The 90376-nt window shown below is 46.4% G+C and carries 50 protein-coding genes and 1 pseudogene; 3 read left to right on the top strand and 48 right to left on the bottom strand.

Translation table 11 applies throughout. The features are described from left to right. Positions 1-205 precede the first annotated feature (205 nt). The gene (locus ACM6JA_RS16280; protein ID WP_414853122.1) at positions 206-868 is read left to right on the top strand and encodes an S-layer homology domain-containing protein; all 663 of its coding nucleotides are present in this window, start codon (positions 206-208) and stop codon (positions 866-868) included. Between the two features lie 52 nt (positions 869-920). Here ACM6JA_RS16280 and ACM6JA_RS16275 read toward each other — a convergent pair whose 3' ends face one another. From ACM6JA_RS16275 to ACM6JA_RS16195, 17 genes and pseudogenes are all read right to left on the bottom strand, one after another. After that, positions 921-1757 carry a M55 family metallopeptidase gene (locus ACM6JA_RS16275; protein WP_414853121.1) on the bottom strand — a complete coding sequence of 279 codons (837 nt, stop codon included), beginning with the start codon at positions 1755-1757 and terminating at the stop codon, positions 921-923. A 24-nt stretch (positions 1758-1781) separates the two neighbouring features. Beyond that, positions 1782-3203 carry a serine hydrolase domain-containing protein gene (locus tag ACM6JA_RS16270; RefSeq protein ID WP_414853120.1) on the bottom strand — a complete coding sequence of 474 codons (1422 nt, stop codon included), beginning with the start codon at positions 3201-3203 and terminating at the stop codon, positions 1782-1784. 267 nt (positions 3204-3470) lie between these two features. Continuing rightward, positions 3471-4085 (bottom strand): annotated as a pseudogene (locus ACM6JA_RS16265) (acyl-CoA dehydrogenase family protein); the annotation flags it as partial. A gap of 36 nt (positions 4086-4121) precedes the next feature. After that, a complete protein-coding gene (locus ACM6JA_RS16260) occupies positions 4122-4667 on the bottom strand; it encodes a citrate/2-methylcitrate synthase (protein WP_414853119.1) in 546 nt (181 codons plus the stop codon). Between the two features lie 273 nt (positions 4668-4940). Further along, positions 4941-6815: an ABC transporter ATP-binding protein gene (locus ACM6JA_RS16255; protein ID WP_414853118.1), complete on the bottom strand. Its 1875-nt coding sequence runs from the start codon at positions 6813-6815 to the stop codon at positions 4941-4943. Further along, positions 6812-8551, bottom strand: a complete 1740-nt coding sequence (locus ACM6JA_RS16250; protein WP_414853117.1) for an ABC transporter ATP-binding protein — start codon at positions 8549-8551, stop codon at positions 6812-6814. The genes ACM6JA_RS16255 and ACM6JA_RS16250 overlap by 4 nt, the downstream gene beginning before the upstream one ends. A gap of 109 nt (positions 8552-8660) precedes the next feature. Beyond that, positions 8661-10247, bottom strand: coding sequence for an esterase/lipase family protein (locus ACM6JA_RS16245; protein WP_414853116.1), 1587 nt, complete (start codon positions 10245-10247; stop codon positions 8661-8663). 51 nt (positions 10248-10298) lie between these two features. Further along, positions 10299-11027, bottom strand: coding sequence for a thioesterase II family protein (locus ACM6JA_RS16240; RefSeq protein ID WP_414853115.1), 729 nt, complete (start codon positions 11025-11027; stop codon positions 10299-10301). A gap of 30 nt (positions 11028-11057) precedes the next feature. After that, positions 11058-11765 carry a 4'-phosphopantetheinyl transferase family protein gene (locus tag ACM6JA_RS16235; protein WP_414853114.1) on the bottom strand — a complete coding sequence of 236 codons (708 nt, stop codon included), beginning with the start codon at positions 11763-11765 and terminating at the stop codon, positions 11058-11060. Beyond that, a complete protein-coding gene (locus ACM6JA_RS16230) occupies positions 11762-13561 on the bottom strand; it encodes an ABC transporter ATP-binding protein (protein WP_414853113.1) in 1800 nt (599 codons plus the stop codon). The genes ACM6JA_RS16235 and ACM6JA_RS16230 overlap by 4 nt, the downstream gene beginning before the upstream one ends. Positions 13562-13563: 2 nt before the next feature. Then, complete coding sequence (locus tag ACM6JA_RS16225; RefSeq protein WP_414853112.1) at positions 13564-15345, bottom strand: ABC transporter ATP-binding protein; 1782 nt, start codon at positions 15343-15345, stop codon at positions 13564-13566. Positions 15346-15428: 83 nt separating this feature from the next. After that, entirely contained in the window at positions 15429-34892 is a 19464-nt protein-coding gene (gene tycC / locus ACM6JA_RS16220; RefSeq protein WP_414853111.1) for a tyrocidine non-ribosomal peptide synthetase TycC, read from the bottom strand. A 104-nt stretch (positions 34893-34996) separates the two neighbouring features. Next, positions 34997-45766 carry a tyrocidine non-ribosomal peptide synthetase TycB gene (gene tycB / locus ACM6JA_RS16215; RefSeq protein WP_414853110.1) on the bottom strand — a complete coding sequence of 3590 codons (10770 nt, stop codon included), beginning with the start codon at positions 45764-45766 and terminating at the stop codon, positions 34997-34999. A gap of 94 nt (positions 45767-45860) precedes the next feature. Continuing rightward, positions 45861-49139, bottom strand: a complete 3279-nt coding sequence (tycA, locus tag ACM6JA_RS16210; protein WP_414853109.1) for a tyrocidine non-ribosomal peptide synthetase TycA — start codon at positions 49137-49139, stop codon at positions 45861-45863. A 708-nt stretch (positions 49140-49847) separates the two neighbouring features. Next, positions 49848-50996, bottom strand: coding sequence for an AI-2E family transporter (locus ACM6JA_RS16205; RefSeq protein ID WP_414853108.1), 1149 nt, complete (start codon positions 50994-50996; stop codon positions 49848-49850). Positions 50997-51256: 260 nt separating this feature from the next. Further along, on the bottom strand, positions 51257-52447 hold the full coding sequence (locus tag ACM6JA_RS16200) for an MFS transporter (protein WP_414853107.1): 1191 nt from the start codon (positions 52445-52447) through the stop codon (positions 51257-51259). Positions 52448-52450: 3 nt separating this feature from the next. Then, on the bottom strand, positions 52451-52828 hold the full coding sequence (locus ACM6JA_RS16195; protein ID WP_414853106.1) for a MarR family winged helix-turn-helix transcriptional regulator: 378 nt from the start codon (positions 52826-52828) through the stop codon (positions 52451-52453). Between the two features lie 113 nt (positions 52829-52941). Here ACM6JA_RS16195 and ACM6JA_RS16190 point away from each other — a divergent pair, with 113 nt between their 5' ends. Continuing rightward, entirely contained in the window at positions 52942-55128 is a 2187-nt protein-coding gene (locus ACM6JA_RS16190) for a hypothetical protein (protein WP_414853105.1), read from the top strand. A 73-nt stretch (positions 55129-55201) separates the two neighbouring features. On the opposite strand, the gene tyrS is transcribed toward ACM6JA_RS16190, so the two are convergent. From tyrS to ACM6JA_RS16095, 19 genes are all read right to left on the bottom strand, one after another. After that, positions 55202-56464 (bottom strand): tyrosine--tRNA ligase, encoded by a 1263-nt coding sequence (gene tyrS, locus ACM6JA_RS16185; RefSeq protein WP_414853145.1) that lies wholly within the window; start codon positions 56462-56464, stop codon positions 55202-55204. Positions 56465-56832: 368 nt separating this feature from the next. Continuing rightward, a complete protein-coding gene (locus ACM6JA_RS16180; RefSeq protein ID WP_414853104.1) occupies positions 56833-57684 on the bottom strand; it encodes an ATP-binding cassette domain-containing protein in 852 nt (283 codons plus the stop codon). Continuing rightward, positions 57681-58223 carry an ATP-binding cassette domain-containing protein gene (locus ACM6JA_RS16175; RefSeq protein WP_414853103.1) on the bottom strand — a complete coding sequence of 181 codons (543 nt, stop codon included), beginning with the start codon at positions 58221-58223 and terminating at the stop codon, positions 57681-57683. The genes ACM6JA_RS16180 and ACM6JA_RS16175 overlap by 4 nt, the downstream gene beginning before the upstream one ends. A gap of 261 nt (positions 58224-58484) precedes the next feature. Next, entirely contained in the window at positions 58485-60149 is a 1665-nt protein-coding gene (locus tag ACM6JA_RS16170; protein WP_414853102.1) for a DUF6138 family protein, read from the bottom strand. 39 nt (positions 60150-60188) lie between these two features. Continuing rightward, positions 60189-61250, bottom strand: coding sequence for a suppressor of fused domain protein (locus ACM6JA_RS16165; protein WP_414853144.1), 1062 nt, complete (start codon positions 61248-61250; stop codon positions 60189-60191). Between the two features lie 135 nt (positions 61251-61385). Beyond that, positions 61386-62024: an RNA ligase family protein gene (locus ACM6JA_RS16160; RefSeq protein WP_414853101.1), complete on the bottom strand. Its 639-nt coding sequence runs from the start codon at positions 62022-62024 to the stop codon at positions 61386-61388. Positions 62025-62038: 14 nt separating this feature from the next. Beyond that, positions 62039-63001: an AAA family ATPase gene (locus ACM6JA_RS16155; protein WP_414853100.1), complete on the bottom strand. Its 963-nt coding sequence runs from the start codon at positions 62999-63001 to the stop codon at positions 62039-62041. 109 nt (positions 63002-63110) lie between these two features. After that, positions 63111-63929, bottom strand: coding sequence for a hypothetical protein (locus tag ACM6JA_RS16150; RefSeq protein WP_414853099.1), 819 nt, complete (start codon positions 63927-63929; stop codon positions 63111-63113). 107 nt (positions 63930-64036) lie between these two features. Next, positions 64037-65512: a protein adenylyltransferase SelO gene (locus tag ACM6JA_RS16145; protein ID WP_414853098.1), complete on the bottom strand. Its 1476-nt coding sequence runs from the start codon at positions 65510-65512 to the stop codon at positions 64037-64039. 147 nt (positions 65513-65659) lie between these two features. Beyond that, complete coding sequence (locus tag ACM6JA_RS16140) at positions 65660-66064, bottom strand: YidH family protein (protein ID WP_414853097.1); 405 nt, start codon at positions 66062-66064, stop codon at positions 65660-65662. Positions 66065-66152: 88 nt separating this feature from the next. Next, a complete protein-coding gene (locus ACM6JA_RS16135; protein ID WP_414853096.1) occupies positions 66153-68189 on the bottom strand; it encodes a (Fe-S)-binding protein in 2037 nt (678 codons plus the stop codon). 97 nt (positions 68190-68286) lie between these two features. Then, complete coding sequence (locus ACM6JA_RS16130) at positions 68287-69315, bottom strand: alcohol dehydrogenase catalytic domain-containing protein (RefSeq protein ID WP_414853095.1); 1029 nt, start codon at positions 69313-69315, stop codon at positions 68287-68289. A 33-nt stretch (positions 69316-69348) separates the two neighbouring features. After that, complete coding sequence (locus ACM6JA_RS16125; protein WP_414853094.1) at positions 69349-70848, bottom strand: aldehyde dehydrogenase family protein; 1500 nt, start codon at positions 70846-70848, stop codon at positions 69349-69351. Between the two features lie 42 nt (positions 70849-70890). Then, positions 70891-72549 carry a flavin-containing monooxygenase gene (locus tag ACM6JA_RS16120; protein ID WP_414853093.1) on the bottom strand — a complete coding sequence of 553 codons (1659 nt, stop codon included), beginning with the start codon at positions 72547-72549 and terminating at the stop codon, positions 70891-70893. A gap of 170 nt (positions 72550-72719) precedes the next feature. Then, positions 72720-74165 (bottom strand): DUF1254 domain-containing protein, encoded by a 1446-nt coding sequence (locus tag ACM6JA_RS16115; RefSeq protein WP_414853092.1) that lies wholly within the window; start codon positions 74163-74165, stop codon positions 72720-72722. Between the two features lie 69 nt (positions 74166-74234). Further along, positions 74235-75611, bottom strand: a complete 1377-nt coding sequence (locus tag ACM6JA_RS16110) for an aspartate aminotransferase family protein (protein ID WP_414853091.1) — start codon at positions 75609-75611, stop codon at positions 74235-74237. 103 nt (positions 75612-75714) lie between these two features. Continuing rightward, positions 75715-76509: a helix-turn-helix domain-containing protein gene (locus ACM6JA_RS16105; protein WP_414853090.1), complete on the bottom strand. Its 795-nt coding sequence runs from the start codon at positions 76507-76509 to the stop codon at positions 75715-75717. A gap of 76 nt (positions 76510-76585) precedes the next feature. Then, positions 76586-77998, bottom strand: coding sequence for a DUF1254 domain-containing protein (locus ACM6JA_RS16100; protein WP_414853089.1), 1413 nt, complete (start codon positions 77996-77998; stop codon positions 76586-76588). Positions 77999-78039: 41 nt separating this feature from the next. Continuing rightward, positions 78040-78984, bottom strand: coding sequence for an alpha/beta hydrolase (locus ACM6JA_RS16095; protein ID WP_414853088.1), 945 nt, complete (start codon positions 78982-78984; stop codon positions 78040-78042). Between the two features lie 108 nt (positions 78985-79092). Between ACM6JA_RS16095 and ACM6JA_RS16090 the strand changes: the two genes are divergently transcribed. Beyond that, the gene (locus tag ACM6JA_RS16090; protein ID WP_414853087.1) at positions 79093-79788 is read left to right on the top strand and encodes a response regulator transcription factor; all 696 of its coding nucleotides are present in this window, start codon (positions 79093-79095) and stop codon (positions 79786-79788) included. 47 nt (positions 79789-79835) lie between these two features. Here ACM6JA_RS16090 and ACM6JA_RS16085 read toward each other — a convergent pair whose 3' ends face one another. The 12 genes from ACM6JA_RS16085 to ACM6JA_RS16030 form a co-directional block, all read right to left on the bottom strand. Next, a complete protein-coding gene (locus tag ACM6JA_RS16085) occupies positions 79836-80987 on the bottom strand; it encodes an acyl-CoA dehydrogenase family protein (protein WP_414853086.1) in 1152 nt (383 codons plus the stop codon). Positions 80988-81000: 13 nt separating this feature from the next. Then, positions 81001-81474 carry a MaoC/PaaZ C-terminal domain-containing protein gene (locus ACM6JA_RS16080; RefSeq protein ID WP_414853085.1) on the bottom strand — a complete coding sequence of 158 codons (474 nt, stop codon included), beginning with the start codon at positions 81472-81474 and terminating at the stop codon, positions 81001-81003. 29 nt (positions 81475-81503) lie between these two features. After that, positions 81504-82253 carry a 3-oxoacyl-ACP reductase FabG gene (gene fabG, locus ACM6JA_RS16075; protein ID WP_414853084.1) on the bottom strand — a complete coding sequence of 250 codons (750 nt, stop codon included), beginning with the start codon at positions 82251-82253 and terminating at the stop codon, positions 81504-81506. A 12-nt stretch (positions 82254-82265) separates the two neighbouring features. Continuing rightward, positions 82266-83408, bottom strand: a complete 1143-nt coding sequence (locus tag ACM6JA_RS16070; RefSeq protein WP_414853083.1) for an acyl-CoA dehydrogenase — start codon at positions 83406-83408, stop codon at positions 82266-82268. 19 nt (positions 83409-83427) lie between these two features. Further along, entirely contained in the window at positions 83428-84396 is a 969-nt protein-coding gene (locus tag ACM6JA_RS16065) for an electron transfer flavoprotein subunit alpha/FixB family protein (protein ID WP_414853082.1), read from the bottom strand. A gap of 22 nt (positions 84397-84418) precedes the next feature. Continuing rightward, positions 84419-85183 carry an electron transfer flavoprotein subunit beta/FixA family protein gene (locus tag ACM6JA_RS16060; protein ID WP_414853081.1) on the bottom strand — a complete coding sequence of 255 codons (765 nt, stop codon included), beginning with the start codon at positions 85181-85183 and terminating at the stop codon, positions 84419-84421. Positions 85184-85185: 2 nt separating this feature from the next. Further along, positions 85186-85962, bottom strand: a complete 777-nt coding sequence (locus ACM6JA_RS16055) for a citryl-CoA lyase (RefSeq protein ID WP_414853080.1) — start codon at positions 85960-85962, stop codon at positions 85186-85188. A gap of 124 nt (positions 85963-86086) precedes the next feature. Then, positions 86087-87280: an acyl-CoA dehydrogenase family protein gene (locus tag ACM6JA_RS16050; RefSeq protein WP_414853079.1), complete on the bottom strand. Its 1194-nt coding sequence runs from the start codon at positions 87278-87280 to the stop codon at positions 86087-86089. Positions 87281-87313: 33 nt separating this feature from the next. Then, positions 87314-87727 carry a MaoC/PaaZ C-terminal domain-containing protein gene (locus ACM6JA_RS16045; RefSeq protein ID WP_414853078.1) on the bottom strand — a complete coding sequence of 138 codons (414 nt, stop codon included), beginning with the start codon at positions 87725-87727 and terminating at the stop codon, positions 87314-87316. A 27-nt stretch (positions 87728-87754) separates the two neighbouring features. Next, positions 87755-88198 carry a MaoC family dehydratase N-terminal domain-containing protein gene (locus ACM6JA_RS16040; RefSeq protein WP_414853143.1) on the bottom strand — a complete coding sequence of 148 codons (444 nt, stop codon included), beginning with the start codon at positions 88196-88198 and terminating at the stop codon, positions 87755-87757. A gap of 46 nt (positions 88199-88244) precedes the next feature. Further along, positions 88245-89060 carry an SDR family NAD(P)-dependent oxidoreductase gene (locus ACM6JA_RS16035; RefSeq protein WP_414853077.1) on the bottom strand — a complete coding sequence of 272 codons (816 nt, stop codon included), beginning with the start codon at positions 89058-89060 and terminating at the stop codon, positions 88245-88247. Positions 89061-89085: 25 nt separating this feature from the next. Beyond that, complete coding sequence (locus ACM6JA_RS16030) at positions 89086-90264, bottom strand: lipid-transfer protein (protein ID WP_414853076.1); 1179 nt, start codon at positions 90262-90264, stop codon at positions 89086-89088. Positions 90265-90376 lie beyond the last annotated feature (112 nt).

Here is a 90376-nt window from a genome sequence, read left to right as displayed (position 1 = left end):
AGTTTCAGCAGTCTTTTTTCATCATCTCCATAAAACTGTCGCTTGATTCGCTCGCCGTGACGAAGGAAGTGGGAGAACCATGTTCCTCTGCGCCCCACTGTGTAAAAGAATAATGGCACTTGAATTATGATGAAGAAAGTTGAAACGTTGTCAGTTGTTCCTCGTCAAATGGAGTGAAACTTCAAAAATAGACGAGGTGGCTACCATGAATGTCAGACAAAATATGATGTCTCTTTCCATCCTTGCTTTTTTAACTGTATCATTCGCCCAACCAAGCTTTGCTGCAACGACTCCATTTACGGATCTTGCCCAATCGGGAGCGAAAGATAAAATTCTTGCCTTACAGCAACAAGGCGTAATAAAAGGCGTAGAGGATAGCAAATTTGCACCTAATGAAACGATAACGGCTGCTCAAGGTATTCAACTGATTGTAAATGCCTTTGATTTGAGTCTGGCAGCGATCCGTTTTGTAAAGGCTCCACAAGCTACTGACTTTTTTTCCAAAGCAGATAACGATGCTTGGTATGCAGAGAGTCTGATCATAGCCGCTGCGAACGGATTGGAGTTACCAGCTGATCTCGATCCGAATGCTAAATGGACCAAAGAGCAGTTCATTCACCAGCTGATGAGAGTCATGGAGACCAAGGGCAATCTTCCGATGATCAAACTAGTACCAGTAGAAATCCGAGATGACCATGAACTCACCGTGGATTACCAAGGCTCCATTCAACGAGCTTTGGCAAGAGATATTATCGAATTGGATAAGGAAAACAAGCTTCATCCGCAAAAGCCCATCACGCGTGAAGAAGCAGCCGAAATGATATATAATGCCCTTGCGTATTTGAAGAGCCATAAGCAACTGAACTAAAACGAAAAAAATGCAGCGATCCTCGTGATGAGGGGCTGCATTTTTGGTTTACTTAACCAGTAATCATCCGATTCACTTGCCCGGTTATCAACAGCATGGCTTGCAAGACGGGCATCATGCTAACAAGATCAGGCGAATGGAAGCGTACCGTTCGTCCTTCAATGAGTTCAATTCCTGGCATCCAGCTGACTGCTGTGGCAAATTGTGATTTCGTAAACTCGACTTCTATCGTATTCTCTGCTCTTTGCTCGAGCGGTTTAACTGTACTGCGATGGAGCAATGCTTCTTTTGCTTGCTGACGGATTAGCTCTCTCGCACGAACGGGATGCATCGCTTGCGACGAGAGTCCGGTTATCCCAGTTTTCACGGCGACTGTAAAGACTCCAGGGATATCTTCTTCGACCTCTTTGGCCGTCTGGGAATCTCCGGTAACGAGTACGACAGGGACACCAAAGGCTCCAGCGATTGCTGCATTTAAACCTGCTTCGCCCACCTCTTTGCCATTTAAGATAAGCCGATGGATAGCGAGGCCAGACAATGTATGATTGAGTACCGCATCTCCTGTTCCCGCTTTTCCATGATAACCGATGAAAAATGCGGCATCGCAGCTACTGTCGATCCCCTGCATCATACAGAGAGGCTTGAAAAAACCACGGATGACATCTGCCTGTGGATGCAATTCTTCCAGAATGATATTGTTCATCGGTCCATGAGACTCATTGACGATAATTTCGGTAGCTCCTGCTTCCAGTGCACCCTCAATCGCCGCATTTACATCTTGTGTCAGTAGTCTTCTCCCCGCTTCATAATGTCTGCGACCGGGGATAACATCCTCCCATTCGCTTAGTCCAGAGATCCCTTCCATGTCCAGCGAAATAAACACCTTCATGCGAAACTGCCTCCCTATTTTAAATTAGACTGCTTTCGACATTTGGCGCGAACCAAACGCCAAGCGCCTGATCTCACCGTCTGGATGGCGAACAAAGCGGATGAGTGAATCGATGTTGTGGCGCGTGAACAAAAACGTATCTTCGCCAACGGAACGCAGTGGGAACACATCACTGCCTAAAACGAGTACGAGCTGTCTCTGTGTTTCATCGAATTTAATCTCTACTACGTCACCTTCTCCGGATTTATATGTACCGGGGCATTGCTGCAAGTAAGCAAGCGGCACTTCCCATTCGGAAAACGAGGCGAACTGCGTCTCGAGCGGGCGACCGAACATGCTGTTCAACAGCCCTAATGTCAGATTGGAAATGGGGGCATCATCCATGTTGGTCAAAAGAATACCAGTTACTCCCGCCTCTGGGACGATGAACATTTGCGCGGTCATCCCTTTTAAGCCGCCGGTATGGGTAAGTAAAGTGTACTCTTCGGAAAATGGAAACACGCCGAGTCCGTAACCATAGCTGCGGCTCAAATCAATACGGACATGAGGGGCAGTCATTTGTGAGGCGCTATCTTCCGAGACGATTCTCGCTCCATTTGAAAGCCCGCCTGTCCGATAAACATCCGCATACCGAAGCATGTCACGTGCGGACGATTTGAGGAAGCCTGCTGCACGCATGGAAGGAGCATCCCACCAACCGGGGGCACGTACTACTTCACGAACACCATCATTCATGCGACGTGTGTACAGCATGGTAGTATTGTCGTCCTCGCCTAATTCCTCCACATGAAAAACCGTGCGTTCCATGCCAAGTGGCTGTAAAATTTGCTCTTGGACATAGGCTTCGTATGTTTTGCCGCTGACCCGCTCAATAATTGCCCCTAGCAAGCCAAAAGCTTCGTTCGAATAGCTGAATTCTGTCCCAGCAGGTCCCAACAATTCAAAGGGTAGCTTCTCTATATATGCCATGAGGTCTTCGAAGGTATCGATTGGGTGTTTACAGTGCGCTTCAAAATGTTGGAGTAATTCTTCTGCTGTCGGATCGGCTTGTAAGCTGGGTAGCATTGCGGGAATGAGAGCTGGAAGTGGTGGAAATCCGAGGGTATGTGTCATGAAATGATGAATGGTGATGCTCTTCGTTTGGGCTTCGTTCGGTGTGCGAAATTCAGGCAAATAGGTGATAACCGGATCATGCACGGAAAGCTTTCCTTCTTCCTGAAGCTGCATGATCGCCATGCATGTAAACGACTTCGTAATCGATCCGATCCCAAATACCGTATCCAGATCGATGGGAGCTTGCTTTTCGCGGTCCCGATAACCAAACGCTTTTTCATAAGTGAGTTCTCCATCTTTGGCTACAGCAATGATCGCACCGGGAACTTGAAAATCATCCATCAGCCTTTGGACGTATGCTTCAAACGACGCTTCCCACTCATTCATCTTCATGTCATGCCTCCTTAGGTTCATTACTTACAAACAGGAAAGCAATTTCAGGTTTCACTCCGAAGTATACACTTCAAAAAAATTAGGATATGAAGTTCATGCACTAGTAGAATTATAAGCGGCAGATGAAAAAACGACAATATATAATTCTGAAAATAAAAAATATTAATAACAAAGCACTGTCAAATAAAAAATGACCCTTCGTCTTGTATGACGCGGGCCAAGAAATGTCGCTGGTCAAATCCAGCATTCCCTCTTGAGTGTGAGCCACTTTAAGCCCATCTTTTCCTCAATTTTTCCGATCTCGAAGCCTGGGAAATCTTTCTCGACTAAAAAGGAGGTAATTCCTTTTGCTCCCATGGAAGGATCAGTGACAGCCATCACCGTAAAAATGCCAGCGATGGGCGCATTCGTGATGTAATGTTTGGAGCCATTCAGGATGAACTTGTCTGCTTTTCGTACAGCCCTTGTCTTTAAATTAGTCGCATTTGATCCTGCACTTGGTTCTGTTAAAGCGAAAGCACCAATCATTTCACCGGTAGCCATGCGCGGCAAATATTTTCGTTTTTGCTCTTCAGTGCCCATTTCGGCAATCCCTACAGAACCGATGCCATTATGGCAACCAATGACGGTCGTAAATCCATTGCTTGTTTTCCCAATCTCTTCAAAAATAGCGCATTTTGCAAGCATATCAATCCCCAGTCCGCCGTATTGTTCGGGGATGCTCAGTCCAAACAATCCCACTTCTTTACACATCTCCATGATTTGATCTGGTATATGATCTTCGCGTTCAATGTGATCAGCGACTGGGTCGACCTTCTCACTGATAAAACTCCGAACAGCTTTGCGCAGCTCTTCTATTTCACTGCTGAATGTAACGTTCATGTCATCCGATCCCCCTCTTACAGTGATGTCGGTTTACTACTTCACTTCGTCTGGTATGCGATTGGTGTAGAGAGTATTTTCCTCCACAAAGTCGTATAGCTTCTGTGCCATGCAATCTTTCCTGCCCGATTCGATTTCTTCCACAATGTGGGCAATCAGTCCGACGGCCCTCGCCGCGACTGCAAATGATTTCACGACACTGTAGTGCAACCCCATATCCGAGAGCACAGCGCCAATGGCACCTGCAACATTTAGCGTGATCTGTTTGCCTTTTTTCGTGCTGAATTGCTCATGAATTTCTTTCATAATAGCCATATGATCTCCAGCAAAGCCTAGCTCCTCTGCCAACGCAAACAATTTTGGTGTGCGTGGATCAACAGGTCTATGAATCGGATGCCCGAACCCTGGCATTTGCAGTCCTCTTTCTTCACGCTCTCCCAAGATTCGTTTGGCGACCTCTTTCCTGTCGCAATCGGCACCGTACTTCTGCAACCCTTCTTGGAGCATTTGAGCAACGTATTCCATCGCACCAAGATAGACAGAGCCCGCCCCCAACAATCCGGCTGCGACTGCAGCTTGCACAGCTTCCGGTGGGCTGCTCCTAGGAATGCCATATCCGCCAAGGTGATCTGTCCAATTAATTCTTCTGTCAAATCATAGCCATGAACATAAATCTTGTCTGATTTTGATACACCGATGTTTGTCTGGAATTCCATTCTCTTCCCTCGCTTTCGTATTCATAGAACTGGTTTACTTGCTTGATTTATTTACAAGCAATTACCGTGCCATCTTGCACATTTCCTCTCCCAACAATAAAACCGCCCTTGCTTGGCGGTTTCGTGTAAAGCAACGTTTTTAGCCTGCTGATGTGGACTCTGCAAACTGACTGTTGTATAAATCCGCATAAAAACCATCTTGCTCCATCAACTCGTCATGTGTTCCTTGTTCAATGATCGTTCCCTTGTTCATGACGAGGATCAAGTCTGCATTTCTGATCGTAGACAGTCGATGTGCGATCACGAAGCTGGTACGCCCCTTCATCAGCTCATTCATCGCTTCCTGGATATGCACCTCGGTACGTGTATCCACGCTGCTTGTTGCTTCATCCAAAATCAGAATTGTTGGGTCTGCCAAAATAGCACGAGCGATGGTCAACAGCTGTTTTTGTCCTTGGGAAATATTGGAGGCTTCTTCATTTAACACCGTCTTGTACCCATCTGGTAGCGTACGAATAAAGTGATCGGCGCGAGCTGCCTTCGCTGCGCGAATGATACCCGTATCAGAAAAGTCTGGTTGTGCATAGGCCAAATTGTCATGGATGGTACCGTTAAACAGCCACGTATCTTGCAGGACCATGCCGAACAGGGAGCGAAGATCGCTTCGTTTCATGCGTGTAATATCGACGTCATCGATCAGAATCGCTCCGCCATTGAGCTCATAAAAGCGCATAAGCAAATTAATCATGGTCGTCTTACCCGCACCTGTTGGGCCCACGATCGCAATCTTTTGGCCAGGTTCTACTACGAGATTGATGTCTTGCATCAGCAAATGCCCTTCTTTATAACCAAACTTGACATGCTGAAATTCCACTTTGCCTTTAGGCGCTGCGATCGTGACTGGCTCTTTGCTTTCAGGCACTTCCTCTTCTTCATCCAAAACCTCAAAGACCCGCTCCGCTGAAGCGATCGTCGACTGGATCAGGTTGGCGATATTCGCTGTTTGCGCAATTGGCATCGTGAATTGACGAGTATATTGGATAAATGCTTGGATATCCCCGATTTCAATTGAACCGTTCGTAGCGAGAATCCCGCCGACAATGCAGACAAGCACGTATCCGATATTTCCGATGAAACTCATTACCGGCATGATAATGCCTGAAATAAATTGCGCCCGCCATCCGGCTTCGTACAGCTTTTCATTGATTTGATCAAATGTCTGCTGTGACTTCTTCTCATATCCAAACGCCTTTACAACCTGATGCCCCGTAAACATTTCTTCTACATGCCCATTCAATTCACCAAGCGAGCTCTGCTGTCCGATGAAATGCTTTTGTGACTTCGAGGCGATCTGTTTCGTAGCAATGGCACTGAGCGGCAACGTCAAAATCAGAATGAGCGTCAATAATGGGCTAATTGTCAGCATCATAATGATGACACCAATGATCGTCACGATGGCAGTGATGAGCTGTGTCAGGCTTTGCTGGAGCGTGTTGCTGATATTATCAATATCGTTTGTGACACGGCTCAAAATATCCCCATGCATTTTCGAATCAAAGTATTTCAGCGGCAGACGGGACAATTTCTCATTTACCTGCTCACGCATGTCATAGACGATCTTCTGCGAAACGCCTGCCATCACATATTGCTGCAAATAGCTAAACAGCGCACTGATGACATACAATCCGATCAAAAGGAGCAGGATATTTGCGATATACGCAAAGTCAAATACGATTTCCTTTGGCTGTCCCTGCATAAGACCAATCATGCCTGCGAAAAGACTCGTCGTCGCCTTCCCCATCAGTTTGGGACTAACAATAGCAAAGATCGTACTCAAAACGGCAGCCAGAAACACAATGATCAGCTGTACACGGTGTGGCCGAAAGTAGCCGATCAAGCGCTTGAGTGTACCTTTAAAGTCCTTTGCTTTCGCTCCTGGCATCGCCATTCCCATCGGACCACCCATGTGGCCGCCACCCTTTGTCGCTTGCTTACCTCCTCGCGGCTCACTCATGCGATCTCCTCCTCTGTCAGTTGGGATCGTACGATTTCCTGATAGACTGCGCAGTTTTTCATGAGTTCTTCATGTGTCCCCATACCCGCAATCGAGCCTTCATCCAGCACGATAATCTGGTCTGCGTCCATCACGCTGCTAACCCGCTGAGCCACAATGATTAATGTGGATTGGTTCTTCTCGATCTCTTCTTTTAATGCGGCTCGCAATAACGCATCTGTTTTGAAATCCAACGCAGAAAAGCTGTCATCAAACATGTAGATGGCCGGCTGACGGACTATTGCTCGTGCAATCGATAGCCGTTGTTTTTGTCCACCGGACACGTTCGTACCGCCTTGGGAAATGTTTGCCTCGTATCCGCCCTTCATACTCGCAATAAAATCGCCGGCCTGCGCAATTTTTGCAGCATGCTCGATTTCGGCATCCGTAGCGTCTTCTTTACCGAAGCGTATATTGTCGGCGATCGAGCCTGAAAAGAGCAGCACTTTTTGTGGGACATAGCCAATTTTTGCTCGCAATTGCTCTAGAGGCAGGTCACGTATGTCAAGGCCGTCTACCCGAATAGCTCCGGAAGTCACATCGTAGAATCGCTCAACCAGATTGAGTATCGTCGATTTACCAGAGCCTGTCCCTCCGATAATCGCGGTGGTCTGCCCCGGAAGAGCTGTAAAGGTGATCGAGGTCAATGCGGGATGCTCTGCACCCGGGTAAGAAAATGTGACACCTTGAAACTCCACCGTGCCTGAAGTTGTCGCTTTCGTTCGCGTCACAGGCTCTGGGCGATCAATTATGGTCGAATGTAAATCCAACACTTCGTTAATTCGGATAGCGGACGCAGAAGCGCGGGGAACCATGACGAAGATCATGGACAGCATGACCAACGAGAACATGATCTGTGTCGCATATTGGATGAACGCCATGAGATCACCGACTTGCAGGTCCATATTACTGACGCGAATGCCACCAAACCAAAGAATGGCAACAGCAGACAAGTTAAAGGTCAGCATCATAATCGGCATCAAGGCTGCCATGATTCGATTCACGTTAATCGCTGTCTGCGTCAAATCGGTATTCGCTTCGTTAAAACGCCTTTTCTCCACATCCATGCGGTTAAACGAGCGGATCACACGAATTCCCGTCAGGCCTTCCCTCACGACCAAATTCAGTTTGTCCAGCTTCTTTTGCATGACTTTGAAAAGAGGCATCCCCTTTCGTGCGATCAGGAAAATGGCTAAAGCTAGAATGGGAACAGCTACTGCAAGAACAAGCGTCAGCTTTGCATCCTTAGATGAAGCCATGATAATTCCACCAATACACATCATGGGAGCAGCCACCATTATACGCAAAATCATGATCAAAACCTGTTGTACTTGGTTAATATCGTTCGTTGTTCTCGTAATGAGCGAGGCTGTACCGATTTGGTCGATCTCCTGTATGGAATAGTGTTCTACTTGGTTAAACACCTTGGCACGCAGCTCACGACCAAAGCTCATGGCAACCTTGGATGAGAAGTAACTGGCTCCAATGGCACAAAAGCCCCCACCAGCAGCAACGAGCAGCATAAAACCGCCAACCTTCCAAATAAAGAAGGTGTCCCCCTGCACAATCCCGACATCAACGATATCCGCCATTAATGTTGGCAAGTACAGATCGGATAACGATTGGACGAATACAAGCACCAATATCACTGCGATCGGCCATTTGTAGGACGTTAAGTATCGAAACAGCCTCATCATACAGATGCACGCTCCCTTTCCTGCCTCTTCCATACTAAATTTCCATTTGGGATACGGTTGTATGCAGAAAAAAAACGACCCTTTTTCAGGGCCGTGAAATGGTTTGCTCTTATTTTTCTAATTCTCCATCACTATTTGTTACCGCAAAGTTGTAATTAATAGAGCGTGTAAATGGTTCGCCATCCTCATTGATGCCGGTTACGTCAAAGGAAAGATTATAAACGCCTGGCTTAGTCGGCACGGTAAAATTGCCAGTAAGCTCATCTTCTTTTACGGCAAACTTCACTTCATCAATGACGCTTGCTTTTTCGCCGTTCAGCGAACGAGTCAGGTTAGCTTTTTCCAGTAACGATTGATCAATTTCGTTTTTGCCCAGGTCGACGGAAATCTTCGCTTTGTCGCCTTTCTTGAATACCTTCTTGCTCGCCTTTACTTTCGCTTCTTCTCCGCCTTCCACCGAAGCAACCATGAAAAAGGCGTCGTCAGAGCCCTCCACTTCAAGTGTCCATTCGCCTGCTTCAGGCTCCTCTATTTCAATGAAGTGATGAACAGCACCTTGGAATATCTCGGGTTCATCCTCCGATTTGCTTTTTTCACTGAGGTCCGCTTCATACTCTTTGCCAGACGGACTGATCAGGGTCACAACGGTGTCTTCCGACGAAGTCATCGTATCCAGATTCAACTGATTGATTCCGCTCTCCAGGAAAAATGTTTCCGAGACGTTGTCTTCTACTTCGCCGCCACGGAGAATGACGGAGCTCTCTTCTACATTCGTTGATTTTGATTTGTCGTCTTTGCTTACTTTATTTGCACGTTCACGAATGGACGCCTTTTGCAATTTCGGCTGAACCAGATCCCATGTTTGTGAGGCTTTCGCTATTTGACCGTGGGAAATGTCTTTTGTAAAGCTCTTGATCCCATAAGTTAAACCAAAGGCAGAATCAACGGAAACAGCACCATCATCTTCACCGGGAAGAACTGCATGAGCAAACCAGGTAGCACTAAACATGCCATCATCCCCTGTTCCAGCTGCCATGTATGTCTTTGTTGAACTAATTTCGCTACGGCTGTCAGTCTGCGCACGGAAGTTGGCCATATATGACGTTTGCAGGGAATACACCGCATCGTCTTTTTTGCCAAGAATGTCGGCGAGCCATCCCGCCCAATTGCTGTACGCCATGTCAGCCAATTCTGAACCTTTGTTTGGCGTGGAAAGCTGGTGAACAACGTTAACATACGGATGCGCTCCATAGTGGACGAGTGCTGTCTGTGTATCGATGCCACCTTTGGAATGTGCAATGATATTGATTTTGGAAACACCATAATAATCTGCAACCTTTTTAATGACTTCGGCGAGCTTGGCTCCGTTTGTCCACATGTTGCCACCAGTACCATCCGCGTCCTTCAGCTGCACAAATGCGGTACGATACCCAGCGTTATAGGCTGCATCATAAAATCCGTCTGTTGTATACCAGGTTTTGTAGGTGGAGTGCAGACCTTGGACAAACAGGATCACGGGCTTGTCTTTGGATGCATTGGGAGGAACCGCACCTGTGTACCAGTCACCAAAATGACCACTTGGATTGTCGTCATGCAAAGCCGGAGGTGGAGCCGCTGCGTTTGCAGCTTGCGGGTAGACCAGCGCCGTTGATAATGTAACGGCTGCCAGCAAACGAGATAGTGCTTTCTGATTCATGAAAAGAACACCAACCTTCACCTTAGGATTTATTGTTGCCGTACACAATCGTTAGAATTGGGCACGGATTACAACTGCCTGTTCTACCTTCAATGTGTCTTGAATGATCACAAGGATCGTATTCATTTGCTGATGAATAAAGAAATGCCCACCAGGCATGGGGTAAAATTTACATTCTCGCCCGCAATAGTCTCGCCATGCCACAATATCTTGGATTTCAATCGAATCTTCTTTCCCAAACAAAACCGTCATATTGACGGGGATTTGCTGAGGAAGCTCGTGATTCATTTCATAAGTTTGCACGGCCTGGAAATCAGCGCGAATATTAGGCAAAAATAACTCCAAGAGCTCGTGATTGTCCAAAACTTCATTGGGAGTGCCCCCAAGTGTACGTAGCGATTCGATGAACTCGTTATGCGGCAGGTTGTATGTTTTCACCAGTTTGTGATACGCATGTGGCACGCGGGATGCAGACAGGAACAAGTGCTGGGGCAGTGGCTTTCCATTCTGCAACAGCTTTCGCGTCAGTTCAAACGCGATTAAGCCGCCCATGCTGTGGCCAAAAAAGGCAAAAGGTTCTTCCCCCAGCTCTGGTGTGATCCGTTTGTATACATCCTCCAAGACCTCATAAAACGAGGTGGAAAGAACCACGCTTTCGCTCTGAAGTGAAGGCCTTACCTCGAATGGATCAATTTCCAATAAAGCTGGCGACAATACCCGCTTCCAACCGTAATAGATGCTGGGAAGTCCACCTGCGTACGGAAAGCAAAACAATTTCATCTCTTTCCCCGCCCTTTCCTCATTACGTAATTACCTCGACATCTTTCTATGAAAAATGGCCTGATGCAAATCTTGTACATCTTTCATGACTACTTGAGCAGAAAACTGATTGGTAGTCGCGCATACTGACAATTTATAGCCTGGATCGATCTCATACTGATGAAATGCCCAAGCATCGCGCGAATCATTTTGCGATATCGTAATCGATTGGTCTTGGCTTTTTCTAATGGCGAATGATTGTAATGGGATAGACAGCCCCATGCCTCTCGCTTTTATATAACTCTCCTTCAAGGTCCAAAGGTCGTAGAAATACGAAAGCTGTTCATCCGGATGCTTTGCCAAGAGATCTTCTACTTCGGCTGGTGCAAAATAATGAGTGGCAATATCCAACTCAATCGGACATATTTGCTCCACATCAATCCCCACTTGCGAGTCATGTGTGGCACAGACCACCCAATCTCCGGAATGCGAGACGTTAAAGCAGTAGTTGGGAAATGATTTCAAAAAAGGTTTTCCGTATGCATTGTAGTCATACTCGATTTCGTCATTGGAAATCTCGTAGGCTTCACAAATGAGAGAGCGTACAAGCACGTCCGCGAGCAAAGCCCGATAGGAATCAGCCGGATTTCTGAAACGGTTGACCCGTTCCCGCTTTTCTTCGGGTAGTGCTTGTAAAAATCGGTTGAACAACTCTTTCTCCATGACAGCAGGACATTTCAAAGCGTAAATAGCAATCATGTAGCACTCACTCTTCTTTCTGTCAATTCAAGACTACTGACTTGTTCTGCTCGATCCTTTCGCTGCTGCACTTCATACAATTTGGCATACGTGCCGTTGTGCTCCATTAACTCAACATGGCGACCTTTCTCGATGACCTTTCCTTGATCCATCACGTAAATCACATCGGCATCCTCTACAGTCGAAAGGCGATGAGCGATGACGAGTACCGTTTTATCTTTCATGAGTGCGGTTAATGCTTGCTGCACCCAATATTCTGATTCTGCATCCAATGCGGAGGTTGCTTCATCCAGTAGAAGAATCGGTGCATTTTTCAGGATGGCTCTGGCAATGGCAATTCGCTGACGCTGTCCGCCAGATAGCTTGGCACCGCGTTCTCCTGTTTTGGTCTGGTAGCCATCAGACAGTTCCATAATAAAATCATGCGCATACGCTGCTTTGCTTGCCTTGATGACATCCTCTTCCGAAGCATCCAGACAGCCGTAACGAATATTGTCTTCGATGGTTCCTTCGAACAAAAAGGCATCCTGAGGCACGTATGAGATCAAACTTCTAATTTCTGCAAGAGAATAAGCTCCCATGGGCTTGCCGAGTAAATAAAGAGCGCCGCTCGCAGGTGGGTAATACCCTAACAGAAGTTTCATGACGGTGCTTTTTCCACTTCCACTCGTTCCGACTAGCCCAGCCATTTGGCCTTGCTCGACCCGCAACGAAACACCATCCAGCACATTTGTAGCTTCGTTGTACCCGAAAACGACCTGCTCCAGCTTCAGCATGCTTTCGCAATACTGGTGTTTGTCGAAGCTCCTCTGGTACTCTTCTGGTTCGAGAGGTTCATTCAGAAAATCGACGACCCGAGAAGCTCCAGCTAGCGAGCTCTGCAACGCTGTGATGACTTGGCCAAGCTGGAGAAATGCCAGTGTTACAAGCATCTGTTGTTGAACCAAAGCAACCAGCACGCCCAATCCGATCATTTGTTTGGAAACCATCATGATTCCAAAAACAAGCATTCCCCCGAAGCTTAAGAATTGGATGAAAAAATTGGTCCCTTCCAATAATCCGTGTTTATGCCCTTGCTTGATGGCAGACGAAGCTACTTCTTCGTTTGCTTCCGTGTAACGTGCGGTCACAACGTTATGTAAATGAAACATTTTAATGATGGGCAACCCTGACAAAAAATCGTTTAATCTTTCTGTCCCAATCCCCATCTGCTGTTGCATTCGGTCTCCAATGCGCCGGACTGACTTGGCAAACAGCGTATTCACATAAAGAGTCAATGTGCTAACGAGCAATAGGACGACGGCAATTTTCCAATCCATAGCAAACATTCCTATGATCGAACCGATCAGCGACAGCAGGATAATGCTTAACGTTTTCAATTGCTCTGCGTATGCGTTTTCCATGAGGACAACATCGTTGCCCAGTCTCGACATCGTATCTCCCGAATGGTGCTGCTCATAATAATCGAAAGGGAGCTTGCTCAATCGTTGATAGACATGCAGCCGAATGTTCGCAATAAGCTCGCGGACGCATCGTCGATAGATGTAGCTGAAAAATGGAGACAGGATACTCAGCAAGAGGAACATTACAGCCATGGTGGCAATTGCTCTGGTTAATAAAGCAGGGTCTTTTGTGTTCGCAAAATCCGTCAGATCCTTGAACACGAAAGGTAAGGATACCAATACAGCTGCTTGACCGATTCCGTCACCCACGAGTCCCAAAATATACGCTCGCTTTTTCGATTTCATAAACGACAGCAGTTGAAGTAGTTCCCGCATCAAATTCTGGATGAACATGCCTATACCCCCCCTGCAGCCAGCGAGCTGTGCATCTCTGTGGCAAACTGTTTTTGATACAATCTGGTGTAAACGCCGCCTTGGGCAAGCAAATCGTAGTGTGTACCTCGCTCAACAATTTGTCCTTGCTCCAAAACAAGCACTTCATCCGCGTCTTTTATCGTAGACAGTCGATGAGCAATGACGAGAACCGTCCGATTTTTCATCACATTTTCCAACGCTTCTTGGACCAAAGCTTCCGATTCTGTATCCAAGGCAGACGTTGGTTCATCCAGCAGTAAAATTGGAGCGTCCTTCAAAATTGCTCGAGCAATCGCGATGCGCTGTTTCTGTCCGCCAGATAAACGAGAGCCACGTTCCCCTACTTTTGTTTGATATCCTTGCGGCAGCTCCATGATGAAGTGATGCGCATTGGCCGCTTTTGCCGCTGCTATAATCTCGTCTTGTGTCGCATGAATGCGGCCATACGAGATATTTTCCGCAATAGACACGGGGAATAGCGTCGTATCCTGAGAAACCAGGGAAAGATAGCTCCGCATGTCCGTCATATTCCAATCAGCCATGGAATGCCCGAAAACATTCAGTCTTCCGTTACCCGATTCCATTGGATAAAACCCGCACAGCAACTTCATGATGGTGCTCTTTCCACTTCCGCTGGCACCTACTAACGCAATGGTCTTGTTCGGATGTAGCGTAAAGCTAACGTTATTAAGAATCCTTGCCTGATCGTAGGCAAACGTAACGTTCTCAAACTGTACAGGAATCGCCTCTAGATCAACAGGAATCGCTGGCTGATCATTTTGTTCGACTGGCTGTGAAAAAATTTCTTGAAGCCGCTTTGCCGCACCTGATGTCTCTTGTACTTGGGCAAACAACACGGGCGCGAGTGAAAGTGGCTCGATAATAAAGTGAAGCAAATAGCTGAAAATGACCAAGCTGCCCAGATCCAATTCTCCCGCCTGAATCAAGTACCCACCATAAGCGACAAAAAACAGGATTGGGGAAGAAAACAATAAAATCCCTGGTGCTGTCATCCACGCGCGCTTCTTCTCTGCTTGGAACGCATTTTTCAATACCTGCTTCATACCTGCATGGTATTTACGATACAGAACGCCTTCCAATTGAAAAGCTTTGACCATGTGAATCCCGGAAAGCGTATCCTGCGCGATGGTGTTCGTTTGACCCAGATGATGCTGCATTTGCTCCGAATATTTTTGAAGCGGTTTGCTCATCCATCCTGTGATAGCGATGGCGACAGGAAGGATTGCGATACTGAAGATGATTAACTTCCAATTGATCGTCAACAACAGTCCAAGAGCTCCGACAAAAACAACTGGCAGATAAAAAAGCTGGAAAAAATGTTTTTGCAAAAAGCTTTGCAAGATCTGGGCATCCGTTGTTAAGCGAGAAACGAGATCGCCGGAATGATATTTATCCATGGTGGACATGGGAACTTTTTCGAGATGAGCAGCCATGCTGTTTTTCAAATCTCTCATGGCTCTTGAACTGAATCTAGCTGCCGAATACGTGATGAAATATTTCGAGAGAAAACCTACGATAGTCAGACAAAAAATGATGAGCGCAATACTGATCAGCTTGTCGAAGTCTTTCGTATGTTCGACCATGGTTTTGATCAGGACTCCCATCCAAATGTTTGCCACAGCTACAAGAAGCGAGGCAATGATACAGATCATGACCCAACCTCGATAAGGCTTTACATATGAGAGCACCCAGCCAAACACGGGATCTTTCTTTCTGTGCTGAGCTTGCTTGGTAAAAATCATTTGCTGCTCCTCTCCAAGGATGTAATGGATGAACTCCCCTTGGAAAACATGTTCCCAAGGGGAATCATCACAAAGCCGCGATCTTATTTCAGAATGAACAGCTCTTGCAGGATGTCTCGGAGGATGGAGGCATTCATTGACACGTAATTTCCTCCCAACATTCTGGAGTGGATTCCGTACCCTTCGTACGTCATCAGTCGTTTCGTAACCTGTGCCCAAGCGGATTCATTCCATTTGACTGCGACTAGATCTTCCTCGCCCGATTCCAGCTCTGATTGAATGAGATGGATCGCTGCGTTCGTTGCACCCGTATTGATCAGTTGATTGTGGTACATCACGTAGTTGACCGTTTTCCGAATGAAGCTTTGCTTGACGAATTCATTGGCAGCGTACAAATTGAAGTCTTCTTGAGTCATGTTGAACATCTCGATGTTTTCTCCAATTTCGGCAAATAACTGGGCAATGTCACTCTCTGTTTCCGCCAGAGTCCTCTCCATCACCTTGTCTTTCCAGTACGAATCGAACAAGATGAGGTCGGTCACGACATATCCTTGATTCTCCAGTTCTTTTGCGACTTCAAAAGCCAGATTGCCTCCTGAGGAATATCCCATGAGCGTATAGGGTCCTTTTGGATCAATCTCGACGATGGCTTCGATGTACTGCTCAAGTCGATTGTCTTCTTGAATGAAATCAAAGCTATGCAAGGAGACGCCCTTGATTTCATCAGCAAGCTTCTGGTAATAGACACTTTGGGCTCCAATCGGCGTAAAGCAGAATACCTTTCTCGCCGTCTCTTCATTTAAGAGAATGGCTCTTCCGGAGCTGCCCTCGAAGTTCTTGTGCGTGATGAAATCCGCTACCTTCTCAATTGTTGGATGCTGGAAGATGAGGTTCAACGGCAGTTCAATCTGCATGTACTCATACACCTTCGCAACCAGCAACGTTGCTTTCAATGAATGTCCACCCAGTTCAAAGAAATGGTCAGTAATTCCGATCGGGTCTACCCCCAAAACTTCCTGCCAAATGGATGCCAATTGATGCTCAGTCGCAGTTCTTGGTGCCACGAACTCACGTGTAGTCGCATCCGATGGCTGTGGCTTCGGCAACGCTTTACGATCCACTTTTCCATTTGCCGAAAGCGGCAGTTGATCCAACTGAACAAAATAGCTTGGAACCATGTAAGCAGGCAGTTCCTTCGCCAGATGCCTTCTCAGCTCGGCAACGGTTACCTCTGCTGCTGGGACGAGATAAGCGCAAAGATACTGTCCGGCCGTTAGTTCATCCTCTTGCACAACTACCACTGCTTGATCGATGCCATCGTAAGCGAGTATGGTGCTCTCGATTTCCCCGATCTCGATGCGGTACCCTCTCACCTTCACCTGTTCGTCAGCCCGACCGATGTAATCGATCGTGCCATCTGTCCGCCATTTCACCAAGTCACCCGTTTTATACATGAGCTCTCCTGGCACAAATGGATTTGGAACGAACTTTTCTTGTGTGAGCTCTGGTTTGTTCAAATAACCTCTTGCAAGTCCGGGTCCTCCGATGCATAGCTCTCCCACTACGCCGATCGGTTGTAAATGATGTTGTGTATCTACGATGTAAACCTGTACATTGGCTAGCGGTCGCCCAATCGTGATGTCCTGCCCTGCTTCGATCGAACGAGAGATGGTGGTGACGACGCTGTTTTCGGTCGGACCGTATTCATTGTTGATCTCGATTGCTGGATACTTTTCTTTCGTTTTTTGCACAAGCTGCGGAGGTAGTTTCTCGCCTCCCAATGTTACGCAACGCAGAGGAGAGAAATCTGCAGCAGTCGAGCAATCCAGAATCGCTTGGAACAGACTCGGTACACCGTAATAATGTGTGACTTCCGTTGAGGCAATCAGCTTTTTCAGCGCTACCGGATCTTTGGCTTCTTCCTCTCTCGGCAAGACGCAAGTAGCCCCTCCGAGAAGCGGAGCGAATAAGCTGGCTACAAACCCATCGAAGGCAAAAGAGAATACCTGCAACGCCTTGTCTCCCGGTCCGAATCCATACTCATCTCTTCTCCACTGCAAGCAATTAACGATTCCCTGATGTGGAATCATGACGCCCTTCGGCTTACCAGTCGTCCCCGATGTATAGATCACATAGGCGAGATCGGTCGGTTGATTGAGTGATGCGAGATTGGAGCCATCCATCTCGACGTCATACTCTGCGTTCAGATCAAGCCAGTCAAGCCCGCTCGACACGCGAGACAATAGTTCTGACAGATGAGATTGGCAGAGAAGCAGTGCTGCGTTGCTGTCTTCCAGCAAGTACTCAATGCGTTCTTGCGGATACGTCGGATCGATCGGAACATACGCACCGCCTGCCTTTAAAATACCAAGGATGCCAACGATCATTTCTGGTGAACGCTCCGCCATGACTGCTACAAGACAATCTGATCCAATTCCTTTGGTGCGCAGAACTCTTGCCAGTCTGTTGGCCCGCTCATTGAGCTCGCTGTACGTCAGTGTCTGACCGTTAAAGAGAATAGCTTCCTGATCTGGCGTCTTCGAGACTTGCTCTTCGAATAATTGATGCAGCGTTTTGTCTTGTACATAGCTGACAGCTGTATCATTGAACTTTTCGAAAATTTGTCGCTTCTCCTCCGCCTTGAGCATGTCGATTTCACTCAAGCGGATATGCGGATTTTGAACAACGATATGTGCAATAGCCATGAAGTGGTTGCTTAACCGTTCAATCGTTTCTCGCGTAAACAAGCTTGTGCTGTACTCCACGCCAATGCTGATCTCCTCACGCTCTTCTGTGGCAATCAACGTCAAATCAAATTTGGAATGGTTGCCAGCCTGATCAGTCATGAAAGGAGCAAGTGTCAAGCCGGGCAGGTCGATGGAGTCATCCATGTTGTTCTGCACAGTAAACATAGTGTCAAAGAGCGGGTTTCTGCTTAAGTCTCGCGGAATGTCGAGTTTTTCCACCAGTTCCTCAAACGGATAATCCTGATGAACGTAAGCGTCCAGTGCATTCTGCTTGACTTCCAGCAACAACTCCGTGAATGTTTTCCCAGCATGCGGCTTGTTTCTCATCGCCAATGTGTTTACAAACATACCGACGATTGGTTCCAGATCAGCATGGGATCTGCCTGTAATCGGTGTGCCGACGATGATGTCCTCTTGCCCGGAATACTTGGAAAGCAGTACGTTGTACGTCGCGAGGAGCACCATGTACAGTGTCGTTCCCGTTTCTCGAGCCAGCTGGTTCAAGCCTTCCATGAGTTGTTTACCGGTTCTGATGGTATACTGATCCCCTGCGAAATTTTGAATGCTTGGTCGGGTGAAATCCGTTTGCAGGTTTAGCACTGGAATTTCGTCTGCAAACACTTGAGCCCAGTACTCTTCTTGCTTGTTGAAGGCATCGGATTCGAAAAGCTCCTGTTGCCATACAGAGAAGTCCTTGTACTGAATTCGTAGCTCTGGCAAAACATCCCCTAGGTACAGCTGCACTAAGTCAGACAGGAGAATGCCGGAGGATACACCGTCGGAAATGCTATGATGCATGTCGGTAAAGAGCACATGACGATCTTCTCCGATATGCAGAAGACGGACGCGAAGCAACGGCGCTACCCCCAGATCGAATGGTTGAACGAGGGTTGAAAGGACCTCTTGTGCTTGGTCTTCTGTGACCGTTGTATACGAAAGTTCAAAAGAAACGTCCTCGTGAACCTTCTGAACAGGCTCTCCATTTACAACGGCAAAAGACGTACGAAGACTTTCATGTCGCTCAATTAGCTGCTTGAACGCTGTCTCTAATCGTTCCGGTTCCAGCTTCCCTTCGATCAGCATGGCCGAAGGCATATTGTAGCTGATGCCGACTCCCTCAAATTGATGGAGGATATACATGCGCTTTTGAGCCGATGAAACAGGATAATACTCTTGCGCAGGTGCTGGTTGAATCGAAATGACATATCCTTTTGCTGTCTCTTCGATGTGTGCAGCCAACTGTTGAATCGTCGGTTTTTCGAACAAAACACGAAGCGGAATATCGACTTGATATTCGTTATGCATGCTCGAAATCACACTCATCGCACGCAGGGAGTGACCGCCAATTGCAAAGAAATCATCTAGAACCCCTACTTGCTCCATATTCAGCAATTGCTCCCATACGCGGGCCAATTGTGCTTCCAATTCCGTTCGAGGTGCTACATACTCCGTCGTTCTTAGCATGGATACTTCCGGCGCCGGCAAGGAACGTCTGTCGATCTTCCCATTTGCGGTAAGCGGCAGCGCTTCAAGTGATACGAAATACGATGGAATCATCGCTTGAGGCAATTCTTTTAGCAATTCTTGGCGTAAATGTGCTGTGTCGATCTCGTGGTCTGCCACCATGTACGCGCATAAATACTTTTCTTGTCTGTGATCCTCTCTTGCCATGACAACTGCTTCCAAGATTCCGTCCAACTTGCGGAGCTGTGTCTCGATTTCGCCCAGCTCGATACGGACACCCCTGATTTTCACTTGATGATCGTTACGACCCAGGAATTCCACATTGCCATCCGCGCGCCACTTCGCCAAATCACCCGTACGATACAGCAGCTCACCTGGCGCGAAAGGATTCGCTACGAACTTCTCCACTGTCAGCTCAGGTCTGTTCAAATAACCGCGAGCGACCCCTGCTCCCCCGATGCACAACTCACCCACGACTCCAACAGGCTGAAGATTCAATTGTTGATCCATCACAAACATCTGCATATTCGGCAGCGGTTTTCCGATTGGTACCGTTCCCGAGCGAATGGATGAGACATCTGTTTCTTCGTAATAGCTGGAATCGATGCACGCCTCTGTTACGCCATAACTATTAACGATGCGCAGCGTCTGGCTGAATCTCGCGAGCAAGGTCTTGAAGTCTTCTGCTGGACAACTGTCTGCTCCGAGAATCAGGAGCTTCATCTGACTGAAGTCGAGCTGGTTTTCGTAAATGTAATGCATCAACGGCATAATCAAAGCTGGTGTCGCTTCGAAAATCGTAATTTCATACCGCTTGATGATTTCGTACAAGGAAGCAGGGTCCATTTTGACCTCATTCGGGCAAATTACCAGCTGCCCTCCTGTGAGCAATGCTCTGGCAAAATCGCCAGTCGATACGTCGAAGGCGAAGCTCGCCATTTGCAGCAAGCGAACCGGGAAGGTGTCCAAGTGATACTCATCCTGCCATGCAAAAGCGACATTCGCATAGCTCCGGTGCTCGATCACGACCCCTTTTGGCTTGCCAGTCGTACCGGAAGTATAAATGATGTAAGCAGCGTGTTCCGGCAGTGCCACAGGCTCCAGATTGCTCGCTTCTCCTTGATACAGCCCCTCTACATCCAGATAGAGAGTTTCGTGAGGGAATGCAAGCTGCGTATTCAACTTTTGCAAAGTAAGGAACAGCTTCGCATCGCTATCTTCCAAAATGAATGCTTGACGCTCCAACGGATAGTCTGGATCAATCGGGACATAGGCTCCTCCGGCTTTCAAAATGCCGAGCGTCCCTACTACCATGTGCAAGGAGCGGTCTACCATGATACCGACTGTGCTCTCAGGCTTGACTCCCTTTTGGCGCAAAATACGTGCGAGCTGGTTTGCTTTTTCATTTAATTCCCGATACGTTAGCTGTTCTTCCTCGAAGATCACAGCTACCTGGTTCGGTGTTTTTTCGACCTGCTCTTCGAATAGCTCCTGGAACGTTTTATTCGTGGGATAAGCGGCTCTTGTTGCATTGAAATCATGCAGCATTTGCTCCATCTCATCATTTGACAAGACACTGATCTCTGCCAGTTTGCAATCTGGATTGGCAATGATCGTCCTTAAAAGATTGACGTAATGAGTTGCCATGCGGTCGATTGATTCTTTCGCAAACAACTTCGTGCAATAGTTGAATTGCACGAGAAGCTCATCTTGTTGTTCCATTGCATCCAGAGCGATATCGAATTTCGCGATCTTGCCATCTACCGGATAAGCGGACATGTTGAGTCCTGCAATTTCTAAGGCAGATGAGTCGGCAAGCCCCAGACTGAACATCGTATCAAACAGTGGATTTCGGCTTAAATCTCGCCGCACTTGCAGCTTATCTACGAGATGTTCAAACGGATAATCCTGATGTTCAAACGCATGTAACGCATTTTGTCTCACGTCACCCAAAAACTCGCGGAAGGTCAGTTCGCCCCCTGCCACATTTTTCAAGGCAAGCGTGTTGACGAACATGCCAACGATTCGTTCCACATCTGCATGGGATCGACCTGCAATCGGTGTGCCGACTACAATTTCTTCCTGTCCTGCGTATTTGGACAGCAGTACATTGTAGGCTGCCAAAAGCACCATGAACAGTGTTGAGCCCGTATTTGCAGCGAGTTGCCGCAACTCCGCAAGCATTTGATGTCCTGTACCGATCGCTACTGTGTCGCCTTCGAAGCTTTGAACAGTAGGTCTTGGGAAGTCATTTGGCAGGTTGAGTAACGGGATCTCCCCTGCGAAGACATTCGTCCAATAATCCTCTTGTTTTTGGAAACGCTCAGACTGGGACAGTTTCGTTTGCCAAGCAGCAAAATCTTTGTATTGGATGCGCATGTCAGGGAGCTGCTTTTCTTCGTACAAGCTCGCAAACTCCTTGGCGATGACTGCAAGCGATACCCCATCCGAGATAATGTGGTGCATATCCATGAAGAACAAATGTCTTTCTGCCCCCAGTTTGATCAAGTCAACCCGGAACAGCGGAGCCACTTCCAGATCAAACGGCTGGACCAACTCCTGAATGCGTTGCTCTACTTGGTCTTCTGTCGCCTCGGAAATACCGATGAGCAGCGTGACATCCTCATGTACTCGTTGCACTGGTTCTCCGTTTTTCGAATGGAAGGATGTTCGCAAGGATTCATGTCGTTTTACCAGTGTTCGGATCGCATGTTCAAAGCGTTCGTAATCCAGATGGCCATCTATTATCAGCACATTCGGCACGTTGTAGCTGATCCCGCTTCCTTCAAACTCATGCAGGATGTACATTCTTTTTTGAGCGAACGAGACTGGGTAAAAGTCTGCTTGCTCTACTGGTTGAATGGTCTCGAACTGTTCAATCTCACTCGAGCTGATATAGGCAGCCAGTTCATGGATCGTAGGAGATTCAAACAATGCTTTTAACGGAAGCTCGACCTGAAATGCTTTGTGCACCTGCGTGATCACATTCATGGCCTTCAGGGAATGTCCGCCGAGTTCAAAGAAGTTGTCGTGAATGCCTATCGCATGAATACCCAGTACCTCTTGCCAAATTTCAGCCAGCTTCGTCTCAGTCGCGTTTTGTGGGGCGACATATGTGGAGCTTTGAACCCGATCACCAGTTGGTTCAGGCAAAGCTCTGCGATCGAGCTTTCCGTTTGCAGTCAAAGGCAGTTTATCCATTTGGACATAGAAGGATGGCACCATGTAGCTAGGCAATTCTTTGGAAATAGCTTCTCTCAACTCTGCTGCGTCGAGTTCCGTTTCTGGAACAAAATAAGCGCAGAGAGCTTTTTGGCCGTTCGTATCATCCATTACCGTAACGACAGCTTCTTTTACCTTTGCTAGATTGGTGAGAACAGTCTCGATTTCCCCAAGCTCGATCCGATAGCCTCTGATCTTTACCTGTTGGTCGATACGTCCCAAATACTCAATCGTTCCATCCGCCTTCCATCTCGCCAAATCCCCTGTGCGGTACATGTTTTCACCTGAAACAAACGGATTCGGAACAAACATCTCGGCAGTCAATTCTGGCTTGTTCAAATAGCCTCTGGCTACCCCGTCTCCACCTACGCACAATTCACCCGGCACCCCAATTGGCTGCGGCTGATTGTAGCGATCTACGATATAAGCAGTGGAGTTCGTGATCGGCTTCCCAATCGGAATATTGTCTTCGAATTCCTTCTCAATCAAATAGCATGTAGAGAAGGTTGTGTTTTCTGTCGGGCCGTATCCGTTCCAAATTTCCAGAGTGGGATGGGCGCTGTTAACTTTGTTGATGTGTCTCGGCGACAGTGCTTCGCCACCGACGATTAACGCACGCAAGCCATCAAACATCGCCGGATTGTCTTGCGAGAGCTGGTTAAACAGTGGTGAAGTTAACCACATCGTTGTTATCCGATTCTCTCGCAGGAAGCTTCCAAGCTTCTCCGCATCCAACAGAACATCCTTGCTCACGAGGAACAAGCTAGCACCATGCAACAGAGCTCCGAAAATCTCAAACGTCATGGCGTCGAATCCAATAGCGCCCGTTTGAATCATGCGATCTTCTTCGCGTACCTGAACGTAGTTCGTATTTTTCACCAATCGGGTGACATTGCGATGCTCAACCATGACTCCTTTTGGTTTGCCCGTTGAACCCGACGTGTACATCACATAGGCCAAGTCCTTGGCGTCATTGTGGTTGGTCAGGTTACTGGCATCTTCTTGCTCCAGGCTCTCGTCTTCCAAAACGATTGGAATGAGACCTTCTTCGACGAGATGCACAAGATGTCTTTGAACAAGGACAACCTTCACGCCGCCATCTTCGAGCATGTAAGAAATGCGCTCGGATGGATGCTCTGGATCAATCCCCAGGTAAGCGCCTCCTGCTTTGATGATCCCCATAATGCCTGTGATCATCTCGAGAGAACGATCTGCCAACATACCTACAACGCTGTCTCTTCCTACTTCCAATCGGCGAAGAGCACTTGCGATCTGATTCGCTTTTTGGTTCAGCTCCCGATACGTCAGCATCTGTTCGTTCATCACAACTGCAGTATGCTCTGGCGTTCTTTCCACTTGCTCCTCGAACAGCTCCTGAATCGTGCTTTCGCGTGGATAGGCGGCAAACGTGTTGTTGAATGCAACAGTTACGATGTGTTTTTCTTCCTCACCGAGCAAGTTGATTTCACGCAACGCCGCTGTTTGGTCTGCAATGACTCCTCGTAGCACCTGGAGGAAATGACCTGCCATTCTTTCCATCGTGTCTCTTTGGAACAATTTCGTGGAGTACACGAGACCAAAATGAATTCCTGTCTCATCTTCATGTGCTTCCAGTGTGAGATCGAATTTGGCGTTGCCTTGCTGCCCATCTCCGGAGTAGGCTTCAAATTTCAGCCCATCCAGCTCATAAGCTTTTTGGTCCAGGTTTTGCAAAATAAACATGGTGTCAAACAGCGGGTTTCTGCTGAGATCCCTCTGGATTTCCAGTTTTTCGACCAGTGCTTCAAACGGATAATCCTGGTGGGCGTATGCGTGCAGCGTATTCTGTTTGACATCTTCCAAAAATGCCTGGAACGATTTCGTTCCATCAGGGTAGTTTCGCAAAGCCAATGTATTGACAAACATCCCCAAGACTTTTTCTACATCCGCATGAGATCTGCCAGCAATCGGCGTTCCCACTACGATGTCTTCTTGGCCGCTGTATTTGGAAAGGAGCACATTGTAAGCCGCCAGCAAGACCATAAACAGCGTGGTTTGGTTCTCATGAGCGAGCTTGTATAAATCGTCCATCAACGTTTTGTCTGTTTGGAACGAAATGCAATCTCCGTCAAAGCTTTGAACCAGAGGGCGGGAATAATCGGCGGGCAGATTCAGTACCGGAATGTCACCCGCGAAGGAATTCAACCAGTAGTTCTCATGCTTTGTATAGATGTCTGTTTGGAACAGATCAGTCTGCCAGACAGCAAAATCTTTGTATTGAACAGCGAGCTCTGGCAAATGTTCGTTTCGATACAGCTTCGAGAATTCTTCCATGATGATTCCGACAGAGACGCCATCCGAAATGATGTGATGCATATCCATCAGGAAGAGATGTCGCTTCTCTCCCAAGCTGAAGAGCCCGACCCTCAACAACGGAGCCTTCTCGAGATCAAATGCCTGCACAAATGATTCGATGGTTTGCTCGACTTGGTCTTCCGTCAAATCCTCATAGCGCACATCCAGTTCGACTGCCTCATGTACACGCTGAACAGGCTCGCCATTCACTGTGTGGAAGGATGTCCGCAACGATTCGTGTCGCTTGACCAACCCCTGTATCGCGGTTTCAAAGCGCGCATGATCCAGATCGCCTTCGATATACATCACGCTTGGCATGTTATAGACTGTGCCGGTGCCTTCAAACTGGCGCAGGACAAACATCCTTTTTTGTGCAGAGGAAACGGGATAATATTCTTGCCGCGGCACAGGCTGAATCGGTACATGTGTGTCTTTTCCACTTGTCTCGATATACTGTGCCAATGCCTGGATGGTAGGTGTCGCAAAGAGTACTCTGAGTGGAATCTCGACTTGATACTCTCGATGGATCTGTGCGGCGAGCGACATGGCTTTCAAGGAATGCCCACCTAGCTGGAAGAAGTTGTCGAGAACACCGATGTCGTTTACCCCAAGCACACGTTCCCAAATCTCTACCAACCTGTTTTCCACAGGACTTGCTGGCGCCACATATTCTGCTCCCGTTACAGGTCTGCCTTCTGGTTTCGGCAAGGCTTTCCTGTCGATCTTTCCATTAGGCGTAAGCGGGAGAAGATCGAGCTGGAGCAGGTACGCAGGAATCATGTAAGACGGCAAGCTTTGGGACAGATGCGACCAAAGATTCGAGACTTCAAGCTTTTCTTCCGCCGTGTAATAAGCAGCAAGCGACGATTGGCCCTGTTGGTCCTCATGGACAATCACGACAGCTGAAGTCAGCTTTTCAAAGGAGAGCATTACCGACTCAATCTCGCCGATTTCAATCCGATATCCCCTTACTTTTACCTGTTCATCCAAGCGACCGATAAATTCAATCTTTCCGTCAGGGAGCCACTTTCCTAGATCGCCAGTCTTGTACATGCGCTCGCTTTCCGAATAGGGATGGGAAACAAACTTCTCTGCTGTGAGTTCCGGCTTGTTCCAATATCCACGTGCCAAACCGTGGCCACCGATGCAAATTTCCCCGACGACGCCGATTGGCTGTAGCTGATGGAATTTGTCCACGATATAGATGCTGGTGTTGGCAATGGGACGTCCGATCGTTATCGCAGAATCCAGTTGCGAAATTCGCTGCCAAGTGGCGACGACACTGCTTTCTGTCGGACCGTATTCATTGACGATGACCAATTGCGGATTCTGCTGATTGCTCTTCTCAACGAGCTGAGCAGATACTTTTTCGCCCCCAAGTGTGACGGTTTGCAGGGAGCTGATATCCGCAGCAGTACCGCATTCCAATATCGCTTGGAACAAACTTGGCACGCATGTCATTTGGGTGCATCTCGCAGCTGCAATGAGGTTTCTGAGAGATACTGGGTCTTTGGCTTCTTCATCCTCCGCCAAGACGACGGTTGAACCGGAAAGGATCGGTGTAAAGAAGGAAAGAACAAAGGCATCAAACGCAAAGGATAAGGGCACCAGACTTCTATCATGGACGCTAAACTGATACTCCTCTTTCTTCCACAACACACTGTTGACGATGCCACGATGCTCAATCATTACTCCTTTTGGCTTGCCTGTTGTCCCTGATGTGTAGATGACATAAGCCAAATCGGAAGCGGTTTGAATCGGCTCGAGATTCGAACGGTTGGGAGAATAGTTCTTCTCCTCCTCCAGATACAGGCATTCCACGCTCACACTAGAAGCCAGCTTAGCTCCAAGATGTTTTTGGGTAAGCACCAGATGGGCTTCGCAATCCTCCAGCATATAGGCCACACGATCTTCCGGATATTCGGGATCGATAGGCACAAAGGCTCCACCTGCTTTCAAAATGGCCATGATTCCCACAACCATTTCTACAGAACGGTTTGCCATGATTCCTACGAATTGGTTAGCCTTTACTCCCCGTTCACGCAAGGTAACCGCAAGCTGGTTTGCTCGCTCATTCAGTTCGTGATAGGACATCTGCTTATCGCCGATTTCAACCGCAGCAACCTGTGGTGTTTTTTCCACTTGCTCCTCAAATAGCTCATGTAGTGTCTTGTTCTGTGGATATTCCTTATGCGTTTGGTTGAATTCTACTAACAAGCGATGCTTTTCCTCATCGGAAAGCATAGTAATTTCGGACAAGGTAATATCTTGTTGCTCAATAACGGCATGAAGGATTCGGATGAAATGTGCTGCTATTTTTTCAATCGTCTCTCTTGTAAACAATTTGGTGCAGTAATCAACGCTAAAGATGATCTCCTCATCTTCTTCATACGCCTCTAATGACAGATCAAACTTGGCCTGATTCACATCTGCCATATAGGGTGTAAACGTAAGTTGCTCCATTTCGAACGGCTTCTGATCCATATTTTGCAAGATAAATACGGTGTCAAACAAAGGATTGCGGCTCAGATCCCGTTGAATGTTCAGCTTATCGATCAGCTCATCCAGTGGATAATCCTGATTCTCAAAGGCTTTCAGCGTATTGTTTTTCACTTCTCCCAAAAAGCTAAGGAAGGACTTAGCCCCCACAGGCTCGTTTCGCAATGCCAGTGTATTGACAAACATACCGATGATCGAATCCGTTTCAGCATGGGACCTGCCAGCAGTAGGTGCACCAACAATAATGTCCTCTTGTCCAGAGTATTTGGAGAGAAGTACATTGTAGGCAGCCAGCAGAACCATGTAGAGCGTAGCTCCTGTACCATGAGCAAGTCGATTCAATTCTTTTTTCAAAAGGGCACCGGAGCTGAAAACAAATCGCTCACCCTCGAAGCTTTTCACAGAAGGTCTCGGATAATCCGTTGCAAGATTCAATACAGGAATTTCTCCCGTAAAAGTATCGATCCAATAGGCTTCCTGAGCAGCAAACTCTCCCGTCTCGAACCATTGATTCTGCCAATGGGCAAAGTCCTTGTACTGAATGCTCAATTCTGGCAGCTCTTCCCCGTGATAAAGCTCGCCAAGCTCTTGAACAAGAATGCCAATCGATACACCATCCACCACAATATGGTGCAAATCCAGCATGAAAAGATAGCGTTCCGGAGCCAGTTTGACCAGTCCAGCGCGAATCAGTGGAGCTTTTTCCAAATCGAACGGTTGAATAAATTGCTCGACGATTTGTTTGAGCTCTCCCTCTGTTGACTCCATCAACGAGATTTCCAGCTCGACATCTTCATGTACGCGCTGAACAGTCTCTCCTTTCATGGAGTGGAACGAGGTACGCAGAGATTCATGGCGTCTCACCAGACTCTTGAGCGCTTGCTGCAAACGCTCTGTATCCAGCTTGCCATCAATGTACAGGATGCCCGGCATGTTGTAGCTGATGTCTGCACCTTCCATTTGTCGGAGAATAAACATTCTCTTTTGTGCAGAAGACACCGAGTAATACTCCTGCTTTTGGACAGGTTCAATCGTCGTATACTTGCCTTTGCTAGCAGTAGCGATGGATGCCGACAAGTCAGCGATCGTAGGCGATTCAAACAGCGTTTTCAAAGGCACATCTACTTGAAGTGTGCGATGGATCAAAGAGATGACGTTCATCGCCTTCAAGGAGTGTCCGCCCAATTCGAAGAAGTGATCGTGTACCCCGATTGGGTTCACGCCAAGTACACTTTGCCAAATGTCTGCGAGCGTGGCTTCCACTTCATTGCGCGGCGCTACATACACGGTTTCAGATGAGGATGCTCCCTCAGGTTGAGGCAATGCTTTGCGATCTACCTTGCCATTTGCCGTGAGCGGCAGCTTCTCCAAATAAACAAAATAAGAAGGAACCATATAAGATGGCAAATGGGACGCCATGTAAGCTCTCAGGTCGGCTGTCTTGATTTCCTGATCGGCAACGATATAGGCGTACAAGTTGTTTTGCCCTTTTTCATCTGGACGGGCAAGGACAATGGCCGTTTTTATCCATTCATGCTGCAAAAGCCTTGCTTCGATCTCACCCAGTTCGATCCGGTGGCCTCTGATTTTGACCTGATGGTCGATACGTCCGAGATATTCCACATTGCCGTCGGCTAGGTACCTTACCATGTCTCCAGTTCGGTACATTCTGCTACCCGGTTCAAACGGATTGTCAATAAAGCTGGCTGTTGTCAGTTCTTCACGATTCCAGTAGCCGCGGGCCAAACCGTCGCCAGCAATGCACAGTTCTCCTGCAACTCCTACAGGCTGGAGCTGGTTGCTCGCATTTACGACGTACAAACGGACGTTATCAATCGGTTTGCCAATGGGAATCACGCCATACTCTGGCAAACGAGGGCAAATCCAGTATGTCGCATCAATCGTGGATTCTGTAGGGCCATAGAGGTTAATCAACTGTGCCGTTTGCGTCTGGTAAAAGCGCGAAACAAGTGCAGGTGCCAATGCTTCTCCACCGCAGAAAACGCGTTGCAAGCTCGTGCAAGAGCTCCATCCCGGTTCAGTCATGATCAGGTCCAGCAAGGAAGGAACCATCTGTAAAGTCGTGATCTTCTCTTCTCTGATCATGCGAGTCATGTACTCGATGTCTCGATGTCCGTCTGGCTTTGCCAGTACCAGGCGTCCCCCCGTGATCAGTGGCAAATAAAATTCCCATACGGAAGCATCGAAGGAAAACGGCGTTTTTTGCAAAACAGCATCCTCTATAGTGAGTGGGAAGGCATTCTTCATCCAAAGCATGTGATTGCAAATCGCTTGATGCGTGATCATAACCCCTTTGGGATTTCCGGTCGATCCAGATGTATAGATGACATAAGCCAAGTCATCCCTGCCAGAGATATTATCAAGATTGGTGTCGTCACCTGCATAAATCGCTTCATCGTCTACGTCGATGATTTCTCCTGCATACTCTACTGTCTCTTTCAAATGAAGCTGTGTCAGTAGAATCGGAGCTTTGCTGTCACTGAGCATGTATTGGATTCTTTCTGGCGGGTAGCTAGGATCAATTGGCGTATACGAACCACCTGCTTTTAACACGGCCAACATGCTCAAGACCATCCCGATGGAACGATCTACCATAATTCCGATCATCGTATCTGGTTGAGTTCCTTTGCTCCGCAGCAAACGAGCTACTTGATTGGCCCGAGCGTTCAACTGGCGATAGGTCAAGGTGTATCCGTCATAGGCTACTGCTACTTGATCTGGCGTCAGCAATACTTGCTCTTCAAACATTTGATGCAAAACCTGATCAGCGGAACGTTCGACAAAAGTATCGTTGACGTTCAGGATGAGAGCACGTTTTTCTGCTTCTGTCATCATGTCGATTTCTGCTAACTTGGTATTTGGTTGTGCACTAATGGTACGCAAGACTTCCAGATAATGATGGGCCATTCTTTGGATGGTTTCTTTCTCGAATAGCTTCGTTCCAAATGCGAATTGGAACTGAATGTCAGATTGCGATTCACTCGCATTCAAAGCAAGATCGAACTTTGAAATTTTGTTAAATAACTCATACGGAGCTGCTATAAGCTGGTCGATTTCCAGCGACTGCTGATTCGCATTTTCCAAAGAAAACATAGTGTCAAACAAAGGATTTCGGCTAATGTCGCGTTGAATTGCCAGCTTTTCCACCAGCTCTTCAAATGGATAGTCCTGATTGTCATAGGCCGCCAGCGCATTTTGTTTCACTTCTTGCAAGAATTGGGTAAAGGTTTTGTCGCTCACAGGATGATTTCTCATCGCCAACGTATTCACAAAGATCCCCATGATGTTTTCCACGTCGGCATGGGAACGACCAGCGACAGGCGTACCGACAATGATATCCTCTTGGCCGGAATACTTGGACAGCAGTACATGGTAAGCCGCGAGCAAGACCATATACAGGGTTGTACCCGTATCTGCTGCTACCTTGCGCAAACGCTCGGTCAATTCTTTTCCTGTATCAAAAAGAACCAGATCCCCTTCAAAGCTTTGAATGGTTGGACGCGGATAATCAGTCGGCAGATTGAGCAAAGGAATTTCATCAGCAAAGGTATTTAACCAGTGGAGCTCCTGCTTCTTGTACGCGTCCGTCTGGAACAGCTCATTTTGCCAAGCAGCGAAATCCTTGTATTGGAGAGAAAGAGGTTGCAAGGCTTCCCCTTGGTACAACTTGGCAAATTCACTCAGCAAAATTTGGGACGAAACACCGTCCGAGATGATATGGTGCATGTCTAGCAGGAACAAATGACGGTCTTTGCCCAACTTGACCAAGCCTGTTCGAATCAACGGAGCGATTCCGAGGTCAAATGGACGGACAAAATCGCGCATGATCTGCTCCGTCTTGTCTTCCGTAGACTTCAGCATCAGGATTGGTACTTCTACCTCATCATGCACTTTCTGTACAGGCTCACCATCGATACGGTGGAAGGATGTGCGCAAAGCTTCGTGGCGCTCTGCCAGTCGTTGGACCGTGCTAGCAAAACGATTGTAATCCAGCTTTCCTTCCAGCAACATTGCTCCCGAAATGTTATAGCTGATGCCACTTCCTTCAAATTGCTGAAGGATGTACATTCTTTTTTGAGCAGAAGATACGGGATAAAATTCTTTTACCTCAACCGGTTGAATGGCTGTGTACTTGCTTTTCCCCGATTTCGAGATAAAGGCAGCGAGCTGGGATACGGTCGGATTCTCGAACAGTGCCTTTACTGGCAAATCCACTTCCATCGCTTTAGAGACTTGAAAGATGACTGTCATAGCCTTCAGTGAATGTCCGCCCAAATCAAAGAAATGATCGTGAACGCCTACACGGCTAACTCCCAGGGCCTGCTGCCAAATCTCAGCCAATTTTGTTTCCGTTTCATTCTGAGGAGCGACGTACGCTGTTCCCGTTACAACTGCACCGTCAGGCTTCGGCAATTTCTTCCGCTCTACTTTTCCATTGGCTGTCAGCGGAATTTCCTCCAAACGGACAAAGAAGGACGGGATCATGTAGGAAGGAAGTGTACTTCCCAGATGCTCTCTCAATTCCGATACGGTCAACTCCTGCTCGGAAACAATGTAGGCATAGAGCACATTTTGACCACTGTCATCCTTTTCAGCGATGACGACGGCTTCCTTGATCCATTCATGCTGCGTCAATCGCGTCTCAATTTCGCCCATCTCAATCCGATGCCCACGAATTTTGACTTGATGGTCGATTCTTCCCAAATATTCCATATTGCCATCTGGGAGCCATTTCGCCAGATCGCCTGTTCGATACATTTTGGTCCCCGGACGGAACGGATTTTCGATGAACTTTTCCTGGGTCAGCTCTGGTCTATTGAAATATCCTTTGGCTACGCCATCTCCGGATATATACATCTCGCCAATGGAACCAACGGGTATCGGCTGCATAGAGGAATCGAGTAAATAAAGCTGGACGTTGTCTGCAGGAACTCCGATTGGTACCGATTCTTGGATGGGTTTTTTAGGGTCATACAAATAAATCATGCAGCCCACAACGGTTTCGGTAGGTCCATACTCATTGAAAATCTTGACATTCTGTCCGAAGTTCTCATAGATTCTCTTCGCCAATTGGGTTGGCAAGTTCTCACCACCGACAATAAACCGTCGGATGCTGCTGTTTGTTCCATCTATTTCTTCAATTAGCTTCAAATGTGTTGGCGTCAGCTTGATGATTCCCACTTGATTATCTTGGATGATGTCTAAAATGACCTGTACCTTATCTGTTCCTCTGTAGACATAGATCGTATTGCCTGATAGAAGCGGCGTGAAGATCGAGGTGACAGTCAAATCAAACGAAATGGAAGAGTACAGCGGAAAGTCTACAGCTTCCCCTTGGACATACTCCTTGTTCGCCCACCAAATGTAATTGACTAGACCTCGGTGGGTAATCATCGCGCCTTTTGGATTCCCCGTGGACCCGGAAGTATAGATCATGTACGCCAAATCGTCCGGTGTGCATGCTGTGTCAAGATCCGAACGGTCTCCTTCAAACAAGGAAGGATTGTCAAGGTAGAGGATGTCGCCTTCAAACTCGACTTTTTCCTGAAGATGGGACTGTGTCAAGAGAATCGTCGTCTGACTGTCATCCAGTAAATATTGAATTCTCTCTATCGGATACTCGGGATCAATCGGCAAATAGGCGCCGCCTGATTTTAGAACTGCCATAATAGCCACGATCAGCTCGAGTGAATGCTCAGCCATAATGGAGACGAAACTGCCTTGGGTAATTCCTTTCCCACGCAGAGCTCTGGCCAACTGGTTGGAACGCTCCTGAAGCTCCTGGTAAGTAAGGCGATCTTCCCCGCAAACAACTGCAACTTTCGAAGGCGTCTGTCTTGCTTGCTCCGCGATCAGCTCGAAAATCATTTTATCGCCTGGATAATCCGCGGTCGTGTCGTTATAAGCTACCAGCAATTGTTGTTTTTCCTCATCCGTGATGATTCCGATATCTTCAAGCAGTACATTCGGATTGTGAATGACCTGCTCAATGATCGTTTTCAAGTGCCCTTCTACTCGGTTCATGAATGACTCTTCATAAATCGATGCATTATAGCTCAACTTCACATACATCTCATTCGAAGGTGCGACTGCTACCACAACGTTAAAATCATAGGAAGTCTGTTCTTCCCCATTTTCCACGTTGAATTGAAAGCCTAAGGAATCCTCCCGATCATTCGAAGCATGATCCGGGTAGTTTTCATACGTCACCAAATGATCGATTAACTCCTGTTTCAGTACCGTCTTGCTCTGAATTTCGTACAGCGGAGCGAAATCATAAGAAGCAGAAGCCAAGGCTTGCTTCTGAACTGTTTTTAGCAGCCCACTGAAGGTTTGTTTTCTGTTCGTTTGCACGCGAGTTGGGATCGTGTTAATGAACAATCCAACCATGCTCTCAATCCCCTGGATCCCTGGCGGACGACCTGACACAACAGAACCGAATACCACATCGTCCGAATTTTTGTACTTGCTCGCCAAAATACCCCAAAGAGATTGAAAAACGCTGCTCATCGTAGCCTGATTCTGATTGGCAATCTGCATCAGCTGCTGAGTCTTCTCAGGTGCGACCGTGAAAAGATTCTCCACATGTACATAATTGCCATCTTCCGCTACATTCTTCTTTTTAGGGAAATCAGACTGATGGTCATAGCCTTCCAAGTAGTTCTGCCAGTAAGTAAGTGCTTCTTCTTTGTTTTGCTTATCCAGCCATTTGATATATTCGCTGTATGGTTTGGTCGCTTCCCGCGGAACAGCCTCGCCCTTACGAATGGCAGCATAGTACGCGAGCAGTTTATGAAGCAATACGCCCAAAGACCAGCCGTCGACGATGATATGGTGGAATGCCCAAACGAACTGATACTGGTTCTCCCCCGTCTGGAAAATAGCTGCTTTCATCAAGACGTCTTTCGTCAGCTCAAACGTATGATGCTGATTGGTATACGCTTTTATGTAATCGTTCTGATCATCTATAGGTAAATGAGCAATGTTTTCGAAATGAACGGTAACTTTTCTCTCTTTAAAAACAACCTGTCGAGGTCGCTGCAGGTTTTGATAAACAAACACAGTGCGCAAAACCTCATAGTTCTCTACGAGCTTGTTCATGCTCTCTTCAAAAATGGGCAGGTGAAAATCACCTTGGAGCTTTGCGGACATCTGGAGGCAGTAGGCGCTGCTGTCTGTATCTTTGACAGCATGAAACAACATACCCTCTTGCAATGGGGTTAACGGATAAATTTTTGCAATATTTTCCTGCTTATTCATTCTGCACCTCAACTCTGTGATTTATCGATTTAAAGAGGGTTCCTCCAATAAAAGCGAAATGTCCCAGCTTTTATTGGAGGAATAGCATTTCTCATGTCGCCTGATTAGATTAATTCCAGGATGTTCTCCAGTTCTTCCATGGAAAGGTCATCATCACCCAGATCACTCGGGGTCAATTCTCCCTTTTCTTTTGATAGGCAATGCTCAATAATGCTGAGCAAGTGATTCCGATAGCTGTCTGCCAATTTCGCGATTGTTTCTTCCTTATACTGGAGACTGCTGTAGCCAAAACTGATCTGGAGCTTTCCATCCTCGATCATGCCGGAAATATCCAACAAGAATACTCTCTCCGATTCTGGACTGAAAAGCTGACCCGTACCAAGTGGCGAGAAAGTAAATCCGCCAGATTTTACATCCGAATCAAATTGCCCGAGGTAGTTAAAGCTGATTTCCGGTTGCAGGCTAAATTGCAGGGATGGACGCAGTTGATCCGCCGTCATCGTGCGTAAAATCTCGTAGCCAATTCCTTTTTTCGGAATATGGCGCAAGCTTTCTTTGATTTGCTTGATTTGGTATGACAAGTCCTTTGATTTTTCCATATCAAGCACGACAGGGAACTGGGATGTGAACCACCCAATTGTTCTGGTCACATTCATTTCATTCTGAATATCTTCGCGACCGTGACCTTCCAAGTTGATGACAGCGTAGTCGGTATTCGCCCACTCTTTCACGGTTAATCCCAACGCAGTCAGTAACAGGTCATTCATTTCTGTGTGATAGGCATGATGAACGTGACGTAAAAGGTTTTCTGTCTCTTGAGCTGTCAACTCGACCTTCGCTGTACGGGTGTGCTTTTGTTTACGGTCTGCTGTAACAAAATCGGTTGGCAACTTTTCTGCCACGGTCGTGCTCTCGAGGTTGTGCCAGTACGCAGCTTCACGTAAAAGCTCGTCACTCTCCGCATAGTTTTGCAATTGAGCCGACCAATCCTTGAATGAATCTGTCTTTTTCGGCAAGACGAGCTCCTGATTGTGGAGTGCCTGCGAATAGGCAGATGAAAAATCTTCAAACAAGATGCGCCAAGAGACGCCATCCACGACCAGATGATGAATGGCAATCAGTAAATGGTCCCCTTCCGTTGTGGAGAAGAGTGCCAAGTGGACGAGTGGTCCCTGTTCCAAATCGATACTGGTTTGGATGTGATCAGACAACTCTAAAATATGAGCTGCGCTATTTGCATGGTCTTTCAAGTCATACGAATGGAAGCGGAATCGCTCACCTGTCAGCGCTCGATTGATTTGCGTGATTGTCTCATTCTCCTGTTTGTATATCATGCGCAACGCATCGTGCTGCTCGACGATTTTATAGAATGCCTGCTGAACAAGTCCCGGATCAAAGCCATCCTCTCGGAACAGCATGACAGCCTGATTCCAGTGGTGACGGTCAGTGAAATTGCGCTCGAAGAACCACTTCTGGATGGGCGTCAAGCCAATCTCGCCTTCTACTACTCCCTGATCGCTCTCTCTGTTGTTCGGAATGACATGGGCAGCAACTTGTTCAATGGTCGGATATTGGAACAGTTCCTTCATCGCCAGCGTCCAGCCTGATGTGTGCAAACGCGTGGATACCTGAATGGCTTTGATGGAATCTCCGCCCAATTCAAAGAAGTTGTCTTTCATTCCCACTTGCTGAATTCCCAATACCTCTGCCCAAGTCGATGCAAGTAAGTGTTCCAGTTCGTTTTGCGGTGCTTCATATTCTCTGCCCGATTTTTCTTCGTGGCTTGGCTTCGGCAATGCTTTGCGGTCAATTTTGTCATTCGGTGTCAACGGCATCTTATCCAACTGAACAAAGAAGGAGGGAACCATATAATTTGGCAATTCTTTTCCCATAAATTCTCGCAGTTGTGCCGGACTTGCTTCCCCATCGGCTACATAGTACGCGCACAGGTAAGGTTGCCCCTGGTCATCCAAATGTGTGATGGCTGCTGCCTCAATAATCGACTCATATCGCAACAGAACACTTTCGACTTCGCCCAGCTCTACCCGATGACCGCGTACCTTCACCTGATGATCGATTCTGCCGAGATACTCGATATTTCCGTCCGGAAGCCATTTTGCCAGATCTCCAGTGCGATACATCTTCTCTCCTGGTACAAACGGATTGTCGACGAATTTTTCTGCTGTCAATTCTGGTCGATTCCAATATCCTCTGGCTAGCGCCACCCCGCTGATGCACAATTCACCTATTTGACCGACTGTCTTCAATTGCATTTGTTCATCCACGATGAACAGCTTCGTATTCTGAATCGGTTTGCCAATCGTAATGGTCTGACCAACTGGTTCATGTGGCAAAGCTTTCCAGAGTGTCGCGCAAACCGTACTCTCTGTGGGACCGTAGCCATTGACATAGGTCACTTTCTCTTTCCATTGCTCTACCAACGCGGTAGATGCTGCCGATCCAGCAGTGATCAGGATACGCAATGACGGCATACGGTCAGGCTCAAGATAAATGGCATACGTCGGCGGCAACGTGAGAATGGTAATTCCGTTTTTGTGGACGTATTCCTCAAATTTGCGGAAATCGTTGATCGTATCACGCGAGATTATATACAAGGTCGCTCCTGTCAATAGAGCCATAAACATATCCCACACCGATGCATCAAAAGAGATACTCGCAAAGTGTCCTGGCCGATCTTGTGGGGTTACGCCGAATTGATTCTTGAAAACCGCCTGTAGATTGGCTGCCCCTTTGTGCTCCAGCATGACTCCCTTTGGATTGCCAGTGGTACCGGACGTGTAAATGATATAGGCAAGATCAGACGGCTTGTTGATGCAAAGCAAATTGTCTGTATGCGACGAATAGCTCCCCGCGTCGTCCAAATCGATAATTTCTGCCTGACTGGACACCTTGTGGATCAAGTGAGAATGGGTAAGCACGAGCTTCGCTTGACTGTCCTCGATCATATAGCGAATTCTTTCTTCGGGATAATCAGGATCGACAGGCAAAAAGGCTCCGCCAGCTTTTAAAATGGCGAGTGTTGCAATGACCATTTCCAATGAACGCTCTACCATCATGACGACGATTTGCGAAGGACCTACTCCTTTTCCCCGCAAAACCGCGGCTAGCTGGTTCGCTCTTTCATTGAGCTCTTCGTATGACATGCTCTTCTCTTCAAATACAATAGCCGTTTGATCAGGCGTGTTCGCTGCCAGTTCCTCAAAGAGCTGTTGTATGGTCTGGTCTTCCGTGAACTCTCTGTCTGTATGATTGAACTCCACTAGCAACAACTGCTTTTCTTCTGCCGTCAGCATCTCAATCTCTTGAAGCTGCCTATCAGGTTCTGCCGTAACGTTGCGTAGAATTTGCATGAAATGACGCGACATTCTGTCTACGGTGTCTCTTCTAAACAGCTTGGTGCTGTACTCCAGTCGCAGCAACAGGTCAGTTTCCCGTTCAGTCAGGTGAAAGGACAGGTCGAACTTTGAAATGGCAAGCGCGCTCGTCGATTCATAGGGATGATAGGTCAGTTGTCCCAGTGTTTTTTGGTACAGTTCTTCGGTTTGCAGAATGAACATGGTATCAAAAAGTGGATTGCGTCCCGGATCACGTTGAATGCCAAGCTTTTCAACCAGACTTTCCAACGGATAATCCTGATGATCATAGGCATCCAGGGCATTCTGCTTGACTTCCATCAGAAACTCCTTGAAGGTCTTCTCTGCTGTCGGCTTGTTTCTGATTGCTAGCGTATTGACGAACATGCCGACAATCGGCTCGAGCTCAGCGCGCGTCTTGCCGGAGATCGGCGTTCCGACAACGATATCCTCCTGCCCTGTATACTTCGAGAGCAGCAAATTGTAGGCGGCTAGCAAGACCATAAACAAGGTCGTTTTCGTTTCTACAGCCAACGCGTGTAAAGCTTCCAGCAGAGGTCTATCGGTAGCGAGTACGATTTGATCACCCTCAAAGCTTTTCACAGCTGGGCGTGGAAAATCTGTCGGGATCTCCAAGACTGTGTTATGCCCTTCAAACGCGTGACGCCAGTACTCTTCCTGCTTCTTGAAGTCATCTGACTCGTTAAAACGTTTTTGCCAGACAGAAAAATCTTTGTATTGGATACGCAGCTCCGGCAATTGTCTGCCTTGGTACAATTCCGCCAGTTCATTGAAGATAATCGTAACGGACGAGGCATCCGAAGCAATATGATGCATGTCATACAAGAGAAGATGACGTTCATCCGAGATTTGCACGAGACCCATGCGCAGCAGTGGCGGAACAGCCAGATCAAATGGACGGACAAACGCATGGAAAATTTCATCGATCTGATGTTCTTCTACACTCCGATACTCCATTTCCACTTCCACGTGGTCATGAATTTTTTGGACCAACTGATCTCCTACCATCTCAAAGGAGGTTCTCCAGATTTCGTGACGATCTACCAAGGCTTGCAGCGCATGCACCAATTGATCGCGATCCAGTTGACCCTCTAGCATGATCATTCCAGGCGTATTGTAGCTGATACCCGCCCCTTCCAACTGATGGAGCACGTACATCCGCTGCTGGGCAGATGATACCGGGTAGTAATCTTGTGGTTCTGCTGGTTGAATCGATGCATCTGGTGCATTCTCACTGTTTGCTATCAGCCTGGACAAGGCTCGAACGGTAGGCTGTTCAAAGAAATGCTTCAAAGGAAGATCAGTTTGAAACTCCCGATGCACATGCGCCACTACCGTCATAGCTTTCAAGGAATGTCCACCCAGCTCAAAAAAGTTATCCATCACTCCGATACCTGAGATGCCAAGGACGTTTTCCCAAATCTTTGCTAGTGTTGCCTCTACTTCATTGGCAGGCGCGACATACTCCACACCTGTTGTAGGCTTTCCTTCAGGCTTCGGCAACGCTTTGCGATCGATCTTGCCATTTGGCGTGAGCGGGAAAGCATCCAGTTGAACCAGATAGGTTGGTACCATATACGCTGGCAGTTCTTGAGATAGATGTGTTCGAAGCGCCGTTTCCGAGATGTTGTCTTTACCGGTGAAATAGGCGGTCAGATACGCGTCCCCGCTTCCATCCTGATAAGCAACGACAATCGCTTCATTTGTCGTTTCATAGCTGAGAAGAACCGATTCTATCTCCCCGATCTCAATCCGGTATCCTCTTACTTTTACTTGTTCATCCAGGCGTCCTGCGAATTCAATCGTACCGTCAGGGAGCCATCTGCCAAGGTCGCCCGTCTTGTACATGCGTTCACCTGGCTCAAATGGATTGGAAACAAACTTCTCCTCGGTAAGCTCTGGTTTGTTCCAATATCCACGTGCCAAACCGAGTCCGCCTATGCATATCTCTCCCACTACCCCGATTGGTAACAGCTGGTGCGAATGGTCCACGATGTATATGCTTGTGTTCGCTATCGGCCGTCCAATGGTGATCGGAGCATCCGGGAGCGTATCGCACAGATAGGTGGCAATAACGCTGCTTTCTGTCGGGCCGTACGCATTGACAGCAATCATCTGCGGATTCATCTCTTTGCACATCTCAACCAACTTCGGCGATAGCTTTTCTCCCCCGAGCACGGCCATTTTCATCGGACTGATCTCGTCGGTGGTGCTGCATTCCAAAATCGCCTGGAACAAACTCGGCACGCACAACGTGTAGCTGCAACTCCATGTTGAGATCAGGTTTTTGAGCGCGATCGGATCTTTGGCTTCTTCATCCTTCGTTAAGACAACAGTTGAACCGGATAGAATCAACGCAAAGAAGGTAAGGACAAAACCATCAAAGGCAAAGGATAGAGCCAACAAACCTCTGTCATGGACAGATAAGGCAAACTCTTCTTTGTTCCACGTCACACTGTTGACAATACCTCGGTGCTCCACCATGACCCCTTTTGGCCTGCCTGTCGTACCTGAGGTGTAAATGATATAAGCTAGATTGGTAGCCGTATGAATTGGGTCAAGGTTTGTGGTGATACGAGAATAGTTACTCTTATCATCCAGATACAGGCATTCCACCCCAGCAGCAATCTTTGTTCCAAGATGCTCGTGGGTAAGCACCAGACGGGCTTCGCAATCTTCCAGCATATAGGCAATGCGATCATTCGGATATTCTGGATCGAAAGGCACATATGCTCCGCCAGCCTTGAGAATGGCAAGGATTCCAATCACCATCTCCAAGGAACGATTTACCATAATCCCAACTCGTTGGTCAGCCGTTACTCCTTTTTTCCGTAATGTACGAGCAAGCTGATTGGCTTTCTTATTGAGCTCCTGATATGTCAACTTTTTGTCCCCGCAAACCAGCGCGATTTGATCAGGGGTTTTCCCTACTTGTTCTTCAAATAGCTGTGGAAGTGTGCTTTCCAATTGAACAGGCTTGAATGTGTCATTAAAATGGACCAGCAACTCCCGCTTTTCTTCCTCGGTGAGCATCTCCATCTGATAGAGAGCCAAGTCCGTGTTCCGGATGACTTCTTGCAAGATTTGGATGTAATGACGCGACATGCGTTCGATGGTCTCCTGCTTGAACAGCTTGGTGCAAAATTCGAAGCAGAACATGAGACCTGCATGGTCTTGGGTTGCTTCGAGCGACAAGTCGAATTTCGCCATTTTGCCCTCTGGCACGTAAGGCGTCACTTTCATGCCCTCGATCTTGATCGGATCGGCATCCATGTTTTGCAAAATGAACAACGTATCAAACAATGGATTACGGCTTCGATTTCGATTGACCGCCAGCTTTTCGACGAGTTCCTCAAACGGGTACTCCCCATGCTCAAATGCAGAGAGTGTATTGTCCTTCACTTCTCGTAAAAATTGCTTGAAGCTTTTGGTTGCCACCGGCTGATTTCTCATTGCCAGCGTGTTGACGAACATACCCGTGATGCTTTCTGTGTCAGGGTGCGTTCTTCCAGCTGTCACGGTTCCGACTACCATGTCTTCTTGCCCGGAGTATTTTGCGAGCAAAACATGATAGGCTGCCATGAGCACCATGTAGAGCGTAGTACCAGTATCGGCCGCCACTCGTTGCAAGCCATCCAGCAGCTGTTTTTCAGAGCGGAATAGATAACGTTCGCCCTCAAAGCTTTGAACAGACGGTCGAGAGTAATCCAAAGGCAGGTTCAAGACAGGAACTTCACCGGCGAATCGCTCGGTCCAAAACGCTTCCTGTTTTCTGTATTCGTCTGTCTGAGCCAGACCTTTTTCCCAAACCGCGAAGTCTTTATATTGAATGCGTAGCTCTGGCAAGGATTTGTCTTGATAGAGCTGCGCAAGATCATTCAGGATGATCTGCGATGACACTCCATCCGAGATGATATGGTGCATATCGATGATCATGACATGGCGACGCTCTCCCAATTTGACCAATCCACCCCGACTTAATGGCGCTTTTTCCAAATCAAACGGACGCATGAAATCCGTGATGACTTGATTCAAACCATCTTCTGTCGCTTCCATGTAGGCAATTGGTAGTTTGCATTCCTGATGGATGCGTTGAACCAGCTCACCGTTGATGGTATGGAAGGAAGTTCGCAGCGATTCATGACGAATCACCAGATTAGAAATGGCTTGCTCCATCTGCTGCACATTCAATTCCCCATCGAGTACCGTCACAACGGGCAGATTGTACACCGTACTAGCCGGATCAAGCTGGTTTAAAATGAGCATGCGTTTTTGCGCGGAGGATACAGGATAATGCTCTTGCATGACGACCCGCGGAATAGCGAGATAGGTTACTTCCTCTTCGCCTTCCACATACTTGGCGATTTCTTGAATGGTTGGTCTCTCAAACAACACGCGAAGCGGAACATCTGCTTGGCAGTCTTTTTGCATCCGGGACATGAGATGAATCGCTTTTAGCGAATGACCACCCAGTGTGAAAAAATTATCCTGAATGCCAATCGGGGACACGCCGAGTACGCTTTCCCAAATCGCCGCCATTTTCTGTTCCAGTTCGGTTGTCGGAGCGAGGTAATCCACTCCCTTAAAAGCATTCCCTTCAGGTATGGGCAAGGCTCTTCTGTCTGTTTTTCCATTAGGTGTAACCGGAATCCGCTCCAGCTTCATAAAGAAGGAAGGGATCATATACTCAGGCAGCGTTCGTGATAAGTACGCACGCAGCTCCTCGTTGCTCACTTCCTCTGTCAAAACGACATAGGCGCACAAATACTTACCGCCAGTCTCATCCGTTCTATCGATGACCACAGCTTCCTTAATCAAGGCGTGGTTGAGCAAGTGCGATTCGATCTCTCCCAGCTCGATACGATGACCCCTGATTTTTACCTGATGGTCGATTCGCCCTAAAAACTCGATATTGCCATCTGGCATCCAACGAGCGAGGTCACCCGTTCGATACATTCTTTCTCCTGATTGATACGGGTTTTCGAGAAACTTCTCCGCAGTCAGCTCCGGATTGTGCAAATACCCTCTTCCTACGTTCGCACCAGAGATATACAGCTCCCCAACGATACCCTCTGGTTTCATCTGGAGCTTTTCATCCAGGATATAAATGCCTGTGTTGCTGATCGGTTTTCCGATTGGTGGCAGCTCTGGTATATCCATGCTTGGGTCCATTGTGTAGGTGGTTACCACATGTGTTTCAGACGGCCCGTAATGATTGTGCAAAAACACGTGATGGTTCCGCAGATATTTCTGTAGCTCATGTGTGACGACGAGCTGTTCTCCAGCTGTGATAATGTGCTTGACGCAACGCGGGAAGCTTTGCGCATAATCTTTTTCGTTAAAGATAAATTTCAAGAAGGATACAGGGAGGGACAAAATGCTGATCTGTTTTTCCTGGATAAAGGCAAACAGTTTTTCTACATGACGTCTCATCTCATTCGTGATGAGATAGAGCTGTCCCCCGGAAAGCAGCGTGGAGAAAATCTCCTGATAGCAAACATCAAAGCTGCATGTGGTGTATTGCAATACTTTTTCATGAAAATCGATGTTGGTCTTGGCAAACGTAAAGTGCATCAGATTTGCCATGTTTTTATGCTCAAGCATGACGCCTTTTGGTTTACCTGTCGTTCCTGAAGTGTAGATAATATAAAACAAGTCATCTGGATGATTGATCGTTTCTACAGACGCACTACTCTCTTCCCAGATGGCAGGAGCGCTGATATCTATTTTTTCAGTAGAGGCAGAGATTTTCTCTAGTAGATGCTGCTGGGTCACTACCAATTGAATCCCGCTATGCTCGAGCATGTAGGCAATTCGTTCTTCTGGCAGCTCCGGATCAATCGGTACAAACGCACCACCGGCTTTCAAAACCCCAAGAATTCCAACAATCATCTCGATCGAACGATCCATCATCGTACCAACCAGACTGTCTGCTGCAATCCCTCTTCCTCTCAAAAATCTGGCGAGCTGATTGGACTTTTCATCTAATTCCCGATACGTCAACTGCTGTTCTCCGAATACGACAGCAACCTGATCAGGTGTCCTTTCCACTTGTTCCATAAAGAGCTCGTGCATGGTTTTCGTTGGATAGGCAGCGGAAGTATCAAGGTTTCTGGCCATTAGCTGTTGTTTTTCAGTTTCTGTCAGCAAGGTAACCTGTTGAAGGGTGACCTTCGGATTGTTTGCCACGCAAGCCGCAATCTGCTTGAGGTGTCCAGCCATTTTTTGGATAAAGCCTTCGTCGAAAACAGCAGCATTATAATCAAACCGCATCGCAATCTCTTCTTTGGGCATTACCATGACGGTCATGTCATAATTGGTCGGCTCAAACATCTCGACATCAGAAATGGTAAAGCCTACTTGCTGTGTTGCTACTTTTTTCTGCAAGGCCTCGACTAACGGATAGTTTTCGATGACCATCAGGTGATCGATCAAATCTTGCTTCAATACGGAATCGTTTTGAATATCGTACAAAGGAACATGCTCATATTGCTGGGATTGCAGTGTTTTTTGGTGCACATCCTGTAACAAGTCGGCAAAGGTTTGCTCGTTTTTCGCTTGAATGCGGAATGGAATGGTATTGATGAACAACCCAACCATTTTGTCGATTCCTACGATTTCAGTAGGTCGCCCGGATACAACAGAGCCGAATAGCGCATCATTCGTAGCATTATAGGATTGGAGGAGAATCCCCCATAAGGTTTGAATCACAGTCGGCAATGTCACTTGATTTTGACTTGCGATCGCAGAAAGCTGCTGCGTCAGCATGCGGTCCAGCACAAAACGATATTGTGCTGGTAGAAAGGCATTGCTAGAAGACTTCCCAAATTTCGGCAAGGAAGTTTGCTGTTCAAATTGTTCCAGATAGTCTCTCCAATATGCGAGAGCAGCATCTTTATCTTGCTTTTCCAGCCAACGAATAAATTGGCTGTATGGCTGCACCGGGTCAAGAGAAATCGGAGCCCCGTTCTTTAAGGATAAATAGACGGAAAGCAAGTCATCAAAAATAATGCTAAAGCACCAACCATCCATGAGTATGTGATGAAAACTCCAGATGATTTGGTATTCGCTCTCCGTCATTTGGAAAATAGCCACTCTCATCAACGAATCTTTCGCCAGATGAAAGGTTTTCTCTTGGTCATTCCTTTTGTACTGTGTGTAGCGCTGCTGCTTTTCTTGCTCGTCGTATGCAGTTAAATCGCAAAATAGGATGGGAATGGGCCGTTCCTTCAAGACAACCTGCAAAGGCTGCTTTAATTTTTCATAGAGAAACAGCGTGCGGAACACATCATATCTCTCTACCAGCACATACAAGCTATTGGTAAACAAACCAACATCAAGATTGCCCTGAATCGAAATGGACATCTGTACAAGATGAGAGTTATGTTCTTCGTCAAGCAAGGCGTGAAATAACATTCCCTCTTGCATGGGCGTCAATAAATACATATCTTGTACTTGTTCTTTGCTAAAAACACTCATTCCGGCACCTCGATATCCACATTATTTTTCATATTTACATAAAAATGTAAGTTGAGAGCATGTTTAACCCCCAAAAATAGTAGCAAGCGCTTATTTAGTTAAGCGTATTGGTAAGTAATTCGAAGATGTCGTCCATTTCTTCCATCTCAAGTCCTTTTAGACTAAAGTCACTAGGAGTCCGTTCGACCTCTTTTTTCTGCGAGCAATGATTGATGATCTCCCGAAGATGTTTTCGATAGTTCTCACTCAGTTGATGAATGGACTCTTCTCTAAACTGCTCCTCGCTGTACGTAAACGTGATGAGAAGCTCGCCACCTTCAATTCTTCCTGTAATATTCAAGGCGGTATAAATCTCGGAATCAGGACTCAGATTGTTCTTTCCATCCGCACCGAGCGAGTTACCTGAACTATACGGAGAACGGGTAAACAATTCGTTGTTGAGGCCTGAGTCAAATTGACCCAAGTAGTTAAACGTCACTTCGGGTTGCAAGGAAAAGGACAAGGAACTTCGTTTTTCCGGTTCTGTCATATATTTTAAAATTTCATAGCCAATGCCTTTATTGGGGATCTTCCTCAGGTTTTCTTTCGTGCATTTGATATGGTCAGGTAAGTGATTCATTTGACTCAAATCTAGTAAAACTGGATATTGGGACGTAAACCATCCGATTGTTCTTGTCACGTTAGCGTGTTCGATCACATCCTCGCGTCCGTGCCCTTCCAGATTAATCACGATTTGGTCAAGCCTGCTCCACTCTGCAACGGCCAGCCCCAACCCTGCCAGTAACAAATCATTGATCTCTGTTTGATAAGCAGAATTTGCCTGCTTCAACAATTGTTCGGTTTCCTCTGCTAGCAATCCGACCTGTATGTTACGGATACTCTTCTGTTTGCTGCCCACCGTTTCATAGTCTTTTGGAAGGGAAGCATTCCTAGCTCCGGATTCAAGATTCTCCCAATAAGGGATTTCTCTCATCAATGCATCACTATTCGCATACTCGTTCAGCCACACTGCCCAATTTTTAAAAGAATCCGTTTTTTCTGGGAGGACGATTTCTTTTCCTGCTACTACCTGATTGTATGCAGTTGCTAGATCATCAAACAGAATGCGCCAAGAGATTCCATCCATGACTAAATGATGGATGGCCAAAAACAAATGATCGCCTTGGAGCGTATGGAATAGAGCTGCCTTTACCAGCTGTCCCTCTTGTAAATTCATGCTTCCATGCAATCGTTTTGTTTCTTCTTCGATTGCTTGCTGGACATCCGAATGTGAGGTCAGATCATATTGAAGGAAATGGTATAATTCGCTATCCAATCCACGATTCTGTTGAACAATTCTCCCATTCTCGTTTCGATAGACCATGCGTAGCGCGTCATGATGCGAAAGGATTTTATCCAAGGTCTTTCGGATAGCTTCAGGGTCAAATCCCTGTTCGCGATACAACACATACGATTGATTCCAATGGAACATATTCGTAAAGTTCTTTTCAAAGAACCATTGTTGAATTGGTGTTAAGGTAACAGGGCCTTCGATGACTCCCTGCTCGCTTTTCCTCGTCGTACTTTTGACATAGAGAGCAACTTGTGAAATTGTCGGGTAATTCAGTAAATCTCTCGTGTCTAGCTTTAGTTGATAGGCATGCAAACGAGCAGCGACCTGGATCGCTTGAATGGAATCCCCACCTAGTGAGTAAAAATTGTCGCGAATCCCAATTTTCTCGATTCCCAATACTTCTTGCCACACGGTTGCGAGAATCGATTCTGTCTCATTTCTGGGAGGTTCGTAAGCAGGATTTGTCTCAGAAGTAACATCAGGTTCTGGCAATGCTTTGCGATCAATTTTGTCATTCGGCGTGAGTGGCATTTTATCCAGCTTCACGAAATAAGAAGGAAGCATGTACGCAGGAAGCTTTTGAGCGGCATATTCTCTGATCTGCGCAGGAGTTACTTCCAGTTGCGAAATAAAATAAGCGCACAAATAGGGTTGAGCGTGTTGGTCTTCTCTAGCGATTACTACTGCCTCTTTTATTTGTTCATGTTTCAGCAAAACGGACTCGATTTCTCCCAACTCGATCCGATGACCCCTGATTTTCACCTGATGGTCGATTCTGCCGAGAAACTCGATTTCTCCATTCGGCAGCCATTTGGCCAGGTCTCCTGTCCTGTACATCTTCTCTCCTTGTACGAACGGATTATCCACAAATTTTTCGGCGGTCAAATCTGGACGATTCCAGTATCCTCTGGCTAAACCGACTCCACCTATGCATAATTCGCCTTCACTGCCAATTGGCTGCAATTGTAGCTCTTCATTGACAATATAAGCGGACGTATTTTGAATCGGTTTCCCGATTGGGATCGTTTGGTTGACGAGCACATTGGAAGGTGCCTCCCAAATCGTCGCGCAAATGCTTGTTTCCGTAGGTCCGTATGCATTCACGTACCTGACTTTGTTTTTCCATCTATTCACTAAAGGGAAGTTGGCAGCTGAACCTGCCGTAATCATGATGCGAAGTGTAGTAAAATGATCTGGGTTGAGGTGAGTCAAATAGGTGGGTGGCAACGTGATGATGGTCAATTCATTTTGATTCAAATAGTTTTCAAAACTGATGAAATCATGAATCGTCTGTTTGGAAAGGATGTAGAGGCTGGCACCGGTAAGTAAAGCCATGAACATTTCCCATACCGATGCGTCAAAAGACATGCTGGCAAACTGTCCAATCCTGTCTGCAGGTGTTACACCAAACGTATTTTGAAAGAATGATTGCAAATTCGCGATCCCTTTATGCTCCAGCATGGTTCCTTTCGGCTTGCCGGTTGTGCCTGAAGTATAGATAACATACGCCATGTCAGTAGGTTTGCTTGGCAAGTGAAGATTGGAATCCGAGCGAGAATCCAGCTGTTCTTCCTCGAGTACGACTACAGGACCACGGTATCCGACGTCATAAACAAGTTGGCTGACGTTTTTCTGGGTGATGACGATTTTGGTTTGACTGTCTTGCAGGATATATTGAATCCGATCTCGGGGATATTCGATATCGATAGGAACATACGCTCCGCCAGCCTTGAGGATGGCCAGAATAGCTGTCACATTTTCAATGGATTTCTCCATCATCACACCGACAATGCTGTCTGTTGTAATCCCTTTTTCGATCAGTGCTCTTGCTAATTGGTTGGCCTTCCTGTTGAGCTCCTGGTAAGTTAAGCGCTCATTCTCATAAACGATAGCAACTCGGTGTGGCACAGCTTCTGCTTGTTCCTCGAACAACTGATGAATCGACTTATCCTGTGGATATTCAGCCTTTGTATCATTAAACAAGGCTACCTGTTCTTTTTCCCACTCCAAGTCGATGAGATTGGCCTGATTTGCTAACATATGTCCCCTCCGATAATTGGCAAACTTTTGTCTATCATGAAGTGTGACAATACAATGTGATGGCCAAACAAGTGAACGTCACTACAAGGAAATGGTCCGCTAAATCTGAAGATGAAGCCTCAGTGACGAATGGATCACATTGGAAACTCCCTCATCAACACCATTTAATATAATGGCCCAATGTAACAAAATATGTGGGTTTTTGTATCTTTTTTGTAAGTATTACCCAACTTTATATTACTATGGTCATGAACCAATTTTCACCTACAAATTTTCCGCGATTTTACATTTTTTCACAATGGGAATAATTCCCTGTTTGCTCAAAGCAGTTTTCAGGACAAAAGTCACTTTCCATTTTTTGGTCAAAACATGTACTCTAGTCCTCTAGCCTAATGGATTCAGGACATGATTCCTGACCATTTCGAACGATGTAAATACGTTACCTGAAAACAAATGTGCTGGCCTGCACACCTCCTTACAATCCAGCAGAATAACGTATTCATATGCACCTGTTTGAGAAACTGTTATTCATTATAACAGAGAGTGTTTTGGAAATCAGTTAAAAAATAGGAAATTTTTGTTAATCGCATTACTTTTTACCTAAACCACTCTTCAATCCCTACAAAAAAGGCTCACACTTTCTAGGTTCATTCGAAAGTGTGAGCCTTTTGAATTACGATTTCATTGCGGGATCGAAACGGTGGACACCTATTCTTTCAGGAAAATATTCTTGTCCTTCAGTCGCTTGTTCGTCGTGCTTCTGACGAGGGTATATACGACGGCAAAAGCAGGGATTCCCAGCAGCATTCCCATCAACCCGAACAATGCTCCCCCAACCAATAAGGCTACTATCACCCATAAGCCATCCAATCCGATTGAATTACCTACCACTCTTGGATAGATAAAATTACCTTCAATTTGCTGCAAGACAAGAATAAAGACAATGAACCAAATAGCCTTCACGGGATCGATCATTAAAATAATAAAGGCACTCGGAATCGTCCCGATATAAGCACCAAAAATCGGAATGATGCTCGTTACGCCAATGATCACACTCACAAGCAGTGCATACGGCATGTTAAACGCCCACATACCTACAAAACAAAGCCCGCCAAGAATGAGAGCCTCTGTTAGCTGACCTGAGATAAAGCCACTAAAAGCGCGATTGGTGATTTGTCCAATTTCTACAGCACGATCCGCCTTTGCTTTTGACGCGTAGGCATAAACGAGTTTTTTCGCAATGAGCGTCAACTTTTCCTTATAGAGAAGCAAATAGACGGACAACATCAGCCCCATGATGACATCGATAAAGCTAACGGTAAACATTTTCGTGTACGTCAGTAATACAGGGATGGAAGTTAGGAAAAAATGGCCTAACTTATTTACAATTTCATTCCACTTCACCATAAGTGTATTCCATAAATCACCGGACAAGTTAAACCTCTCTGCAAAACCATCAACGAAAGCCTTTAATGATTGCATGTCATTCGGAATACTTGCCGCGAGCATGGAAACACTCGTGAGAAGCTGTGGGACAATAAACCACATGAGAAATGTAAAAAATACCAGGACAGTCGCCAGAGTTAACAGGATTGAAAAAGGACGCCTTACTTTTAACCAGATTCGATTGTTACCGCGGTTGAGGGGTGAGAAAAGTCTTTCTTCATAAAATCTCATTAAAATGTTCAAGATGTAAGCAATGGCAATCCCATAAATCACAGGATCTAATAAGTCAAATATTTCATAGATGAATGACTTTACAGAAGGAAAATTCCAGACCACTGCAAACAGCAATACGGTGTAAGTCGCGATCATAATGTATTTCTTTATATCTCGCCAGTGTACTTTCTCCATCATTTTCTAGCTGACTCCTAACCTTTGTGAGTTCTAAGTTGACCTGTTTGTTCATAAACTTTTCCATTAATATGTCCACCCAAAAGTATACTATGTTTTTTAACCGGTCGTTATCATTTTTCTACTTTCACTAAAACTTCCCTCTAACTTTCCACAATCATGCGTAACAAAAACACTGCTGGAAAAGATAACAGGCTACCGACTAACGGCAGCCTGCATTTCTACTATAGGGGGCCAAACTCCCCCTTTTTTACTTGGATAAGTTAGGTAGCACGTATCAATTCCCGATCTCGTTTGCCGTGTAGCCAGTGATAAAGTGGGATACTGAAAAGGATGAAAGCAACCATTCCGACGAAAATCGTACGATATCCTGTATGCGGAACGATAAATCCGAGTAGATAGGGCCCGATTCCTAATCCTAGATCATACATAATGTAGTAAGTAGAGGTTGCTAATCCAAAGCGATGCGGAGCTGTCACCTTCACAGCCACCGTTTGGGCAATGGAGTTAAAGTTACCGAAGCCTACTCCAATCAATGCAGCAGATAGCAGCAGCATCCAGGAAGTTGAGGCTTGACTGAAGAGAAGCATCCCAGCAGCAAATATCACCAGGCTGGGGTATGTCACGATGTTCGCCCCTCTTGCGTCCATTAGTTTTCCTGAGAATGGTCGCGAGAGGATAATGACAATGGCATACACCAAAAAGAAATAACTCGAAGCTGGGGAGAGATTAATTTCTTCCGCATAAAACGATAGAAATGACAAGACACCCGAATAGCTGAAGCCGATTAATAAAGCAATGAATGAAATCGGCAAGGCTTTCGGCTCGATGAATTTCGAAAGCAGAGAACCTTTTGCTTCCTCTTTCACACTTGTGGAAGGAAGCGGAACATCGATTTTTGCCATGGCATAAAACATCAAACAAATCAGGGAAAACACAACATTCATCGTAAAGATCCAGGTGAAACCATTTTCAAGCCGCAATAAGATCATGCCGAGAAAAGGACCAATCGCGGTGGCTAAAATCGCACTTAAACTGTAATAGCCAATCCCCTCGCCCTTGCGAGACGCTGGCAATATTTGAGCAATAATGGTACCTGTTGCTGTACTGGCAATACCAACGGCAATTCCTTGCAGCAATCGATTTACCAGTAAAAAGCTGATATGGACGGCAAAAAAGTAAAGCAACGAGGTGACCGCAAAAAATGCTAACCCAATCCAAAGCGTTTTTTTCGTACCAATATGACTAATGGCTCTACCGGTGAGTAGTCGGCCAATCAAAGCACCAATGATAAAGATACTGGAGACCAATCCGGCTAAACTGGTTGAAACGTGAAATTCTGTTTTGGCATACGAAGCAATCGTAACCATTAGTAAGAAAAACATAAGTGTCAAAAGAAAATTGATGAAAGAAACAATAACGAACTCTTTCGTCCAAAGCCTATCCTTTTTCACTACTTACCCTCTTCTCTTTAGGTTCATGATTATTTTTTCTAGAGCTGCGGCAGCTGCGTCTCTTTCTTCTGGTGAGATGCCCTCCAATATTTCTTCCAAGAACGGATCAGTCGCTTCCATAATCGTCTTATGTAGCGCTTCACCTTTCTCTGACAAATACATAATTTTTTGCCGTTTGTCTGCACCTGATGAAATCGAAATGATTTCACGCGCAGCTAATTTTTGCGCAATGGGTGTAATGGCCGGCTTCTCTACTTGCCAATAATCGGCGACGTCGCTAAAAGTAACCGAACCGTTATTTTTCAGATAACGAATTAACGCCCATTGCGTGACGGATATACCGAATGGAAGTAACTCCTCTTGCAATTGGTTATTGTACATACGATGTGTGAATGCGACTTTTGAAAAGAACGGGTACATGTTAGCTCCTTTGTATTAGTTAATTAATTTAATTAATTATATATCTTTTCTTGCTGTTTGAGAAGGTCTAAATCATGATGGGTTACCTTGTGGCTTTTTCCGTGCACATTCGTCTAACCTATATCATCGTACAAAAGGAGAAAATCATGCTGGCAAAAAGGTTTTCCGCCATTCACTTCTTATTATTGCTTTTCTTGGTATTTTATTTTCCAATACCTACTCTTGCAAAGGAATCCTCCTTTCAAAATCCGTATTATGTGTTTAGCTGGGATGAGGCAGGTAATGTCCGCATTACCGATCTGGCGAAAAATGAAATCCTCTCTTCTATTCAGTACCAAGCCGAATATGGCACCATCTACAATGCAATGACTCCTTCCCTTCCGAAAGGAGCCAATCAAATAACGTTGGATCAAAGTCCACCATTTCAACCAGGGGCAGCCATCGAAATTCGCTCCGAATCGTTTGGCGGCAGAATGAATGCTCCACTTGTCCATCAGGCTAAAGTGACTGCCGTCCGTGGAAATGACGTGTATTTCTCTCCTGCTACGACGAAAGTCATCGACCGGAACATTTTTATCAAACGGGGCAGCCAATGGGTTCGCAAATGCGATGACGTAAAAGTGGAACAACAGGAGACGACTACTGGTAACACGGTCATCGTCACAGGTCATACTCCGATTGCAGTGGTTACAACACAATATAAATTGCAAAAAAATAGCCCTGCCATCGATGTCACCGTAAAAACCAGCTACAAGCAAGTGACAAAGGTTTTTCGAGAGGCGTTCGCCCTGCAATTCAAGCCAAAAGTAACAGAAGTATACCGCAAGAATCGGAAAGTGGACAAAAAAAAATTCCAAGCTTCTTACTGGCTGGATCGCCAAGGCGCGAAATTTGGTCAAGGGAAGCAAGCAGCTTTTTTGTACCATGCCCCCAACGTGTCGTCACTTGAATTGAATGCAACGCAAAAACAGCTCATCGTGAATCTGGATCACATGAATGATCACAGGTACGTACAGCAAGGCTCTACGAATCAAGTCGGAAAAGTCCGCCACGCTTCCGAATATCGTGCAAATGATGAACGGACGAATTCATTCTCCCTGGTAGTTGGGTATCAACCGAAGCTCATGCCGCGATTTATGAGTCAGCCTTCTGGTTTTTTGGCGACACACGTATGGACAGAGCATGCTGACGAGCAGACGCTGAAAACGAATCGGGCAGTTTATTTCGGCTCCGAGAAGATTACATCGTCGGCACAAGCGACAGGCGGTTTTGTCAAACACCGGATTCCGGTTACGAAAAGCGTGTTTTACTCAAATCCGTATTTTCAAGCGAAATCGCCTGTCAATGTCGCCATTGCGCAATGCCCTGAATTTTTACAGTTTCTGGATGATCTGAATCGGAACGGTAATGATATTGGTTTACATACCCTCTATCCTTACGAAATAAGGCACTATCAAAAGACTACGGAAGATGCGTTGCAAGTAATGAAAGATCATTTCCAAAGCCGTACATGGATTGACCATGGGTATTTGAAATCCAGCTTTGCGTTTAACGCGCTCGACAACCAAACTGCGAATTACTTGGCGCATCAATGGGAAAAATACGGCACTTCGTATTTTTGGCACTACAGTTCAGAAGATATCGCCAATCCAAATAATGGACTTGATCTGTACCAAACCCAAAGAGGCGACGCCCTGCGCACCCCTCTTTATTGGACGCATCCGACTGTGACTGGCCCGTTTTATTCCTGGTCGGCTGCCATCATTCCGGAAGATACACTGTATCTGTATCGGGAACAAAATCTCCAGCAGCTCATTCAAAATCGTGGCGTTTTTATCAATCATACCTACTTGGCAAGAATTCCTTCCAAAAAGCAAGGCGGGAAATTTGTCATTCGAGATGCCAAAGGTAACTGGATCATTCATCCCGATTTTGACCGCTTATTGAAACGAATGAATGCGCTGCGCGATCAAGGCAAATTGCATTTGTCGACCGTGCGTGAAATCATGGATTATTGGCTCGCCCTCTCTCAAGTCAGAATGGAATATGCACCAAACGGCTCTATTGTTCTGCACAATGATGGCATGCGCAAAATTTCTGGTCTTTCCATGGCGACAAAAGTTTCGGAAGTCTATGTGAACGGGATGAAGCCGTCGCAGAAGAAAGCGGATGGCGATCTTATCTTTTGGTTCGATTTGGAGCCGAATGCAGTTGCGGTTATTGCTGCGAACAAAGTGGATAGTATGGCACTCCCGAAATAAAAGTAAAATCAGTGACCACAAATACAAGAAAAAGCTTCCCTAGCGGTTCCAGGGAAGCTTCTTATTCCTTCATCTATTGAGACAATTTTACCAAGCTGTAGTTTTTCTTGCCTTTGCGGATAATGATGAAGCGGCCGCCAATAGCGAGACTTGGCGTGACTTCCAGTTCCAGATCGGTAACGCGCTCGCCATTCATGGAGATAGCGCCTTTTGTAATATCCTCACGTGCTTGACGCTTGGATGGCTCAATGCCGACCTCGACGAGCCAGTCGACAATGTTCTTCGTTTCGAGGGTTGATTCGAACGTCGGCATTTCTTTGAAGCCTTGCTCGATCTCATCTGCCGATAGCGATTTAATATCACCAGTAAACAAAGCTGCTGTAATGCGCTTCGCCTGCTCCAGCAATTCCTCGCCGTGGACAAATCTCGTCATTTCCTCAGCCAGCGCTTTTTGCGCCTCGCGTTTATGTGGCTCAGACTGTACTTTTTCAGCCAGCTCTTCAATTTGCTCTTTCGAGAGGAACGTAAAGTATTTCAAATATTTCACAACATCGCGGTCATCGGTATTCGCCCAGAACTGGTAGAATTCGAATGGAGTTGTTTTGTTTGGATCGAGCCAGATGGCTCCTCCTGCTGTCTTACCGAATTTCGTACCATCTGCCTTCAGCATCAGAGGAATAGTGAGACCGAATGCTTTTGCTTCTGATCCTTCTTTTTTGCGGATCAGATCGAGGCCGCTAGTGATGTTGCCCCATTGGTCGGAACCGCCGATTTGCAGCTGAACATCTTCATGTTTGTACAGATGCAGGTAATCCAGCGATTGCAGAATTTGATAGGAAAACTCCGTAAACGAAATGCCGCTTTCCAGTCTGCTCGACACAACATCCTTGGCAAGCATCGTATTGATGCTGAAGTTTTTACCGTAATCCCGCAAAAATTCAATGACATTGATTTTGTGCGTCCAGTCGTAGTTGTTCACCAAACGGATTTGGTTGTCGCCTTCTGTTACGAACAGCTTCTTCATTTGTGCTGTGAGCGCTTCTACGTTCTCCTGAATCTGGTCCAGTGTTTGCAAAGAACGCTCGGATTGACGGCCACTCGGATCGCCAATCGTACCTGTTGCACCACCGATCAAAATGACCGGACGATGACCAGCGAGCTGGAAGCGTTTCAGTACCATGAAAGGAATCAAGTGACCGATATGCATGCTGTCACCTGTTGGATCGACGCCACAATATAACGAGACTGCTTTTTCATTCGTTAATTCTCGCAGTCCTTCTGCATCTGTTTGCTGATTGATGGCTTCGCGCCATTCGAGTTCGTCGATAATATTCACTGCCATACACTCCTTCAATCTCCTATGGTAAAAAACAAAAAATCGCCCCTTGTCTATTGTAGACATAGGGACGATTGAATAACCGTGTTACCACCCATCTTGCACCAATGGACCCAAGCGTTAACGCAGGCCATTCATGCCACTCGTAGCGAGTTATCGTTCGCGATTCCGCTCGGCATTACCCGAGATACTCCAGAGTGTAATTCGCTCGCTTATTGTGTACCGGGTTCCATCAACCCCCGGCTTTCTAGGACAGGGAATAAGCTGCTACTGGGCTCTTTCAACGTATGTTTCATATGAAATTAAAGTCAGTATATTGAATTCAAATAGCAATGTCAACCATGTAGCAATGATTCCGCTCCTATCCCTTATTTTATTTTCGTGAGACCGTCGGAAGTTAGTTCATAAACAGTTGTTGCGACTTCATGTAAATACCGTCGATCATGTGAAATACTGATAATCACACCGTCAAAAGCCATTAAGGCGCGGCACAGAACAGGAGTTGTCAAAGGACTGAAGTTTCGGGTCGGTTCATCCAGTATCAATATTTCGCATTGATCCAAAATCATTTTTACCAGGAGCAATTTCGCTTTCTGTCCCCCAGACAAGTTTTTAATGGGCTGATGCATCTCATCTTTTGTAAATTTCATACTGCCTAAATGCGTATACGCTTTTGTAATCGCATCTTTAATTCCCGTAGTTTCCAAGTATTCAATCGGTGTTTTAGTCGAATCCAGCCGGTCTTCATAGTTTTGGGGCATATAACCGATCTTTAATGAGGAGTACTGGATTAGCTCATCCATGATCTTTTTTAACAACGTCGTTTTTCCGATCCCATTTTCCCCAATAATCGCGACTTTTTCTTGCCCCTTGATAGATAAATGAATCTGTTTCGATCGCTGTTTGTTCGCTATTTGCAGTACTTCCAATGAAAAGTCGAGGATTTGTTTACTGCCGTGCACATGTACCGTAGAATCAAATCGGAATTCGCTTGCTTCTTCTACACTTGGTGCCTCTACAAACGTTTCCGATGCTTTCTCCATGCGCTCTCTTTGATTTTTTAGTGACTTGATTTTCTTTTGCAATCGCGGGTCTGACCGGGATACATTCCGATGTTGATGTTCTGCCTTATTCCAAACGTCATGCCATTTCTCCATTTGCTTTCTATGATCAGAAACTTGCTTCCTGGCTATCGTTTCTTGTTTACTCAAGTGGTTCATGCCGTCTGTTGAATAAATTCTTCCAGCCATTCCATCGTTTGAATATCCAAATCATTCGTCGGTTCGTCCAGCAATAGAACATCAGGCTTCTGAGCAAGGAGACTTAAAAAGCGGTATTTGAAACGCTCACCACCGGACAGAACACCCATCTTTTTATCTGAATCCAATGCATGAATGCCGAGATCATCCATCGCTCTCACCAGTTCTTTGCTCCATTGATTTTCGGCAAAAAAGTCCGAAATGGTCATTTGTTTTTCTTCGTCCGATAGCTCCTGTGCAAGTAAACCCATGGAACATTCGTTTCGCAACACTTTACCTACAAATGTGCAGTACTCGGCAATCATTTGTTCCGCGTATATTAATTTTAATAAGCTGCTTTTTCCATTTCCCTCTTCCCCGATGATGGCAATCTTGTCGCCGAGTTGCAGGGTCAGATGCAAATTTTGAATGAGAGTCCTACCGTCTTTTTTGGTGGTAATCGTGATATTGTGCAGTTCTACCATTTGGATTCCCCATTTCGTTTTTACGTTTCTCGTCATTTACTCTTTGTTCATCTGTATCACCCCCTTTTTTTGACAACAAAAAAAGATGCTCCTGTCTAATAAACAGAAGCATCTTGCTCTCGTACTAGAAATCGCTATATGAAAAATAGACCATACAGGGATTCAAGCTATACATTTGCGGGTGAATTTGGCTTCTTGTTTATTTATTATGGAATTGGCTTTTCCAATAAATAAACAATTGCGCAAATGATTCACCGTCTTCAATATAGCATGGCCTTCTAAATAATGTCAATCAAGCTATTCGACCAAGGCTAGCAATTGTGCAAGCTTGTCTTTGATGGGGGAAGATTCCTTTTTTACTGCCTGTGCGAGCTTCTTATTCCCGCCGAAAAGGCGATAAATAACGGTTTCCCGCAGGTAATCTTCCATCGCTGCAAGCTCTCCTATGAGGGTATCCACCAGTTCTGCACGATCGATGGTGATATTTTTCAAAGGCTTCGCCGAGTCGCTACTGCCAAGCACCAGAGAGACGAGTACCGGCATATTCTCTACGGTTACACCATGCGCCTCCATAAAAGCAATAGCAAAATCATCCTGGGCAGACTGATGCTCCGTGTCGACCAGCTCCATATAACGACGAACAAGTGGAAAATAATCGTTGCTAGACAAGCCAAGAGCCAATACCGCATAGGTACCAGGCATAACGGATTTCTCACTAGGCTCTACATCCCCGTACCACGCAAACTCCTCCATCGCAAGCTCTGCATATTCTGCGATTTTCGGGTATAAGCCAGGATAACGGGACGCATTGGCAAAAAACTGGTGGAGACCTGACTTCGCCAGCTTTTTTACTGGTAGGTAGTGCTTTTCGCTGCTCTTCAGCTTGAGCTTGTACCCTTTGGGAAAGCCTTCACGCAAAAGGCCGTTGATAAAATCAATGGCTTCACCGTACGCGGCTTCTTCCTCAGTTACGATCCGGATGTCGATCGCTTGCAAAACGTCATTGGCGCTTGCTTGAATCAGACTGCTTTTATACTCGTTTTCAAAGCGACCGCTGCCCCGTTTTACAAAGTCCGCAGCCTGCTTGGAGCCAAGCTGAACAGCGAGGTCCAGATAATTCTTGCGAGTGTCCGGTTCCTTGTTACCTATTGCGAGAGCGACGTACAGGAAAAAGTCCAGCTCCTCTGTTTTTGGTTCCTGACGTTCCTGCTCAGGTTTCAAAACCCAATCCAATCCATAATGCCCGGTACGATCGAAAAATTTGACTAAAAAACGCTTATCCGCCCAGCCTTTTAAAGCCAAAGTAGAGTGGTATATCCACGAATCACTGCGTTCTTTATTGGAGCGCAGCTTTTCGCTAAGACGCTGGATGAGCGGTTCTATAACCTCCTGCTTTTGTTCCATCAAATCGGGATTGACGAGACAATGGGCGAAGAAGAAATCGTCTTTTTCTTTCGGACGTACAGGAAGCTCCGCTTTAATTTTTATCTCGATAAATTGATTCAGTGCTTGTTTTAGACTCTCGCGTTTTCGCTCGTTTACGAAATGGCGAGAATGGCATTGCACAGATTGTTTCCACTCGAATTCGAAGACAAGCTCGAAGCGGTAATCAAAAAAGTGAGAATCATAGTCGGTGGAATGAAAAAGGGATTCCATTCGTTCACACAGTGCGGGAAAAAACTCTTGCGTGAGCATTTCCTCTGTAAGCTCCTCAATGTAAGAGCCCGCATCGTATTTGTATGAGTCGTCACTCCAACTGAATGGTTCATGGACATCCACGTGGATTTTGCCATTGGCCCAATTGAGTTTTCCTTTTCTCCACGCCACTCTCAAATAGTCTTTGACTCCCGCCTGCAATAGACTCCAGTCGTTGATCTCGTTGATCCGCTGGTTCTCTTTTTTATAAATTTCTTGGATGGAAGTCCATACTTCGTTTAGAAAAGCTTCTGCTGCCTGATGCATTGACTAACTCTCCTCCTCGCCAAAAACAGCGCTGCCGACTTAACCTATAACCTTGACGACATTGCCCTCGCTATCGGTAATATTGGTTTTCACAATGTTGATGGCAATTCCATTCAGGGAAGGGATCTCAAAGCTGCTTTCCTTTGGAAGTAGCTGCTTGGTAAGTGCAATCGTTGTCGCATCATCAAGAATAATGCGAATGACATCTTCTCCTGGAATACATTCGGGCTTTTCTCCTGCCTCAAATACAACTCGGACATCAGATCCCACCAGGCTCAGGCTTTCCCCTTTTCGCATACGTCCGCGTAGAATTTTTCCGATGACTTCCGCTTGCTTAGCTCCTAACCTCAGGGTCGAAGGCGTTTTTTTCAAGAAGCCCTTTTTACCAGGCTCCCATCCTAGCTGGCTGACAAACAAATAGGCAGTGTTGGAACCTTCCTCTTCCATTCCTTTTTGAACAGCATCAGAAACTGTAGAGTTGCGAAGGAGAGAATCCCGCTCGAGATCGGTTATGTAGGAAGGCATGTACGGCAAGCCAGATTGGAGTACGCCACGTGTATTCCAAGCCATCATCGCATCGAGTTCATCACCTGTGATCCCGACCATTTGCATGAATTGCACCCGACCATTCGGCGTATCGATTTCGGCAAGCTGTGGGTCCGTGACAAAAGCGAGCGCAGTCAGTTGTGTATCAGCGCCCAAGCATATCGGACCGTTTGCATCCAAATGATCACCTGCTTGAAACACATTGCCCGTGTTGAATACGTAACGCCCCATATTTTGAAGCAGATTCAGCGCCCAGGCAGGCGGTTCTTCCTCGTCGTCCTTTCGCGCCAATCGAAACGTCAATTCAAAGCCAAAACCGCTTTCCTCTTCATTCTCGGACTCTTTTTCATACAACTCGGTAAATCCATAGGTCACAAAATGCCAATGCGGGTAAGGCTCGTGTGATATGTAGGCGCTTATTCCATCCAATGGATCGTGACCACCCAGCGCATACGAGATAAGCGTCCCGTAATGCTTAGGCTCCTGCTCTCCATAAATCTTTCTCATCTCCTGATCAATGGCATCCCAGCCCGCTGACGACAATTCTTCGTTCATTTCTTCGCTCATCTCTCTTACCTCCTATGTAATGACTGTCTTAACAATAGCCAAAATGAAATTTGGATACTCTATTAGACGGTCAATACCACTCAGCAAATTACATCGTTCTCATTCCCTTCTACTCAAAAGTCTTTAATCGGTTTGTGCTATCCCATTCGGAACGACTGGCTTCGATAACCAGTGCTGGTCAGTTTGCACATGATTTTTGCGCACAAACTTGGCGACAGATTGTTTAAAATCTTCGTACGGAAACCTCTCCGTTACTCGTACCACGTACCCCTCTTGTTCTCCGCCGAAGACAGATTGTTTGGTGTAGCAACTTTTTACGGTCTCTTCCTTCCAAATCCCTTTGTATAAGACAGGTGCTGTTTCTAAGCCAAGTAGATCGGCCCATTCTACCGTTTCATCCCATGACAAGCATTCATTATTTTCATTCCAGATTGAGAAAACATAGAAATAGCTCGTTAGGTGTTCGTAATAGATGGAGTGCAGTGCAAATACATTTTCCCCGCAAATTCTCCAGCCTTCCGGGATATGAAACGAAATCGTCCCGTGCAGCATCTTTACCCAATGTCTAGATGCATGATCTTTGCTATCCAGTGACCTTGCGTGGATATGGTTTCGGTACAGCGTGGTATTTTCTCCATCCAGCTTCTCTGTCACGACTACTTCTTTTCCCTCGAAGTGACGTACTGATCTCAAGATTTTATCATCGTCGGTTCTACTTCTTGACCAGGGTAAATGAAAGGTTCTCGGGTATTTTTTCAACATCGTTATTCACCTCCTTATTTGGCATAGGCATCTCCTTCCTTGAAAAAGTATAGCTTCCATAGGTACTCATCGCCCAACAAATGATAAATCTCGGAAATATCTTGCTGCGTTCCGTAGTTAATCTTCATGTGCATTTGAATCAGGTTGACGACTTCGAAGATAAAATCATCTTCGAATCCTAATTCTTTTAAGAAATGGCAAGCAATTTGCGCAGAAACATGCTCATGTCCGTAGTAGGAGTAATGGCCTTTCATCGGCTTGTAGGTTTTGCAAAATGGTTTTCCTGTATCGTGAAACAAGGCGACCACTTGCATGAGAAATTTGTCTTCTTCCGTGTAAAAGGCGTTTACGTAATCGAAAACATGATAGGTATGCTTGCACAAAGGGTACTGATGATAAGGGTTTTCCTGATTAAACTGATACATTTCCTTGAAAATCGGAATGGCATTCAACCTGTCGAACAGCTCTTCATAGGAGGGTTCATTTTGAAGCAATTGAACGAACTCTTCTTTTTCAATGGCATAAGGAACTGGTTCGTGCAAGAGATGAATGTGATCCCAGCCTTCATTCTTAATGGGAAAATGGAAGTTCTTCCGCATCTTTGCCACGATGTATTCGTCTACGGTTCTCTTTCGGGATCGATTTCGCTCCAGGCATACAGAATAGGGAACATCGACGTAATAACATTCTTTTTGGACATCGGGAAATTTGGCAAGGACCTTCATTCTTTTCTCTCTGTCAATATTGGTTGCATCTAAGATGACATTCTTTCCATTCGCCAGCTCCGTTGCGATTTTCGAATAAACCTCAAAAAATACTTGCGCTGACTTTTTTTGTTTTCGCTCATCACCGAATAAGTTTTGGCGAATTTCATCCGTAGACACGATGGTTGCCCGTTCCTTTTTGGCAATTTCTTGTGCCCACTTGCTTTTGCCACTGCCCGCAATGCCTGACAGGACGATTAATTTCTTTTTCACTTATATCTCACCTCCTTTCAATAAAAACATAATTTCGACATGCTTTTCCAATATTATACACACTTCGCGTATAGATGGCACCCTTCTTTATTCCTAGATTTTCCGTTCTTTACAGCCACGGACTAAAGAAATTCTGTACAGCTTGCTCGGAATAGCTATCTTCCCCCCGCCAATTCACGACGGCAAAAAAGTCATTCTTCCCGCCACGCCCTGGTCTGTCCTTGCTTGGAGCCAAGATCCCTGCGGATGCAAGAATTTCCATGAACACATCTCGTTCATTCTTGCTAGATGGAAAGACACCATGGAGGCGCTTCTCCAATTGACGGGCGGCATCGGTTGGTTCACTGCTCGCGATGATGGCTAGCACTTGACGGAGAATGGCTACATCTTCTTCCTGTACCGTAAGATTTTCTTCTTTCCATAATAGCTCCAGATCAAGCATGACGTACAAAAGGTAATTCAGGCGGATGCCGCCCCACTTGATTCTTTCGAAATTCAATACATTCAAATCTTCACTCGTATACTGCTCTCGGCTTGCAATATGGTAGCGGTCACAAAGATGGCAGTCTCCGTACATGGCGAAATAGGTGCCGTTTTCTGGATTTATATATTTGCCGACGTTACTTTCGAACGTATGGGCTGTCAAAGACTGAGTCAAAGCCCAGCTAGACAAGGCGCTGCGCAGGTACACCTTTCGCGTCGATAGACTGTGTAAAAATGCTGCGGCGACTTGCTCTTTCGTCACTTTTTCATGCAGAGCAATGATTTTGTCTATGCACTCCTCGTGACTGATCGTTAGCGGGTCAAACATGAGACCTTTGCTTTTTGCGTATTCGAAATCTTCTCCCGAAAAATCGTATGGGCGACTCTTCCACCCGTTGCTGCTCCAAAATGTTTTCATCAAGATTTGCTTTGCTTTTTTATCCATAAAACGATTGCTCCTTTTTTCTTTGCTTTCCATATTTTAGCGCTAATCCGACGAATGAGAAAAGAGTCCAACGTGTGAAAGATCGTTGGACTCTGATTGCGTTGCTACTACGTTCCGCAAAACGTTTGGTAACGACATGCTGATTCCGCTGGTAAAGTCGTATATTCTACCTGTTCAGGCGTGTACGCATATGGATCAGAAAGGACTGCCAAAAGCCGTTCCATCACAGTGTAGTCGCCCTCTTTCCATGCTGCTTCCAACGCTTCTTCTACACGATGGTTGCGAGGGATGACTGCCGGATTACTCTTTTTCATTAACTGTTGTACCGCAGCGGTGTCTTCTGGCTGTCTCGTTAGTCGCGCTTCCCACTGATCACGCCACTCCGTGAATTCTGTCGTGCCAAACAGCACGGTATCTTCTGGTTGATTAAGCGTGAGCGCACGGAATGTATTCGTATAGTCTGCACGATGCTCTTTCATCATGTTGAGCAGACCTTCGATCAACGCCTCGTCTTGCTCCTCTTCGTTAACCAATCCGAGCTTTGCCCGCATACCTGTAAGCCAATGCCTGTGATACAGCTTGCTAAATTCGGCAAGAGCATCTTCGGCAATTTTCACAGCCTGCTCTTCATTTTCATGCAGCAACGGCAATAAGCTTTCCGCAAAACGAGAAAGATTCCACACGGCAATGTACGGCTGATTTCCATAAGCGTAGCGGCCTTGAACGTCAATGGAGCTAAATACCGTTGCAGGATCATACGAGTCCATGAAAGCACAAGGACCATAATCAATGGTTTCGCCGCTGATCGCCATGTTATCGGTGTTCATAACCCCGTGTATAAAGCCAACAAGCTGCCACTTAGCAATCAACTCCGCTTGACGCTTGATGACTCCTTTCAGCAGGAGAAGGTAACGATTTTCTTCTGCTTCTATCTCTGGAAAATGTCTTTGCAAGGTGTAATCAGCTAACGCGCGGAGATCTTCAATCGAGCACCATCTTGCCGCGAATTGGAACGTGCCCACTCTGATATGACTGGCAGCCACACGCGTTAAAATGGCACCAGGCAACTCGGATTCACGATAGATAGACTCGCCGGTTGTCACTACTGCGAGGCTGCGAGTAGTAGGAATACCGAGTCCATGCATGGCTTCGCTAATAATGTATTCGCGCAGCATCGGGCCAAGGGCTGCTCTACCATCACCACCGCGTGAATAAGGCGTTCTGCCTGAGCCTTTCAGTTGGATATCAAAGCGCTCGCCTGAGGGTGTAATTTGCTCGCCAAGCAGGAGAGCACGACCGTCACCCAGCATGGTAAAATGACCGAATTGATGTCCGGCATATGCTTGTGCGAGAGGCATTGCGCCTTCTGGTGCCTCGTTTCCCGCGAGCATGGCTACAGCATCGGCGCTTTGGAGAGCTTCTGCGTTCAGCCCGAGCGACTTTGCCAATGACTCGTTAAGAATAGCGAGCTTCGGTGAATGCACAGGAGGTGGGCTCAGTCGGGAGTAAAATGATTTCGGCAGGGTTGTATAGCTGTTGTCGAAGTTCCATCCCGGCTTGATCGTTGTTTTTTTGTCTGTCATTGTATCTCCTTTTTCGATTGATGTATTTGAATGGAAGTAACTGTACACTTGATACATTTTGCCAATTTATTATACCCTTTTCATGCAAGATTGGAGCACATTGGTCAGGTGAAAAAACAAAAAAACACCAGATTTCTCCTCGACGTTTTAGTTCGGTGTTAACAATATGATGCCCACTAAAACCATGAGAACCATCGTAATAAAAATTAAACTGGTAGAGACTAGGTAGATACCTGAAACGGGCGAGCGAAACGTTTCATCATTGATCCCTTTTCGCTTCCTGACATAATCCCGAGTAGCAAATGCAATAATAGAGCCTCCAAATAAAACAGAACCGATTCCGATGATATCCGTTACGACTTGAACAAACTTGGATGTAGATTGGAATAAGACGCCGTAAGCCAAAAATCCCAATCCAACGATTGCGAGGCTTGTTCGAATCCAGGCAAGATAGGTGCGTTCATTTGCGAGATGTTGTTGAACATATTTGGAGTCGATGGTTTTCTCTGTATGCTGTAATTCGTGCTCGTTTTCAAACAATACTCTGCCCATTGCTGACACACTCCTTTCATTGGAAGCTAAAATTCAGAAAAACATGCGCTCCTCCTGCCAATGGACAGCGCATGTCGTTCTCATCTGTTTATATAGCCTTCTCCACAATTTCTGCGATGTCTAAAGTTTTGACGAGGTCTTCTGCTTCTTTGGCTTTTACGCCATCGCTCATCATCGTCAAGCAATACGGACAATTGCTGCCAATCGTAGTAGGTTTGAGGACGAGAGCTTGCTCTGTTCGCGCGATATTCACGCGTTTCCCTTGCGTCTCCTCCATCCACATCATGCCCCCGCCTGCCCCACAGCACATCGCGTCTTCCCTGTTTCGTTCCATCTCCAAAACCTGTACACCCGGGATCGTTTTGAGTATTCGACGAGGCAGATCATAAATGTTGTTATAGCGCCCGATGTAGCAGGAATCATGATAAGCGATGCTTTCGGTGACTTCCTTCGAGGGCTTTATACGTCTTTGCTGAATGAGCTCCCAAATCACCTCGGTGTGATGGTAGACTTCTGCTTCCAGGCCAAATTCAGGATATTCATGTTTGAACGTGTTGTAGGTATGCGGACAAATCGTCACGATCTTTTTCACCTGATGCTCCTGAAACTGGGCGATGTTTTCCTGACAGAGCTGCTGGAACAAAAACTCATTCCCCATACGCCGAGCGGTATCACCGGAGTTACGCTCCTCATTGCCCAGAATGGCAAAACTCACACCTGCCGTGTTCATAATTTTCGCGAAAGCTTGGGCAATCTTTTGACTGCGGAGATCGAATGAACCCATTGAGCCGACGAAGAATAAGTACTCGAAGTACTCGAATTCCTCTACTTCCTTTACTGTCGGAACCACGATATCCTCTCTTCCCTCACGCCACTTGATACGTTCCTTGCGATTAATTCCCCATGGATTGCTTTGTCGCTCTACGTTTTGGAAGTAACGTGTAGCTTCATGCGGCATAGAGCCTTCTGTCAGGACGAGATAACGGCGCATGTCCACGATTTTCTCCACATGCTCATTCGCGACCGGGCATTGGTCTTCACAGTTGCGGCAGGTCGTACAAGCCCACAGTTCTTCTTCGGTAATGACATCGCCTACGAGATTGACTGCGGCACTGGTGACTGCTACCTCCGAATTTGCTGAAGAGGCAGTCAAAAGCGAGGGTATCCATGGTGACTTTGAAGTAAGCGATACGCCTTTTTCTGTTAAATGATCGCGCATTTTTACGATCAGATCCATTGGCGACAATGTTTTGCCCGTACCCGAAGCAGGACACATATTCGTACATCTGCCGCATTCCACACAGGCGTATAAGTCAATCAATTGATTTTGCCGAAAATCCTCAATTTTGCCGACCCCGTATGTTTCTTGTGTTTCATCCTCGAAATCGATGGCCGTCAATTTGCCTACAGGCTTCGTATCCCGAAGAAATACATTAATTGGGGCAAACAGCAAATGCGCATGCTTGGATTGTGGAACGTACACCATAAACACCAGCAAAACAATCAGATGAATCCACCAGAAGATGTAGAACAAAACCCCTGCTGTTTCTGTGCTGATCCCCGAAAACCATCCCGCAATGAGGGCAGAAATGGGCGAATACATGTCCCCTGTTCGCCCCATATACAGGTGCTCAAAAGCAAGGCTGAACAAAATGGAAGTCATCAATGTGGAGAGGAAAATAAGGACGAGACCTGATTTTAGGCCGCGCTTTAAGCGCTTTAACTTTTCAATGTAACGACGATAAAAAGCGTAGAGCGTAGCGAGTAATACCAGAAAGGTAGTCATCTCCTGCGAGAGACTGACATACTTGTGGAGAGCACCGATTGGATACGCAAAGTCATGGAAAAATCCTTTCAGGATGAGCTCAATTGCCCCAAATTGAAGAATGATGAATCCGTAGAACATCACGAAATGCATAATCCCGCTTTTCATGTCCTTAAACAGCTTTTTTTGTCCGAAAACTTGGATCATAAACTCCTGAATTCGCTGTCGTGTATCTGGTCGAAGCTGCGATTTCTTGCCTAGCTTGATGAAAATGACCCTGCTCCTAACCAAGTATGCTGCCAAATAGACCGCATAGGCCGTTATCGCCAAAAATGCGAGGAAATTCAAAATACTAAGCATGGATAACACTCCTTTCGTCAGCGAAAAAAGAGTCTGCCGACCATCCGACAGACTCTTCCTCCTGCTTTGCAATTGTCTCTGTTAGGATTGGCTTTTCTTATTCGAATTTTGTCACAACATACGTTCCCGTTAACGTGTTATTGCTCATTCCTTCGAAGAGGTCATTTACTTCCGACAGGGATACTTCACGATTGACCATTTTTCCAGGTGCCAGCTTCCCTTGTAAAACGAAGGACAGCAAGGAGGAATAACCATGAACCGGCATGCCAAAGGTAGAGATAAAGCGAATCTCTTTCTTGAGCATCTCTGTGACTGGAAGCGTAACGTTCCCGCCATCATGCGTAACAATACCACCTTGCAGATGACGCCCGTCTTTTTTTAGGCTCAAGATCGAGTTTACGCATGTTTCCGAATGTCCAAGTGAATCGACGGATACGTCTGCCCCACCCTTTGTGATTTCCATGATGGCTTCGACGGGGGTCGCTTTACGGCTATTAATGGTATACGCCGCTCCCATCTGCTTGGCCAATTCCAGATTTGTATCATGTATGTCCACACCGATTACATTCGCCCCCATTGCCGCGGCAATGTTGATCGCAGAGAGCCCCAGGCCTCCACATCCATAAATCACTACCCACTCTCCAGGTAGCACTTGCGCTTGATCGACCAACCCATGGAAGGCTGTCATGAAGCGGCATCCCAAGGCTGATGCATCGAGAAAAGGAATTTCTTCCGGCAGATGTATGACATTTCGGTCTCCTTTTGGAACGGAGACATATTCCGCGTAGCCGCCATCATAGGTCGCACCGGGGAAGGAACGAGAGTCACACAGATTTGATTTGCCGCTGAGACAGTAAGGGCATGTACCATCACTTCCGATAAAGGGTACCACCACCCGATCTCCCTTTTTAAAATGAGTAACGTCCTTGCCTACTTCCTCTACGATTCCGCAGAATTCATGCCCCAGAATACGGTTAGCGGGTTGTCCATGCAACCAAAAATGCCAGTCACTGCGACATACGCCATTTGCCATGACTTTGACCAAAATCCCGTCTTTATCAGGAGTGGGATCTTGAACATTCTGAACCTCACATTTCTGCTTATCTACCAATACTAGTGCTTTCATTATTCCTGCCCCCTGTTCTGTGTCCTGATTCGATTAATTCAGGCTAATCAAGACGCTTTTCGTTTTGGTGTACGTTTCAATCCCTTGATAACCCATTTCAGCGCCAATCCCGCTTTGCTTATGTCCACCAAAAGGAAGAGCATTGTCTGACTTCAGGTACGTATTTACCCAGACAGTCCCTGCTTCTAAGGCATTGATGACTTTATGCGCTGTCGTCAGGCTTTGCGTCCATACACCAGCGGCTAAGCCGTATTCTGTTAAATTGGCTCTTTCAATGACCTCTTCTATATGTTCAAACGGCATGACGCACAATACTGGGCCAAATATCTCCTCTTTTACAGCCGTGCAATTATCCTCAAGATCCGTCAGTATGGTAGGCTCCAGGTAATTACCGCCAGCCAGATCCCCTTCCTGAAGAATATTGCCGCCTGTTAATACGGTGGCGCCTTCTTGTTTCGCGATTTCAATATATTTTTTAACGGTTTGCAGATGCTCTTTGGAAATGAGCGGCCCCATTTGTGTGGTTGGATCTAATGGATTGCCAATTTTCATCTTTTGTGCCATTTCTACCAAGCGGTCCGTAACTTGCTTGAACACTTGCTTTTCCACGTAGAGTCGTGTGCCTGCCACGCATATTTGACCTTGATTGGTAAACATCCCCATAAATGCACCCTGTATCGCTTTGTCCAAATCTGCATCGGCAAAAATAATGTTTGGTGATTTTCCGCCTAGTTCCAGGGTGATCTTTTTCAAGGTGTCAGCGGACTTTTTCATGATGCCTTTGCCCACTTCGGTAGAGCCCGTGAATCCGATCTTGTCGATACCGGGGTGACTCGAAATCGCTTCTCCGATGCTTCTGCCCGATCCTGTCACGATATTCACCACGCCGTCAGGGAAACCAGCTTCCTGTATAAGCTCACCTAATAGCAATGTCGTCAGGGAGGTTTGCTGGGAAGGCTTTAGAATCACGGTATTCCCTGCCGCGAGTGGTGCCGCCAATTTCCAGACCGTCCCTAGCAAAGGGTAATTCCAAGGTGTGATTTGCCCACATACGCCCAAGGGCTCTCTTTGGGTATAGGCATGGAAGTTCCCACCTGATGTAAGCGGTATCGTTTGACCCGTTAATTTTGTCGCCCAGCCGGCATAGTAGCGTAAATGAGCGACTGCGCTTGGTACAAACCCATGACGGGTGAGTATAATGGTATTTCCGCCATCGAGGGTTTCTAAATAGGCAAAATCTTCTGAACGTGATTCGAGTAAATCAGCCAGCTTATGGAGAAGGTTTGATCGATTGGCAGAAGATGTGGCTGACCAATCCCCTTTAAATGCTGTTCTTGCTGCACGTACTGCGTGGTCGACATCTTCTTTGTCACCTTCATATATCGTGGCGATGACTTCACCAGTCGCTGGATTCAAAGATTCATAGATTTTACCGGATACAGAAGGAACCCATTCGCCATTGATAAACATTTTCTTTGTGTCAATAAGGAACGTTGCCACGTTTTCGTGAGGCGCTCCGAGAGTTTTGGACATGCTTTGCTCATCCCCTATCCCTATATGAAATGGTTAAATCGATCAAGAAATCGTTTCTCGAGACGACAAGGTTTGGAAGGAAAATCCCTCGTAACCTTTCGCCGCTACCTCATCACATATTTTCCGGTAATTACCTACACCACCGACATAAATGAGGAAGCCCCGAGGTTTCCCTTCGATATTCGCGCCATTGTACCAGGAATCCGTTTTCGTATAGAGTGTGGATTCAGCCACCTCTCTGCAATGCCTGCTCCAAGCCTCTTCAGCCTCTGCTTTCGCCTCTATGGTTTCAATCCCATGTTCGCGAACATACTCAAGACAATCTCCGATCCATTCTACATGTTGCTCGATCGACACAGGTACGTTGGACAATGCAGAAGGACTTTCGGGTCCGGTGATCATAAACATGTTAGGAAAACCGGCGTTGGCAAGTCCGAGATACGTTCTCGTTTGTGGACCTCCTGCCCATTTTTCCTTCAGCGAAATCGCATCTCTGCCACGAATATCGATCTTAAACAGCGGGCCTGTCATCCCATCGTAACCGGTTGCAAAAACGATCATATCCAGCTGGTATTCGGCTTCCGAGGTTTTAAGTCCCTTTGGAGTAATCTCGGCAATTGGTGCACTTTTCACGTCTACTAGGGTGACATTTTCCCGGTTGTACGTCTCAAAGTAATTGGTGTCCAGTACGGGCCTTTTCGCAGCGTAATAGTACGTTGGTTTCAAGAGCTCGGCCACCTTGGGATCTTTCACGGTTTCGTCTATCTTCGACCGGATGAATTCAGCCGCGGTTTCGTTGGAATCTGGGTTTATCAGCAAGTCATTGTATGTACGACCAAATCCGAAGCCACCCCGATCCCAAGTCTTTTGGTATTCACGTTGGCGTAGTTCCAGATCATCTTCCAACGCAGAGCGATCATTCATCAGCTTATGGAGATAGCCGGCAGTAGATTCCCGTGTTTGTCGCTTAATCTCGCTGTAGTTTGCTTTTGTTTGACGAATGAATTCCGAGTCATAAGGATGGTTCCTTGCCGGGGTACTATACCCGGGAGTCCGCTGAAAGACGAATAAGTGATCTGCTTCCTCGGCAATGACTGGAATCGATTGGATACCACTGGAGCCTGTACCGATCACACCGACTCGCTTCCCCTTGAACTCTACCTTTTCATGTGGCCAGTGTCCGGTATGGTACCACTCGCCTTCGAAGCTATCGAAGCCATAAAACTTGGGAATATTGGAGCTGGAGAGGTTACCTACCCCAGTAATGAAGTATTTTGCTGTCACACGAGTACCATCTTCTGTTTCAAGCTTCCACCTGTTCGTTTCCTCGTCGTAATGAGCAGACATGATGCGTATGTTGAACTGGATGTCACGCCGCAATTCAAACTTATCTGCTACATATTGAAGGTAACTCAAGATTTCCTTCTGTTCTGGGTACCTGGAGGACCATGTCCATTCCTGATACAGCTCCTCTGAAAACATGTAATTATAAATGATGCTTTCGGAGTCGCAACGAGCGCCTGGATAGCGATTGGCATACCATACGCCGCCCACATCAGGTGCTGCCTCATACACTCGTGTGGAAAAGCCAGCCTCCCGCAAGCGGTGCAGCATGTACAACCCTGAGAACCCTGCTCCGATGACAACTGCGTCGAAGTCGTTAAGCTGTTTCGTCTGGGATTTCTGTTGAGTAGACGTCATTATTATCTTTCCCTCCCAATGAAATCTCACTGTAAAATGAAAAAGAGAACTAAATAAAGCTTATAATTTTCTGCCTGATCGGAATATTCCTGATTCCGCATGTGTGCATTCCCTCAAAAGGAGATAGTAGAAAAATCCTAGCTATCCCCTAGAAGGAAGCTATCCTCGTTTTACTGATTCACAACCTTTACCGCTGGAAGGACAAATGTATTCTCCTGAATCTTTTCATCCGGCGTGTAAATTCGTAGTATCAAGCCAAAATTCAGCGATTCAGAGGAAGAAGGCGATGGCAACCAGTTCGACTCATGGCCGGTTGGTGCGGTGCTTTGAATGTAAATATCCAAAGAACCGTCCTCGTTATAGACTAACCCCTCCGTACGAGATCCAATGGAATAACGGTCAATCGGATTCTCAATAAAAAAGTTTTCGGCATTGTATATACTGAGTGACCAGAATGATTTGGTAGCAGGAACCTGTTCTTTCTCAAAATGAATCACGTACTTTTTGTTTCCAACTAAGGGATTTCCATCCTCACCGATGCGGGTTGAAGCATATACAGCTTCTTCTGCTGTATTGGCAGCCAGTCCATGCATGGCAGTCATGGCTCTATTAAGGTAAAACGTATCGTAAATACCTACTCGTTCATTGTTTACTCGCCAGTTGCCATTGTTAGGTTTTTGCAAAATACTAACTGACTTCTTGATGATCTCTCTTGCATCTTTTACGGCTTTCGTCAGTCCCTCTATCATTTCGGGATTGTCTCCCGCACGGAATGTTCCCTCTTGATAATCCAAACCAATCAATTCCAGCTTGCTTAAAAAAGCTTGATCCTTTTGCGGCGGAGGGTTTTGTTTCATCAAAATCGCGAGTAGTGGATAAAATTTGGACGGGTCATGAAAATCACTCGCCTCGATTTTGGGAAAATCGATGAAACTGGGTTCCTGACCTACATCTAGAGACGCCAACGTAAACTCTACCTGAATTTTATAAACATGAGGCAAATCTTTTTCCCCATTCACAAATGTTCTTCCTAAAATCCAGACCATATTGGTAGGTGCTCGAATGACTTCCACGTCACTTGGCAGGTTGCCTTTCCAATCCGGTCCAACGATCAAAACTTTGCCACCTTGATACTCATCCAAATTGGAACCGCCGATATACTCGAATGAATTCGTATAGGCATCCATGATTTGCAGCGTGAAGTATCGGTCGATTTTGGGATAGCTCAATACTTGCGGTCCTTTGGATAAATCGAGCCATGCGCTAGAGTACAAGGTGTCATTATTGGGCTTTACAAAATCTCGGAAGCTGGCATCTGCCAAGAACTTGTCATGGTGAAAAGTGTTTAGTGGCGTTTTTTGCGTATAGGTTTGCATCGTCCGAGCCATTTCTACCAGCGTATAGCCGTAAATATAGGCATCCACGCCAACACTATAGGCTAAATTGGAACGGTATGAGGATGGCGCGGATGGTTCAAGAGGTGATGGTACCGCAGCTTGATGTGGAGCACTTTTGACCTGGGAGGGTATCGATCCATTGGCTAACGTATTGCTAACCAATAGTGACATGGACGTTAGTAAGCCAAATGCTAGCAGGCATCGCTTTTTCTTTCTCATAAGACTTTCCCCCTCCGTCATTTTCTACTTTCCTTCAAAAAGGGCTAAAAAGCGATCTGATCTGCTACTTCACCCTAGCCTTTTTCTAAACGCTGCAATAGAGTCATCCAAGATGGTAATCACTTCTTCTATTTCTTGTTTGGTAATGATAAGTGGTGGAGCAATGAGAACAATATGTTCCCCCTCCAAGACATTGATACTTCTTACGATCAGTTTTCTCTTTAGGCACTCTTCAGCCACCGCGTATCCAGCCATCTTATCGGAGGAAAAAGGTTTGTCTGTGTCTCGATCTTCCATCAGTTCAAATGCGGATAAAAGACCAAGTGCTCTGCTTTTGGCTACAATCGAATGCTTATCTTGCAAATAGGCAAGTCCTGCTCGTAATTCGTGCTCCATATTTTTCGCGTTTGCCACCAGATTGTAACGTTCGATTAACTCAATGTTTTTCAGGCCTACGGCACATGCGGTTGGATGCCCGCTATATGTGAAGCCATGGGCCAAACCATACCCGTATTGAGCGATTTCTTCTCTTATTTTTTCCCGGATCACCACACCGCCCAATTGAGCATATCCACTGGTAATGCCCTTTGCGATACTCATCATGTCCGGTACGACATCCCAGTTCTCTACCCCAAACATTTTTCCGGTACGACCAAAACCACATATGACTTCGTCAGCAATGAATAAGAGTTCAAATTCATCGCACAGCTTCCTTATTGCCTGCAAATAGCCAGCGGGACTGATGCGCACTCCCCCCGCCCCTTGAACAGGCTCCAGAATGATAGCCGCAATCGTATCAGCACCTTCTCTTTCAATAAGTGCACGAACCGAATGGTCGTAGTCAGCGGCAGATTTGTCTCCTAATTCACAATCCGTAAGATGAGCTCTTGCTTGCAGGACATCATTTGCTTTCGATCCTGAAAAAAGACGGAAGCCGTCAATCCCTGTCAGCGTTTGAGCGCCAATGGTCACGCCATGATACCCATTTCGCAGGGAAATGATCTTTTGTTTTTGTGGCCGTCCTTTTAAATGCCAATAAAAGCGGGCTAATTTGACTGCTGTATCATTCGATTCAGATCCACCAGAGGTATAAAAGATTGAATTTAAATCACCGGGGGTAATGGAAGCGATCTTTTCTGCCAACCGTATAGCAGGTTCATTGGAAAAGCCAAAAAACGATGCTCCATAGGCAAGCTTTGACATCTGTTGATGGGCAATGTCAGCAAGCTCTGTTTCACCATGGCCGACATTTACATTCCAAAGCATGGATACCGCATCAATATAGCTGTCTCCATGTACATCCTTTACTCGTATACCCCTCCCCTCGGAAAAGATGAGTTTGGGGCCTTGTTCGAATTGGTTTTTTGGCACTGACGCTGGATGTAAATAGTGTTTTTTATCCCACTCGACTAATTCTGCAATCGTGTTCATGGATAGCTCTCGCATTTCTCATTCCTCCTCTTTTTCCTCATCGTACAATGGTTCGCTTCCTTTCGAATTGTACAAATCGGAATCAGAGGGATCATGGGCTGGATGTAATGGCGCATTGCTAGATATACAAGTTCCTAAATTGATGAGGGGTGAGATGGGTCATTTTTTTAAATTCTCGAATGAAATGTGCGTGATCATAGTAGCCATTTTCAAAAACGATATTCAGCATATTGTTTTCTGGCATTTCCAATAGCATTCTTACTGAACCTTGAAATCGAATCATTTGGCTAAATTGCTTGGGGGATAATCCAATCCATTCCTCAAATTTTTTCCGCAAATATCGCTCTAAATATCCAGTATCCTGCGATAATTGCTCAACCGTTATTTTTCCACGCGTGGCGTATATATGCGCAACACAATAATCAACAATTTTTCGAGGGGCATCCAGACTTGGTCGATTAGGTTTCATGCTCTGGTTGAACCTTTCCACTCTCTCATCAAAAGATTTTGCAAGGGCGATTTTTTCTATTAGACATGGGTCTATCACCGTGCAGTCCTCTATTCGTAACAGCTTATTGAGGAGCTCCTTCATCGGATATTTCCAAGTAAACAGGTTTCGCTCGGGTAATAAACGAATCCCGAAGTACTCCCTTCCCTTTTTTACATGGAGTTTCATTCGTTGAGTGACTCCCATGTATAAAAAAGCAGTCGCTTTTTCTGAACTATATTCAAAAAGTAAATCCGAGCAGCCGTCCGGAACAGCCCAAATATTGCTGAGTGAGTCCATCCTTGTTTTAAACTGATAAAAACAGGCTATGTTTTGACTGTTTAGAGCCATTTTGCTCTTCTTCTCTGCTAGAACTACACTGTTACATGCCCCTTCAGGCTGAATCGGACAATAAGGGGGAATCATCTCTCGGTCAGCCTCCCTTTTACAGCTTAGCTCCCATTAAGAAAACAGCGTTTCGAATCTCTTGAAAGTATGGTTCTTATTTTACTTTTTGTACCATTGGAATTTCGTAATGTCCTTCCAGTACACTCCGCTTCGGCATATAAAGTCGGAGCATCAAGTTAAATTCATCAGCTGGTGTCGGCAGCCAATTGGATTTTTTTCCTTCTGGCGGCGTATTCTGTATGTAAATATCAAGAGAGCCGTCAGCATTGTATTCCAGTTCCTTCGTACGGTCGCCAATAGCGTATCGATTGAGCTCGTTTGGCACGAAGTAGTAGTCAGCTCCATACATCGTTAACGACCAAAAGGCATCAACAGGAGGCAGCTTATCTTTGGCAAAGTGAATGACATATCGATGCTCGCCTGTTAATTTATTGCCATCGCCATCTACATTCGTCCTTTGATATACGCTTTCGCTCGGGATATTGGCGCCAAATGCCGTACGTGCCACGACAGCGCGCTTTAGGTAGTCCACCCCATATGTACCGTAATCAAGGTTTAAGCTCCAACCATTTTTCCCTTTTTCTTTAACAGCGCTTGCCATTTTAATTATCTCTTCCCCATCTTTTGCAGCCCGGCGTAGTCCTGCGAGAGTGGCTTCATCCAGACGACTCTCATCAAAATCGACGGAGGGAACGATCCCGATCTGTTCAAATTGATAGACTAGAGCAGCGTCTGCTGGAGCAGGCTGATTGGTTTTCATGGAGCTTGTTAGCACGCGATAGAACGACAGCGGATCATTCTCGTTGAATAAATCAGTAGGAGCGGCTACTGAAGTGATAGATTGCGTTGAGGGATGAAGGCGTGTTATCGTCGTTTGTTTTTGAAGTGCGGTTACCTTTGGGATGTCTTTCTCTCCCTCTATCAAAATACGACCGCCAGCAAGTACAGTATTGGTAGGGGACTTGATCACGTTCATATCGGCGGGCGGGCTTCCCTCCCAGTCTGGCCCAACGATCATGTATTTGCCTGCTTTTGTCCCTGTCGTTCGTGTGCCAATATATTCAAATGAATTGGTCCAGGCATCCATGAATTGGATGGTATAGTATCTAGTGTTGAAGTCGGGGACATGCAGAATCAAAGGTCCCTGAGTGAGGTCAAGAAATGCTGCTGAGTACAAGGTATCGTGATTCGGTGAAACAACGCCTCGATAATCGGCTCCGGGTAAGGATTGGTGATGATAGAACTGATTCACATTCCTGTTTTGCTGGAGAGATTGCAGCTTCTTTTTTTCCATCGCCACAAGAGGATAACCGTATATGAAGGCTTGAGCCCCCAGACTGTAGGCTAGATTCTCACGTGCTTGATTGGAGGATGCCGCTCCTTTTGTCACCGCTGGCACAGAGGTGATAGTCTGCACAGGCGCTGACAAGGCTGTGTTACTAACAAAAATGGGCATTGTTGCAAGGGTGGAAGCTAGTATAGAAATGAACAACTTTTCCTTCAGCATGGATGCACGCCTCCCTTCGCTTAACTTTTAATGGAGTGAGCTTAGCTGGTTATGGCCTGGTCAAGCTTGATGAGAAAATCTCCAATTCTACTAATCGTTCCTTTGATTTGTTCAGAGAATACTGCCATATTCGTGAAGTAGCCATGTACCAAGCCTTGCTCGCAATACGTCTCGACCATAACGCCTGCTTTCTTCAAGCGTTCGGCATAGGCGATTCCCTCATCGCGCAGAACATCAAATTCAGCAGTGATCACAATTGCCGGAGGAAGATCACTCAAATCATTTGCTACTAATGGAGATACATATGGATTGCCTTTATCGTAGGTATGATTGATATAATGGTTGGAAAACCAAATCATCAGGTCGCGATTCAGACCAAAGCCTTCTTGAAAATCCATATAAGATGGAGAGTCAAAACGCATGTCCGTACACGGGTAGATAAGAACCTGAGCGGCAATAGCCGGCCCACTCTGCTCTTTCGCGAGCAGCGAGACGACCGCAGAAAGATTTCCTCCGGCACTGTCACCACCAACAACCAAGTTGGAAGCGTCTCCATTTATAACCGAAGCATTTTCACTGACCCATTTTAATGCTGCATAAGAGTCTTCTAGCGGAACTGGAAATTTGTGCTCTGGAGCTAGCCGATAATCGACAGATACAACGATTCTTCCCGTTTGGTTTGCCAGCATTCGGCAGCTCGCATCTACTGTTTCAAGGTCGCCAATTACCCAACCGCCACCGTGATAGTAGACAAAGAGAGGAAAAGGACCTTGACCATCAGGCGTATAGATTCGGATCTTTATGTGGGTATCCTGTCCAACAGGAATCAACCTTTCCTCTATGCTTACGAGCGATGCAAGCTCCACCTCTACTGGGGGCATTCGAGCATATAAATCTCTCACAGCTTGCGGTTCCATTTTATGAAGGGCAGGCAATTGATGAAGCCTTTCCACATACATTTTCGCTTTTGGGTCTAAATTCGCCACAAAACATCATCCTTTCCTTAATAGACCTACCTAAAGCTTATTAATTTCTGTATAATAAGAATATTCCCATTTTGTCGTGTGTAGATTCCCCCAAAAGGAGATGACAAAGTGACTGCAATCTATACCATAGAGGAACATGTTCGAAAACTTGAGGCCATTTCCAGTCATGAAGAAAAACTGTATAAGATTCTTGAACTTTATTTGGAACTCTTTCCCGTTCATGATTCTTATTTATATAGGTACTCTCCTATCGGGTATTTTGCAGAGGGAATTATTTCGCTCTCCTCGAAAGGATTAGGTCATATACGAGAAAGACGTGATGATATTCGGTCTTTTGATATCATCCAGTCAGCCATCCGTGAAAGGAAGGCAAAATATTGTTCTGGCATCGAATTTTTTAAGCAAACCAGCAGTAAATATGCCCATTCTTCAAAAGAAACGTCCATTTTAATTGTTCCCATTTGCTACGGTTCCGTTGTGATTGGATTTGTTTGCACAAAACAATTCCATGATGGCGTGTCAATCAATGATGAGCTGCTTGCGTCTACTACTCTTTATGGCAAGCTTGTTGGCAAATTCATTGAGGACTTTAAGGGGGCAGAAAATTCTTCCCAATTAAGCAAGAGAGAACTAGAAGTCATGAAAAGAATAGCTTGGGGAGAAAGCACAAAGGAAATGGCTGATTCCATGAATATTAGTGAATTGACAGTGAAGCAGTATGTAAAGTTTGCGATTCAAAAGCTAGGAGCCAACAATCGGTCTCATGCTGTTGGAGAGCTGTACCGGAAAGGGATTATCTCATAATATAAACAAGCCGACAGCGGTAACTGTCGGCTCTTTCTATGCTTTTTTCATGAAAAAGCGGATATTCCCAATATTTCGCGCCCAATAATCAGTTTTTGAATCTCATTCGTTCCTTCTGCAATGGTAAAGTAACGAATATCGCGGTAATAGCGTTCAACCGGAAATTCTTTCGTGTATCCGTAGCCGCCGTGAATTTGCAGGGCCTCTTCCGCTATTTTCAATACCTGTTCGGTCGCGAAATATTTGGCCATCGAGCATTCTACTTTGCAAGTCTTCCCCTGATCCAGCAAGTGGCTTGCTTGCAGACCTAGTAAACGCATCGCGTTCGTCAGCGTCACCATCTCACTTATTTTTGCTTGAATGAGTTGAAACCCACCGATGGGCTTGCCAAATTGAACCCTTTCTTTGGCGTACTTTACAGAAGAGTCAATGCACGCTTGGGCGATGCCTGTAGAAATAAAGGCGACCATGGCGCGAGCGCTATTGAGAAATTTAAGCCCCTGTCTTAATCCATCCCCTACTTTTCCTAGCAAATTTTCTGCAGGAATCTCGCAATCTTCAAAGATCAATTCAGCGAACGGACAACTGACCGTACCCATCTTTTCAATTGGTTTGGTTTGATAACGAGAGACGCCCTTCTCTACTATAAAAGCGGCAATCCCGTCGATCCCTTTGGATTTATCGGTTTGCGCGATGACGATTCCGATCTCCCCTTCCAAACCATTGGTGATAAACATTTTGGAGCCGTTGATGATCCACTTGTCTCCTTTGCGTTCAGCTCGCGTTTGAATGCTGGATGTGTCCGAGCCGACATTCGGCTCCGTTAGGGCAAAAAAGCCGAACTTTTCCCCCGTCATTAACGGTTGTAAAAATTTTCGTCGTTGCTCTTCCGTACCGTATTCATAAATATGAGTCAATACCGAATTGGAAAGCCCGACGGTCGCGCGCAAGGAAGGCCAGACTCTGGACAACTCTTCGATCATCGTAAAGTAGGTAGTATGATCCAGCCCGTGCCCGCCTGCCTCTTCAGGAAGCAGTCCACCTAGAAACCCGAACGGGACCAGTTTTTTGACGATGTCCTTCGTTACGGCTTTTCCTGATTTTTCGTACTCATCGACCATGGGATGTATTTCTCGATCCAAGAATCTTTTTAGCGTATCCCTGATCATCGTTTGCTCATCTGATAAAACGAGAGACATGTTACGTTCCTCCTCATGACCGTCTTGCTTTCTCTCTTAAAATCATCATCGGCGTTGTCCCTTCCTGCACTACCTCGCCTCTTTGGTTTACCACTTTTCTCTTAAAATAAACAATTCCCCGATCTGGCTTGCTGGTTTCTTCTTTTCCTATGATTTCTATATCTAGATGGATGGTATCGCCGAACTTGAGAGGTCGCAGAAACCTCCATGAATTAATACCCAATAAGGCTATCATGGTGGAAGACATGCGCCTATTCAGTTCAGTCCTCGTAAATAAGCCAGAAGAGACAGTCAACCCAAGAAGGCCATGTGCAATCCGTTCACCAAAAATGGTGTCTTTGGCGTATTCTTCATCGACATGAAGCGCGTTATAGTCACCAGATAATCCTGCGAAATTCACAACATCCGTCTCGGTAATGGTTCGGGCAGGGGATAAAAAGCTCTCCCCCACCTCAAAGTCTTCAAAATACAAGGGCTCCTTCGCCAACGATGATCACCTCCGCTGCTTCATCAATCTCAACCAAATCTCCCACCGGAGACGTGCAGGATGTCACCCGAGATATAGGAGGATTCGTCGGATGCAAAAAACAAAACCGCATTCGCCACATCTTCCGGCAATCCAATCCGTTGAATCGGTGTATCTCTCTTTTGCAGCTCTTTGATTTTTTCATATTTCGGATGGTTTTTTACCGCATCCGTTTCGATCATCCCTGGTGCAATTGCATTGACTGTGATGCTGTTTCTCCCCAATTCCTTAGCGAGAGCTCGGGTAAGACCAACGACACCAGCCTTCGCGGAAGAGTAGTTCGCCTGCCCTGGGTTTCCGAGATGAGCTCTGGAGGCTATATTGACGATTTTTCCGTAGTTTTGCTCAATCATATACGGGGAAGCATATTTGCAGCAGAGAAATGCCCCCTTCAGGCAAACGTCGACGACGAGATCCCAGTCGTCCTCTTCCATGTCGTTGATTCGCGCATCTCGCACGAGTCCTGCATTGTTGACGAGAATATCAATTCTCCCGAAGGTCTCGATCGTCTTTTCTACAATCCTTCGGGTATCCTCCGCCTTTGATACATCCGCCTCCACAGCAATTGCCCTTCCACCGCTCTGATTGATTTCTCTCGCAGTCTCTTCACATGTCTGCCTATTTACATCCGTAACGGTGACAAGGGCTCCTTCTTGAACCAGCTTTTGCACAATGGCCTTGCCAATCCCTTTGCCTGATCCGGTAACAATCGCTACTTTCCCTGCAAATCGCATAAGCATCTTCCTTTTTCGCTATTCTTTAAGCACATATCCACTGATCACAAGACGCTGAATTTCATTTGTTCCTTCATAGATTTGAGTGATCTTGGCATCTCGCAAGTAACGCTCTACGGGGTATTCTCTCGTGTACCCATTCCCTCCGAAAATCTGTACAGCTTCGATCGTGACTTCCATCGCGGTATCAGCAGCGAACAGTTTCGACATGGCAGACTGAAGCCCATATGGAATCCCTTGGTCTTCTCGCCAAGCTGTTTGATACGTCAGTAAACGTGACGCTTCGATTTTGGTCGCCATATCTGCTAATTTGAACTGAATCGCTTGGAAGCTGCCAATCGATTTCCCGAACTGTACGCGCTCCTTGGCATAAGCGCACGCCTTTTCAAATGCGCCTTGCGCAATACCCAACGCTTGGGAAGCGATGCCGTTGCGACCACCATCGAGCGTCATCATCGCAATCTTGAAGCCTTCTCCCACCTGACCCAACAGATTGTCCTTCGGAACGCGACAATCTTGCATGATCACTTCGGTCGTGGAGGATGAACGAATGCCGAGTTTTTTCTCCTTTTTTCCGATAGAGAAGCCAGGGAAGTTCTTCTCCACGATAAACGCAGCGATGCCTTTATGCTTTAATGCCGGGTTCGTTTGGGCGAAGACGATGTAGATGTCTGCATGGCCGCCATTGGTAATAAAAATCTTGGAGCCGTTCAACACCCACTCGTCGCCATCCATAATGGCCGTTGTTTTCATTCCGACCGCATCGGAGCCAGAGCCCGGTTCTGTCAAACAATAAGCCCCCATGCTTCTACCTTCCGCCATGGCGCGCAAATAGGTTTGCTTTTGCTGTTCGGTGCCGAACTTGTACACCGGCCACCCGGCTAATGAAGTATGGGCAGAGAGGGTAACACCTATGGAAGCATCCACCCTCGACAGTTCTTCTACCGCGATCACATAACTCAAGTAATCGGCACCAGCACCGCCGTACTCTTCCGGCCAAGGGATTCCGCACAAGCCCAGCTCGGCCATCTTGTGCCAGATTGCCATGTCAAAATACTCTTCTTCATCACGTTCGGCAGCAGTAGGCTCGCATTCATGGAGCGCAAAGTCGCGAACCATTTTTTGCATCATTTGATGTTCTTCCGTTAATTGAAAATTCATCGTTGCGTCTCCTCTTTGTCTATGCGTTTACGAATACTTTCTTGAATTCTTCCGTAAGCAGCGGAACGACTTCAAACAAATCGCCTACAATTCCGTAGTCCGCGACTTGGAAAATCGGAGCTTCCGGGTCTTTGTTGATCGCAACAATGATCTTCGAGTTTGACATTCCTGCCAAATGTTGAATCGCACCTGAGATTCCGCAGGCAATATACAAATCAGGTGTCACCACTTTTCCGGTCTGGCCAATTTGCAGAGAGTAGTCACAATATTCAGCATCGCATGCCCCGCGGGAAGCACCTACCGCACCTCCCAGGACATCAGCCAGCTCCTGAAGAGGCTGGAATCCTTCCGCTGACTTTACTCCGCGTCCTCCTGCGATCACTACTTTTGCTTCTGAAAGGTCTACACCGCCAGTTGTTTTACGTACGACCTCTTTTACGATGGTGCGTAAGTCTTTAATTTCTGCCTCAAATGGCAGGACCTCAATAGATTTGCCGGTTACAACAGCTGAAATATTGTTGGGGCGTATCGTCGCGAATGGGATGCCCGATACTACTTTCTTTTTCTCAAAAGCTTTTCCGGAATAAATCGGTCGTGTAAATAGTACGTCCCCTGCTTCCAACTGAACATCCGTCACATCAGATACAAGACCAAGTCCAAAACGTGCTGCGATGCGCGGTGCAAGGTCTTTCCCAATGGATGTATGTGGCATGAAAATCGCCTCTGGCTCTACTGCTTCCATGACCTGACGCAATGCCTGAAAATGCGCATCGGTGGTATACGTATCCAATTCTTTGTTTTCGACGATGTATAATTTGTCTGCGCCATATTTTCCCGCTATTTCCGCATAGTTCACTGCATCACTGCCGAAGGAGACCGCAATGATCTCCCCTTCTCCCGCAATGCGTTGGGCCGCTGTCAGTGCCTCCAAGGAAACACCTCTTACGTTTCCTGCTTTCGATTCGATTACGACAAGTACTTTTTTCATCTTCTCGCGTCCTCCTCTGTTGTTAAATGACCTTCGCTTCACTGCGAAGAAGTCTGGCCAGATCCGCAGCTTGCTCTAGAATCGTCCCGCTCAAGATACGACCTGCCTCTTTTTTGGGAGGAAAAAACGTCTCCGTAACCACTGTTTTGCCTTCTCCCCCGTCCTCTATCGCTAAATCGCCAATTTCGATTCGCTCGATCGGCTTCTTTTTCGCTTTCATAATGCCAGGCAGGGAAGGATAACGCGGCTCATTCAAGCCTTGTTGTGCTGTGACCAGCACAGGAAGTGTTACAGCAATGATCTCCTTGTCGCCTTCGACATCACGTTCAACCGTGGCCTGCGTGCCATCGATATCCAGCTTGGTAATCGTCGTGACTTGCGGAATATTCAGTTCTTCAGCCAAGCGCGGGCCAACTTGTCCCGAGCCGTAATCAACCGTGACATTTCCCCCGATAATCAGGTCAAATTCACGATCTTTGATGACGGCTGCGAGAATTTTGGCTGCGCTGTATTCATCCAGGTTGAGACCTTCACTATCGACCATGACAGCTTGGTCTGCTCCCATCGCTAGTGCCGTCCGCAATGCGCTCTCTGCCCGTTCAGGTCCAATGGTGATCACAGTTATCTGACCACTGTGTTCATCACGCAGCTTGATTGCCTCTTCAATTGCGTACTCATCATAAGGATTGATGATAAAATTAACGCCTTCTTCGCTGATAGCACCATTTTGAAGCACAATCTTTTCTTCTGTGTCGAACGTTTGCTTGATGATCACGAGAATGTTCATGATTAAATCTCCTTCAAATAAGCCGTATTTTCTTCAATATGATCATAGAGCTTCTGAGCCATGCTCTCTTTTCGACCCGCTTCCATTTCTTCGACGATATGCGCGATCAAACCAATAGCTCGGGCAGCAACGGCAAATGATTTGAGCACACTGAAATGCACGTTCATATCCGAAAGAATTGCCCCAATTGCACCTGCTGCATTCAAAGTCATTTGCTTCCCTTTTTGTTCGCTCAGTTGCTGGTGGATTTCTTGCATTAACGCAATGTGTTTGCCGCTAAACCCTAAATCTTGCGCTAAAGCAAATAACTTAGTCGTACGCGGATCAACTGGCTTGTGGACTGGATGTCCGAATCCCATGATTTGTAATTGTTTTGCTTTCCGTTCTTCCAGAATCCGGTTAGCAGCTTCGCCAATCTCTTGGTCTTCGCCGTATTTCTCCCAGCCTTCTTGCAGCATTTGGGCTGTATTTTCCATCGCTCCAAGATAGACAGAGCCTGCTCCCAGTAATCCCGCTGCTACAGCTGCTTGTACGGCTTCGGGTGCCCCTAAATAAGTAAGTCGAGCAGAAATGGAGCTTGGTGTGAATCCATGCTCACATATGGCTACCATGCAAGCATTGAGCATTTTTGACTCTGCTTCGGTTGGACGGCGATGCATCGCTCCTAAAAACGCCATATCCGCCAAAGTAATATGGCCAATCAAATCCTCGGTTAAGTTGTAGCCATGAACATAGATTGCATCTGGTTTTGACATCCCAATGTTTGTCTCGAACTTCATTCTCACCATACCCTTACCGTTATTTAAATGAAGAAAGACCGCTTTGGGCACCGTGACAAGAAATGGTTTTTCCCGGAATCCACGTTACGCAAAACGGTCAGTTTGGATGGAACTGTCTATTTTTTTACAGGCCAAGGTTTTTCGCGATGATGTTTTTCATGATTTCCGTCGTGCCGCCATAAATCGGCATAACCGCTACATCACGATAACGACGGGCAATCGGATATTCTTCCATAAAGCCGTAACCGCCATGCAGTTGCAAGCAACGTGCAGACATCCTTCGTGTCATTTCTGTAATAGACCATTTCGCCATGGAAATCTCGGTGACGATATTTTCCCCTTGCATATGCTTGGCTGCTAAATTATCCAGGAAGGTCTGCGCCATTTTCAGTTCGGTTGCCATTTCAGCAATTTCAAACTGTGTGTTCTGAAAGGAGCTGATCGGCTTTCCGAACGCATGTCTCTCTTTCACATAGCTCATGGTTGTCTTAAGCATCTCTTCGGCTACGACCAATGCACCCGAGGCGATCAAAAGGCGCTCCTGTTGGAGTTTTTCCATTAAGTAGTAGAAGCCCTGGCCTTCCTCACCGAGTAAATTCGCGACGGGTATGCGTGCGTCTTCGAAAATCAATTCAACCGCATCGGCGGAATGCTGACCCAGTTTTTTGAGCTTCCGTCCACGGGAAAATCCAGGTGTATCCGCATCAACCAAAAGGATACTGATGCCTTTGCGAGCTGGAGTCGCTTTGGGGTCTGTTTTGACCGCAACGAAGAACAGACTTGCATGGAGGCCGTTGGAGATAAACGTCTTCTGTCCGTTCACGATATAGTGATCTCCATCGCGAATAGCTGACGTGCTCATACTCGCCAAGTCTGAGCCAATGCCAGGCTCCGTCATCGCAACAGAGGTTGTAATCTCTCCGCTCACGCATTTTGGCAAATACTTTTTCTTTTGTTCTTCGTTGCCGTAGCGTTCCAGATAGGGCACGATAATCGAAGAGCTCGTGCTCGCCAGCATGCCTACCCCAATGCGGTTTAACTCTTCCGCTAAAACCATATTAAAACCAAAATCGAGTCCAAGACCGTCATACTCCGGTTTTACTTGCGGGCAAAGAAAGCCTTGGGCCCCAAGCTTTTCATAGAATTCACGCGGCGTGCATCTTTCTTCTTCCCATTTCTCAATGTTCGGAATAGCCTCTTTCTCCAGGAATTTTTTCAAAGAATTCCGAAACATTTCGTGCTCTTGGGTGAGAAAAGGTCGATCCCGTTTGAATAGGTCGTATGTTTCTTGTTTGGATGAAATAGTTGTTTTTGACAAAGGACGTCCCTCCAACTCGTCTTGATAAGAACGCTATCTGGCTCGTGACGGCAATGTCGCCTCGAAAATGCCAGCTACCTTCACTTCGCCGTCGCTGTTCTTCGCCAGGACTTCAGCCACCACAATGTTGTCTGGCTTTTTCTCCAGCACCTTGCCTACAATTTGAATTGATTCACCAGGGTAGGTGATTTTGCTGAAACGCACTTGAATTTTCTTGATATTTCTTCTGGAAACCCATGAGGTAACTCCTTGGGATAGCATTCCCATCACCAGCATTCCATGAGCGATGATCTTCATACCGGCTTTCTCTGCGAACTCTTCTACCAAGTGTAGGGGGTGAAAATCACCAGAAGCACCTGCAAAGCGAACGAGTTGGACACGAGTGATGGGTTGCTTTTCCAGGACAGGGAACTCATCGCCTTCCTTTACATCCTCATAAAACATCATTCTGCTCTCCTTTCTTCTCGTGCACGATTAATGGCGATGCACTAGCGTGTTTCGTGTAATGGCTACGAGCTCTCCTCGTTGGTTGCGATACTGATTTTCCGAGGTGATCAAATCCATGGAGCCCGTACTTCCTGTCTTCGTCTCCGCTTGGACAACCTTGCTCGTGACCGACAGCACATCTCCCGCGACAATATCACCCAAATACTCGTAGTATTGCTGGCCATGTAATACTCTCGCCAGGTTTAATTTCAGCTTCTCTACTTTTTCGACTGAGCCCAAGCCCCCCCACAAGTCAATGACTTGCAGGAAGGTTGGCGGGATCGGAATGCCATCGTAGCCTTCTTTTTTGGCTGCCTCTAAATCGTAGTAGATCGGGTTATCGTCACCCAGGGCGAGTGCCAATTCTTTTATTTTTCCTTTTTCGACTGCCATACCATAGGGGGCAAACTCTAGCCCGATCAAGTCCTTCACATTCGACAAGGTACTCACCTCTTTTGAAAATTTTCGAAAGGATGCTTTATGTTAAAGAGCCGCCGTTTACACCGAGCACTTGTCCATTTACATAGTTGGACAATGGCGACGCGAGGAATAAAATGCTTTCGGCTGCTTCTCTACCGCTGCCAACGCGTTTTTGCGGAATATTGTTAATTAATAGGTTCCGTACTTTTTCCGGAATGCCGGCTGCTTCGCCATTGACGATCAAGCCCTCTTCTTTTGGACGGGTAAGACGCGTATCAATGAAACCAAAAGCGACTGCATTGCTGTTGATGTTGAATTGACCCCATTCTTTTGCAACAACCTTGGTTAATCCGATGACCCCCGCTTTGGCAGAAGAATAGTTGGCTTGCCCCATATTGCCTCTTACACCGGAACCAGAGGAGACATTGATAATTTTGCGGTGATGGACAATTCCTTGCTCGATCTCCTTCTTGGCAACGTCGCGCATGTAGGGGGATGCCTCACGAATCAACCGGAATGGTGCGATCAAATGGATGTCTAGCATCGCCTGGAACGCTTCGTCTGTCATTTTGTGAAGTAAGCCGTCAATGCAGTAGCCAGCGTTGTTCACGAGAATATCTAGTCGTCCAAAAGCGGAGATCGTAGCTTCCACCACTTGCTTTGGGTAGACAGGATCGGTTACGTTTCCGCAAAAAGCGATCGCTTCGCTTCCGAGCTCCTTGATCGCGGCAACCACTTCTGCTGCCGGCTCTTCGTCTCGATCTGCCACAACCACACGAGCGCCGTTTTCCGCAAAGATCAAAGCCGTTTCCCGGCCGATTCCACGTCCTGCTCCTGTCACGATTGCTACTTGATTTTCCAACATTTTCGCCATTTGTCTTCTTCCTCTCTATTGGTTTTTAATCCACACGATACATGGTTACGACGCAAGCTCCACCAAGCCCCAGATTGTGCTGCAATGCGACTCGAGCATTGTCCACTTGACGTTTCTGTGCTTGACCGCGCAGCTGCCAGACAAGCTCCGTACACTGGGCCAATCCGGTTGCTCCGATTGGATGACCTTTTGACATCAAGCCGCCGGATGGGTTGACGACCACTTTCCCACCGTATGTGTTATTGCCATCATTGATAAATTTCTCTGCTCCGCCTTCTTCACACAGGCCCAGGCTCTCATACGTGATAACCTCATTCGGTGTGAAGCAATCATGCAGTTCCAGTACATCTACTTCATCAGGTCCGATTCCTGCAGCCGCATAGACTTGCTGAGCGGCACGACGGGTCATGTCGGCACCGACCAGATTGAGGATATTGTCATGGCTGACCTTCAAATCCGTCGTAAGCGCTTGCGCCACTATCTCAACTGCATGGGAAATGCCGTGTTTCTTGGCAAACTCCTCACTGCACACGATTGCCGCTGCAGCTCCGCAGGTTGGTGGGCAAGCCATGAGACGTGTCAAATTAGGCATCAACTCTGGAGCACTCAATACCTCTTCGACTGTCAGTGATTTGGTGAATAGCGAATAGGGATTTTGAATCGCATGGCTTCTTGTTTTCACTGACACCTTGGCAAAAATGTCTGGTTTTGCGTCATACTTATGAAGGTACTCATATCCTGCTGAGCCAAATAACCGAATGGCCCTTGTTGCTTTTGGCGCCTCTGGCCACAGTTCAACCAAGCGCTCTTGTAGCCATTCTGCCGGTGAAGTCCGGTCATCCCAGTGAGACTTCAATGCTCCTGGTTGCATCTCTTCAAAACCAACTGCCAGCGCGCATTCCACTGCTCCTGTTTCAACCGCTTGTCTTGCCAAATAGAGCGCAGTAGAGCCGGAAGAACAGTTGTTATTTACATTAATAATAGGTATTCCTGTCATCCCTACCCGGTATAGTGCTCTTTGACCACATGTGCTGTCCCCGTAAATGTAGCTGGCAAACGCTTGCTGTATTTCGGAGTAGTCAATCCCGGCATCCTCCAAAGCGCCTATTACTGCTTTCGCTGCCATCACTTCATACGGTTCATGTGTCCCTGGTTTTGTAAACGGAATCATATTTACGCCGATGACTTTTACTTTTTTACCCAACAGCCTTCCCTCCTTTGTAAGCTGGATGTAGTTGCTCACCAAGATTATGAATAATTAGAATCTTTAAATTAATGATAAATTTATGCTGGTATTTAATAAAGTTTAGAACACA

The sequence above is a fragment of the Brevibacillus sp. IT-7CA2 genome, from assembly GCF_949767855.1.
Lineage (GTDB): Bacteria > Bacillota > Bacilli > Brevibacillales > Brevibacillaceae > Brevibacillus.
This window is presented reverse-complemented; position numbering and strand designations above follow the sequence as displayed.

Excerpts from the sequence above, each read along its gene's own strand:
- ACM6JA_RS16100 (WP_414853089.1), bottom strand. The coding sequence starts at position 77,998 with ATGCTGAAGGAAAAGTTGTTCATTTCTATACTAGCTTCCACCCTTGCA.
- ACM6JA_RS16135 (WP_414853096.1), bottom strand. The coding sequence starts at position 68,189 with ATGCTTAGTATTTTGAATTTCCTCGCATTTTTGGCGATAACGGCCTAT.
- ACM6JA_RS16105 (WP_414853090.1), bottom strand. The coding sequence starts at position 76,509 with ATGATTCCCCCTTATTGTCCGATTCAGCCTGAAGGGGCATGTAACAGT.
- ACM6JA_RS16110 (WP_414853091.1), bottom strand. The coding sequence starts at position 75,611 with ATGCGAGAGCTATCCATGAACACGATTGCAGAATTAGTCGAGTGGGAT.
- ACM6JA_RS16190 (WP_414853105.1), top strand. The coding sequence starts at position 52,942 with ATGATGGGTTACCTTGTGGCTTTTTCCGTGCACATTCGTCTAACCTAT.
- tycB (WP_414853110.1), bottom strand. The coding sequence starts at position 45,766 with ATGAGTGTTTTTAGCAAAGAACAAGTACAAGATATGTATTTATTGACG.
- ACM6JA_RS16055 (WP_414853080.1), bottom strand. The coding sequence starts at position 85,962 with ATGAAGTTCGAGACAAACATTGGGATGTCAAAACCAGATGCAATCTAT.
- ACM6JA_RS16035 (WP_414853077.1), bottom strand. The coding sequence starts at position 89,060 with ATGGCGAAAATGTTGGAAAATCAAGTAGCAATCGTGACAGGAGCAGGA.
- ACM6JA_RS16180 (WP_414853104.1), bottom strand. The coding sequence starts at position 57,684 with ATGAACCACTTGAGTAAACAAGAAACGATAGCCAGGAAGCAAGTTTCT.
- ACM6JA_RS16270 (WP_414853120.1), bottom strand. The coding sequence starts at position 3,203 with ATGAAGATGAATGAGTGGGAAGCGTCGTTTGAAGCATACGTCCAAAGG.
- tycC (WP_414853111.1), bottom strand. The coding sequence starts at position 34,892 with ATGAATAAGCAGGAAAATATTGCAAAAATTTATCCGTTAACCCCATTG.
- ACM6JA_RS16195 (WP_414853106.1), bottom strand. The coding sequence starts at position 52,828 with ATGTACAATAACCAATTGCAAGAGGAGTTACTTCCATTCGGTATATCC.
- ACM6JA_RS16165 (WP_414853144.1), bottom strand. The coding sequence starts at position 61,250 with ATGAACGAAGAATTGTCGTCAGCGGGCTGGGATGCCATTGATCAGGAG.
- tycA (WP_414853109.1), bottom strand. The coding sequence starts at position 49,139 with ATGTTAGCAAATCAGGCCAATCTCATCGACTTGGAGTGGGAAAAAGAA.
- ACM6JA_RS16150 (WP_414853099.1), bottom strand. The coding sequence starts at position 63,929 with ATGGATAAAAAAGCAAAGCAAATCTTGATGAAAACATTTTGGAGCAGC.
- ACM6JA_RS16175 (WP_414853103.1), bottom strand. The coding sequence starts at position 58,223 with ATGACGAGAAACGTAAAAACGAAATGGGGAATCCAAATGGTAGAACTG.
- ACM6JA_RS16280 (WP_414853122.1), top strand. The coding sequence starts at position 206 with ATGAATGTCAGACAAAATATGATGTCTCTTTCCATCCTTGCTTTTTTA.
- ACM6JA_RS16205 (WP_414853108.1), bottom strand. The coding sequence starts at position 50,996 with ATGATGGAGAAAGTACACTGGCGAGATATAAAGAAATACATTATGATC.
- ACM6JA_RS16120 (WP_414853093.1), bottom strand. The coding sequence starts at position 72,549 with ATGACGTCTACTCAACAGAAATCCCAGACGAAACAGCTTAACGACTTC.
- ACM6JA_RS16060 (WP_414853081.1), bottom strand. The coding sequence starts at position 85,183 with ATGAACATTCTCGTGATCATCAAGCAAACGTTCGACACAGAAGAAAAG.
- ACM6JA_RS16085 (WP_414853086.1), bottom strand. The coding sequence starts at position 80,987 with ATGTCTCTCGTTTTATCAGATGAGCAAACGATGATCAGGGATACGCTA.
- ACM6JA_RS16255 (WP_414853118.1), bottom strand. The coding sequence starts at position 6,815 with ATGAGTGAGCCGCGAGGAGGTAAGCAAGCGACAAAGGGTGGCGGCCAC.
- ACM6JA_RS16170 (WP_414853102.1), bottom strand. The coding sequence starts at position 60,149 with ATGCATCAGGCAGCAGAAGCTTTTCTAAACGAAGTATGGACTTCCATC.
- ACM6JA_RS16275 (WP_414853121.1), bottom strand. The coding sequence starts at position 1,757 with ATGAAGGTGTTTATTTCGCTGGACATGGAAGGGATCTCTGGACTAAGC.
- ACM6JA_RS16145 (WP_414853098.1), bottom strand. The coding sequence starts at position 65,512 with ATGACAGACAAAAAAACAACGATCAAGCCGGGATGGAACTTCGACAAC.
- ACM6JA_RS16225 (WP_414853112.1), bottom strand. The coding sequence starts at position 15,345 with ATGATTTTTACCAAGCAAGCTCAGCACAGAAAGAAAGATCCCGTGTTT.
- ACM6JA_RS16140 (WP_414853097.1), bottom strand. The coding sequence starts at position 66,064 with ATGGGCAGAGTATTGTTTGAAAACGAGCACGAATTACAGCATACAGAG.
- ACM6JA_RS16065 (WP_414853082.1), bottom strand. The coding sequence starts at position 84,396 with ATGAAAAAAGTACTTGTCGTAATCGAATCGAAAGCAGGAAACGTAAGA.
- ACM6JA_RS16245 (WP_414853116.1), bottom strand. The coding sequence starts at position 10,247 with ATGAATCAGAAAGCACTATCTCGTTTGCTGGCAGCCGTTACATTATCA.
- ACM6JA_RS16130 (WP_414853095.1), bottom strand. The coding sequence starts at position 69,315 with ATGAAAGCACTAGTATTGGTAGATAAGCAGAAATGTGAGGTTCAGAAT.
- ACM6JA_RS16240 (WP_414853115.1), bottom strand. The coding sequence starts at position 11,027 with ATGAAATTGTTTTGCTTTCCGTACGCAGGTGGACTTCCCAGCATCTAT.
- ACM6JA_RS16230 (WP_414853113.1), bottom strand. The coding sequence starts at position 13,561 with ATGTTCATCCAGAATTTGATGCGGGAACTACTTCAACTGCTGTCGTTT.
- ACM6JA_RS16045 (WP_414853078.1), bottom strand. The coding sequence starts at position 87,727 with ATGATGTTTTATGAGGATGTAAAGGAAGGCGATGAGTTCCCTGTCCTG.
- ACM6JA_RS16250 (WP_414853117.1), bottom strand. The coding sequence starts at position 8,551 with ATGATGAGGCTGTTTCGATACTTAACGTCCTACAAATGGCCGATCGCA.
- ACM6JA_RS16115 (WP_414853092.1), bottom strand. The coding sequence starts at position 74,165 with ATGAGAAAGAAAAAGCGATGCCTGCTAGCATTTGGCTTACTAACGTCC.
- ACM6JA_RS16160 (WP_414853101.1), bottom strand. The coding sequence starts at position 62,024 with ATGTTGAAAAAATACCCGAGAACCTTTCATTTACCCTGGTCAAGAAGT.
- ACM6JA_RS16125 (WP_414853094.1), bottom strand. The coding sequence starts at position 70,848 with ATGTCCAAAACTCTCGGAGCGCCTCACGAAAACGTGGCAACGTTCCTT.
- ACM6JA_RS16070 (WP_414853083.1), bottom strand. The coding sequence starts at position 83,408 with ATGAATTTTCAATTAACGGAAGAACATCAAATGATGCAAAAAATGGTT.
- ACM6JA_RS16235 (WP_414853114.1), bottom strand. The coding sequence starts at position 11,765 with ATGATTGCTATTTACGCTTTGAAATGTCCTGCTGTCATGGAGAAAGAG.
- fabG (WP_414853084.1), bottom strand. The coding sequence starts at position 82,253 with ATGCTTATGCGATTTGCAGGGAAAGTAGCGATTGTTACCGGATCAGGC.